Consider the following 111511-nt stretch of genomic DNA (forward strand, 5'->3'; position numbering starts at 1 on the left):
CGTCCAGAAGCCGCCGGGCACGTTGCGCAGGTCCCGGATCGCGCCCCGGCGGTCCGGCTCGGCCCTCAGGTCGTCGAGCCGGGTGTCGGCGACCACGACCGCTCCGCCCGCTCCGTCCTCCACCAGCAGGACGGAGTCGGACAGCACCAGGTACTCCAGCCGCCCGCCGCCCACCCGCACCGCCACCACCGTCGCCGACGGCGTCTGCCGGTTGTCGAGGTCGCAGGTGTCCGCGTGCAGCGCCGAGGCCGTGGCGATGGCCTCGGCCAGGGAGTCGCGGAGGGGCGCCCCCGCGTCCGCTCCGGCCAGCAGGAGCGCGCCGAGCCGCCGCGTGTACCAGGCGACGCCGTGGGAGCAGCCGTCGTCCAGGCCGTCCGGGGCGGTGGCCCCGTCCAACAGCACGGCGCTGGTCGCGGTGGCGGCGGCGAAGTCCTCGTTCGGCCGGCCGGGGTCTCCCGGCTCCGTGGCGATCAGGAAGGGCACCGGGGCAGTTCCTCTCCGCCGGGCGGCGCCTGCGCACGGCTGCCCGTCATCTTCCCGCCCGGGCGGCGTCCACGCCGGACCGCCGCCCGGAACGCGCACAGGGCGCGTCGGCCGGAGCACCCCGGCCGGACGCCGCGGGGGCCACGGCGCCCGGCCGGCGCCCGGCGCCGGAAGGGGTCAGCGGACGAGGACGGAGGTGTGCACGTCGATGTTCCCGCTCTCCCAGAGCCAGTCCATCGCGGCCAGGCTCACCCGTGCACAGCCCTTGGAAGCGGGCTGCGCGGGAACGCTCGGGTATCCGTGGACGGCGATGCCGCCGTTGAAGTACTTGGGTCGGTAGAGGGCGCCGTAGGGGCCGGGGTCCCAGGCGTCCACGTCGCGGAAGACGGTGTAGGTGCCGGTGGGGGTGGTGGCGATCCGCTCGCTGCCGTCCGAGCCCTCGTAGGGCTGGCCGGAGCCGGTGGAGGTGTTGACGACGCGCTCGACCTCGCCGTCGGAGACCACCAGGAGCAGCTGCCTCTCCAGGTCGATCTCCAGCAGGTCGCCGGAGGTGGTCGTGGCGGAGGGGAGCACGCCCTCGTCGAGCGCTGCGCGGGTGGCGGGGCCGACCACGCCGTCGCGGTCGAGGCCGGCGGCCTTCTGGAGGGCCACGACCGCCTGGTCCGTGTGGAAGCCGAACTGGCCGTCCACGCCGTCGATCCAGTAGCCCAGCTCGGTGAGCCGCTCCTGGAGGGCGGTCACCTCCGGTCCCGTGCTGCCCTGGCGCAGCTCCGGTCCGGAGGCGGCGGGGCCGGGGGCGGCGGAGGCGGACGCCGGGGGCGCGAGCACGGCGGCGCCCAGGAGGAGGGCGCACGCCGCGGCCAGGACCGCGACCATCGAGCGGACGGACCGTGTCCGGGCGGGCGGGGGGAGCGTGAGGAGTGAGGGGGGAGTTGCCATACGTCACCTGTACCCACGAAAACGCCGGCTCTCCCCGATTCCACGTACCTGTGGACGGCTCCCGCGCGTCGTGGCACGTCACGCGCGTGCTCCGTTTTTCCGGCCCCCGTCCCGGCCCCGGGGACGCCGGCCGCGGCCCCGCCTCCCGGGCCGCGGCACGGTCCCCCGCACCCCCCGCCGCGCCCCGTGCGGGCTCAGCCCCGGCGCGTCCGGGCGTGCAGGGAGGAGGCCACCTGGACCAGCGCGCGGCACCGGGCGAACTCCACGGCGGTGAACGGCACCCCGTTCCGGCGGACGGTGAGCACGCCCCCGTCCGGTGCGGGCAGGGTCATGGAGGCGCCCGAGAGGTCCTCCCTCCCCAACCCGGCGGGAGGGCTGTCGGCGTGCTCCACCTCGTGGGCCGCCGTGAGCGCGAGCAGGGAGCGCTCCAGGGTGGCCGCCCCGGCGATCAGCGCGCTGACCAGGGCGAGGGTGCGGCTGGTGGTGTCGCTGAGTTCGTGGACGTCGGCGGGCCGTACGAGCGCGTCCCGGCCGCCCGCCTCGCGCACGGCGGTGTGCAGCGCCTCCTCCCCCACGTGCGCGGGGGCGCTGACGAAGAACTCGTCCACGGCGTCGGTCCCGGCGGGGTGCACCTGCATCAGCCGGATGTCGACCCCCAGGGCCGCGAACCGGGCGGTGAGCGCCGCCAGGCCGCCGGGCACGTCGGCGACGGTCACCCTCACCCCCCACAACCGGTCGTCGGCCGGGTCGTGCGCGGCGTACGGCGCGGTCCCCGCCGCGTCCCCCGCCCCGCTCCCGGCCGCGTCCGCGCGCGGTCCGCGACGCCGGGGCGCGTGCGCGGCTCGGTGCCGGTGCCAGCGGTGCAGCGCGGAGACCGCGAGGAGGAGCACCCCCACGCCGATCAGCGTGCGGACACCTCCGTCGCTGTGTCCGAGGGAGAGCACCACGACGTGCGACGCCCCCGCCGCGAGGAGCAGTGCGCCCAGGTCGAGTGCCTCGCGGCCGAGGAAGCCGTGGCGGTGGTCGTTGTTCCCGTGGTCACCATCGGAGACGTCCATGGACCCGAAGGTGCCCGGCGGACGTTGCGCCCGTTCGTCACTCCGTGACGACGAGGTAACGACTCGGAGTGACGTCCGTCACGGAGCGGAGTCGCCGCCCGCGGTCCGACCGGCCGCTGCCGTCCCCGCCCGCGGCGGCCCCCGCACCGGAGGGGCCGCCGCGGGTCCGGTCCGCGCGGGTGCGCCGGGCCGGCGCACCCGCGCGGCATCGCTCCGGGAACACCTGGAGGGTGTGAGCGAAACCGCACTCCACCTGCGATGACCCGGACGTTCGTCACCGTTCCACGGGGTGGAGTGCAAGCGAGGTGCGACCACTCGCACGCGACGATCCACGAGGTGCGCTACGTGACCGACATCGAGCCGACCGGAACCGCTGCCGGAGCCCGCAACGCCTCCCCCGGGGCGCGCCGGGGGGCGCAATCCCGACCGCGCGTCCTCCGCCGCGGCCCCCTGTTCGCCGTCAGGGCCGCCGCCGGTGCCGTGACGGTCCTGGCCGCCGCCGAGATCGCCGGCGGCCTGGCGGGCTTCCCCGTCCAGGGCCTGACGTCGATCGGGGCCGGAGTCGGCCTCGGAGTCCCGGGGACCGGCCCCGGAGGGGTCGACGCGGTCTGGCGGTCCCCCGGGATGATGCTCGCGCTGGCGCTGATCAGCGCCGTCGGGCTCTCCCTGATCATGCTCGCGCTCGTGCCCGGCCCGGACGACGGGGCCGGGCCGGACGCGGCCCCGGCCGACGGCGCGCCCGGGTCCCGGGAAGGCCCGGGGGCCGCCGCGCCCGCGGGGCGGCCCGGGCCCCGCCGTGCGAGGACGCCGTACGAGGTGGGCGTGGCCTGCGGGCTCAGCCCGCGTGCGGCCCTGCGCGGCGCCGGCCTCCGTGCACGAGACGGCGCATGAGCGCGTCCAGGGGTCCGGGACGCGCCGACCCGGCGAGCCACGCGGCCAGGCCGAGGCCGACCAGCCAGACCAGGGCCGCGACGACCAGCGCGCCGAAACCTCCCACCCTCGGCCCCATCCCCGCGAGGTCGGGGTGGAGCACGGCCGCGACCAGCACCGAGTTGAGGATGTAGAAGGTCAGGGAGCGCTCTCCCACCGCCGCGACGGTGCGGGTCAGCGCCCCCCGGCCGCGGTCCAGGCGGATCGCCCACAGCGTGAACAGGGCCGCGTACCCGGCCCCTCCGAAGACACCGGTCAGCACCTGGAGCGCCATCATCAGGCCCTGCGCGACCGCTCCCGGCTCCAGTGCGCCCACCGCCGTGAGTGCGGAGGGCAGGGCTCCAGCGACGGACACGGCCACACCGGCCGCCGCGACACGCGCCAGCAGCCCCCTGTGCGCCTCCGGGTCGTCCAGCAGCCCCGCGCGGCCCGCCCGGTAGCCGAGCACCACCAGCAGGAACAGCGGGTAGGCGATCGCGACGAACACCGGTCCGAACGGGAGCCCGATCAGGCGGGCCGCCCAGTCCCCGGCGGTGAGGTACCCCGCGACGGCGTACACCTCGCCGCCCTCGGCGCCGGCGGTGCCCAGGCTCATCCCGACCATCGCCAGGGGGACGGTCACCGCGTAGAGCGCGGCGAACGCCACGGCCGCGCGCGTCACGGCCCGGGTGGAACGCAGCAGCAGCCACCCGGTGACCAGGGCGGCGACGCCGTAGGAGGCGAGGATCTCGCCGGGGAACACCAGCAGCGCGTGCACGAAGCCGAACAGCAGGAGGAAGAGCCCGCGCCTGCGGAGCAGGCGGCGGACCTCGGCCTCGGGCGCGCCTCGCGCGGACTGGCGGGCGACCGTCCACGCCAGTCCGTAGCCGAACAGGATCGCGAACATCGGGAACGCCCGGTTGTCCAGCAGCAGCGTGGTCGCGAAGGCCGCGCCCCTGTCGAGCGGAGCCGCCCCGGAGGCGTCCGTGCCGAAGCCCGCCCCCGCGTACACCCCGGCGTAGGCCATGGCGATGAGCAGCAGCATGAACCCCCGCGCCAGGTCGGGGGCGAGTCGGCGCTCCCCTCGCGCCGACGGCACCGCTGTGGCGTCCATCTCGTGCGTCCTCTCCTCGGCGTACCCTCCGGCCAAGGGTGGCGCGCGGGGACGCGGCCGGGCATCCCCCGATCGGCCGGACCGGGCCGCCGGACGGCCAGGAGGCGCGGTGCGGAGCCCGCCGGAAGGCCGGGGAGGGGCGGGTGCGGAGCCCGCCGGAAGGCCGGGGAGGGGCGGGTGCGGAGCCCGCCGGAAGGCCGGGGGAGGGGCGGCCCGGGGAACGCGGCGGGTCGGTGCGGAGGCACACCGGCGGTCTGCCGGGCGGGGCTACCCCGCGGGGTCGTCGAGGTCGACGACGTCGATGTCCACGCGGGCCGCGCGCAGCCCCAGCCGGTCCTCCACCAGGGATCGCATGGCGCGCCGCGCCTCCTCGGCGGCCTCGACGATCGGCAGGCCGAGGGCCACCCGCGCCGTGGCCAGGACGACGAGCCCCTCCGGCGTCTGCTCGACCCGGCAGCGGCCCACGACCACGCCGGGGACGGACTCGACGGAGGCGCGCAGCATGGCGGCCACGGCGGTCTCCCGGACCTCGGTGCCCCCGGGCCCGGGGCCCGAGAGGACGACGGTGCCGCCGGTGCGCCTCTCCGCGCGCACGGCGCGCATCACGTCCGCCAGCAGGCCGGGGGGCGCACTGACCTCCTGGTCACCGGTCCGCCGGACCGCCGAGACGAGGGGGCGCAGCTCCTCCGCCTGCTCCCGGCAGTACTCGCAGGCGGACTCGTGCGGTGTGGGCTCCCCGGACGTCAGGTGTCGCAGGAGGGCGTCCACCGAATTCCCGCAGGGGAGCCGGTCGTGGTCGTCGGACGGGTCTACCGCCATGGCTCAAGCGCCTCCACGAGATGGGTACGCGCGCGGTGAATGCGTCCACGCACGGCGGTCGGGGTCGTGTCGACGATCGCCGCTATCTCTTCATAACCCAATCCTTCCATCTCGCGCAGGACCCAGCAGGTCCTCTGCGGGGGCGGGAGCCCCGAGAGCGCGTTGAACAGCGCCTCCCGGAGGTCGCCCGCGATCGCCTCCCCCACCGGCCCGGGACCGGGGGCGGCGAACCCCTCGTCGTCCTCGACGGGCGCCTCCGGCCTCCTGGCCCTCAGGACGTTCAGCGCGCGCCGGCCCACGATCCGGTGGAGCCAGGCGGGAAAGCTCTGGGGGTCGGTGAGCTCGGGGAGCTTGCGCCAGGCCGTGACCAGGGCCTCCTGGGCGGCGTCGCGGGCGTCGCCGGGGTCGCCCACCACGCGGAGGGCGATCCGGTAGACGGTGTCCTGGTGCCTGCGGACGAGGATCTCGAAGGCCCGGTCGTCCCCGTCCTGGGCGCGCTCCACGAGCACGCTCTCCGGCAGTGCGGTTTCCCTGTGCATCGGTGGTAAGGCCACCCCTCCCAGTACACGCGCACAGCGAAACTACCCTAGGTTTTCGATCGAACACGCACAGCACCGCCCCGATGCTCCTATCCTGATAGTGATGCAGGTCACACAAGAGAGGGCGTGAGCCCGGGCCCGTTCCCCGTGTCCTCCCCTGTGACGAAGCGACAACGCAAGACGCATCCCACCGACGAAGGAGAACGGCCCATGACCGCGAAGAGCGCTCAGAACGACGGGAACCGCGGTGACGAGGCGGTGGCCGGCGGCGGTCTCGCCCCCGCCCCGCTGCGGGACGCCTCGGCCCCCGCCCGCACCGACCGCGACCGGGAGGCGGGCTCCGGCAACGGACGCACGTCGATCGCCGACCACGTGGTCGCCAAGATCTCCGGCATGGCCGCCCGCGAGGTCCGGGGCGTGCACCAGATGGGCGGCGGGGCCGCCCGCGCCTTCGACGCCGTCCGTGAGCGCATCCCCGGTTCGACCTCCACGAACACCGCCGCGCGCGGCGTGGCCGTCGAGGTGGGCGAGCGCCAGGCGGCCGTCGACATCAACCTGGTCGTCGAGTACGGGGTCTCCATCCCCGACCTCGCGGGCGCGGTACGGCGCAACGTCATCACCGCCGTGGAGCGCATGACGGGCCTGGAGGTCACCGAGGTCAACGTGGCCGTCGACGACATCCACCTCCCCGACGAGGGCGAGGAGCAGCCCGCCGCAGAGCCGAGGGTCCGATGAGAACCGGCCGGTCCCCGGACCGGGGGCCGGCCGCAGGGACGAGAGGAGGAGCGGGACCCATGTGGCCGATCGTCGGACTCGCCTTCGGAGCGGTCCTCGGTCTCGCCGCCGCCTTCGGCGGCTTCGGGGCCTTCCTCCTCGTCCTCGTACTCGGGACGGCCGGCTTCCTGGCCGGACGGGCGTACGCGGGCGAGGTGGACCTCGCCGAACTGTTCACCCGGCGCGAACGAGGTGACCGCCGGTGATCCCCGCCGGGGCGCCGGGCCGGCGGGCGCAGGCGGCGCGCTCCCCCCTCCGCGGGGGAGCGCCCGCGGGGCCCTCCACGGCCCCGCCGGAGGAGCGGGGTGCCACGACCGTCGCCGACCGGGTGGTGGAGCGCGTGGCGCTCACGGCCGCGGCCGAGCACCCCCGTGTCCGCCCCCTCGCCGAACGGCTCGGGGGGCTGGCGGGGCGCGGACCGGCACGGGCCGGGGTACGGCGCGGGGGTTCCCGCGTCGCGCTGCGCCTGGAGATCGCCGTCGCCTACCCGTCACCCCTCGCGCGGACGGCGGAGGAGGTCCGGGCGCACGTCACCGCGACGGTGGAGGCGCTCACCGGCCTCACCGTCCACAGCGCCGACATCGAGATCGTCGAACTCGTGCCCGCCCCGCGGGTGCGCTGATCCCTGACACGAAGGACGCGGACATGACTTCCCTCCAGGAGGCGTCACAGAAGCAGAGGACACCCGCGGGCCCCTCCCCCGCCGGGGTCCGGACCGCGCGGCGTACCGCCGTGCGGGTCTTCCGGCCGCAGCGGTCGCTGCCCGCCGCCGTCGCGGCGGTCTCGGTGGCCGTCGTCGGCGGGCTGGCGGTCGCGGTGACCACCGCGGGTGCGGACGGGGCGCCGTCGCCGCTCACGGGGATCGACGGAAGCCTCTCCCGCGTGTCGTCCACGCCCTGGGAGGCGCCCGAGGCCATGGTGCTCTCGGCCGTGGCCGCCGCCGTCGGCCTGACGCTGGTGCTGACCGCGCTCCTGCCGGGGACCGGCGGCCACCTGGCCCTGCGGACCGACGACCGGGACACGGTGGCGGGCCTGACCCGCAGGGGCCTGCGCGACATCCTCGCCGTCGAGGCCCGCGGGGTCGACGGCGTCGGCTCGGTCCGGGTCCGGGGCGGGAGCCGCACCGTGCGGATCGAGGTCCGGACGCACATACGCGAGGCGGGCTGGCTCGGCGAGCGGGTGGAGGCGGTGGTGCGCCGGAGGGTGGAGGACCTCCGACCGCTCCGTGCCCCGCGGGTCGTCGTCCGGCTCAGGGAGGAGGCGTGACCATGGAGGAGAACGGCGCCCTGCGGGAGGTCCCGCCGGGAGGGGTCGCGGAGCAGGACGGACCCTCCCCCGGGCCGACCGCGTCCACGATCCGGGGGTTCCCGCACAAGGGGGCCCGGAGGACCGCGCGCGGCAACAGGCTCGGTCTGGTGCTCACGGGGCTGCCCCTGGTGCTGTGCGGGGCAGCGGGCCTCGCCGCCGGAGGGGGCCTCCTCGGCGGCGCCACCGCCGCCGCGCCGGTCGGGGGCGGACCGCTGGAAACGGCCCTGGCCTGGCCGTGGACACCGTACGTCGTCGCCGCCGTCGCCCTGGTCGTGACGGTGTCGGCGGTGCGGTGGCTGCTCGTACAGGGGCGCTCGAACCGTGCCGGACGGCTGCGGGTGGGTGAGGACACGGCGTCGGGGCGGACCGGCGTCCCCGCGTCCGCCGCCGGGGACGCCGTGGTCGCCGAGGCCTGCGCGGACCCCCGGGTGCGGCGCGGCCGGGCGCACTTCACCGAGTCCTCCCGCGAGCCCCGCCTGTGGCTGGACCTGGTGCTGACCGAGGACGCGGACCCCGCCGACGTGTGGCGCACCTGCCGGGACGGGCCCGTCGCCTCCCTGAGGGAGTCCCTCGAACTCGAACGCCTGCCGACGGTGGTCCGCATGTCGGTGTCGGGCCGTTCCGGAGGGCGCGGACTCGCCTGACCCGGAGCCCCCTCCCGGGGGAGAGGGGGCGGGTCGGGCTGAGCGGCGGGGGCGGCGCGGCCGCCGGTGACCGGGGAGGCACCGGCGCCCCGCCCCCGTCCGTGACACCCCGTGTCAGGGGGCCGGGGTCTCGGAGCGGTGCGAGTGGCCGTGCTGCCGCCCGAGCCCGAAGTAGTGGCGGAAGTTGTAGATCAGCGGGTTCCAGCGGGACGGGTCGACGTGGTCGGTGCCCGGCACCACCACGCGGGTGTCCGCGTGCACGCGCAGCACGTCGGCCTGGACCACCACGAGGTCCCCCGAGGCGTCGGCGTCGGCCCGTACCACCCGGGCCTCCAGCTGGAGCGGGCACTCCGCCACGCGGGGCGGGGCGACCAGCTCGGACTCCTGCGGGGTCAGGCCGGCGGCGGCGAACTTGTCCGCCTCGAAGCGGCAGCCGGGCGGCTTGCCCGGGGGCACGGGGTCGCGCCCGGTCAGCGGGGCCAGGCGCTCGACGCGCGACCAGTCCTCGGCCGCCGGGAAGCAGGCCGCGAACCCGGGGCGCTCCGCCAGGTTGCGCGCGGTCTGTCCCGTGGCGCCGAGCCCCAGCACCAGCAGGTGTCCCAGGGCCCAGACCGAGGAGATCGGCGCGAGGTTGGGCGTGCCGTCGTCGTTGGCGGTGGAGATCAGGACCACCGGCGTGCCGAAGTAGAGGATGCGCGGCCGGATGGTCCGGTGTTCGAGGGGCGGCGGCGCGGCGGCCCGCGCCGGTCCCGTGTGCTGTTCGGTGTTCACATCGGGAGAATCTAGGCGCCCGACGTTTCGCCGGCCGCCGCAACGTCGCCGGCCCGGACCGGCCTCCACCGGGGACGACCCACCGATCCCCGTCGCCCCGGCCGGAGGGGCGTCCTCCCCCGGCGCCCGCTCGGCCGGTTCCGGTCCGCGGATCCCCCTCTGCGCCGGCCCGGGCTGTGCTAGCGTCGGTCCCTCGCGGCGACCCGGACCTGAGCCCCACGGCGTCAGGGACGTGCCGGACACCGCGTCTCCGCCGGGGCTCCGCCCCGGTGTCGGGACCGGTCACCACCTGCACGTCTCGACCTCCGGGAGCCCGCGCCCATGCGCGTCTACCTCGCGGTGTACGCCCTCGGCCTGCACCGCTACTCCACCTACCGCGTCGCCACGATCGCCGGGATCCTCACCAACGCCGTCTTCGGCGCGATCAACGCGGCCGTCATGCTCGCCCTCTTCTCGGTGCGGCCCGAGATCAACGGCTACGACGCGGGCGACGCCGTCACCCAGGTGTTCGTCGGCCAGGCCCTCATCGGCATGGTCGCCATCATGGGGCCGCCCCTGGAACTCGGCGAACGCGTCCGCAGCGGGGCGGTCGCCACCGACATGCTCCGCCCCGTCTCGATGATGGGCTGGTGGCTGGCCGACGACATGGGTCGGGCCACGTTCAACCTCGTCTTCCGCGGAGTGCCCACGTTCGCGGTCGGCCTCGTCCTGTTCGACCTGGTCGTCCCCTCCGAACCGGGCCGCTGGGCGATCGCCCTGGTCTCCTTCGTCCTGGCCGCGCTCGTGTCGTTCGCGCTGCGCTACCTGTACGAGCTGGCCGGGTTCTGGCTGATGGACTCCACCGGGATCTGGGCGGTGGCCGGGCTGCTCGGCCCGGTGGCGGCCGGGATGCTGATCCCGCTCCCCCTCTTCCCCCCGGCGGTCGCCGACGTGCTGCGCGTGCTCCCGTGGGCCTCCATCGCCCAGATCCCCGCCGAGGTCTTCCTGGGCAAGGAGTCCCTGCCCGGCGGGAGCCCCCTCGGCGGCCTGGCCCTCCAGGCCGCGTGGGCGGCCGCCCTCCTCGCCCTCGGCGCCCGGGTCACCTCCCACGCCACGCGGAAGGTGGTGGTCCAGGGTGGCTGACCTCCTCGCCCGCACCCGCGAGTCCGTGCTCTGGCCGGTCCGGGCCTACGTGCTGCTCGCATGGACCTGGTGCCGCGCCCTGGCGCAGTACCCGGCGTCCCTGGCCATGATGACCCTGTCGACCGCCCTGGGCGCCTTCGCCGAGATGGGGGCCGTCTTCGTCGTGTTCGGCCATGCCGGGGAGGTCTCCGGGTTCGGGATGGCCGAGGGCCTGCTCATCGCCGGGATGGCCACGACCGCGTTCGCCTGCGCCGACATGGTGATGGGCATGGTGGAGGTCCTGGGACGGCACATCAGGACCGGTTCCCTCGACGTCATGCTGGTGCGCCCGGTCCCGCCGCTGGTCCAGATGGCGACGGACCGCTTCGCGCCCCGCCGCCTGGGCCGGATCGTCCCCGGTTCGGCGGTCACCGTGGTGGCCCTGGCCGCGTGCGACATCGACTGGAGCGTCGGCAAGGTGCTGATGCTGCCGGTGCTGCTGGTGTCGGCGACCGCGATCTGCTGCGCGGTCTGGATCATCGGGGCCTGCCTCCAGTTCTTCGTCGCCGACGCGCGGGAGGCCGCCAACTCGATCACCTACGGCGGGCAGGCCCTCACCGAGTACCCGATGGCGATCTACCCGAAGAACGTCGTGCGCGCCGCGACCTTCGTCCTGCCGCTGGCCTTCGTCACCTGGCAGCCCGCCCTCTACCTCCTCGACCGGCCGGACCCGACCGGACTGCCGGAATCCCTGCGCTTCGCCACCCCCTTCGTCGCCGTCGCCCTGTGCGCGGTCGCCGCCGCCTGCTGGAGGTTCGGCCTCCGCCACTACCGATCCACCGGGAGCTGATGATGACCACGTCCGAACCGAACACCGGCGGTGACGGCCCCGTCATCGAGGCCGTCGGCCTGGGCCGCGACTTCGTCCTCTCCGAGGGCCCGTTCCTGCGGCGGAGGCGCCGCACCGTCAGCGCGGTCGCCGACGTGACCTTCACCGTCCGGCCGGGCGAGATCGTCGGCTACCTCGGGCCGAACGGGGCGGGGAAGAGCAGCACGATGAAGATGCTGACCGGCATCCTCACACCCAGCGCCGGGTACCTGCGCGTGAACGGGCTGGAGCCCTCCCGCGAGCGCACCCGCCTGGCCTCGCGGATCGGCGTGGTGTTCGGCCAGCGCACCACCCTGTGGTGGGACCTGCCGCTGAAGGACAGCCTGGAGCTGGTCCGGCACATGTACCGGGTCCCGGCCGCCGACCACGCCCGCCGCCTGGCCGAGCTCACCGAACTCCTGGAGCTGGGCCCGTTCCTGGCCACTCCGGTGCGGCAGCTGAGCCTGGGCCAGCGGATGCGCGGCGACCTCACCGCCGCGCTGCTGCACGGCCCCGACCTGCTGGTCCTGGACGAGCCGACCATCGGACTGGACGTGGTCAGCAAGTCGACCATCCGCGAGTTCCTCCTCCGGCTCAACGCGGAGGAGGGCACGACGATCCTGCTGACCACCCACGACCTCGGCGACGTCGAGCGGCTGTGCAGGCGGGTCGTCGTCATCGACAAGGGGCGCCTCGCGTACGACGGCGACCTGGAGGGCCTGCGCGCGAGCGTGCCCACGCCGCGCGTCCTGGTCGTCGACCTCGCCGCTCCCGCCCCGCCCATCGAGGTGGAGGGCGGCGCGTGCGTGCGCGTGGACGGCCCCCGGCAGTGGCTGGAGCTGTCCGGCAACCCGGCCGCGGTGATCTCCCGGGTCGCCGGGCGCCACGAGGTCGTCGACCTGACGCTGCGCGAACCGGACATCGAGGGCGTGGTCTCCGCCCTGTACCGGGGCGCCGTCGCCGAGCGCGGGTAGGGCGCGCACGTGGCCGCTTGTGGCCTCGGCCACGGTGCTCCGGGACCCGGTTCCGGTGCCGTCCTCCGGGCCCGGCGGCCCCGGGACCTCCCCGGAAGCGGCTTCGGGCGGCGGCGCCCGCCCGGACGGGCCCCGGTTCCGGCCGGCCCCCCGGGGAGGTTCCCGCCGTCCGTCCGCTCCCCCGCGGCGCGACCGCCCCCGGAGGGCGCGATCATGGCAGTCATGGTGTTCGGGACGGGCTTGGGAATCATGTTCGCGGTGCTGTCGTGCTCGGCCTACACGGCCGCCGCGGTGGCCCAGCGGAGGCTCGCCGTACGGGTGACGGAGCCGCTCACCGGCGGCCGGCAGCTGAAGGCGCTGCTGCGGCACCCGCTGTGGTGGGTGTCGCTGCTGTTCAACGGGGGCCGCGCGGGATTCCAGGTGGCGGCGGTGAGCCACGCCCCGCTGAGCGTGGTGCAACCGCTCGGCGTGCTGGTCCTGGTGTTCGGCATCCCGTGGTCGGCCCGGCTGGGCGGGCGGCGGGTCACCCGTGAGGAGTGGCGCGGGGCGGCGTTCACCGTGGTGGCGCTGGCCGCCCTGCTCTCGGTGACGGTGACGGGCGGGCAGGGCGGGGTCCTCGACGACACCGGTTCCGCGGTGGTCGGCCTGGGCACCACGGTCCTGCTGCTGGCCACCGCGTGGCTGGCCGGGCGCGTCCGGTCCACCGCCTGGCGCAGCTACCTCCTGGCGGGCGCCGCGGGCGTGGCCTTCGGGGTCTCCTCGGCCACGGTCAAGACCGCCGTCGCCGTCATCGGGGAGGTCGGCGCCGCGGGTCTGCTGCACTCCTCCGCGCTGGCCACACCGGTGATCGCCGTGCTGGGGCTGTTCCTGGCGCAGGCCGCCTACCAGGGCATGGACCTGGGAGCCCCCCTGGGGATCACCACCTTCACCAACCCGCTCGCCGCGACCGTGGTGGGAGTGGGCTTCATGGGCGAGACGTACGGGGGCGGCTGGGTCGGCGGCGTGGTCGCCGCGGCGGGAGCCGTGCTGGGGGCGTACGGGATCAGGCTGCTCACCGTCCCCCAGAGCAGCGCGCCCGAGCGGGAGCCCGAACCGGCCTCCTGAGCCGCGCCCCGGCGGGGAGCGCCCCGGCGGGGAGCGCCCCGGCGGATCCGGGCGTGCCCCTCGGGCGGGCGCGTTCCGCCCCGGGCCGACCGGGGCTCCGCCGGACCGGGCACGCCTACCCGCCGGGGAAGCCGACCGTGGCCACGAGCCCCCCGCCAGGACGCGGCCGTGCCGTCGCCGTCGCCCCGTGCGCCGAGGCGATCGACCGGACGACGGACAACCCGAGACCGCTGCCCGAGCGCTCCGCGTGCAGCCTCGCCGCGTCCCCCCGGTGGAACGGCTCGAACAGGACGTCGGCGCTTCCCACCTCCGGGCCGGTGTTCGTCACCTTCAGCACCGTGCGCCCGGCCGCCGTGCGCACCCGTACCCGCACCCACCCGCCCGGGGCGTTGTACCGGACGGCGTTGTCCACCAGGTTGCGGACCAGGTGTGCCAGCAGGACCGGGTCGCCCGCGACCTCGGCGGGCTCGGTGTCCACGTGCAGTTCGACCCCGGCCGCCCCGGCCGCCTCCTCCTGGAGGCCGGCCGCCTCGCGCGCCGTCTCCGCCAGATCCACCGTCTCGGTGCGGGTCAGGCCCCGGTCGGACCGGGCCAGCAGGAGCAGTCCCGTGATCAGGTCCTCGCTGCGGCCGACCGAGTCGAGCACGCGGGTGAACGCGGGGCGCAGGTCGTCGGGCACGCGGTCCTGGGCCAGGGGGACTTCAAGGGCGGCCCGCTGGACGGCCAGGGGCGTGCGGAGCTCGTGCGAAGCGTTGGCGACGAACCGCCTCTGGCTCTCGAACGCCCCCTCCAGGCGGGCGAGCATGCCGTCGAAGGTGTCGCCGAGCTCCCGGAACTCGTCGTCCGGCCCGGTGAGCGCCAGCCTGCTGTGCAGGTCGCGCTCGGAGAGGGTCCGCGCGGTCTCGGTGACCCGGTGCAGGCGCCGCATCGGGCGGCCCGCGATCAGCCACCCGGCCAGGGCGGCGAGCGCGGTGACGCCCGCCAGGACCAGCACGGAGTTCAGCACCATGTCCGAGAGCACGGCGGACCGGTAGTCGGCCACCACGTCCAGGAGCACCGTCTCGGCCACGGGCATCGCCTCCGAGGGCCGCGCCGCGCCCGCGGGTTCGGCCGGTTCGACGGGGGTGAACGGTCCGGCCTCCTCGCCGGCCGGGGGGGCCGTGTCGGCCGCGGCCCCCTCGATCGTCGCCGTGAGGTCGAGGCTCCGGTGCTCCAGACTGGTGGCGACGAGGCCGTAGTTCACCACCAGCAGCACGGCGCCGCCGAGGAGAAAGACCCCCGTGTACACGAGGGCGAGCCTGGTGCGCAGCGTGAGGCCGGAGGGCAGCACGAGGCGGGACAGCACCTGCCTCCGGGCCCTCTTCCCCGTCGCCACGTCAGATCCGGTAGCCGTGGCCGGGGACGGTCACGATGACCGCCGGGGCGCCGAGCTTGCGGCGCAGTCCGTGCACCACCACCTTGAGCACCCCGCTGAACGGGTCCAGGTGGGCGTCCCACACCTTCTCGATGAGGTGCGTCGCGGTCACCGGAGCCCCGTCGGCGCGCAGCAGCTCCTCCAGGACGCCCAGCTCCTTGGGCGAGAGCGCCAGCTCCCGGCCGTCGCGGAACGCGGTCCGCCGGTTGGTGTCCACCACGAGGCCGGCCCGGCTCAGCCTGGGGCGGGCCGCAGGACGGGCCCGGCGCCCCAGCGCCCGGACGCGGGCCCGCAGCTCCACGTACGCGAAGGGCTTGGCGAGGTAGTCGTCCGCGCCGAGTTCGAGCCCCTCGACCCGGTCGTCCAGCCCGCCGGCGGCCGTGAGCATGAGCACGCGCGCCTCGACCCCGGCGTCCTCCGCCAGCAGTCGGCAGACCTGGTCGCCGTGGAGCACGGGCAGGTCGCGGTCGAGCACGATCACGTCGTAGCCGTGCACGGTGGCCATCTCCAGCCCCGTGTCCCCGTCGTGGCAGACATCCACGGCCATGCCCTCCCCGCGCAGGCCCTCCGCGACGGTCGCCGCCAGCGCCGGCTCGTCCTCCACCACCAGAACCCGCATGTGCCCCTCCCCCTCCGGTCGACCTGTCGACAAAGCGCGGAACAGCAGTATCACCCCGCGGGTTAGGCCGGGGTTACGCCCGGCCCGGGGCCCCGGGCCGGGCCCGCCCCCTAACCACCGGCTAACCGCCGCCGCTGTGGCATGTGTCCCGACCACGACGCCGTGCCGGGCACTCCCGGCACCGCAGAGAAGGAGCGAACGACACATGCGCGCACTGGCCCTCCCCGCCCTGGGGGCGGTACTGACCGCCCTGCTCAGCACCGGATGCGGTCTCCTCGGTGGCGGCGGGTCCGACACGGCCGACGCCGAGGCGGGCGGTGAGCCGAGCACGGAGGAGGCGATGCTCGACTTCGCCGCCTGCATGCGCGACAACGGCGTGGACGTCCCGGACCCCCAGGGCGGCAACATGCCCGCGATGCCCGCCTTCGGCCCCGATGACAACGAGATGACGGCCGCGTTGGAGGAGTGCGAGGAACTCCTTCCCGTGGACGAGAACGCGCCGACCGAACAGGAGGCGTTCGAGGACTCCCTGGAGCTGGCGGAGTGCCTGCGGGAGCAGGGCCTGGACGTCCCCGACCCCGAGCCGGGCGAGGGCCTGACCCTTCCGGAGGTGCGCGACGACGAGAACATGGAGGCCGTGGCGGCATGCACCGGGGGAAGCATCCAGCTGGACGGGTCCGGCGCGGAGTCCGGGGACGGTTCGTGAGCGCCGACACCGTGCTCGTCCCCGAGGACGGGCGAGAGGACGTACCGCCGCCCCCGCGCCGGTGGCGGCGCCCGGGCCGGCCGGCCGCAGCGCTGGTGGCCCTCCTGGCCCTGTGCGTCGCCGCGGCCCTGGCCGTGTGGGGCGTGCCGCCCTCCCCCACGGGGGAGGAGCTTCCCCGGCCGGACGCCACGGCCACGGCCACGGTGGAGCGCACGACCCTGCACCGTGAGGAGGAGCTGGACGGCACACTCGGCTACGCGGGGGGCGGCTCGTTCTTCGCCCGCTCCGGGGGCGTGCTCACCTGGCTCCCCGGGGTGGGGGCCGAGCTGGCCGCGGGCGACCGGGCCTGGGAGGTGGACGGGGTTCCGACGCTGCTGCTGCACGGGGACAAGCCCGCGTACCGGCTTCTGGAGTCGGGGAGCCGGGGCGAGGACGTGCGCCAGTTCGAGCAGGCCCTCGCCGAGCTGGGGTACGGCGGATTCACCGTGGACGGCGAGTACACCTGGCTCACGGTGGAGGCGGTCGAGCGCTGGCAGCGCGACGAGGGGGTGGAGGTGACCGGCACCGTGGACCCGGCCCGGATCTGGTACGTGTCCGGTCCGGTGCGCGTGACCGGCCACGACGCGGTGGTCGGCGGGAGCGTCGCGCCCGCCACGGCGCTGCTCGGCACCAGCTCGACGCAGGAGGTCGTCCGGATCGACCTGGACGTGGACGACCGCGACCTGGTGGCCGAGGAGGACGGTGTCACCGTGCGTCTGCCCGGCGGGGAGTCCGCGGAGGGCGAGATCGTCTCGGTGGGGACCGTCGCGGAGACCGGCTCCGACGAGGAGGCGCCGGGCGAGGAGGCCGAGCCCACGGTGGAGGTCCTGATCGAGCTGGCCAGGGACGGAGTGGACTTCCTGGACCAGGCCCCCGTCGAGGTGGAGGTGCGCGGCGAGTCCCGCGAGGACGTCCTCGCCGCCCCGGTGGGCGCGCTCATGGCGCTCGCCGGCGGAGGGTACGGGCTGTCCGTGGTGGGCGACGACGGCGCCGTGCGCGATGTTCCGGTGGAGGCCGGGTGGTTCGTGGACGGGCTCGTGGAGGTCACCGGGGACGGGATCGGCGAGGGCACCGAGGTCGTGGTGCCCGGATGAGCGGCACGGCACGCGCCGGCACCCGCCGTGGCCTCGGACCGTTCGCACGGGTCGCCGCCGCCGGGGATGCGCGCGGGGACCTGGACGCGCGGGTGCGCGGGAACGCCGAACCGTCCGTCGCGGGGGCCGACGACGCCCCGGCCGTCGAGTTCAGCGGCGTCAGCCGCCACTACCCCGGCGGGGTGCGCGCCCTGGACGGGGTGGACCTGCGCGTGGAGCTCGGGGAGATGGCGGCGATCGTCGGGCCGTCCGGATCGGGCAAGTCGACCATGCTCAACCTGGTCGGCACCCTGGACGCCCCCACCGAGGGGGCGGTGCGCGTGTTCGGGCACGACGTCGGCTCCCTGGGGGACGACCAGCTGTCCGCCCTGCGCGCCCGCTCGATCGGGTTCGTGTTCCAGCAGTTCCACCTGGCCCCCAACGTGCGCGCGCTGGACAACGTGGCGGAGGGCCTCCTCTACTCGGGGGTCCCGCTGCGCGTGCGCAGGGCCCGTGCGGCCGAGGCCCTGGAGCGGGTCGGCCTGGCCGATCGGGCGGGCCACCGGCCCCACGAGCTGTCCGGCGGGCAGAAGCAGCGGGTGGCGATCGCGCGCGCCGTCGTCGGCGCCCCCGATCTCCTGCTCGCCGACGAGCCGACGGGGGCCCTGGACACGGTGTCGGGGGCGGCCGTGCTGGAGGTCCTGGACGAACTGCACCGGAGCGGTGTCACGGTGGTCGTGATCACGCACGACCGGGAGCTGGCCGACGGACTGCCGCGGCGGGTGGAGATGCGGGACGGCCGGATCGTGTCCGACTCCGGCCCGCCCGCGGCGGGGACGGCGGGGGGCGGGGGTCCGGCCCCTGTGCCGGTCGCGGTCGTGAGGCCCGCCGCCGGCACAGGGGAGGTGGCGCGGTGAGCCGGCCGACGACGCGGTGGCGGCGCCGACGCGCGCATCCCCGACCCGCTCCGCTCTCCGTGGCGGACCGCCTCAGGGCCGGGGGGAGCGGCCTGCGCGCCCGCCCCGCCCGCGTGGTGCTGTCCGCGCTGGGCATCGCGATCGGGATCGCCGCGATGGTCGCGATGGTGGGGATCTCCGCCTCCGGGCAGGCCGAGCTGGAGGCCCGGATCGCCCGCCTGGGCACCAACCTGGTCACGGTCTCCCCCGGGGACTCCCTGTTCGGCGGGGCCGCGCGCCTCCCCGGGGAGGCGCGCGGCCGGATCGACCGCATGCCCGAGGTGGAGCACACGTCGCAGGTGGAGTTCGTCGACGGGGCCAACGTGTACCGCAGCGACCTCGTCCCCAGCGCCGAGTCCGGCGGGATCGGCGTGTACGGCGCCGACCTGGGCCTGCTGGAGACCGTCCGCGCCGGCGTCGCCTCCGGCACGTGGCTGAACCCCGCCACCGCGGACCACCCGGTGGTCGTGCTGGGCGCCTCCGCGGCCGCACGGCTCGGCGTCACCCGGATCACCCCGGACACTCTGGTGCTCATCGGTGACACGTACTTCTCGGTGGCCGGGGTGCTGGGGCCCGTGGACCTGGCCCCGGAACTCGACAACGCCGCCCTGGTCGGCCAAGGGGCGGCGGAGGACCTGCTGGGAGCCTCGGGCGATCCCTCTACCGTCTACGTGCGCATGGACCCGGACGAGGTGGCGCAGGCCCGGGAGCTGGTCGGGCGCAACGCCAACCCGGAGCGCCCGAACGAGGTGGAGGTGTCGCGCCCCTCGGAGGCGCTGGCGGCGGAGGAGGCCGCCGACCAGACCTTCAACGGGCTGCTGCTGGGCCTGGGCGGCGTCTCCCTGCTGGTGGGAGGGGTGGGGGTGGCCAACACCATGGTCATCTCGGTGCTGGAGCGCCGGGGGGAGATCGGCCTGCGCCGGGCCCTCGGGGCGACGCGCGGCGCGATCCGGTCGCAGTTCCTGGTGGAGGCGATGGTGCTGTCCGCGCTCGGCGGGCTGGCGGGAGCGGGCCTGGGCGCCCTCGCGACCCTGGGCTACGCGCTGCTGCGGGGGTGGCCGGTCGCGGTGCCCTGGTGGGCCGTGGCGGGCGCGGTCGCGGCGACGGTGGCCATCGGCGCGGTGGCGGGACTGGTGCCCGCGCTCCGCGCCGCCGCGCAGCATCCGACCGCGGCCCTCGGCGCCGGCTGACGGGAGGCGCACGCGCGGACCGGCCGTGCGGGGCGGGCGGAGCCGCCCACCGCCTGTCCCGTCCCGGCCCGTCCCCGGGCTCCGGGACGGGACACGGTCGGTCCGGGACGGCCCGGCCTCCGCGCCCGCGGGCGGGGCGCCCCTCTCCCCCGGCCCGACCACGGTGGCCGCCGCGCGCCGTCTCCCGCCGCGGGGGCCGCCATCCGGTCGGGAGGCCCCCGGAAACCCGACCCGCGTCGAGGGCAGGGGGGGCTCACACACCCGGATCCGGCTCAGAAACCCTCACCCCACCTGCCAGGATGAAAGGATCCTCATGTCCGTTTCATCTCGTATTCGCCCGGAGCCGAGATGATCTCGGACTATGAGATCACCCTTGGTGCCCCTGCTGGCCGCAGCCGTCGCGGCCGTCCTGGTCGCGGGTGCGGTCCTGGTGTGGGCCCTGCCCGGGAGCGGGTCGGACGCCGCACCCCCGCACGAGGTGGTCGTCGGGGAGTCCCCCGGCGCCGAACCCGTGGACCAGGCCGACGAGGACGTCGTCCCCCCACCGCCCCCGGTCACCGACCACGACGGTGACGGAACCCCCGACGAGGAGGACCCCGACCACCCCGGAACGGCCCCGCCCTCGGAGACCCCCTCCACGACTCCGAGCGGCGAACCGGAGCCGTCACCTGCACACACGTGCGGGAACGGGGATGATGATGACGACGACTGCGACGATGACGACTGGGGCGACGACGATGACGACTGAGGGTCACTTCGGCGCGGACTCTCCCACGGAGGACCTCAGCGGCGTACCCGGCAGGGGCGCGTGGTCCCGGACAGAGGACACCTCCGTGTACCCGACCATGGTCTTCGAGGGCCCGCAGCCCGAGACCCCCCAGCGGCGGCGGATCCCGGCCCGTCTCCTCATCATGGCCTGGGTCGTCCTGCTCATGGCGGCCGTGCTCGTCCTGGTCAACGTGGTCACCTGGAGCGCGCTCACCACGCGCAACGACGAGCGCGTCGACGGCGCCCTCTCCCAGGAGATCGGCGAGTTCCAGGAGTTCGCGCAGGTCGGCGTCGACCCCGGCACCGGGGAGGCCTTCACGGACGTGTCCACCCTGGTCCGGGCCCATCTGGAGCGCCAGTACCCCGACGAGGCCGAGATCCTGTTCGCCTGGGTGGAGGGGTCCGAGACCGCGGGCGGGGGCGCGGGCGGCGCGCCCGGCGGCGCCGATGCCCCGGCGGGGCGCATCCGCCAGGGCCAGGAGCCCCCCCACGACCTGTCGGCCGACGCCGACGCGGTCACCGCGATCCTGGAGGACCCGAACGCCCGGGGCACCGCGGACTCCCCCGCGGGCCCCGTCGAATGGGAGAAGATCCGCGTCCTGCCCCCCGACGGGGAGGGCGCCTCCGGATGGTTCGTCATCGGCTACTTCACCGAGTCGGACGAGGACACCGTCATCACCACCATGCAGACGATCGCGCTGGTCAGCCTCGTCGGCCTGCTCGCCGCGAGCACCGCGGCCTGGTGGGTGGCCGGACGCATCCTCGCACCGGTGCGGCTGATCCGGCAGACCGCCGCGTACATCACCGAGGAGGACCTCACCCGCCGCATCGACGTGTCCGGCCGCGACGACATCGCCGCCCTCGCCGAGCAGTTCAACAGCATGCTGGACCGCCTGGAGGGCGCCTTCACCTCGCAGCGCCGGTTCGTCGACGACGCCGGGCACGAGCTGCGCACCCCCATCACCATCGTGCGCGGCCACCTGGAACTGATGGGGGACGACCCCGAGGAACGCCGCGAGGTCGTGCGCCTGGTCACCGACGAACTGGACCGCATGGCGCGGATCGTCGAGGACCTGCTGCTGCTCGCCAAGTCCCAGCAGCCCGACTTCCTCCGTCCCGAGGACACGTCCCTGGCCGAGCTGACCAGCGACATCGACGCCAAGGTGCGCAAGCTCGGCGACCGCGACTGGCGCCTGGAGTCCGTGGCCGAGGGGGTCTCCCGGCTCGACCCCCAGCGCGTCACCCAGGCCGTGGTGCAGCTGGCGGCCAACGCCGTCCGCCACACCGCGCCCGGCTCCACCCTGCGGATCGGCTCCACGGTCAGCGGCCCCGACGTGCTGTTCTGGGTCACCGACGAGGGGCCCGGCATCCCGGCCGAGGAGCACGGCAGGATCTTCGAGCGCTTCTCCCGGGGCGGCGGGGCCGCCCGGGGCGACCGGGGCGCCGGACTGGGCCTGGCCATCGTCAGGGCCATCGCCGAGGCCCACCACGGCCGCGTGGACCTGAGGTCCGCGCCGGGGGCCGGATCCACGTTCACCCTGGTCATCCCCACCATCGCAGGAAGGGAGTACGCGTGAGCCGCATCCTCATCGTCGAGGACGAGGAGCGCATCGCCTCGTTCGTCCGCAAGGGCCTGGAGTCCAGCGGATTCACCACCACCGTGGTCGGGACCGGAGCGGAGGCCGTGGACTACGCGGTGACCGGCGGTTTCGACATGATGCTGCTGGACCTCGGGCTCCCGGACACCGACGGGTTCGACGTGCTGCGGCGCGTGCGTTCGCTGGGCGTGGACATCCCCGTGGTGATCCTGACCGCCCGCGACGGCGTGCGGGACACGGTGACCGGCCTGGAGATCGGCGCGGACGACTACGTCACCAAGCCGTTCCGGTTCGAGGAGCTGCTGGCCAGGGTGCGGCTGCGGATGCGCAACGAGCGGCCCGCCGACCTGACGGTCCTGCGGGCGGGGGGACTCGCCCTGGACCTGCGCACCAGACGGGTGGCGGTGAACGGCGACGCGGTGGACCTCACCGCCCGGGAGTTCGGGCTGATGGAGCTGCTGATGCGGCACCCCGGGCAGGTCCTGACCCGGCAGCAGATGCTGTCCCACGTGTGGGGCTACGACTACGACCCGGGGTCGAACGTCGTGGACGTGTTCGTGCGGGCCCTGCGCCGCAAGGTCGGCGCGGAGCGGATCGTGACCGTGCGGGGCATGGGGTACCGGCTGACCGGCTGACCGGGCCGACGGTCCGGTGACACGGGGGAAGCGCGGGGCGGAGGTGTCGGTGACGCCTCCGCCCCGTTCGCGTACGGGACGGCCCCCGGCCCCGTGTCACCGGGATGACCGGATGAGGATTCCCTCATGTGCTCCTCATGGACGCCTCACCCCCCGTCCAGAGGATGATCACCATGTTCTGGTTCGCGCTGGCGGTCGACCTGACCGCGATCTCCGTCCTGTCGTACGCCCTCTACTTCCGCCGCCACGGCCGGCGGGACCTGCTGCTGGCCTACGTGGCCCTCAACACGGGCATCTTCGCCGTGGTGTCGATGCTGACCAACCAGGAGGTGGGGCTCGCCGTCGGCTTCGGCCTGTTCGGCGTGCTGTCGATCCTGCGCCTGCGGTCCGACCTCATCAGCCAGGGGGAGATCGGCTACTACTTCACCGCGATCACCCTCGGCCTGGTCAACGCGGTCGCGGCACAGACGCCCTGGATCCTGCTGGGCCTCAACGTCCTCCTGCTCACCGGCCTGTACGCGGCGGACCACCCGCGCCTGCTCTCACGGCACCTGCGACGGGTGATGACGCTGGACGTGGTGCACGAGGACCCCGTCGCGCTGCGGCAGGACCTGGAGGCGCGGCTGCGGGGCCGTGTGAAGCGGGTGGACGTCACCGAGGTCGACTACGTGCGGGACCTCATGGTCGTGGACGTCCGCTACCTCGCGTCGAGGTCCGACGCGGCCCTGTCCTCCCCCGAGCGCACCGTCGCCCTCCCGGCCTGGCTGGTGGGCAACCGATGAGCACCGACACCTCCGCCCCGGCCCTCTCCGAGGCGCTGGCCGCCCTCCGCCCGATGACGCTGGCCGAGATCAACTCGCGCGCTGCCCTGGTCACCCGCACCTGCCGCAAGTACCTGGTGCCCGTCACCTTCGCGGACTCCCTGTTCGCGGGGGCCGAGGAGCGGTTCGGGGTGCTGACGATCGAAGGGCAGCAGGTGTTCCGGTACTCGTCCACCTACCTCGACACCCCCGACCTGAGAACCTTCCACGACCATCGAAGAGGGCGGCGGGTGCGGTTCAAGGCCCGGGTGCGCACCTACGTGGACACGGGGACGCGCATGTTCGAGGTGAAGCTGAAGGGGGCCCGCGGCATCACCGACAAGACGCGGATCGAGTACGAGGGGCCGCCCGACCGGCTCACCCCCCTCACCCGCAGGTTCCTGGACGACACCCTGCTCGGGTACGGCATGGAGCCGCCGGACGTGCTCACGGCGAGCGCGGTCACCGACTACCGGCGCGCCACCGTCGTGTCGTTCTCGGGAGAGGAGCGGGTGACCGTGGACACGGACCTGGTGGGGTACCGGAACGGGTGGTCCGTGGGGATGAGGCCGGACATGGTCCTGCTGGAGGTCAAGACGCGCGGCGGGCTCACCTCCACCGAGCGCCGCCTGCACCAGCACGGATTCCGCGAGGTCGGGTTCAGCAAGTACGGGGCCACGGTGTCCGTGCTGGAGCCGCGGTTGAGGGGCAACCGCTGGCACCGGGCGATGGCCTCCTGCCTGGACCACCAGACGCCGACGACGGTGCCCCAGGCGCGGGCGGGGGCCGGGGTCGTCCTCTCCGTCTGAGCAACCGCGCGGGCCCGCCCCCTCCGGGCGGGCCCGCGGTGCGTCCGGGGCCCGGGCACGCCAGGCCCCGTCCGCGCGATCACGGCTTGACCTTCTCGCTACGTCAACTCCTAGGGTCGGCGACATGAGCGAGAACACCGCGTCCGTCATCGACCGGACCGTCTACCCCATGCCGATGTTCGTGACCTTCCGGGTCGCGGACATCGCCGCCGCCGAATCCTTCTACCACTCCGTCGGCTTCATCTCCCTGGCCGTCCTCGGGGCCCCGGACGGACCCCCCGCCGTGGTCCACCTGCGGCGGATGAAGTACCAGGACATCCTCCTCGTCCCCGGTGAGCCGGAGCGCGGCAGCACCACCGCCAGCTTCTCCGCGGGCGGGCAGGACCTCACCGCGCTGGCGGAGGCCCTCCGGGCCGGCCTGCCGCCGGGCGCCTCCGTCGAGGGCCCCTCGGACACCCCCTGGTTCACCTCCGACCTGACCGTCGAGGACCCGGACGGCAACCGGGTGATCCTCACGGCCTACCGCGAGGCGGAGGCCGACGACGCCAAGGAGTGGGTCAAGGAGAATATGCAGGGCGGCGACTTCGTCGTCGAGGAGTAGGGCCCGCGAGGCCCGGAGAGGGGGGTGCGTGGAGTGGACCATCCAGCAGGTCGCGGCCCGCGCCGGTGTGACGAGTCGGACCCTGCGCCACTACGACGACATCGGGCTCCTGCACCCCTCCCGGGTGGGCGACAACGGCTACCGCTACTACGACATGGACGCGGTGGCCCGCCTCCAGCGCATCCTCCTCCTGCGGGACCTCGGCCTCGGCCTGCCCGTGATCGCGGACGTCCTGGACCGGCAGGGTGACGAGGAGGGGGCCCTCGGCGACCACATCGGCCTCCTCGAGGCCGAGCGCAGCCGCCTGGACCAGCGGATCAGGGCCGTCCGCCACACCCTGGACGCCCGGGCCTCGGGGTCGGACCCCTCCATGCAGATGATGCTGGAGGGATTCAACGACCCCTACCGGGACGAGGTCGTCGCCCGCTGGGGCGAGCGGGTCTTCCAGGAGAGCAACGACTGGTGGCACGGCAAGACCGTGCGGCAGCAGATCGCGTGGAAGCGGGACACCGACGACCTGGTCAACTCGTGGGCCGAGGCCTGGAAGGACGGTGTCTCCCCCGGGTCGGACCGCGCGCAGGCGCTGGCCGCCCGGCACGTGGAGTGGCTCCGGGCGATTCCGGGGACCCCGGTTGCCGAGGGCGACCGCGAGCGCTCCGTCGAGCTGGTGCGCTGTCTGGGCGACATGTACGTCGAGCACCCGGACTTCTCCGCCACCTACGGGACCGTGGAGGGCGCCGCGTTCGTCCGCGACTCCCTCCACGAGTACGCCCGGACGTCCATGTGACGCCCGGCGCCCCGGCCTCCGCCGGGGCGCCGGGATGTTTCACGTGAAACCCCGCCGGCCCGGGGCCGCACCGCCCCGGACCGGCGACGACGCCCCCCGAAGCCTGCGGGGAACGGACTTCCGCACCCCTCGGCGGCGCTCCGGACGCGGTCGGCGGACGCCTTCCCGCCCCCTCAGGCGCGGGCCCTCCGACCCGCGTCGCCGCCGACGGCCGCGTCGGTGCCTCCGCGTCCGGACCCGCCTCCGCCCTCCCACAGCGGACCGGACGCGTACCAGAGGCCGACCACGATCCACACGCGGCCGATCCACCAGGCGAGCACCTCGCGCCCCTCCGGGGCGGCGAAGAACACGATGAGGCCGAGCAGCACGGCCGACGCGATCGCGGCGGCGCCGACGGCGCGGTACCACTCCCGCAGCAGGTGGGCCCGGCGTCCGGGACCCCTCCGGGGGGCCCTCGGGGGCGGCGGCCCGCCCGCGAACCGGTACGCGAAGCGGGCGTCCGCCCACCGCACGATCACGGGCCCGAAGGCGACGCTGAGGCCCAGGTAGACGGCGGCGAGGCCGTGGACCGTGCCCGCCTCCGCCCCGCCGCGCAGGTCGAGGGCCGTGGCGACGACCAGGACGACGTCGAGCAGGGGGATCGACCACAGGACGAGCGAGCTCGCACGCCGCAGCCGGAACAGGTAGCGCAGGGCCAGGCCGAGGCCCAGCAGCACCCACAGGCCGAACTCGCACAGGACGATCACCGCGGCCACGGGGTTCTGGACGATGAACTCCACCACTGGACACACCCCCGACGATCGTTCGCGGCGCCGTTCGCCCCGATCTTTGTTAGTACGACCGTGCTATCACAGTAGCACAGTTGTGCTACCATGGACCCATGCCGAAACTGATCGACCACGAACACCGCCGGGAGGAGATCGCGGAGGCCGTCTGGCGGGTCATCCTCCGCGAGGGGGTGGGCGCCGTCTCCGTGCGCACCGTCGCCGCCGAGGCGAACCTGGCCGTGGGCTCCGTGCGGCACGTCTTCCCCAGCAAGAAGGAGCTCCTGGAGTTCTCCATGGCGCTGGTGCACGCCCGGGCGCGCGAGCGCGTCGCGCGGCACACCGGCCTGCACGACCCCCGCGAGCTCGCCGAGGCGATCCTCCACGAGCTCCTCCCCCTCGACAGCACCCGCCGGGCGGAGATGGAGCTGGAGGTGGCGATCATCGCCGAGACGCCCGCGCACCCCGGGCTCCGCGCCATCCAGGAGGAGGCGCACCGCGGCGTCCGCGCCGCCTGCCACGGGGTGCTGCGCCACCTGCTCGACCGGGGCCGCGTCCGCCCGGACGCCGACCTCGACGCCGAGACGCTCCGCCTGCACGCTCTGCTCGACGGCCTGGCCCTGCACGCCCTCACGTCCGAGGGCGCCCCGGAGGCCGTCGCCGAGCGGACCACGGGCGTCCTGCGGGCCCATCTGGACTCGCTGCGCCCGCCCGCATGACCGGGCGGGACGCAATCCACCGGGAGGAGGACGGCATGAACAGCACGACGAAGGCCTGCCGGAGGCTGGAGCGGTTCGTCAGGGACCGGGTCGGGGAGGCCGACGGAGGCCGCCCGGACCCGTGCACGCGCTCCCACCTGGCGCTCCTCGCCACCGTGGACGCGCTCCGCGAGGAGGCGTCCGCGGAGGAGGACTGGCACTGGGTGGAGACCGTCGCGGACGTCTTCGGCGGATGGTTCTCCGGGGGCGGCCCCGCGGAGGAGGACCCCGCCGCGGACACCGGCGTCTTCGGGGACGACCCCGAGCGGACCGCCTCGGCGGTGGCCGTGCGGGTGCTCGCGTGCGTCGCTCTCGCCTACGAGGACCACCCGGCGTTCGACCCGGAGTGGCGGCGCCTCCTGCCGGACCGGGCACGCCGGGGCGGGGACGGACGGCGGACGTGAGACGGCCACCGTCCCGTATCCGATCGGGACGGTGGCCTCGTGCGGTGTCCCTCCCGCTACCGGAAGGACTCCGCGGACATCTAGATGTTCCCGGGTCCGGCGCCGCCACTCACGATCGCGGGGACGTCTTCGGCCGGGTCGAGGTCGTACGCGTACGGGATCGCGGCGACGTCGCCGCCTCCGGTCTCGGGCTCGCCCGAGCCGTCGTAGACGTTGTCCCGCTCCTCGATGGCGCCGATGTCCGAATCGGCGTAGCCGGTGTGGGTCGGGTTGTCGACCCCCTCGAAGTAGTTGCCCTCGACCAGGACGCCGCCGCCCATGGTGGAGGCGACACCGTACTCCGCGTTGTCGAGGTAGTAGTTGTTGAACACGTGGACGGGGTTGCCGAAGCGCACCCGCGGGTGCCGGCTCCCGGTCCCGTCGTAGAAGTTGTGGTGGAAGGTCACCCGGAGGTGCCCCTCGTCCTCGGTGTGCCCGTCCGAGTGCCCGACGAGGGACGTCTTCTCGTGGTCGAAGAAGTGGTTCCAGGAGACGGTCACGAAGTCGGACTCGCGCTTGGTGTCCACCGCGCCGTCGTAGCCGTCGGTGAAGCTGTTGTGGTCGATCCAGATGTTGGTCGAGCCCTCCTGGATGTTGATGGCGTCGTCGTCCCAGCCGGAGAAGGCGATGTTCTGGACGATGACGTTGCTGACGCCGCTGATGTCCAGGCCGCCACCGGTGATCTCCGCGCCGTCCAGGCCGATGATCGTCGTGTCCGAGGGCACGTCGTTCATGCCGGAGATGTCGATGGAGCCGCTGACCTCGATGACCTGGGGGCCGTCGCCCTCCAGGGCGTCGAGGAACTCCGATTCGGAGGAGACGGTGACGGTGTCGCCGCCCTCGCCCCCGGTGGTGCCGCCGTTCTGGGACGCCCAGCCCTGCGGGCTGCCCACCGCCGCCGAAGCGCTGCCGGGGACGCCGAGCAGTCCGAGGGCGAGGGCGGCCGCGCCGAGCGCCGCGCCGCCGGCGCCGAGCGCCCTGGCCGAGGGGGTCTTCGGGTGTTCTGTTCTCATGGGGGGTTCTCCTCGTTCTGGTGTGAGGGGAGGGGTGGTGCGCCGGAGGTTCTCCGGAGGTCGGCCGCGCACCGGACCGCGCCGACTCCGTACCGGCGGACGCGGGAGTGGGGACCGCGCCCGCCGGGCCTGTGGTCAGAGACCGCCCGGCACCTCGGCGGAACCGACCGGGTCAGCGGGGTCTGCAAGGCCTTCGGGGGCCGCGACCTGCGCTGACGCGGTTCGTGCATACGGCGTGCCGAGGGGTGTACACATGGCGGGTCTCTTCCGGGAAGGGTCTGAGGGTGACGCGGCCCCGGACGGTCCGGGGCCCGTGTGCCGTCGCCGCCCGGTTTCCCGAGCGGCCCGGCCATGAACCTGAAAGCGCTTTCCGTGCCAGGACGGTAAATCGACGACCGGCACCGTGTCAACAGCCCATGTCCGGAGAATCACCGTTCGATTACGGAGCGACAGCAGTGATTCCGCGCGTAATCCCAGTTGAACGGGCTTGTGCTCACCCAGGGAAATCGCGTCGGCATTCTCCGGAATGGACGCCGTCCCAGATGGCACCGTGCCCGGATATGCCTTCCCGGCGTATTTTCAGGACTTTGATCGGTAAGCGCTTGCCGTAGAATGCGCGGCCGTCCGCGCCGCCATCCGGCCCGCCGCGACCGGCGGTCCCACCGCGGGACCGGGCGGGCCCCGGGCCGCCCCGCCCGGGGCCGCGGTCGCGCCGCACCCCGGCGGCGCGCTCACTCCTTCGCCGCGAGCGGGCCCTCCTTGCGGCCGTACCAGGGCCACCACTCCACCGTGCGCCCGTGCGGGATCATCCGGTCGAGGCGGATGGTCACCCTCAGCGCGAACCCGCCGGCCAGCATCCCCGCCACCAGGTCCGTGAACCAGTGGAAGTGCAGGTAGATGGAGACGGTCGACTGCAGCAGGGCGATGCCCACGATGCAGTACGCCAGGCGCCGGATGATGTGCGGCCGCGCGGCGCCGAACCTGATGATCAGGAAGAGCACCAACCCGTAGATCAGGATCGCGTTCGCCCCGTGGCCGGAGGGGAAGGCCACGTTCCCGGGGCCCATGAAGAAGTCCGGGTCGAAGTGCTTGGCGTGCCCGCGGTTGGTCCCCAGCTTCATCACGGACACCAGGGACATCATCCCCACGACCCCGACCGTGCCCAGCACGATCGGCCGCCAGCTCCGGTGCCAGTAGGCGAGCTGCAGCACCGTGACGCCCAGGACGGGCAGCGCCACGGCACGGGAGGCGACCGTGTCCGGCCAGAGGATCATCGGCTCGCGGAGCACGTCCCAGTAGGGCCGGGGCAGCTCGTTCAGGAAGTTGTCCACCGGGTGCAGCGGGCCCGCCGCGAGCATCGTCATGACGATCAGCGCCACGGCGAGCATGATGGCCACACGGTCGGAGGCGACGCCCCACGCGATCTCGCTCACGCTCGGCCATCGGACCGCGCGCACGACAGGGGGGCCGGGGGCGTACTCGGTGGTACGCACCACGGGGATGGGTCCGCTGTACGGCCCCGCCGCCGGGGTCGTACGCTCTTCCCTGTCGTGTGGTTGGTTCAACTGCCTGGACCGTGGATGTCGGGTCCTCGAAGAGTGCGTCATGTGCTCAGTGCTGTCTCACACGTCGTGGGCTTGCCTGTGGCACCTGGGAAGCGTGGGGGACGGGCTAGCCGTGGTTGCTGGAACTGATCCTGACGTCCTCAGGGTCGACTCGGGGTTGGGACAGGCGCCGGGGTAGAACTACCCCGCTCATCCCGTTCGACGGTCCTACCCGGCGACTGGTTCACTATGTCGTGACCGGCCACCGGTCAGGTCCGTGTCGGGGAACACGCGGCCCAACAGTGCTGGATGTGTCGCGCCGGGTCCTGTCCGGCGATGGTCAGCGCAGGTCAAGGCGCTCTTGTCGGACTCATTGCCGTTGCGTGGCCCCTACCACGTACAACGGCGGGTGAGTGTTGCCAACAGATGAGCCTACCCGGACACTTCGCCGCATCGGCGGCACGGCCGCTCAAGTGCGACGCCTCTGCCTCGGGCTTTGCCGTGGGCCCCGTCGGCGGTCCCCGGCGGTTCACCGCGGCGCGACACGTTCGTGAGCCATCCGTTAGCCTTTCGAGGCCTACTGGCCGGTTGACCCGTCGGCGTGTGGCACCCTTCAAAGAGCTTGTACGAAGCTGAGCGAACCGGCCCGGGCACACGGTGGTGTGCGCGGGCCGTGGAACGGAAGGGCCCTGGATGGTCGACCTGCCCCAGTTGCCGGATGATCCCTCGAAGCTCGCGCGCGAGCCGCTGAGGGAGCAGATCCGGCAGGTACTGGTCGAGGGCCTGCTGTCCGGACGCTGGCAGCCCGGCGAGCGGATCGTGGAACGCCGCGTCGCGACCGAGCTGAAGGTGAGCCAGGCCCCGGTCCGAGAGGCGCTCCGGGAGCTGGAGACCCTGCGCCTGATCGAGACCGTGCCCAACAAGGGCGCCCGCGTGCGGGACTTCGGCGTCCAGGACATGGCGGAGATCTACCCCGTCCGCGCCGGCCTGGAGCTCGTCGCCGCCCGGCTGGCCGCGCCCCGGCTCGCCGCCGACCCCTCCGCGCTGGAGCGCGAGGTGGAGGCGCTCAAGCGGGCGACCGCGGAGGGGAACGTCTCCGAGCAGATCAGGCACAGCGTGGAGTTCCACCGGGAGATCGTGCGGGCCGCCGACAACAGCGTGCTGCTGCACACGTGGGAGTCGCTGGGCGTCGAGGTGTGGACCGCGCTGTCCGTGCGCTGGCTGAACATGGAGCTGCACGCCAAGGCCGCCGACCACGACCAGATCACCCGGGCGTTCCGTGACGGAGACCCGTCGGTGGGGGACATGGTCAGCGAGCACGTCCTCAACTACGTCGAGGCCGCGCTGAAGTCCCACGAGAGCGTGCGCTGAGGCCGTTTCCCGCCCCGGGGGAGGCGCCCGGGGCCCTCCCCGCGTGTCGCCTCTTCGCCCCGGATCCCGCCTTTCGGCCTTGACCTGCCCCGTTGCACCAAACTTGGGCTATCTGCCGTAAAGTCGTATTGATCGATCATCGATCAGACCGTAGAGTGTGCGCGACGCACGTCACACGTACGCGCGCGCCCCCTCGGATGCGCGGAGTCGTTCATCCGGCCGGTGGACGAACCCTCGCGACCGACACTGCCACGCCGAGCCACGGATGCATAGGGCAGTGGAGACCGGGAAGCAATGCGGTCGGGGGTCCGGGCGACAACTGCACACGAGACCCCACGAGCGCTTCGCGTCCGGGAAGGACGAGCCACGCTTCCCGCGACGCGCCCCGCAACAGCCACAGAGCACCGCAGCCGAATGAGCCCGGCGGCGGCGCACGCCGAGGTCGCGCCCGACAGCGGGACCGCGGCGGGCCTGGCACCCCGGCCCACAGGCCGGGGCGGCAGGCCTTCCCGTACGTAGAAAGGCACACCATGGCTGACACGGCCAAGCCGAAGACCGGCACCGCCCGGTCCTCAGGGACCCGGCGGCGCGGTCGCAGGGACACCGCCGCCGGCCTCGCCGGCGAGACCCCCGACGTCCTCCTCGACTACTACCGCCAGATGCTGTTCATCCGGCGGTTCGAGGAGCGCACCGCGCAGGCCTACACGCAGGCCCGGATCGGCGGCTACTGCCACCTCAACCTCGGTGAGGAAGCCACCGTCGTCGGCCTGATGACCGCCCTCCAGCAGCGCGACTACCTGTTCACGAACTACCGTGACCACGGGTACGCGATCGGCAAGGGCATGGACCCCAAGCGGGTCATGGCCGAGCTCTACGGACGCTCCGACGGCGTGTCCAGGGGCTGGGGCGGCTCCATGCACATGTACGACACCGAGACCCGCATGCTCGGCGGCTACGGCATCGTCGGCGGCCAGCTCCCGCTGGCCACGGGCGCCGCCCTGGCCATCTCCTACCGGGGCGGCGACGAGGTCGTCATGTGCCAGATGGGCGACGGCACCACCAACATCGGCGCCTGGCACGAGTCCCTCAACATCGCCAAGCTGTGGAACCTGCCCATCGTGTTCGTGGTGATCAACAACTTCACCGGCATGGGCACCACCGTCGACATGTCCTCCGCCGAGCCCGAGCTGTACAAGCGCGGCTCCGCCTTCCGCATCGAGGGCGAGCGCGTGGACGGCCGCGACGTGCTCGCGGTCCGCGACACCGCCGCCCGCCTGGTCGAGCGCGCCCGCGAGGAGCAGACGCCGTTCCTGCTGGAGGCGTGGAGCCACCGGATGAAGGGCCACTCCGTGGTCGACCCGGCCAAGTACCGCACCGACGAGCAGAAGGACGAGGCCCGGTCCGAGGAGAACGACCCGATCGCCCTCTTCGGCGCCAGGCTCTCCGAGGCCGGCATCCTCACGGACGAGCTGCGCGACGAGCTCGCCGCGTCCGTCAAGGAGGAGGTGGCCGAGGCCGCCGACTTCGCCGAGAACAGCCCGCACCCGGACGTGTCCACGCTGTTCGACTACACGTACGCCACGCCCGTCCCCAACGAGTCGCGCCGCATGCCCGCCGACCCGGTGTTCGCAGAGTAGAGAGGGACCGAGCACATGTCTGTGATCACTTACCGCCAGGCTCTGCGCGACACGCTCCGCGCGGAGATGGTCCGCGACGAGAACGTCCTCGTCATGGGCGAGGAGATCGGCGTCTTCGAGGGCTCCTACAAGATCACGGAGGGCCTGCTCAAGGAGTTCGGCCCCCGCAGGGTCAAGGACACCCCGATCGCCGAGGAGGGCTTCGTCGGCGCCGCGATCGGCGCGGCCATGCTCGGCCTGCGTCCGGTCGTCGAGCTGATGACGATCAACTTCTCGCTGATCGCCATCGACCAGATCATCAACCACGCCGCCAAGATCTACGGGATGTTCGGCGGCCAGACCAGCGTGCCCATGGTCATCCGCACCCCCGGGGGCGGCGGCCAGCAGCTCGGCGCCACGCACTCGCAGAACATCGAGCTGTTCTACTCGTTCATCCCCGGCCTCAAGGTGCTCGCTCCCAGCACCCCGGCCGAGGCCTCCGCGATGCTGCGGGCGGCCATCCGCGACGACGACCCGGTCCTGTTCCTGGAGAACCTGGGCCTGTACAACTCCAAGGGCGAGGTCCCCGACGACTACGCCCAGCCGTCGAACGACAACGTCGCCACGATCGGCCGGGCCAAGGTGACCCGCGAGGGCTCCGACATCACCCTCATCGGCTACTCCCGGATGGCGATGGTCGCCACCCAGGTCGCCGAGAAGCTGGCCGAGGAGGACATCAGCGTCGAGGTCGTCGACCTGTGCAGCCTCCGGCCCCTCGACCGCCAGACCTTCGTCGACTCGGTCAAGAAGACCGGCGCCGCGGTGATCTGCGAGGACGACTGGCTGACCTACGGCATCGGCGCGGAGATCGCCGCGTCGATCCAGGAGGGCGCCTTCGACTACCTGGACGCCCCGGTGCGCCGGGTCGCGATGGCGGAGGTCCCCATGCCGTACGCCAAGCCGCTGGAGACGGCCGCCCTGCCGTCGGTCGAGTCGATCAGCACCGCCATCAAGGAGACCCTGAGCGCCGTCGGCAAACGGGTCGGGTAGAGGGAGATTCCAAGTATGAGCGAGATCCAGATGCCGCGCCTCTCCGACACCATGGAGGAAGGCGTCATCAGTACGTGGGTCAAGCAGGTGGGCGACAAGGTCGCCTCCGGTGACGTCCTGGTCGAGATCGAGACCGACAAGGCCGTCATGGAGTACGAGGCCTACGAGGACGGCTACCTGGTCAAGCAGTCCGTGTCCGAGGGCGACACGGTGCCGATCGGCGCCGTCATCGGCGTGATCGGCGACTCCCCCGACGCGGTGCCGGAGGACTCCGGCTCCGGCGGGACCGAGCCCGCCGAGGAGGCCTCCGACTCCGCCGGGGCGGAGGAGGGCGCCTCCGAGCCCACCGAGGAGTCCGCTCCCGCCGAGGCCCCCGCCCCGTCGTCCGGCGGCGGCGAGGACGGTCCGCGTCCGCGCACGTCCCCCCTGGCCCGCAGGCTGGCCCGGGAGTACGGCCTGGACATCAACAGCATCCAGGGGTCGGGCCCCAAGGGCCGGATCGTGCGCGCCGACATCGAGGCCGCCGCCAAGGACGGGGCGGCACGCGAGTCGGCCCCCGCCGCCCCGGCCGCGCAGGAGTCGCGGCCCGCACCGGCCGCGGCCCAGGCCGCACCGGCGTTCGACGACGGCCGCGACTCCGAGGAGCTCAAGGTCAGCAACGTGCGCAAGGTGATCGCGCGCCGCCTGACCGAGAGCAAGCAGACGGTGCCGCACTTCTACCTGCGGCGCACGATCGACGCCGAGGCCCTCAAGGGCTTCCGCGGCCAGATCAACGAGCAGCTGGCGTCCACGGGCGCGAAGATCAGCTTCAACGACCTGATCGTCAAGGCGTGCGCGACGGCGCTCAAGCTGCACCCGGCCGTCAACACCTCGTGGGTCGAGGACAAGCTGCTCCAGCACCACCGCATCAACGTCGGCGTGGCCGTCGCCGTGGACGCCGGGCTGGTCGTGCCGGTGCTGCACGACACCGACAAGGCGACGCTGTCGGAGATCTCCACGCGCACGCGCGAGCTGGCGGGCAAGGCCCGTGACGGCAAGCTGAAGCCGCAGGAGATGAGCGGCGGCACGTTCAGCGTGTCCAACCTGGGCATGTTCGGCGTGGACAGCTTCTCGGCGGTCATCAACCCGCCGGAGGCGGCGATCCTCGCGGTCGGCGCGATGCGCCAGGAGCCGGTGGTCGTGGACGGCGAGGTCGTCGTGCGCAACCGGATCTCCCTGGAGCTGTCGGTGGACCACCGCGCGGTGGACGGCGCGGTCGGCGCGGCCTTCCTGAAGGACCTCGCGGAGATCCTGGAAGAGCCGATGCGGATCATCCTGTAGTAACCGAAGTACCCGCAGCACCTGAACGCGGACGCCCCGGCCGAGGATCGGCCGGGGCGTCCGCCGTTCCCGGAAATGCCGCGCACCGGCGGGTTCGCAGGCTTTGTCCACAGCCTGTGGACAAAGCGGACCGGCAACGAAGCCGGAAGGCGTGCGGGCGGCCGGGGCGACAGGTCACCAGGGCGACATGGCGACGACCTGGCCGAGGAGGACGCCTCCCGCGACGGCGAGGACGTAGGACAGCGCCAGCCGTCCGGACCGCCGGACCCGTCGGGCACGGGGCCGCCGATGACGCCCACCTTCGGCGGACACGGGACCCGCCTCCGGGACGTCCGATCGGGCCGGGGCCCGTTCCCGCTGAACGCGACGCTCCTCCGCCACCCCCATCCAGTGGGGCAGGGCTCCGTGCTCGATCCGGTAGGCGACCCGTGGGTTGCCGCGCATCTGGTCGAGGATCTGCTGTTCCCTGGTGGGCCCGGGGGTGTGGGAGGTGAGAGCGGTGCGGGGGAACCCGTGTCCACGGGGTGTGTCGGTCACCGCACGCATGTGCGGAGCAACGGCGGCGGTCATCAGCCGGTCTCCCCGGTGGTGAACTCGGCCCACACGGCCGTGCCCAGGTCGGCGCAGAAGGGAAAGGGGACCACCGGGTAGGCGCCCCACGCTCGCGCGAGTGCGTCGACCAGGAGCAGGCCGCGTCCGCGTTCGGCGGTCGTCCACTCCGCTTCGGTGCGCCGCGCCGGGATCTCCGGGGAGGATTCCCGTGCCCCGTCGTCCACGACGACCAGGCGCAGCACGCCCGGTTCCGGTGCGAGGAGCGCGCGCAGCACCCGGCCGCCCGGGCCGGCTCCCGAGCGGGAGTGCTCGACGGCGTTGGCGGCCATCTCGCTCGCGCACAGGACGACGGTCTCCACCAGGTCCTCGGTGAACCCGGCGAGGTCGGGGCGCAGGTCCGCGCGGATCGTGCTCGTCCGGGAGAGGTCTCCGGGGTAGATCCGCGCAGGCCATCGGTGTTCCGTGGGGGTCGTGTGCGGCAGAATGGACATGTCGACAACTCGCTTTCTGGATTATTGCTTGGTGGTGTCGGCCTGCTCTGGGGGTGTTCTCAGCACCCGCCAGAGCTTTTTCGTGGTCGCCCTCAGGGGTGGGCGACCCGGTGTGCGGAGAGCGTTGCCAGAACCCCGCCGGCCTCTTCTCCGCTGGTGATCGCCTTGCGTTCCGCCGGGGGCCTGAGGGATTCGGCGATGTGGACCAGGAGGTCCAGGGAGTCACCGACCGGGAGTGCCGCGCCGCGCAGGTCCTCGAACAGGTCGCAGAAGGCCCGGACCTCCTGGGGCGCGGAGACGAGCTGACCGTCCCCGCAGGGGGAGACGAGGTGGGCGACGGTGTACACCGGCCCCAGGGACAGGAGACGGAACGGTCCCATCGGGCAGGGGTGTTCGGCCACGTCGGCCGGGACGACCTGGAGACACAACCCGCTCGCCCGCATGGAACCGATGAGGCGGCCCAGCTGTTCGCGCATCACCTCGGCCCCGCCCACCCGGGCCCGCACCGCGGCTTCGTTGACCACCACCCGCAGCGAAGCCGTGCTGTTCCAGCCGGTCGACTGCCCCGGGGCCCTTCCCCGCGCTCGGCCGAGCGCGGTCGCGTAGGCGTGGGTCTGGACCGTCGTGGGAAGGGCCCCGGGGTGGAACTCGCGCAGAGCGCTCACCGAGGAGTCGAGTTCGTGCGGCCGGGCCCCGACGCCAGATGGGTGTTGAGCGTGGCACGGGCCCAGGCGTTGACCAGGCTGCCCTGCGCGTCGAGTTTGCGGTCCAGGTACTCGGCGAGATGGCGCGGGACGGCCGTGTCGCCCTCCTCCACCCGGCGGAGTCCGGAAGCCTCGCACACCTCCCGCATCAAAACCACATCCTGGTGCCACCGGAGCCTTCGCGATCCTGTCCCTGTCAAAGTTGGACTTTGTCCACGTCGAGCTGATGACCAGCGACGTCTACGTCGAAGACGAGGTGAGCGTCGCCGAGTACAGCGCCGCATACGACGTCCTGGCGGAGCTGGCCTATCCCCCTGAGAGATCCCGCGAAACTATCGCTGGCCTCATGGAGTCCCTGAAGCGATAAAAGTTAAGACGAGATCCAGTGTTCCCGTACGAGTGGCGCAAAAGTTCCTACAGCGCAGGGCAGAGCGCGTGCGTGGAGGTCGCGGCGCCCGCCCGCGCGGGCGCCGCGATGCGTGACACCAAGCACAGAGATCTCGGTGCACTCAGCTTCCCCAGCCCTGAGTGGCAGGCCTTCCTCAGCACCGCCCAGAGCGACCAGCCCTAGCCTCCGAACCACCTCCGCCCCCGGTCGCCGGCCGGGGGCGTCGTCGTTCAGGAAGCAGACCAGGCGCGGAACTGCTCCCGCGCGGCATCGGACCCGAGGCTCAACCGCCCGGCGCCCCGGCCTCCGGGCGGACGTGCGAGCATGCTCCCCCTGCTCGCCTTCCCCCTCCTCATACCCGCCGTCCAGTGCCTGATCCTGATGTCCGTGATGTTCCTGGTATCCGGTATCTCCTCCCTCAAGCGCACCGGCCGCCGCGTGGAAGAGGGGGAGTCCTGGGCGGAGGCGGTGGAGCCCGGACCCCTGATCCATGTCGCGGCGATCGCGCTCCTCGCCGCGCTCGTCGTCCAACTCCGCGCGCTGATGTACTACGGTCCCAGCTTCTTCCCGGAGGACACCTGCATCCTCCACGCGAATATCCAGGCGCCCCCGAGCTCCCACGACGCGTTCCCGATCAGTACCGTGTGTCCCTACGGCCTCGACCCCGGCGGCGTGGAGATCGTGCCGGCCTGGACCAACCCGACGATCGCCGTCCTGGTCGCGGCGGCCGCGGTGATCCTGGCGGCGGCGTACGCCGTGCACCGCAGGCGCACGTAGCGGACCGCCCGGAGACGGTGTCGGCTCGTGTCGGGAGATCTCCTTCGCGGTGGTCCCGGCCCATGGCGCGCCTCGGACGCCCGCCCCCGCCACGGACACGGGAGCAAGCCGGGGTGAAGCGCCGACGAGTCGACACGGCGACGAACCGACACGGCGACGGGGCGGCGCCGGCACCGCTCCGTACGAGGACGGGTCGCCGCGCGGGCTCCCCCGTCCGCGGGGCACATGACGCGCCGGACGAGCGGCGCCCACACCCTCCGCTCCTGCCTGGGCACGTGGGAACACCCGGCACAGATCCGAGTGCCGCCGGACCGATCGAGGAACCGGCGCGGGTCCTCCCGCTGATTCCCGGCGGGACCGGACGGAAGGGGCATCCGCTCAACGGGCCCCGCGGGGCGGCGCGGGCGGGGTACGGTCGGCCGCATGGCCCTCATCCTGCACCTGACAGAGCTGGAGCGCTGGACCTCCGGCGGGGACGTCGAGCCGGAGTCCCTGCGCGACCAGGGGTTCGTGCACGCCTCCCCGGACGAGCCGACGCTGCTCGCCGTGGCGAACGCGCTGTACTCCGACGCGGCCGGCCCCCTGGTCGCCCTCGTCGTGGACACGGACGCCGTCGCGGCCGAGGTCAGATGGGAGGCCGCCGACCCCGCCCCTCCGCCGGGGGTGGGCCCGGACGTGCTCTTCCCGCACGTCTACGGCCCCCTGCCGCGAGGCGCGGTGCGCGGGGTGCTCCACCTGCGACAGGACCCCTCCGGCAGCTACACCGCCGCGGAGGAGCGGTCGGCCACCGCCGAGCTCCTGGACCTGCTGCCGCACCCGGAGGGCGGCTGGTACCGGCCGACCTGGCATGCCGGGACGCAGGTCCGGCCGGAGGGCCGCCCGGGGCCGCGGTCGACCGCCACGGGGATCACGTTCCTGCTGGGGCCCCGTGAGGAGTCGCGCTGGCACCGGCTGCGCTCCGAGGAGGTGTGGGCCTTCCACCGCGGCGGTCCGCTGTGGCTGGAGCTGGGCGGGCGCGGGGACTCCCCCGTGTCCGAGGGCGGCGCGGTGCTGGGCCCCGCGATCGAGCGGGGCGAGCACCTCCAGTTCGTGGTCCCCCGCGACACCTGGCAGACCGCCCGTCCGCTGTCGGAAGAGGAGGTCCTCGTCGGCTGCTTCGTGTCGCCGGGCTTCGACTTCGCCGGCTTCGGGACCACCGGGGACTGACCGGCCGCCGTGGGGCGCCACCGGTCCGCGACCGCGCGGCCGGAGCAGCCGGGGAGGCCCCGCAGACATGCGGCGACCCCGGACGGGGGCCTCCCGTCCGGGGTCGCTCCGTGGCCCGGGGCCGCCTGGTCAGGCGTGTCCCATCTCCGGCTGGCTGTGGCCTATCGCGGGCCCGCCGTAGCCCATCCGGGGACGGCTCACACGCATGCCGAACCGCTCGTCGCCCGCCACGGGCCGGACCTCGCGCATGCCGATCCGGTCCTCGTCCGCCCCGGGCCGCGCCTCACGCGCCCCCGGCCGGCCCTCATTCGCCACGGCGAGGCTCTCACGCATGCTGAGGCGGTCGCCGCCCGCCCCGGGGCGCTCGTCGTCCTCCCCGAGCCGGTCCTCGTCCGTCCCGGGCCGGTCGTCGCCCGGGTGGGCCTGGGCACCGCCCGGTCCCCCGTTCCTGCCGTTGGCCACGTTGCTGTGCTGGCCGACGCTGGACGGAAGCGTGTGGCGCGCCCTCCCCTTGTCGATGCCGAGGAAGCGGTTGAGGTGCCCCTTCTTGCCGACGACGAACCAGGCGACGGCGCCGAACAGCGGGAACCAGAGGATGAAGATGATCCACAGGAGCTTGCCGCCCCCCGTGGTGTCGCCGTGGGCCAGTGCGGAGATCACGGCGGCGATCACCAGCACCAGCAGGAACAGGCCGATGAGCAGGAAGACCAGCCCGGTGATCCCGCTCATCCAGGCGACGGCGGTGTCCGTACTGTCAGCAAGGCTCGTGAACATGACTCCCCCAAGCATGACGTGATCATATTGTCACGCAGAGTAGTCTTTTGGGGTGCCCACTCCCGTGCATTTCGTGGTTTTCGGGCGTTTCCCGGCCTTGGGGTCCCGGTTCCGATTCTTCGGACCGCGCGCGACCGGACCGAAGACTTTCGATTAGCGCCCCCTACCAGGCCTTTTCACTGCTTTACTGGGAACCATGGGCGAGCTTCGGCGATCTTGCAGGTTCACTCCCCTCCTCCGAACCGGCGTCTGCACCGGAAACGGTGGCGGCACCGTCCCCCGCGACCACCAACTCGGGCGTACCGCCCCCATTTCGCGCAAGCACAGAGACACCCCGTCCACGGGAGGCCCCGCGTCCCGGGCCTCATGACCGTGGTGAGGCAACCGCGCTACCTGTGGCTGGCCGAGCAGCTTCGCGAGCCGATCCTGCGCGGGGAGATGCCGCCCGGCACACGTCTCCCCTCCAGGACCCGGCTGGCGCGCTCCTACCGGGTCAGCGAGCAGATCTCCCGTACCGCGCTCCGACTCCTGGTGACCGAGGGCCTCGTCGAGGCCAGGCCCGGCTCCGGGTACTTCGTACGCACGGTCCCCGAGCTCTTCCGGCTGTGCCGGACGGACTCCTCCTCCGGCTCCGGCCTGGGCAAACTCCGACGTGAGGACATCGGCACCGAGCAGGAGCCGTGCTCGGCCCCGCTGAGCTCGCGGCTCCGGCTGCGCGACGGGGAGCCCGTCTACCGCACCACCTCGCGCGGGCTGGCGTCGGAACTGCCCATCACACTGCACCAGTCGTGGGAACCGGCGTCGCTCACCGCCGGGACCCTGCGCACACCCTTCGACGCGGCGCCCGACATCGGCCTGCTCGACCGGCTCAGCGCCGCGGGCCACCCGGTCGACCGCGTGGTCGAGGAGGTGGGCGTGCGCTCCCTGCGCGACTCCGAGGCCTCACTGCTCGGATCGGCCCCCGGCATACCCGTGCTGGTGGTGGAGCGCACCCACTTCAGCGCCAACCGGCCCGTCGAGACCTCGGACCTCATCGGGACGGCCGAGCAGTGTCGACTCCTCTACAAACTGACACTGGCCCGGCCCCGCCGGCCCGGGGACCCGCGGCGCCGCTGAGGGGCGCACCGCCCCCGGCGCCCCGGCGCCGGCCCGGACACGACGAAGGGCGGTGGCCGCTCCCCTCCGCGGAGGGGAGCGGCCACCGCCCCCGGATCGATGCCCTAGGAGGTGAACTCCCGGGCGACGACCTCGGCGATCTGCGCGGTGTTCAGCGCGGCGCCCTTGCGCAGGTTGTCCCCGCACAGGAACAGCTCCAGCGCCTTCGGGTCGTCCAGCGACTGGCGGATCCGTCCCACCCAGGTCGGGTCGGTGCCCACCACGTCGGCCGGGGTCGGGAACTCGCCCCGGGCCGGGTCGTCCAGGACCGCGACGCCCTCGGCGGAACCGAGCAGCTCACGGGCGGCGTCGGCGGTCACCTCCCGCTCGAAGGTGGCGTGCACGACCAGCGAGTGGGTGGTGATCACGGGGACGCGCACGCAGGTCGCGGAGACCCGGAGGTCCTGGAGACCCAGGATCTTGCGGGACTCGTTGCGGACCTTCAGCTCCTCCGAGGACCAGCCGCCGTCCTTGAGCGAACCGGCCCACGGCACGACGTTGTAGGCCAGGGGCGCCGGGAACGGGCCGAGCTCGCCGACGGCGGCGCGGACGTCGCCCGCCCTGTCGCCGAGGCCGCGGTCTGCGCCTGCCTTCGCCATCTGGTCGCGCAGGGTGTCGATGCCCTCCTGGCCCGCACCGGAGGCGGCCTGGTAGGAGGACACGACCAGGCTGGAGACCTGGTAGGCGCGGTGCAGCGCGCCGATGGCCACGATCATCGACAGCGTGGTGCAGTTGGGGTTGCTGATGATGCCGCGCGGACGGTTGGCGACCTGGTCCGCGTTGACCTCGGGCACCACGAGCGGGACGTCGGGGTCCATGCGGAACGCGCCGGAGTTGTCGACGGCGACCGCGCCGCGGGCGGCGGCGATCGGGGCCCACTCCTTGGAGACCTCGTCGGGGACGTCGAACATGGCGACGTCGACGCCGTCGAAGACCTCGGGGGCCAGGGCCTGGACCACGACGTCCTCGCCGCGGACCCGCAGGACCTTGCCCGCGCTGCGCGGGGAGGCGACGAGGCGGATCTCGCCCCAGACGTTCTCGCGCTCGGACAGGATGCCGAGCATCACGGTGCCGACCGCTCCGGTGGCGCCGACGACGGCGAGGGTGGGAAGACGGTTGCTCATCGGCCGGTACCTCCGTAGACGACGGCCTCGACCTGGTCTGCGTCGAGCCGGAACTCACTGTGGGCCGCACGGACGGCCTCGTCGACCTGGTCCTCCTCGACGATGACCGAGATGCGGATCTCCGAGGTGGAGATCATCTCGACGTTGGTGCCGGAGGCGGCGATCGCGTCGAAGAAGCGCGCGGTCACGCCGGGGTAGGAGCGCATGCCCGCGCCGATCAGCGAGACCTTGCCGATCTTGTCGTCGTAGCGCAGCGACTCGAAGCCGACCTTCTCCTGGACCTTCTTCAGCGCGGCGACCGCCTCCTTCCCGAAGTCCTTGGGGACCGTGAAGGAGATGTCGGTGCGCGAGGTCGAGACCGCCGACACGTTCTGCACGATCATGTCGATGTTGATCTCGGCGTCCGCCAGGGCCCGGAAGATCGTCGCGGCCTCACCGATCTTGTCGGGCACTCCGACGACGGTGATCTTGGCTTCGCTCCGGTCGTGGGAGACCCCGGAGATGATCGGCTGTTCCATGCCTTCGCTTTCCTCGACTTCCGGGACGACCCAGGTCCCCTGCTTCTGGCTGAAAGATGAACGGACGTGCAGGGGCATGTTGTACTGGCGCGCGTACTCGACGCAGCGCAGGTGCAGGATCTTCGTCCCGCACGCAGCCATCTCCAGCATCTCCTCGTAGGAGATCTGGGGGATGCGCCGCGCGGACGGGACGATGCGCGGGTCGGCGGTGAACACACCGTCGACGTCGCTGTAGATCTCGCAGGCGTCGGCCTCCAGCGCGGCGGCGAGCGCCACCGCGGTGGTGTCCGAGCCGCCCCGGCCAAGGGTGGTGATGTCCTTGGTGTCCTGGGACACGCCCTGGAACCCGGCGACGATGCAGATCGCGCCCTCGTCCACGGCCTCCTTGATGCGGCCCGGGGTCACGTCGATGATCTTGGCGTTGCCGTGCAGCGACGTGGTGATGACACCGGCCTGGGAACCGGTGAAGGACCGGGCCTCGAAGCCCAGGTTCTCGATGGCCATGGCGACCAGGGCCATCGACATGCGCTCGCCGGCGGTGAGCAGCATGTCGAGTTCGCGCGCGGGCGGCAGCGGGGACACCTGCTCGGCGAGGTCGATCAGCTCGTCGGTGGTGTCGCCCATGGCCGAGACCACGACGACGACGTCATATCCCGCTTTTTTCTGAGCCACGATCCGTTGGGCTACTCGCTTGATGGCTTCCGCGTCGGATACGGAAGACCCACCGTACTTCTGCACGATTAGGGCCACGATCGATTGCTCCTGAGGAGTTGGGATCAAGACAATGAAATGGAGTGTAGCCAGCGACGCCGTCGTCTACACCGTCCGACCTGGGACGGGAACGCTCGGAGTGCATGACGCACCAGCGCTCGGGCCTACCCGGTGAAACGGAGGTTACTCATATTTCGCCTGGATTACGGCGAAGTGTGAGCTAGAACTCGAGACTGCGGCGGCCCTCGAAGGCGCGGCCGAGGGTGACCTCGTCGGCGTACTCCAGGTCGCCGCCGACGGGCAGCCCGCTGGCCAGGCGCGTCACCTTCAGACCCATGGGTTTGACCAGCCGCGCCAGATAGGTCGCGGTGGCCTCCCCTTCCAGGTTGGGGTCCGTGGCGAGGATCAGCTCGGTGATCTGGCCGTCCGCCAGGCGGACCATCAGGTCCTTGATGCGCAGGTCGTCGGGGCCGACGCCCTCGATCGGGCTGATCGCGCCGCCCAGGACGTGGTAGCGGCCGCGGAACTCGCGGGTGCGCTCGATGGCGACGACGTCCTTGGACTCCTCGACCACGCAGATGACGGCGGTGTCGCGCCGGGCGTCACGGCAGATACGGCACTGCTCCTCCTCCGCGACATTGCCGCAGACGGAGCAGAAACGCACCTTCTCCTTGACCTCGACCAGCGCGTTGACCAGGCGCTTGACGTCCGCGTGCTCGGCGGACAGCAGGTGGAAGGCGATTCGCTGCGCGCTTTTCGGACCGACGCCGGGCAGTCGCCCCAGCTCGTCGATCAGATTCTGCACCGCGCCTTCGTACATCGCCTACCCACCAGGTCGGACCGGATCGGCGGGGCGGTCCGTATCCCCTGACACCACCGTATCCGGCGCGACGACCTCTCGCGTACGCGCCGCGGAGGCCGCCCCGCCCGGCGGCCGCTCCGGGTCAGAAACCGGGAAGGCCGGGCATGCCCCCGGGCATCCCGCCGCCGCCGAGCCCCTGGGTGAGCGGGCCCATCTTCTCCTGCTGGAGCCTTTCCACCTGTGCCTCGGCGTCGCGGATGGCCGCCAGGACCAGGTCCGCGACGGTCTGCGCGCTCTCGTCCGCGTCGCTCGGGTCGATCGCGTCGGCGGAGACCGTGATGTCCTCCACCTGGCCGCGGCCGCTCAGCCTGACCTTGACCAGGCCGCCGCCGGAGGTGCCCTCGACCTCGGCCTCGTCCAGGGCCTGCTGGGCCTCCACGAGCTGCTGCTGCATCTGCTGGGCCTGCTGGAGCAGGGCCTGCATGTCCATTCCGCCAGGGTTCACGGCCGTCTCCTCGCCGCACTCATGGTGCTGGGTCTCGCAGTTGTGTGGCTGTCGCTGTGAGACTAACCGGTCGTCAGGGAACATGCTGGACCGACCCGGGGCGGCCCGGCGGCCGGGCGGGGCGACGCGGAGTCGACTCTCCGGAAGGCGCCCCGACCCGTGGCCAGCGCGAAGAGTAGCGGTAATATCACTTTCGGTCGAAGAGATGTCCCGCGGGGCACGGCCGTCCCGGTGGAGCCCGCGGGCGCCGCCGGCATCACGACAGCCACGGGGGACTGAGGACGTGTTGACCGCCAGTGAACGCCACTCGGCACTGATCGAGGCGATGATCGCGGACGGCACCCTGACCGACGCCGCGCTGATCCACGCCTTCCGGTCGGTTCCGCGACACCGGTTCATCCCCGAGACCGGCGCGCTGACCGCGCGCGGCGGTGTGCTCGACGCCACCAACGACCCGGAGCGCTGGCTGGCCGCCGTCTACGCCGACAACGCCATCGTCACCCAGGTGGACGAGTCCGGGATCCCCCGGGACCGCGAGGCGCCCGCGCCGCGCGAGCCCGAGCCGGCGGCCCCCGCGCCGGAAGCGGCGTCGGCCTCCTCCAGCGCGGCCCCCACGGTGCTCGCCCGCATGCTGGAGCTCGCCGGCCTCGCCGCCGGGAACACGGTGCTGGAGATCGGCACGGGGACCGGTTGGAACACCGCGCTGCTGGCCCACCGGCTGGGCGACGGAGCCGTCACCTCCGTGGAGATCGACCCCCGCCTGGCCGGGACCGCGCGCGGGGCCCTGCGTGCGGAGGGCCTCTCCCCCGCCGTCCACGTGGCCGACGGGTACGGGGGCCGCGTGGAGGGCGCCCCCTACGACAGGATCGTCTCCACCTGCGGCGTGCGGCGGCTCCCGCCCGCGTGGCTCGACCAGGTGCGGCCCGGCGGGCTGGTGGTGTGCCCGTGGGGGCTGCTGGAGGGGGCCGGGGTGCTCGCCCGGGTGGAGTGCCCGGGCGACGGGACCGCCCGGGCGAGCTTCCACGGCGGCGTGGGGTTCGTCCCGCTGCGCACGCCCGACCCGGCGGCCCCGCCCGCGCGCGACTCCGGGCAGCAGCCGGACGAGTACCGGCTCACGCAGACCGACCCCCTGGCTCCGCTCATGGCCTTCACGACGGCGTTCGCCCTGTCGGTGATGGTGCCCGACTGGCGGGTGCGGCGGCGGTGGATCGGGACGGGGTCGGGCGTGTGGGTGTGCGACCGGGAGGGCGGCTCGTGGGTGAGGGTCTACCCCTACGGAACGTCGTGGATGATCGAGCAGGGCGGCCCGAGGAGCATCTGGGACGAGTTCGAGGAGGCCCTGGCCCTGTGGGCCGAGCTGGGCAGCCCCGAACCGGACCGGTTCGGTCTGTCGGTGTCGGGCGACGGGGCGCACCGGGTGTGGCTGGACTCGGCGGACGGCCGCGCCTGGGACGTGTGAGGGCGTCCGGTCCTCACAGCGGCGCCCGGCCGGACGGGGGCCGGGACCGCGCGGACGGGCACTGAGAGCGGGAACGCCGACGGCCCCCGACCGTCTCCGGTGGGGGCCGCCGCCGTGCGTTCACGCCGTTCCTTCGGTGTCCTCGGACTCCTCGGAACTCTCGGGCGCGTTCTTCTCGCGGAGCTTGCGCAGCAGCTCCTGCTTGCGCTCCCGGGCCTCGTCGCTGGGGCCGCCCTTGCCCCCGCCGGCGCCTCCGCGCATCGCGGAGCGGGAGACCGTGGTGCGCTGTCCGCCCATACCGAGAAGGTTGTCACTGTTCTTGGACATGCGGACCTCCTTTCGGTTGAGGCGAGACGTGTCGTCTCGCCAGATGTGATCCTGCCTCTGTAGGGTATCGGTGTCAAGACGATACGTCTCGTCATTTTCGAGCGGTTAACGTGGCAGGTATGGCTGAGAGCACCCCTTTGGAAGACTCCCGGGCACCCCGGCGCGGCCCGGACCCCCGCCGCCGCAGCGAACGGGCGCGACGCGCCGTCCTGCGCGCCGCGTCGGAACTGCTGGGCGAGGTCGGTTACGCCAAGGTGACCGTCGAGGCGATCGCCGCGCGGGCCGGTGTGGGCAAGCAGACCATCTACCGCTGGTGGCCCTCCAAGGCCGCCGTGGTGTTCGACGTCTTCACCGCGCTGACCGGCGGCACGGCCGGCGAGCCCCTGCCCGACACCGGCGACCTGGCCGCCGACCTGAGGACCGTGCTCCGCGCCATCGTCGACGAGTTCAACGACCCCGAGATGGACCGGACCACCCGCGCGTTCACGACCGAGCTCCAGAACGACCCCGTGTTCGCCGAGGCCGTCAACGAGCGCCTGCTCCGGCCCAACACGGAGGCGTTCAAGGACCGGCTGCGCGCCGGGCGCGAAGCGGGCCAGCTCGCTCCCGGGGCCGACCTCGACATCGTCACCGAGCTGCTGACCGGACCGCTCCACCACCGCTGGCTGATGCGCACCGGGCCGCTGACCCACGCGTACGCGGACGAGCTCGTGGAGACGGTCCTGGCCGCCGTGGGCCCCCGGGACTGACCGCGTCGGCCGGGGACGGCGCCCCGGTGCCGGGCGCGGGCTCCGGGGCCGGCCGGGGCCTCCGCCGGGCACGCCGGCGCGGTGACCGAAACGGCGCTCCCGTCCCGCCCCCACCTCACACCGGCAACGCTTCCGGACACTCCCGGGGAGCGCGCTCGGCGGGCGCCGCCCGCCGCCCGGCGGGGTGGGTGCCCGCCGCACCTAGAAGGGCGCGTCCGTGTCGGCCCCGTGCTCGATCTCCTCGATCATGCGGCCGCCCAGCTCCGTCTCGATGAGCGACGTTCCGCCCGCGCCGGGGGACGCGGACCCGCCGGCGGGGGCCCGGCCCGCGGCGGAACCCTGTCCCCCTGCCGGTGCGGTGCCGCCGGCCGAGGGCGCCGGAGCCGGCCGCTGCGCACCGCCCGGGGCCGGAGCGGGAGTCGGGGAGGGGGCGGCCTCCTGGCGCCCGGGGGCGGGGGCCGTCCGGGGCTGCGACCGGCCGGCGGACGGGTCGTCGTACTCCGGCGGCGGGGACGCGGCCGCGTCCTCGTAGGGGTCCGGCGGCGGCTCCTCCAGACCGGTGACGATCCGGTCCGGCGGCGGGCCCGCGGCCCGGCCCGCGGCCTCCGGCTCCGGGGCGGCGGGCGGAGGGGCGGGTTCGGCCGGCCGTGCCGGGGCGGGGGCGTCCCACCCGGAGGGCTCGGCCGGGCGCGCGGGCTCGGGGCGCCGGGCGGGCGCCGCGGCCGACGCGGCGCTGCCGGCCGCGGCGACCCGCACCTCGATGCCGAGGACCTGCCGGATCGCGTTGGCGACCACCTGGTCGCTGCCGCTGTTGCTGAAGCCCTTGGCCTCGCTGGGGCGGGAGAAGCCGAGCAGGACGGCGTTGCCCTCGACCCCCACCGGCCGGACCTCGCCGCCGGAGAGCACCATCCAGGTGAACCGGCGCAGACCCTTGACCGCCTCCAGAATCTGGCTCCACGACCCCTGGACGCGTCCCAGGTCGAGGGCGCCGCCCCCGCCGGACGGGGCGGCGGGTGCCGGCGGTGCGTGGCGGGCGGGTTCGGGCGTGCTCGGACGGGCCGGGGCGTCCCAGCCCGCCGGCTCGGCGGCGCGCTCGGGGGCGGGGGCCGGGGACGCGGGGGCCGCCTGCGGGGCGGCCGGGGCACGGGAGGGCCGGGGCGCGGGAGACTCGGGGGCCCGCACCGGCTCGGGGGCCGGGGCGGCGGACCGGACCGGCGCGGCCGGTGCGGCGGGGGCGACGGCGCCCGAGGCGATCCGGCGCTCCATCTGCTCCAGGCGTGCCAGCAGGGCCGCGCCCTGGCTGCCGTCGGTGCCGGGCAGGAGCACCCGCGAGCACATGAGTTCGAGCAGCAGGCGGGGCGCGGTGGCTCCGCGCATCTCGGTCAGGCCCTGGTTGAGGATGTCGGCGGCGCGGGTCAGCTCGGCGGGCCCCATCCGGGCGGCCTGCCCCCTCATCTGCTCCGCCGCCTCGTCGGCCACGTTGACCAGGCCCTTGTCCAGGGCGTCCGGCACCGCTGCCAGGACGACCAGGTCGCGGAAGCGCTCCAGCAGGTCCGTGGTGAACCGCCGCGGGTCGTGCCCGCCCTCGACCACGCGGTCGATCAGCCCGAACACGGCGGCGCCGTCGCGGGCGCCGAGCGCGTCGACCATCTCCCCCAGCAGGCTGGAGTCGGTGTAGCCCAGCAGGGAGACGGCGCCCTCACGGGTGATGCCGTCCTCGCCGGACCCGGCGATGAGCTGGTCGAGCACCGACAGCCCGTCGCGGGCGGAACCGGCGCCCGCCCTGACCACCAGCGGCAGCGCGGCGGGGTCGTAGGAGATCCCCTCCTCCTTGAGGAGGTCCTCGAAGAGCTCCCGGAGCGTGCTCGGCGGGATGAGCCGGAACGGGTAGTGGTGCGTCCGCGAGCGGATCGTGCCGATGACCTTCTCGGGCTCGGTGGTCGCGAACACGAACTTGAGGTGCGGGGGCGGTTCCTCCACCAGCTTGAGGAGCGCGTTGAAACCCTCGCGGGTCACCATGTGCGCCTCGTCGATGATGTAGATCTTGAAGCGCGAGTTGACCGGTGAGAAGAAGGCGCGCTCGCGCAGGTCGCGGGCGTCGTCCACACCGCCGTGGGAGGCGGCGTCGATCTCGATGACGTCGATGCTGCCGCCGCCGTCGGGGGCCAGCGCCACACACGAGTCGCAGGTCCCGCACGGGTCCGGGGTGGGCCCCTCGGCGCAGTTCAGCGAACGGGCGAGGATGCGCGCGCTGGTCGTCTTGCCGCAGCCGCGCGGGCCGCTGAACAGGTAGGCGTGGTTGATGCGACCGCTGCGCAACGCCTGGCGGAGCGGGTCGGTCACGTGTTCCTGGCCCCGCACCTCACCGAACGTCGCGGGGCGGTACTTGCGGTACAGCGCGATGCTCACGGTGTGCTCACTCCCCTGGTCCCTGCCACCCGTCCATTCAACCCGCCGGCAGTGACAGCTCGCACCGGATCGGGGAACCGGGAGGGTCCGACCGGGCCCGAGAAACAGAAAGGACCCCCCGCGCACCCGCCAGAGCCCATTTATCCTTGCTGCCTTCCGGCCCTGGGGAGGTTCATAGGGTGACGCCGCACGAGGGGTCTGCCCCGAGTGTATCCGACCTCCCGACCGCTCTGGCAACCCCGCGCGCCCGCCCCCGCGGGGCGTCCCACGGCGCCCGGATCCCGGCACGCATGGCCATGACGGCCCCGCGGGGCCATCATGGACGGCATGTTCGACCCCCTGGAAACCACCGACCGCTCCTCCGAGCGGCAAGACCTCATCGTGGACACGCTGGAGAACGCCTTCTCCGACCTGATGTCCACGGCCCCGGCCGCGTTCCGGGCCAAGTTCCGCAAGATGGCCGCCAGTCCCTTCGCGTTCTACCGGGGCAGCGCCTCGCTCTTCTACTCCGACGTGGCGTCGATGGAGGACCCCTGGGCGGACGACCGCACCTCACGGGTGTGGATCCAGGGCGACCTGCACGCCGAGAACTTCGGCACCTACATGGACTCGACCGGGCGCCTGGTCTTCGACGTCAACGACTTCGACGAGGCCTACCTCGGCCACTTCACGTGGGACGTGCTCCGGTTCGTCTCCAGCATCGCCCTGATGGGATGGCAGAAGGCCCTGTCCGACCAGGACATCGGCGCGATCGTGCCGTGCTACGTCGACGCCTACGTGTCCCAGGTCCGCCAGTTCGCGACGCGGGGCGGCGACTCCGGGTTCTCCCTCAAGCTGGACAACACCGACGGCACGGTCCACGACGTGCTCCAGCGCGCCCGCCTCCGCAGCCGCGCCGCCATGCTGGCGTCCATGACCGACAGGGACGGCTACAACCGCCGGTTCCGGGAGGGGCCCCGGGTGCGCCGGCTGGAGGACGGCGAGCGCGAGAAGGTGCTCGCCGCCTACCACGACTACCTGGGGACCATCCCGGACGACCGGCGCTTCGCCTCGCTGGACTACGGGGTCAAGGACGTGGTGGGCAGCGGCGGCTTCGGGATCGGCTCCGCGGGGCTCCCCGCCTACAGCGTGCTCATCGAGGGCCGGTCCGAGGCGTGGGACAACGACATCGTCCTGTCCGTCAAGCAGGGGAACGTGGCCGCGCCGTCCCGGGTGGTGACGGACCGGCGCATCATGGAGGCCTTCGAGCACCACGGGCACCGCACCGCCGTGTCCCAGCGCGCGCTCCAGGCCCACGCCGACCCGCTGCTGGGGCACACCGAGATCGACGGCGTGGGCTTCGTGGTGAGCGAGGTGTCCCCGTACACGAACGACCTGGACTGGGAAGGGCTCACCGAGCCCGAGGAGGTCGTGCCCGTACTGGACTACCTGGGCCGCGCCACCGCCAAGGCGCACTGCGTGTCCGACTCGCACGCGGACGCGACCCTGGTGGCGTGGGAGACCGAGGAGGCGCTCATGACGGTGCTCGACGGCCGGGAGGCGGAGTTCACCGAGTGGTGCGTGCGCTTCGCCCACCGCTACGCGGCCCAGGCCCGGGCGGACCACTCGCTGTTCGTGGACGCGTTCCGCAACAACGCCATCGAGGGGGTGCGGTCCAGCCGGGCCGGCTGAGCCGCCGGACGGCCCCGCGGGGCCGTGAACAGGGCCGGAGCGGGTCCGCGCGACGGCCCCGGCCGCCCGGCGGGGCGCTCCCCGGAGCCTTCCCGGGACCCTCCCGGCGGCCCTCGGGGAGGGCCCCGGGAAACCCGTTCGGACCACCCCCCTCCGGCGTGTAGAGTTGTGCGCGGAGGATTCGCCTAGTGGCCTAGGGCGCACGCTTGGAAAGCGTGTTGGGTGCAAGCCCTCAGGGGTTCGAATCCCCTATCCTCCGCAGCGGCTAGCTGCCGAGACGAAGGCCCCGACCGGACACCGGTCGGGGCCTTCGCCGTTCGCGGTCCCGATCCCGGTCCCGGTCGGCCGTTTCCGGGCCGCTCTCCGCTCCCGGGCCCGGGCGGTCCCGGCCTCCGCTCCCCTACGGCCGGGGGATGTTGCGCAGGTTGGAGCGGGCCATGTCCACCATCGCCCCCACCCCTCCCCGGAGCACCGTCCGTCCCGCGGACAGGGCGAAGCCCGCCACCTGGTCGGCGGTGATGCGGGAGGGGATGGAGAGCGCGTTGGGGTCGGTGACGACGTCCACCAGCACCGGCCCGGGGGCCGCCAGGGCCTCCCTGAGCGCCTCGCGGACCCGGTCGGGGCTCTCCACCCGCAGGGCGCGCATGCCGATCGCCCCGGCGACGGCCGCGTAGTCCACGCGCGGGTGGTCGGTCTGGAAGGAGGGCATCCCGTCCACCATCATCTCCAGCTTCACCATCCCGAGCGAGGAGTTGTCGAACACGACCGTGGTGATCGGCAGGTCGTGCTGGTGGACGGTGATCAGCTCGCCCAGGAGCATGCTCAGCCCTCCGTCGCCGGACAGCGAGACGATCTTCCGGTCGGGCGCCGCGTAGGCCGCGCCGATCGCGTGCGGCAGCGCGTTCGCCATGCTGCCGTGCGTGAACGACCCGATCACCCGGCGGCGGCCGTTCGGGGTCAGGTAGCGGGCGGCCCACACGTTGTTCATGCCCGTGTCGACGGTGAACACGGTGTCCCCGTCGGCCTCCTCGTCGAGGATCCTCGCCACGTACTCGGGGTGGACGGGCGTGTGGTGCTCGATGTCCCTCGTGTACGCGTCCACCACCTTGGTCAGCGCGCGTTCGTGGCGGGCCAGCATGTCGTGGAGGAACCGGGTGGCGGAGGCGGCCGTGCGCTCCCCGACGAGCGGCCTCACGGCGCGCAGGGTCGCCGCGACGTCCCCGTGCACCGCCAGCCGGAGCGGCACCCGGCGGCCGAGGCGGCGCGGGTCGTGGTCGACCTGGACGACGTTCTTCCTGGGCAGGAAGTCGTCGTAGGGGAAGTCGCATCCGAGCATCAGCACCAGGTCGGCGCCGTGCAGGGCCTCGAAGCACGCGCCGTAGCCGAGCAGGCCGATCATGCCGACGTCGTACGGGTTGTCGTACTGGATCCACTCCTTGCCGCGCAGGGTGTGCCCGACCGGGGCGTGCACCCGTCCGGCCAGGGCCATCACCTCGTCGTGCGCCTCCCTGGCCCCGGCGCCGCAGAACAGGGCGACCTTGTCGGCGGCGTTGATCAGTTCGGCCAGCGCGCGCACGTCGTCCTCGGCGGGCCAGGCGGTGGCGCGTCCCGCGGCCACCGGGCTGGTGTCGGCCGGGCCCACGGCCTTGCGCCCGGCGATGTCCCCGGGCAGGACGAGGACCGCCGCGCCGGGGGTGCCGAGGGCGTGCTGGACGGCGATCCGGGCCAGACGCGGCATCTGCTCGGCCTCGGAGACGAGTTCGCGGAACTCGGTGACGTCCGCGAACAGCCTCTCGGGGTGGGTCTCCTGGAAGTAGCCGGTGCCGATCTGGCGCGAGGGGATGTGGGAGGCGATGGCCAGGACGGGGGCTCCGCTGCGCTGGGCGTCGTACAGGCCCTGCACGAGGTGGGTGTTGCCGGGGCCGCACGACCCGGCGCAGACGGCGAGCCCCCCGTCGATCTGCGCCTGGGCCGAGGCGGCGAACGCCGCCGCCTCCTCGTTGCGCACGTGGATCCATTCGATGCCGTCGGTCTCGCGGACGGCGTCGACGACCGGGTTGAGGCTGTCGCCGACGACCCCGTAGATCCGGGTCACCCCGGCGGCGACCAACGTCCGGACGAGCTGTTCGGCGACGGTGTTCCTGGCCACGTTGGTTCCTCCTGGGCACGTCATCGCAGGTCCGGGGTGCCACGGGGGCGCCCCGGTCCACGCTAGGAGCAGGGACCGGCGCCGTGCCGGACCGCCACGCGCCTCCGTCCGCCTACCCCTACTCCCCTAAATGATTAGTCATCGAGTGGAGTACTCTTCCGGTGCTGTCCACGAGGAGGAGGAGAGGGCATGGAGCTCGAGGGGGACCTGCGCTACGTGGCGCTGGGCGACAGCCACACCGAGGGGGTCGGGGACGGTGACGACGAGACCGGGCTCCGGGGCTGGGCGGACCGCCTCGCCGACCGCCTGGCCGCCACCGGCGCGCGGGTGGAGTACGCCAACCTCGCGGTCCGGGGGCGGCTGGCCCGCCAGGTGCGCGAGGAGCAGCTGGCCCCCGCCCTGGAGATGCGCCCGGACGTGGCCACCGTGTTCGCCGGGGTCAACGACGTGATCCGGTCCGGGTACGACGCCGGGGCGGTGGTCGGCCACATGGAGGCGATGTTCGCCGAGCTGACCGCGTCGGGGGCCCGGGTGGCGACCCTGACCTTCCCCGACATCGCCAGGATCGCCCCGCTGACCAAGCCCCTGCTGCCCAGGGTGCTGGACTTCAACGAGCGCCTGCGCGCCGCGGCCGGGCGGCACGGTGTCGTCGTGGCCGACGTCGCCGCGCACGAGGTGTCCACGGACCGGCGCCTGTGGGCCACCGACCGCCTGCACTGCACGCCGCTGGGGCACGACCGGATCGCCGGAGCGCTGGCCTCCGCGCTGACGCTCCCCGGCGCCGACGGGTCGTGGGCGGACGCCCTGCCCCGGATGCCCGAGCGGAGCGCGCTGCTCGCGGTGGCGGAGGAGGTCCGCTGGCTGGGGACCTTCCTCGGCCCGTGGATCCTCCGGCGCCTGCGCGGCCGCTCCTCGGGCGACGGCCGCGCGGCCAAGCGCCCCGCGCTCCTGCCGGTGGAGCCGGCCTGAGCCGGACGCCCGGCGGTCCCGCACCCCCGGGCGCGCGGGCACGTCGTGGCCTCCGGGCGCCGCGGCTCCGCCCCGACCGTGCTCCCGGGCGCGCGCGGACGTCGTCCGCGAACCGTCGCCGGGGCACCGCGCGAGTCATTTTGCAACTTGTTGCATAATGAAGTCGAGGTCGGCCGGACACCGACCGGGCAACCGCGCGAGGAGACGAGCATGAGCGACTACCCCCACCTTCTGGAACCCCTGGACCTGGGCTTCACCACCCTCCCCAACCGCGTGATCATGGGCTCCATGCACATCGGCCTGGAGGAGGCCCCCCAGGGGTTCGAGCGGATGGCCGCCTTCTACGCCGAGCGTGCCCGCGGCGGCGTCGGCCTCATCGTCACCGGCGGCATCGCGCCCAACCCCGAGGGCGCCACCTACACCGGCGCGGCCAAGCTGACCACCGAGGCCGAGGCCGCCGAACACCGCGTGATCACCGACGCCGTGCACCGCGAGGGCGGCCGGATCGCCATGCAGATCCTGCACACGGGCCGGTACGCCTTCAGCGAGCAGTCCGTCGCGCCCAGCGCGATCCGGGCCCCCATCAGCGCGTTCACCCCCCGTGCCCTGTCCGACCCCGAGGTCGAGCAGACCATCGAGGACTTCGCGCGCGCGGCCGAGCTCGCCAGGCTCGCCGGATACGACGGCGTCGAGGTGATGGGCTCCGAGGGCTACCTCGTCAACCAGTTCATCGCCTCCGCGACGAACCACCGGGAGGACCGCTGGGGCGGCTCCTACGAGAACCGGATGCGCTTCCCCGTCGAGATCGTGCGGCGCGTCCGCGAGCGCGTCGGCGACGACTTCATCCTCGTCTACCGGCTCTCCATGCTCGACCTGGTGCCCGGCGGCTCCACGTTCGACGAGGTCGTCCGGCTCGCCAAGGCCGTCGAGGAGGCCGGCGCGACCATCATCAACACCGGCATCGGCTGGCACGAGGCCCGCGTCCCCACCATCGCCACGTCCGTGCCGCGGTGCGCCTACAGCTGGGTGACCCGCAAGCTGATGGGCGAGGTGTCCGTCCCGCTGGTCGCGGTCAACCGCATCAACACCCCGGAGGTCGCCGAGGCCGTCATCGCCGGCGGCGACGCCGACATGGTCTCCATGGCCCGGCCGTTCCTCGCCGACCCGGACTTCGTCGCGAAGGCGGCCGCCGGGACCCCCGAGGAGATCAACACCTGCATCGGCTGCAACCAGGCCTGCCTCGACCACACCTTCAGCCTCAAGATCACCTCCTGCCTCGTGAACCCGCGTGCCTGCCACGAGACCGAACTGGTGCTCTCCCCCACCAGGAACCGCAAGCGCGTGGCCGTCGTCGGCGCCGGCCCCGCCGGCCTCGCCTTCTCCGTGTCCGCCGCCGGGATCGGCCACGAGGTCACCCTGTTCGACGCGGCCGAGGAGATCGGCGGCCAGCTCCGCATGGCCCGCCGCGTGCCCGGAAAGGAGGAGTTCGACGAGACCCTGCGCTACTTCCGGGTGCAGCTGGACAAGCACGGCGTGGACGTGCGGCTGGGGACCACCGTGACCGCCGCCGACCTGACCGGCTTCGACGACGTCGTGGTGGCCACCGGGGTCGTCCCGCGCACGCCGGAGATCCCCGGCGTCGACCACCCCAAGGTGGTCGGCTACGCGGACGTCCTGCGGGGGAACGCGGACGTGGGCGCACGGGTCGCGATCATCGGCGCGGGCGGCATCGGCTTCGACGTCGCCGAGTTCCTGACCGACGGCGGCGAGGGCGCGAGCCGGGACCCCGACGTGTTCTTCCGCCAGTGGGGCGTGGACACCGGCCACACGGCGGCGGGCGGGCTCCGGACCCCCGAGCGCCAGGCCCCGCCGCGCACCGTGCACCTGCTCCAGCGCAAGGCGGACAAGGTCGGCGCGGGCCTCGGGAAGACCACCGGGTGGATCCACCGCCTGGAGCTGCGCCACCGGGGTGTGGAGATGATCGCCGGCGTCTCCTACGACCGGATCGACGACGAGGGCCTGCACCTGACCGTCGGGGACGACAAGACCGTGCTCGACGTGGACACCGTGGTGCTCTGCGCCGGCCAGGAGCCGCGCCGCGACCTCGCCGACGAGCTGGCGGCGGCGGGGATCGGCGTACACGTCATCGGCGGTGCGGACGTCGCCGCCGAGCTGGACGCCAAGAGGGCCGTCGACCAGGGCACCAGACTGGCCGCCGCGCTGTAGCCGGGGCCCGGCGGAGGGGCCGCTCCCGGGGTGCCCGCGCCCCGGGGCCGGACAGGGAAAATCCGGTTCAAGCCCTCCCCGGCCCCCCGGAACGGGGAGTGAACCCGGGGGACCGGGGTAGCCGTCCCACCATGAGGCTTGGTGAAGGCGTACGCAAGATCGAACGGAACGACGGACTCGACCCCGCGGTCTCCCTGTTCAAGCGGGTGGCGGGGCGCATCCCCCGCGGCCGGGCGCGCGACCTGCTGAACGGTGTGCAGCTCGGGCACCCGGCCCACCCGATCCTGGTCCAGCTGCCCATCGGCGCGTGGATGTCGGCGGTCCTGCTCGACCTCCTGCCGGGGGACAACCGCCGGAGCGCCCACGCGCTGGTGAACACCGGACTGCTGGCCACCCTGCCCGCGGTGGTGAGCGGGCTCGCCGACTGGTCGCAGCAGCACGAGAGGCAGCAGCGCGTGGGCGTGGTCCACGCCGCGTCGAACGCCGCGGGGAGCCTGCTGTTCGCGTCCTCCTCCCTCGCCCGGGCGCGTGACCGCCAGGGCTGGGGGCGGGTCCTGGCCCTGGCGGGCATGGGGGCGGTCGCCCTCGGCGGCTCCCTCGGGGGACACATCGCCTACTACCGGGCGGGCGGCGCCAACAGCGCGGACCACCTGACCGACCTGGTGCCCGGCGGCTGGCACGACCTCGGCCCGCTCGACGGGTTCGACGAGGGGGAGCCCGTGCGCGCCTCGCTGGGCGACGTGCCGGTCGTGGTGGTCCGGACGGGGGACGCCGTGCGGGCGGTGCTGGGGACGTGCACGCACATGGGGGCCCCGCTCGCGGACGGCTCCGTCGTGGACGGGTGCCTGCGCTGCCCCTGGCACGGGAGCGAGTTCGACATGGACGACGGGTCGGTCGTCCACGGTCCGGCGACCGCCGGGCTGGAGACCCTGGAGACGTCCGTCACCGGCGGGACCGTGCGGGTCCGCCACCTTCCGCCCGACGCCTGACGTCCCCGGGCCTTCCTAGAATGCGCTCATGTCCCTGCCCCACGCGATCCTGACCGCCCTGCTCGAGAAGCCGTCCTCCGGGCTGGAGCTGACCCGCCGCTTCGACCGCTCGATCGGGTACTTCTGGTCGGCGACCCACCAGCAGATCTACCGGGAGCTGGGCAAGCTCGAGAAGGCGGGGCTGATCAGGGCCCTGGACGGCGAGGGGCCGACCCGGGGTCAGAAGAAGGAGTACGAGGTCCTGCCCTCGGGCCGGGAGGAGCTGGAGCGGTGGGTCGGCGTGCGCGAGGATCCGCGCGCGCCCCGCGACCCCCTGCTGCTGCGCCTGCGCGCGACGGGCGTCGTGGGGGTCGGCGGGGACATGGTGGACGAGCTGCGCCGCCACCGCGCGCTGCACCGGGAGCGGCTGGCCGAGTACCGGGAGTTCGAGAGGCGTGACGCGGCGCGCGGCCACGGGACCGAGCGGGACCGCGTGCACCGCCTGGTGCTCCAGGGCGGGATCGAGCTGGAGCTCTTCTGGCTCACCTGGCTCGACCGGGCCCTCGCCGACCTGGAGGGCGCCGGCTGAGCCGCGTCCGCGGCGGAGGCCCCGGGCGGTCGCGGCGTTGCGGCCGTCCACGCGCCCCGGCGACGCCGGGACCGGGGCACGGCCCGGGTCGGGGCCGGACGCGCCCGGCGGAGCGGTACGCGCCCCGCTCCGCCTCCGCTCACCGGGGAGCGGGCGCCGCCGACTCCGACAGGTCCTCGGGCAGGCGCACGCGCGGCCGCAGCGGCACCAGCCGCGACTGCAGGACCATGGTCGCCGCCCCGATCGCGGGGGCCGTCGCCGCCGACGCGGACAGGCGCACCTCGACGGGGTGGCTGGCGCGGGCGAAGAAGGCGCCCTCCAGCTCGGACCTGATCGCGGGCAGGTAGACGGACCCCGCCACCGCCAGGCCCGGCCCCGTCAGCACGAGCAGGTCCAGGTCCATGACGTTGGCCAGCGTCCGCACCGCCGCCGCCAGGTACCGGGCGGAGCGCTCCAGGAGGGCGCGCGCGGTCGGCTCGCCGCGACGCGCGGCCCGGACCACGGCGGCGAACTCCTCCGCCTCGTACCGCCCCGCGCGCCCGCCGACCCCGGGGCCGTCCGTCGGGCCGCCGTCCGCGCCGCCGGCCCCCGCCGCCCCCAGCTCGGCGGCGCGCGCCAGTCCGGTGTCCGCACGCGCGGCACGCACCACCGCGGCGGGCCCGGCGAGCGCCTCGACGCATCCGCGCGCGCCGCACCAGCACGGCGGACCGTCCACGTCCAGGCACACGTGCCCGATCTCCCCGGCGTTCCCGCTGGCCCCGTGGTAGGGGATGCCGTCGACCAGGATCCCGGCGCCGATGCCGGTCCCCATGTACACGGCGGCGAAGACCGACGTCTCGCCGACGCCTCCGGACCAGTACTCGCCGAGCGCGGCGGCGGTCGCGTCGTTGCCGGGCACCACGGGCAGGCCGCAGGCCCTCTCCAGCTCCTCCGCCACCGGGAAGTGCGCCCAGTGCCGCATCGACGGCAGCGGCCTCGCGCCCCCGGTCGCGGAGACGAGCCCCACGCCCAGGACCCGGTCGCGCTCCACCCCGGCCCCCTCGACCAGCGAGTCGACCTGGCGGGCCGTCCGGGCGACCATCGCGGCGGGGTCGTCGCCGCCCGCGTCGGCCCTGGTCACCCTGGACACGACGGCGCCGGTGAGGTCGGTGAGCGCGTACGTGACGCCCATCGGGTCGAGGTGCACGCCGACGGCGTACCGGGCCCCGTGGTCGAGCTGGAGCAGCACGCGCGGCTTGCCCCCGGTCGACTCGGCGCGGCCGGTCTCCCGGACCAGGCCGTCGTCGATGAGCGCGCGCACGACCGTGGAGATGGTCGCCCCGGTGAACCCGGTCGCGGCCACCAGTCCGGCCCGGCTGATGGTGCCCGCCGCCCGGATGACGTCGAGGACCGCCGCCCTGCTCGTGGTGTGGGGGGTGGCGCGTGATGGACCGCCCAAGGGAACCTCCGCCGCTTCCGTGCCGTGGCGTCCGCGCGGGGAGCGGCCTCGGTGTACGCCCAGAGGCCCTGCCGCCGCGCCCCGGCGGGGCGCGTACCAGCGTACCGCCGCACGCGCCCCTCCCCCCGGGGGCGGCCGCCCGACCCCCGGGAGGCGACGTCGGCGCGTCCACGCCGCGGGGGTCCTCCTCGGGAGGTCACCGCCCCCCGGAAGTCGGCCCACGGCCGGGCATCCGGGGAGGCCGGCGCGGAGGAGCCCGCGGGCCGCTCGGCGGGGCGCAGGCCCCGTCCACGGGCGGGGGCGCGGACCGCCCTCCCCCCGCGAGGGCACCGCACCCCATTGACTTAGTTAGTTCATCGAAGTAAGAATCTCCGGAGTGGCCCGGCGCACATCGGCGCGCCCGGCCGCCGACGGCCCGCCTCCCCCGGGCGGCCGTCCCCACACCCCCGGAGAGGCAGAGGATGATCCGCCGCACCCTGCATGACGGCTGGCAGCTGACGAGCGCCACCGGAACCGTCCCCGAGCACATCGCGGGGCGCTCCGTCCCGGCCCTGGTACCGGGAAGCACGCACCTCGACCTGCTGGCCGCCGGGCTCATCCCGGACCCCTACCTCGACTCCAACGAGACCGAGCTGGCCTGGGCCCACCGCGTGGGCTGGCGCTACACCCTCACCTTCGACGCCGAGCAGGCCGCCCCCTCCGAACACGTGGACCTGGCCTTCGACGGCCTCGACACCGTGGCCACCGTCGAGCTCAACGGGGTGGAGCTGGGGACCACCGCCAACATGCACCGCGGCTACCGCTTCCCCGTGGGCCGCGTCCTCCGCGAGGGCTCCAACGACCTCACCGTCTCGTTCCGGCCCGCGCTGGAGTACGCCGAGGAGGTCCGCGACGCACTCGGCGCGCGCCCCCACACCAACACCCACCCGTACAACATGGTCCGCAAGATGGCCTGCTCCTTCGGATGGGACTGGGGCCCCGACTTCCAGACCGCGGGGATCTGGAAGCCCGTGCGCCTGGAGCGCTGGAGCACCGCCCGCCTGGCCTCCGTCCGCCCTCTGGTCACCGTCGGCGAGGACGGCGTCGGCCGGGTCGAGGTCCACGCCGACGTCGAGCGCTCCCTCACCGAGGCCCCGGCCGCCCTCACCCTGACGGCCGAGGTCGCCGGGCACACGGCCTCCGCGACCCTGGCCCCGGACGCCGACACCGGCGTCGTCGTCGTGGAGGTCCCCGACGCCCGCCTGTGGTGGCCGGTCGGCTACGGCGACCACCCCCTGTACGACCTGGCCGTCACCCTCGCCCCGGGCGGCGACGCGTCCGCCGGCTCCGACGCCCCGGCGGCCCTGGACACGGCCGAACGCCGGATCGGCTTCCGCACCGTCACCGTGGACACCGAGCCCGACGAGCACGGCACCCCCTTCACCGTCACCGTCAACGGCAGGCCGATCTTCGTCAAGGGCGCCAACTGGATCCCCGACGACCACTTCCTCACCCGGATCACCCGCGACCGCCTCGCCCGGCGCGTGGACCAGGCCGTCGACGCGCACATGAACATGCTGCGCGTGTGGGGCGGCGGGATCTACGAGAGCGAGGACTTCTACGACGTCTGCGACGAGCGCGGCGTCCTCGTCTGGCAGGACTTCCTCCTCGCCTGCGCGGCCTACCCGGAGGAGGAGCCGCTGCGGAGCGAGTTCGAGGCCGAGGCACGCGAGAACGTCGCCCGCCTCACCTCGCACGCCTCGCTCGCCCTCTGGAACGGCGGCAACGAGAACCTCTGGGGCTTCATGGACTGGGGCTGGCAGGAGCAGCTCGGCGACCGCACCTGGGGCCACGGCTACTACACCGACCTCTTCCCCCGGATCGTCGCCGAACTCGACCCGACCCGCTTCTACTCCGCGGGCAGCCCGTACAGCCCCGGGTTCGCCCCGGACGACGTCCACCCCAACGCCGAGGCGCACGGCACCCGCCACGAGTGGACCGTCTGGAACCAGACCGACTACCGGGCCTACCAGGACCACGTCCCCAGGTTCTGCTCCGAGTTCGGCTTCCAGGGCCCCCCGACCTGGACCACCCTCACCGACTGGGTGCACGACGAGCCGCTCACACCCACCTCGCCCGCCTTCCTCCTGCACCAGAAGGCCGAGGACGGCAACGGCAAGCTCGACCGGGGGTACTCGGCCCACCTGCACACCCCGCGCACCTTCGAGGACTGGCACTGGGCCACCCAGCTCAACCAGGCCCGCGCGGTCGCCTTCGGCATCGAGCACTTCCGGTCCTGGTGGCCCCGCACCTCCGGGGCCCTCGTCTGGCAGCTCAACGACTGCTGGCCGGTGACCTCCTGGGCGGCCGTGGACGGCGACGAGAGGCCCAAGCCCCTCTGGTACGCGCTCCGCCGCGCCTACGCGCCCCGCATGCTCACCGTCCAGCCCAGGGACGGGCGCCTCGTCGTCATCGCCGTCAACGACACCGACGAACCCTGGACGGGCCCCCTCGACCTGCGGCGCCAGGGCTTCGGGGGCGAGGTGCTCCACACCGGGAGCGCACAGATCTCCGTGCCGCCCCGCTCGACCGCCGAGGTCGAGCCGGAACGGCGGCTCCTCGCCCCCGCCGACCCCGACCGGGAGGTCTTCGTGGCCGCGTCCGGGGAGGTGCGCGTCGTCCACACGTTCCGGGAGGACCGCCACCTGGCCTACGACCCCGAGGCCCTGACCGCCGTGGCGGTCCCCGTCCCGGGCGGCTACCGGGTGGACGTGCGCGCGTCCTCGTTCGCCCGCGACGTCTCGGTGCTCGCCGACCGGGCGGCCCGCGACGCCGAGGTGGACGACATGCTCGTGGACCTGCTGGCCGGGGAGACGCACAGCTTCACGGTGCGGACCGGGGCGGAGATCGACCCCCTCTCGCTGACCGCGGCGCACGTCCTCCGCTCGGCGAACACGCCGCACGCGTCGGCGAAACAGGTCTGATGGGCCGTCCCGAACCCGTCGGCGCGGTCGGGCTGGTCCTGGCCCGGCCGCGCCGCCTGCTCAGCGCGGAACCGTTCTTCATGGAGTTCGTCGCCGGGATCGAGGAGCGCGTGGCCGCCCGCGACATGGCGTTCCTGCTGCACCTGGTGACCGACGCGGACGCCGAGGACGCCACCTACCGCCGGTGGGCGGAGCGGCGCCTGGTCGACGCGGTGGTCGTGGTCAACCTCGCCGCGGAGGACGCGAGGCCCGCCCTCCTGCGCGGGCTCGGCCTGCCGGCGGTGCTGGCGGGCGTCCAGGAGCCCGGCCCCCCGGGCGCCCCGGCGGTCCGCACCGACCACGTGACCCCGGTCCGGGAGGCCCTGGCACGCCTCCTGGACCTGGGGCACCGGCGGATCGCCCGGGTGTCCGGGCCCGCCCGGCTGCTGCACACCCGTGCCCGCACCGCGGCCCTCGCCGAGGGCTGCCGCCGGGCCGGGATCGCCGCCCCCGTCGTCCTGGAGGGCGACTACTCGCACGAGGAGGGCGCACGGCTCACCCGGGAACTGCTCGGCCGAGAGCGGCCCCCGACGGCGATCCTGTACGACAACGACGTCATGGCCGTCTCCGGCCTGGAGGCCGCCCGCGACATGGGCGTCTCCGTCCCCGGGCAGGTCAGCATGGTCGCGTGGGACGACTCGACCCTGTGCCGCCTGTCCTCTCCGGCGCTGACCAGCGTGAGCGTGGACGTCTACCGGTACGGGACGGAGGTCGGCGCGTCTGCGCTGGAGTGCGCCGACGGCCTCCCCGTCGCGGAGCGGTGGTCTCCCGCGGCGGCCTTCGCGGCCCGCGGGAGCACGGGCCCGGCCCCCGCCCCGTAGCGGGAGGGCGCGGGCGGCGGGGCGGGCCGCCCGCGCCCCGGGCCGGGGAGAGCCGGCCGGGTCCGGCCGGAAGGCCCGCCGCCCCGAACCCGCGGACGAGAAGACCGCCTCCGGCGAACCGGGGGCGGTTGAGCGGTGACCTCGCACCCGGGGGCACCCTGCCCAGCGAAGCCGCCCTCGTCCGCCAGTACGACGTCTCCCGGGGGACGGCCCGTCAAGCCCTCTCCGCGCTGGAGGCAACCGGACTTGTCATCGCCGTCCACGGCAGGGGCCGGTTCGTCCAAGGGCCGGAAACTCCCACCGGCTGGCCCGGTACATGCGGAACATGTTCGCTGGACGCGGGAGCTCGCGCGAGAACTGCTCGAAGGACCGCTTCCCCGTCGCCGGGCGCCCTCCTCTGGGGCAGCCGAACAGGTGCGCTCCCCGTACCCGCCCCTCGCCGCTGCTGACGGCGTCGCTGCGGTTCGTGGAACGGCGCCTGGCCGAGGATCGCTGCCCCTCACCCGATGTAGGTCGGCCCTCCGGCAAGGAAGTGCTCCACGCGCAAACGCATGGACCGGTCCATCCGGTAGCCGGTCAGCTCGTGCTTGGGCACCCAGACGACGTCCTTGGACTCGTCGCTCGGCGTGGGCTCACCCGCGAGCGGATATGCCGCGAACACGAGCGAGAACTCCTGCCGCGCTTCGCCGTCGCTCGTGTAGTAGATGATGTGCTTCGGATCGCTGTAGATGCCGATGGTGCCGGTGATCACGCAGGTTATGCCGGTCACCTCCAGCGTCTTCCGAACGGCGGCGTCGGGCACGGAAGCGCCCAGACCCAGCGCACCGCCAGGGACGGCCCAGTTGTCGTTGTCGGTACGGCGGATCATCAGCACCTCGTCGCGCTCGTTGACCACGAACACGTTCACCGACGGGACGAGATTGTTCGCCGTCGGGGCCTTGGGGTCGTCGTAGTAGTCGATCCGCTTGCCCACGGGTCTCTTTCCGGCTTCTTCAGCCGGCTGAGCCATCATCGTCCGCACCTGATCGCGAACCGCATCAGGTGAGATGCCGAGGCCACGGAGCAACTTGGCTCCCGTTCCTCGCTTCTTACGCAGCAGCGCCAGAAGAACATGCTCCGGTTCGAGTTCGTCTGCTCCGGAGCTTCGAACCTCGGTCGCGGCGTGCTGAAAGGCCGTCGTTACTTCAGACGAGAACGGCAGATAACCCTCACCCGCGTCGCCCCTCCTGGGCTTGGTGATCTTGAGAACTTCGATCACAGCAGCATCATCGCGAACGCCCAAGCCCACCAGGGTTTCGGCGGCGGCTCCCTCTCCGTCCGACAGGATTCCCAGCACCACATGCTCTGGCCCGATCACCTGGTGATTGAACCTCTTGGCCTCTTCCTGGGCGAAGACGACAACGCGCCGGGCGCGGGGGCTGAACAGCTCGAACATGGCCGAGGCTCCTGGATCACTCACGAGGGGATGCTTGGTCCCTACCTTCTCGTAGCTGTCCAGGCGGATGCCGAACAGGCTCCCGCCCAAGACGGCTCCCATCGTCCTGGCGGTCAGCCCGCTCGCCCGTGCGCCTGCTCCTGGATCTGCTGCGACAGATGGGCCCATACTCCGTGCACCTGCTCACGGACCAGCTCCGGGGAAACACCGAGGCCGCGCAACACGGGAAGCGCCGCGCCGTGGTCCTCGTGGAGCAGACCGAGCAACAGGTGCTCCGTGTCGATGAAGTCGTGCCGCACCTGCAACGACTCGTACAGCGTCTGTTCCAGGGACTTCCTGGCGTCCGGGGAGAAGGGCAGGTAGGACCGGAAACGCCATCGTCCACGACCGCCGGTCCTGACCACCTCGGCCCGGACGGTTCCGTGGTCCAGGCCCAAGCTCCCCAGGACGCCGGCCGCGATCCCCGTCCCCTGCGACAACAGTCCGAGCAACAGGTGCTCGGTGCCGATGTGGTTGCGCCTGAGTTCCACGGCCTCTTCGCGCGCCAGGACGGTGACGTCCTTCGCCTGTTGGGTGAACCGATCGAACATGGTCAGGGCTCCTGGGTCGCTCAAGAGGGGATGCTTGGTCCGGACGAGGACATCACCGCGATGGCTGATCGCTACGGGGCGGGCTCCTCCGTCGTTGGGGAGACGGAACGTTGAACTCGGTCGTGACGACGAAGCAGCCAGTAGTGCATCGGTGCCCACACCGACATGACTCCGGCGAACAGCATGTGCGGCCACATCGGCTCCCCCATGAGGGGGCTGGCCCACACCAGCATGATCAGAGCACCGACGAACACCATTCCGGCAGCTGCCCTCAGCACCAGAAGTTCAAGGGGACTGCGTACGGTCATGAGGGCTCCCGCTCTGTTGCTGTGGGTTTGCGCAGCGGTGTCGGCGACTGGCTATGGGGTGGGTGCCGCCCCTGGCCTTTCCCCGGGCCGCGCGGGAGGAGTGGTGGGCGGGGCAGAGGGGTGGTCTTGGCTCTGCGGGCTCCGCTTCTTCTCCCTGTTCCACAGCATGTAGAAGAGCCCGGCGTTGCTGAGGAGCATGCCTCCGGGGAAGACCAGGAGTTCAGAGAGTGCCAGAACCGAACCGCCGAGGTTGATCAGGGCAAAGAACAACAGCAGGGGTTCGAGGGATGTTCTCATCGGAGACTCTCGCTCTGTGGTTGTGCGGGTGGGCCGATGCCGACGCCTACCGGTAAGTCCACCCGGGCCGAACGCCTCGCGCAACCCCTGGCCCGGGAGGTGGCCGAACAGGTCGCCGCCGACCACGGCGTGCGCATCCGCCCCGTCTCCCTCCGACGCACGAACATCGCCACCGGTGCCACCGAGGTGATCGACGCGCCCTGCGGCTCCACCCTGGAATCGCGCTGCCCGACCTGCGCCCGGCATCAGAGGTCGCTACGGCGGACCTGGTACGAAGAGGGCCGGCGCCTGTTCCCCGACCGCCTGGACGAGGTGGCCGACGCGATGGACGCGGCCCGTGTGAAGGCTCTCGCCACCGCCGCGTGAGGATCCTGACGGAGCCTCCCCGGGGATCGAACCCCGGACACGCGAAAGGCCGGTCTCTCCGACCGTGTGCACCGTATGTGCACCGGCCCGGATCAACCGGCCCTCGCTACCTCTACCGGCCCTACGCTCACCTGCGTGAACGTCGGCCTCGTGCGGTGGAGGAGGGATTTGAACCCTCGAAGGGTTGCCCCTTACCCGCTTTCGAGGCGGGCGCCATCGGCCACTAGGCGACTCCACCGCGAGCAACTCTACCGGATGCTCCGCCGTGCGGAAAACCGGATGGCGCGAGCGGTTCCGGCGGCTTCCCGGACGTCCTCCGGGGCGGGCTGGTCAGCCGCGGTCCCGACCCCCGCGGCGGTGCTCGAAGAACGCGGTCAGGAGTTCGGCGCACCTCGCGGCGACGTCCGCGCCGACCAGGTCGGGCGGCACCACCTCCGGACGGTGGTTGAGCCGCGGGTCGCGGACCACGTCCCACACCGACCCCACGGCGCCGGCCTTGGCGTCCCGCGCGCCGAAGGCCAGGCGGTCCACCCGGGAGAGCACCGTCGCGCCCGCGCACATCACGCAGGGCTCGAGGGTGACGACCAGCGTGCAGCCGCTCAGGCGCCACTCACCGCGTGCGCGGGCCGCGGCCCGCAGGGCCAGCACCTCGGCGTGCGCCGTGGGGTCGCCCGCCGCCTCGCGTTCGTTGTGCCCCGTCCCCAGGACCGCGCCCGCGGCGTCCAGGACGATCGCCCCCACCGGGACGTCGCCCGTGGCCAGGGCTAGCTCGGCCTCGGCGACCGCCGTCCACAGCGCGGCGTCGAGGACCCCGCGGTCGTCCACGTCACAGCCTCATGGCGTCGAGGATGTCGCCGAACCCGGCCCGCTCGGCCACGACGGCGAGGACGTCGGCGGGAAGGACGCCGCTGCCGACGGACAGCGAGCGCAGCTCGTCGCCGTCCACGCCCAGGTCGGTGATCAGGTCGCCGTCGCCCACCGGTACCGGGTTGGGGCGCGCGCCCGCGCTCTCCGAGGGCTGCGGGGCGCCGAGGGCGCCCGCTTCGGAGAGGACCGAGGCCACGGGGTGGTCGTGGACCACACGGCCGTCCGAGAGGTACACGCGCGGCTCACCGCCGTCGTCCGAGGCGCGCACGACGGCGAACCACTCGTCGTCGGCTTCCACCAGAAGGAGCGCGCTGTCGCTGCCCCGCTCTGCGGCGAAGTCGAGCATCAGGTCGGTGACGTCGTCGATGACGTCCACGTCCCCGAGTTCGACCTCGGTTCCCCGCCATGTCTTCCCGTTGGGGGCGAAGACAGCTGCGAAGGTCGACACCGCGTGCTCTCCTGTTCTCCAGGGTGTTTTACCAGGGGTCCCTTACCCCATCCCGTCCAGGACACGCTGGAAGGACTGTGCGAATCCGAGGCGTTCGGACACGCTCGCCAGGACCTCGTCGGGGTACAGGTCGAGATCGCCCGCGAGGGCGCCGAGCTCCATCTCGTCCAGGCCGAGGTCGGCGACGATGGACAGGTCACCGGCGGGGAGCACCTGGTCGAGGTCGTCGTCGTCGGGGAGGTCGATGTCCAGGTAGTCGAGGACGTCCCTGGCGACCTGCCAGTCCACCGACGCGGTGACGTCGGAGAGGAAGAGGGAGACGTCCTCCCCGTAGACCCGCACGATGATGAAGAAGTCGTCGCCGACCGAGACCAGTCCGAGGGAGCCGCTGATGCTCGGTTGCTGGCGCAGTGCGTGGATCAGGCCCTTCAGGTCGTGCGTCAGCGTCACGGGGAGGAGGTCGACGTCCCAGTACTCCTCTTCCCTGTACGCGACCGCCGCGAAGTCACCCGAGTCGTCGTCACCATGATCGAGTACTGTCATCGTCACCCCAACCCGGCCGGTGTATCGGTGCGGACGAGGAAGAGCCGCGCCCGCGCGAGTGCAATGGTAACGATCACTCCCGCTCCGCCGTCTCCCTCGATCCGTGTCAGTCCGGACCACGCTCTCATGAGAACGGGGCCCGCGCTGCCGCCCCGGCGGTTCCGTCGGGCCTCCCCGGGAGCGGACGGGCGCCCCCGCAGGTCCACCGCGTGACAGGCGCGGCTCCGGGACGCCCTGTTCCGGGTGGTACGCGCGGTTAGACTCGGGCGGGCCCCCATCCCCAGCCACCGTCCCGTTATCCCAGCTCACCCGGAGAACGCCTTGGAAACCCTGGTCGTCGACCATCCCCTGGTCGCGCACAAACTGACCACCCTGCGCGACGTGCGGACCGACTCACCGACCTTCCGGCGCCTGACCGACGAGCTGGTGACCCTGCTCGCCTACGAGGCGACCCGCGACGTCCGAGTGACGGACGTCACCATCAGGACTCCTCTCGTGGAGACCACCGGAACACAGCTGACGCGTCCCACGCCCCTCGTGGTCCCGATCCTGCGCGCGGGTCTGGGCATGCTCGACGGGATGACCCGCCTGCTCCCGACCGCGGAGGTCGGCTTCCTGGGCATGGCCCGCGACGAGGACACGCTCCAGCCCGCGACCTACGCCGACCGGCTGCCGCAGGACCTGTCCGGCCGCCAGTGCTACGTGCTGGACCCGATGCTGGCCACCGGCGGCACCCTGGCCGCCGCGCTCAAGCTCCTGGTGGAGAGGGGCGCGGACCACGTCACCGCGATCTGCCTGCTCGCCGCCCCCGAGGGACTGGTCGCGGTGGAGCAGAAGCTGGCCGAGACCCTGGCGCCGGACCACGGTGCCACCCTGCGCGTGGTGACCGCCGCGGTGGACGAGCGCCTGGACGAGAACGGGTTCATCCTCCCGGGGCTGGGCGACGCGGGCGACCGCCTGTACGGCTGCGCCTGAGCCCTCCCCTCGGCCCCAGGAGCCTCAGCGCCCAACCGGATCACCGGTTGGGCGCTTTTTCGGCTCTTTTGAACACCGGACGAATGATCGACCGAAAATCGGGCATTGAACCCGGAGGCAGCCGCGTCAGACCAGGTGGCGCACCCCTCCGGACGCAAGCGTCGACACGGCTTGCATTAGCCGAATTCATTTCGAGATTGGAACGTAACAGATTAGAGTGATCATGGTTCCTGACCACCCATAACCGCGAAGGCCAGCCGGACCGAAACCACGCCGCACGGCCGGGGTCCGCCGGAGCGGAGGCCCCGTGTCCGCTTCCTGCGCGGCGTTCAGGCAACCCTCCGCCGACTACCCAAAGACCCCGACCGCACACGCTGCGCCATCAGCCCCCACGGCCCTCAAGGAGTGAGATGCCCGAGACCCCCTCCCCCTCGACCGACCGCGACCCCCGCTACGGCTCCGTCGTCGACCGACTGTCCACGGAGTTCTCCGGCGTCCACCACGATTCCACCGTCACCCGTTGCGTCGACGCCGCCAGACACGGCGCCGAGGACGTCATGGGCCGGGCCACCCCCGATCTCGTCGAGCGGATCGCCCGGCAGCACCTCCAGGTGCTCGCCCTGGCCTTCGCCGAGCAGCACTAGGGATCCGCTCCGCACGAACCACGAGTTTCGGCCCGACCGTCACTCGCCTCCGGCCGGGGAACCAATCGGTCCCGGGGAAGTCCCTCCCTTCTCCGGACAAACCATCCCTAATGCCCTGACCTGCGAGGGGCTTCGACCGTATTCCGGTCGACCGAACACTGGTTCACCAACACCACCGGAACCGGACAGAGCCCGCAAGCGCGGTAGGCCGGACATACCGCCACGCCGAGGGTGCGCCCCAGGCTTTACGGGCATCATTGTCAATGGAACAATCACTGCTGGGTTGGTGGGTCAGGTGGATTCCAAGGGGAGTCAGTCGTGGCGAAGTTGAAGAAATGGGGCGGCTACGCTCTCATCGGTTTCGTGGCGTTTTATCTGCTCACGCAACCTGAAAGCGCCGCTGGTGTGATCCAGAGCGCGTTGGGCGGTCTGATGGGTGGCGCGGAGTCCATGTCCCGCTTCGTCAACGCACTGCTGCCGTAGTGGGGATGGACGGGTGCCATGCGGCTCGTAGCGTCGAGTAACAGCGCTCCGGCGTCGGTCAACCGTTACCTTCTGCCGCACGAGCAGGACGTCGTGACCATCCGTCGGCACCCCGCGGTCCTCATCGGACCGGTCGGGGCCGTCCTCGGTGCGTTGATCGTCGCCGGCATCATCAGCAACACCCAGATCGCGGACAGCGCCGCGGCTCTGGCGATCATCTGGTGGCTGTGGCTGCTGGTGCTGGTGTGGTTCGTCTGGCGGGTCGCGGAGTGGTCCGTGGACTACTTCGTCATCACGTCGGCGCGCCTCCTGCTGACCACGGGGCTGATCACCCGACAGGTCAACATGATGCCGCTGGGCAAGGTCACGGACATGAGGTTCGAGCGGACCCTGGTGGGCCGCTTCCTCGGCTACGGCACCTTCGTGATGGAGTCCGCCGGTCAGGACCAGGCCCTGAGCCGGATCTCCTTCATCCCGTACCCGGAACAGCTCTACCTGGAGGTCGTGGGGCTCATCTTCAAGGAGTGAGCCGCCGCAGGTCCCGACCACCGTCACGGGGCATCCGCCGAGGGCGGATGCCCTTCGTCGTGCTCCGGGCTCCCCGTGCCGGCCGCGGGCCCCGGGTGCGGCCCCTGGCGCGGGGCCGCCCCGCCTGATTCGCCCTTCGTTCACCTTCCGTTCACCTTGCCTCGAGGCCACACTTCCCTGCCCTCGCGCCACAGCCGCCCGCATGCCGGGAGGCCCGCCCGCACCGCCCCGGCATGGGAGAACACCCCCCGGGGAAGAACCCCCTTCAGATCCGCAACACGGCATCCCTACCCAGCGGGCGCGAACCTTCGCAAGCCAATCGAATTGACGCGAAGGTGAACATAGGGTTAACTCATAACATCTGATACGGAAACGAGGAGGGCCCATGGCGCGCTGGACAGACCGTGCACCACACCCCACTCGCTCCGCGACGCCCCGTCGGCGTATCCGCCCCGCGGCTGCGACCCGCCGTCTCTCCGGCCTTACGCCCGAGCCCGTGCACGTCCCGCAACCGCGCGAGGACGCCGACGCCATCGCGTCCGAATACCCGATCATGCACTGGGTGCTGGTCACCGACCACAACGGTCGGACCCGCCCGGAGGCCCGCTGGCTGTAGCCGCACGAGCGACCGTCGAGTGAGCCCTTCGCCACCGCGGCGAGTGCTCCGGAGTCCATGAAGAGCGAGTGACGTGAAGGGGCCGCCCCTGCGGGGGCGGCCCCTTCACGCGTCCCGGAACCGGTCCCCGAACCGGACAACGCCACTCCGCCGCTAAAACGGTTTGGTAATTAATCAGAATCCGGCCGTCCGCATATAGGCCCCGAAGCGCCGACCGAGAGTGATCCCCGTCTCACCGAAAGCACACTTGACGCCAGGCAAAACGAGACGTACCGTCTTGCACATGAGGCTGTACATCTTCCTGTAGATCCGCGCCAGACGCCCGCGTCCGAGCACCGCCGCACCCGCTGCCCAGCGGCGACACCCCTGTCGCCCCTCCGGCACCGTGCGGCTCCGCCGGCGTCGCCGTACCGCGGTCGACCCAGGGAAGCCTCAGCGTTCCCGCTGTACCGGACCCCGTCTCGCCCGTGCGAGCCCTGTCCGAAACCAGCCGGCACGCGTGCTCCTCCGGCGATCCGCGGCCCCGTACCGCCAGACCGCACCGCACCCCAGGAGGCGCGCACATGCACACCGCCGCACTTCGAGCACACTCCCAGCTCACCCTCGACGAGATCACCAAACGCTACGACGACCACACCGTCCTCGACCGTGTCACCCTGACCATCGGCCCGGGCGAACGCGTCGGAGTCATCGGGGACAACGGATCGGGCAAGAGCACCCTGCTGCGCCTGCTGGCGGGCGAGGAGCGCCCCGACAACGGGGACCTCACCGTCAGGGCGCCCGGCGGGGTCGGCTACCTGCCCCAGACCCTGGAGGGGGTCGGCGTGCGGACCGGCACCGTGGCGGACGCGATCGACTCCGCACTCGCCGACCTGCGGGACCTGGAGGCGCGGCTGCGCGTGGCCGAGGCCCGCCTCGGCTCCGCCACGGCCCGGGAGATGGACGGCTACGGTGACCTGCTCGCCGAGTTCGAGACACGGGGCGGCTACGACGCCGACGCGCGCGTCGACGCCGGGCTCCACGGCCTGGGCCTTCCCGGACTGGACCGCGAGCGCCCGCTGCGCATGCTCTCCGGAGGGGAGCGCTCACGTCTGGCCCTGGCCGCGATGCTGGCGGCCTCGCCCGAACTGCTCCTCCTGGACGAGCCCACCAACGACCTGGACGACCGCGCGGTCGCCTGGCTGGAGGACCGGCTCCGGAACCACAGGGGCACGGTGGTCGCCGTCACCCACGACCGCGCCTTCCTCGCCGGAGTCACCGACACCGTCCTGGAGGTCGACCACGACCTCCACCGGATCAACAGGTACGGCAACGGGTACTCCGGGTTCCTGGCCGCGAAGGCGGCGGCCCGGGCCCGGTGGATCCGGGAGTACCAGGACCGGAGGGCCGACCTGGCCAGGCAGAGGACGCTGGCGGACAACGGCGTCGCCGCGCTCCGGGCCATCCCGCGCAAGGTGGACAAGGCCGCGTTCGGGCACGGCGGGTTCAGGATGCGCAGTCGGGCGCACGGCTCCATGAGCCGTATCCGCAACGCCAAGGAGAGGCTGGAGAGGCTGGCCTCGGACCCGGTGGCTCCGCCTCCGGTCCCGCTCCGCATGACCGCCGAGTTCACCGGGGCCCCGCAAGGGGAGCCCGGCCCGGCGCCGGTCGCCGAACTGGAGCGGGTGCGGGTCGACCACCGGCTCGACGTCCCCGCACTGGAGCTGGCACCGGGTGAGCGCGTCCTGGTCACCGGCCCCAACGGGGCGGGGAAGTCGACCCTGCTCCGGGTCCTCGCCGGGGAGCTGGCCCCCGGCCCGGGTCGGGTCTCCGTCCCGGCGAGGGTCGGCTTCCTGAGGCAGGAGGACGGCGTGTCCCCCTCCCGGCGGACCGTGCTCCAGGCGTACGCGTCCGGCCGCCCCGGCCCCGCCGAGGAGCACCGGGAGGAACTGGCCTCGCTCGGACTGTTCCGCCCCAAGGAGATGGACCAGGCGGTGGCGTCGCTCTCGGTCGGGCAGCGCCGCCGGATCGAGGTGGCCCGACTGGCGTCGGGGGTCCACGACCTCCTGCTGCTGGACGAGCCGACCAACCACCTCTCCCCCGGTCTCGTGGAAGAGCTGGAGGAGGCGTTGTCGCACTTCACCGGGGCTCTGGTGATCGTGACACACGACCGGACGATGCGCGGGAGGTTCGCCGGCCGCCACCTGGAGATGCGGGAGGGGATGATCGTCGGGGACTCCCGGTGAGAGGGCCGTGACTCTTTGTCGACAAATCGGCTTGACCACAAATAGGCAAAGAGGCTGACCGATAAACGGGGCCCGTCGCGGGGCGGCGGGCCCCTCCTCCGGATACACCGTCGACGCCCTCGACCTGTACCGGGAGGGGTGCGACCCGGTCCTGCGCCCCGGGGACGAACCCGGCCGGGCGGACCCCTCCGAGGGGTACGCGGCGCACGGCTTCGACACGTCACTGGACATCCAGCTGCGCGTGGGGATCTCCGAGTTCTGCGGGATCACCGGGGCCGCCGTGCACCTGGTGCACGACAGCCTGGGCTCACCCGACCTGGCCGGCGTGGACGCGACCGTGGACGCGACGGCCTATCCGGGCGCCATGTCGACGAACCGGCTGTAGTGGCCCTGGAAGGCCACGGTCACGTCCGCCGTGGGGCCGTTGCGGTGCTTGGCCACGATGATGTCGGCCTCGCCCGCCCGCGGCGACTCCTTGTCGTGCACGTCCTCGCGGTAGAGCAGGATGACCATGTCCGCATCCTGCTCGATGGAGTTGTGGACGCTGATGCCGTTCGCGACAAAGTTGTGGGTGCCCTCCACCGTGGCGTCGAACACCTCTCGTTCTCCCAAAGGTTCGATCTCCACGACCTCGTCCCAGAAGACGTCGTTCGTGGCCAGGAGTTCCAGATCGCCGTCGTCGAGCACGGCTGCCACCCTGGACAGCCGCGTCCGGCTGGGGGCGGACTTCCACATCGCACTGCCGCAGAACTCCGTCTCCATGGCGGTGGAGAACTGCCTGTGCGTCATGCCCTTGGCGCCGATGGTCGTCCGCACCCTGTCCCGCACCTGCACGGGGATCGTGTCCAGGTTGGTGTTGCCCCGTCGGCCCTCCATGCCGGCCACGCACTCTGCAAGCCGCGCCGACCGGGCACCGTGGCATCCGACGACCTCCGCGAAGCGGCGCTGGTTGTCCATCCCGTAGACGTCAAGGGTGTAACAGACCCGGTAGCCGCTCTTCCGCACCTTCTTGATCCGCGTCATGATGCCGAGCCTGGCGAGCAGTACGGCGATGCCGTCGACCAGACGACGGCTCGTGGTCGAGTAGTAGATGCGGGCCTGGCCGCCCTTCTCGTTCCAGTAGGCGCTGCCGTCCGTCGCCCACAGATGCCGGAGGAACAGGCCGATCTGGCGGTCGGAAAGGGAGTACACCCCCTCGGGAACGAACTTCTCGTGGCTGCGCAGTCCGAACAGCCCCAGACCGTCCAGCCACGCTGCGATGGGGTTCCGCTTCCCGTGCGTCAGCCGGAAGGGGGCCGGTAGCCGGAGTGTCGTCGTCCGCGCGGAGGCGTACTCGTCCCGTACCGCCGTGATGCCGAAGTGCCGGGCGGCCTCCTCCACCACCGCGAGGTTCGCCTCGTCGGTGTTGGCGTAGCGAATCGGCTGGCGACGGACGAACGAACCGTCCCCGATGAGGTGTGCGAGCATGATGACCTCGGCCTCGGGCCACTCGGCCGTCCGGTCCGGCTCAGGAACGCTCCGGGCCACCGCGACCTTCTCCCCCACTCCGAGGTTCTCGAGGGCGGTCCATCCGTCGAGGTTGAGGAAGGGGTGGTTGCCGGAGGCGACGACCTCCCTGCCGGAGGCCAGCCGCAGCCGGAACACGTCCTTGACCCCGCTGGAGAAGACATGGGTCATCGTCCTGGGCACCATGCGCAGCCGCTCGTCGAGCGACCACACCGGAATGTCGCGTTCACCGCTCCGGTAGAGCTCACCCAAGGTCACCTCGGCACCGGTGTCGGCTCGCAGCACACGCGTCTCAGCGACAAGGCAACCAGATTCGCGCAGGTCAGAGACCTGCGGGCGCTTGTCGGTGCGCTGTTCGGGGCCGCGGTTCAGCTGGGAGAGCGCCACGACGGGAACCTCGAGCTCCTTGGCCAGGAGCTTGAGGGACCGGGACATCTCCGAGACCTCCTGCTGGCGGCTCTCCACGCGCCCCGGTGAACTCATCAGCTGGAGGTAGTCGACGATGACCAGCTTGAGGTCGTGCTGCTGTTTGAGCCTGCGGCACTTGGCCCGGATCTCCATCATCGACATGTTCGGTGAGTCGTCGATGAAGAGGGGCGCGTTGGCCACCTCGCCCATGCGCCTGGCCAGCCTGGCCCAGTCCTCGTCGGTCATCAGGCCGGAGCGCATCGTGTGCAGGGGTACCCGGGCCTCCGCCGACAGCAGGCGCATGACGATCTCGTTCCGGCCCATCTCCAGGCTGAAGAAGACCGAGGCCATGTCGTTCTTGATCGACGCCGCGCGCGCGAAATCCAGGGCCAGGGTCGAGTTGTGGGTGGGGATCATGGAACGCGTCGCGAGGAACAGGTGGTCGGGGTGGTCGACCTGCACGCACCGGACGGGAACGCTGTCCACCTGGCGGACCCCGGTGATGAACCTGGACCCGATCCGGGCGTAGCCCCGTCCCTCACCGCGTTCCCGATGGGCCCGTTGCTTGCGCTCGATCCCGAAGACCTCGCGCGTGGAACCGAACGTGATCGTGTAACAGGTCGAGGAACCCTCCGTGCGCCCCCGGACCCGCTTGCGGGACATCCCCGTGCGGTGGCCCAGGCTGTGGGCGAGTTCGCGGAAGTCGTTCGCCAGGCGCTCGTTCGTGACCGCGAACTGGACCGAGCCGCCGGCGTTGACGGTGCCGTCGCTGTCCAGCAGGCCCGCCATGAGTGCCCGCCGCTGCGACACGGACGCCCTCAGGTAGGCGTTGGGAATGTGCTTGTCGCCCAGGACCCCGAGCGAGCGGAGCAGGGCCTGGACGCTGCCGTGGTCGTCGATACAGCGCCGGCACCGTGTCTGGCCGAAACAGGGGGTCCCGCAGTCAGCGCAGGTGGTGTGGGGCGCGGGCTCGGAGACGAACCTCGCCCTTCCGCCGCAGGACTGACCGCAGCTGCGCACATGCGGCAGTTGGGGGGTGAACCGCGTCCCGCAGACGACGCACTCCCTCTCCGGACGGGAGGGGTCCTCAGCCGGAAGGAAGACCCCGTAGGTGCAGGTGCCCCGGCCCACCGGCTTGGTGACCAGTCCCTCGGCCTCGATGTTCGTGAGGACCTCGGGATCGGTGGTGGTGATCCGCGCCGCCTGCGAGGATCCGTCACCCAGCCAGGCTCCGAGGAAGTAGGGCGGCAGGGGGAGGTCGCGCTCCGGCAGCGCGATCGGAGAGGTGTTGACCACCGAATGGTTCGACCTGCGGTCGGCGGTGTCCAGGCGCTGCGTCCGGAAGATCTCCCGGGTGGTTCGCACCCCGGGGAGGACACGGGGGGAACTTCCCGTGGCACCGGCCTCCTGGGCCGCGCGGCGGGAGGCGCGGGTATGGGTGAGCCACTGGTGTTCGGCGTCGGCGATCACCGTGGTGCCGTCGTCGAAGGTGAGCTCGAAGCAGGGCCTGTCGGTCATCGCCTCGGTGGCGGCCACCACCCGGGTCGGGGTGCCGTCGGCGGCGAGGAGTCGGTCCCCGACCTCCACCTCCCCCATGGTGGTCCATCCCTCGGGCGTCGGGAGGGGGGTGTCCAGGGCCAGGGCCTTACCGACGGCCGGCCTGGCGGCGATGATGATCATCTGGCCGGGGTGGAGGCCGTTGGTGAGGGCGTCGAAGTCGGCGAAGCCGGTGGGCACGCCGGTCAGGGTGCCGTCGCGGGCCCCGATCGCCTCGATCTCGTCGAGGGCGCCGGGCATGATGTCGGCGAGGACCACGTAGTCCTCGCCGGTCCGCTTCTCGGCGACCTTGTAGATCTCCGCCTGGGCGTGGTCGACGAGGTCGTCCACCTCGCCGTCGCCGGCGTAGCCGATCTGGGCGATACGGGTGCCGACCTCGACGAGCCGGCGCAGGACCGCCCGGTCGGAGACGATCTTGGCGTAGTAGCCGGCGTTCGCGGCGGTCGGGATGGCCTCGGTGAGGGTGTGGAGGTAGAGGGCGCCGCCGACGCGGGTGGCCTCGCCGCGCTTGGTGAGCTCGGCGTTGACGGAGATGGCGTCGACCGGCTCGCCGCGGGAGAAGAGGTCGACGACGCTGTCGTAGATGATCTGGTGCGCGGGGCGGTAGAAGTCCGCGGAGCGGATGATCTCGACGACCTGGGTGATGGCGTCCTTGGAGAGGAGCATGCCGCCGAGCACGCTCTGTTCGGCCTGGATGTCGTGGGGTGGGGTGCGCTCGTATCCGCCTTCTTCAGGTGGCTGCTCAGCGACACTCACGAACGCTCTCCCCAGGACCGTACTCCGCCGGCCCGAACGGGCCGACCCCTCCAGGATGCCCCATCGCGACCGCTGGGGACGCCGCGGACGGGACCTGTGGACGGAGCCATTACCACCATGTCCCGCCCCGCGCGGGGCATGGCGGGCACAGGTTGTGCACATCACCTGTGGATAACTTTGCCATGACCCTCGCATATAGGCTTTGATCTGCAAAAACACTGTGCGTAGGCGGGCCGTGCAAGATGCCTCACAGGGAGTGTTTCCACAGGTTATCCACAGGCATCCGGGCGGGTGTGGACAACTCCACACCCGACTAGAACGCCTGTCCGATACTGTGGCCTGGTCATGCCAAAACTGCTCTCGGCCGCCCCCTTCCGGCACCGCCACGACCGCGAGATCTTCGCCCTGGCGGTCCCCACGTTCTTCGCCCTCATCAGCGAACCCCTGTTCCTGCTCACCGACGCGGCGGTCGTCGGCACCCTGGGCACCCAGGCCCTGGGAGGGCTGGGCGTGGCCGGGCAGGTCCTCCTGACCCTGGTGGCCGTCTGCGTCTTCCTGGCGTACGGCACCACGGCGGCGGTCTCCCGCCGGTTCGGCGCCGGCGACGTCGCGGGCGGTATCCGCGACGGTGTGGACGGCCTGTGGCTCGCCGTCCTGCTGGGGGTCGCGGCCATCGCGATCGGCTGGCCGCTGGGGCCGCTGATGGTGGACCTGCTGGGCGCCTCGCCCGAGATCGCGCCCTACGCGCTGACCTATCTGAGGATCAGCCTGCTCAGCACGCCGTTCCTGCTGATCGTCATGGCGGGCACCGGTGTGCTCCGGGGGCTCCAGGACGCACGCACCCCGCTGCTGGTCGCGGTGGCCTCCTACGCCGGCAACGCGGTGCTGTGCGTGGTGTTCGTGCTGGTCATGGACTGGGGCATCGCGGGTTCGGCGTGGTCGACGGTGATCGCGCAGGGCGCGGGGGCGTTCTGGTACGTGGCGGCGATCTCCCGTTCCGCGCGGCGTGCGGGGGTCTCCCTCGCCCCGACCGCGGCGGGACTGCGGGCCTCGGCCTCCGCGGGGTTCGCCCTGTTCCTGCGCAGCGTGTCGATGCGGGTGGTCGCGCTGGTGACCACCGCGGTGGCGGCGCGCCTGGGCGACGAGTCGATCGCCGCGCACCAGGTGAGCTACAACATCTGGGCCCTGCTGGTGTTCGCCATGGACGCGATCGCGATCGCCGGCCAGTCCATCGTGGGCCGGTACCTGGGCGCGGGGGACGTGCGGGGCACGAAGGAGGCCACCCGCCGCATGGTGGAGTGGGGCGTGATGCTGGGTGCGGTGTTCATGGTCCTGGTGTTCCTGGTGCTTCCGTGGGCCCCGGTCCCCTTCACGTCCGATGCCGAGGTGCGGGCCCTCATCATGGCCACGCTGGTGGTGGTCGCCCTCATGCAGCCGCTGAGCGGCGTGACCATGGTCCTGGACGGGGTGCTGATGGGGGCGGGCGACCAGCGCTACCTGGCGTGGGCGTCGCTGTGGACGATGGCGGCGTTCCTGCCGTGCGCCCTGGTGATCCCCCGCTTGGCGGAGGACTCGCTGTGGGGCCTGGTGGGGCTGTGGATCGCGTTCACGGTGTGGATCCTGGCGCGCGCCGTCACCCTGGGCGCCCGTGCGCGGGGGACCGCCTGGCTGGTCACCGGGGCGACGAGGCCCTGACGGGGGGCGCCGCCGCACGGGCGGGCGCCTGGAGGTCCGCGCCGGTCCCCGGCCCCGTCGTACTCCCGCCGCCGGGCGGGCGCGTGGGGGCCGCTCGCCGGAGGGGGAAGCGGGAGCGTCGCGCCCGGGCCCCGTGGGGGCACACCTCATGGTGGCGAGCCGCGGGCTCCCCCTTGTGAACCAGGGGACCACGGACCGTCGGGCCCCGTCCAGGGCGGACATGTCGACCTGTGGACAAGTCGCTCCGCCGTGTCGACCTGTGGACAAGTCGCTCCGCCGTGTCGACCTGTGGACATGTCCCCTCCTCCGCTTGTCGACCTGTCGGGAAGCCGATAGGCGGACGGGTCGACACCGCGCGCACGGCAGCGGGCCGCTTGTCTCCCCCCCTGTGCGTACCGGGCCCGCCGGGACGCGAAGGAGCCGCCCCGGGGGGTCGGGGCGGCTCTCCGGCGGGCATCGTGTCAGGTCCCTCGGGTCACGGGGACGCGTCGAGGTCGCCGACCGCCGGGCCGTGGTAGAACGGCACGGCCCGTTCGGCCTGCGGAACCCTCGGGTAGGTCGGCAGCTGCTCCAGGGTCAGCTCGGTCCCGGCGACCCGGCTCAGGTGGCTCAGCTGTTCGCGCATCCTGCTCGTCACGTCCTTGCGCAGCTGCGGGAGCATCGAGTAGAGCTGGTCCCCCGGGCAGCTCGTGGCGTTGTAGTCCCGGTGGCCGACGATGGCCTCCGACGGGTCCAGCTGGTAGACCAGGCACAGCCACGCACAGGTGTCGACCAGCGACCCCATGAGCGCCTGGGTCGGGGTCTGCGAGGTGTACGTGCCCTCGTTCTCGATCCCGATGGTGTGGGAGTTGTGGTTGGCGGTGTGCGCGCCGACCACGTGCTTGCCGTCGCGGATCGCCTTGAGGGACAGGTCCCTGCCCTCCATGATGTGCCCGCCCCGGCTGATGGTGAGCTGCTGGCCGGTGTCGCTCCACCCGTTGCTGTCCATGTGGTAGCGCTGGATGGACCGGGACAGCGCGGCGGCGTGCTGTGTCGAGGTGTCGGACACGTTGCCCGTCGCGGTGTGGTGCACGACGATGTGGGTCGGCCCCTTGGACACCAGGTCGATCTTGTTCCTGGGCGCCCTGGCCTGCCAGTCGGCGCGCGTGTACACCTTGGGCATCGCGGCGGCGGAGGCCTGCCCCGCCGTTGAGATGCCCATCATCCCGCCGAGGAGCACGCCCCCTGCGGCGAGGGCGGTCCCGCGCAGGATCGTCCTGCGGTCCACCAGCGGGTGTCGGTCCGGATCGGTCGTTCTCTCTACGGCCATCGGTCGTCGTCCTCTCCGTGCGGGGCGCCGCGACGTGCGACACCAACACAGACAACACGATAGGTTACAAAGAGTAGTCAAAGGGTTGCTTTTGGTAATGAGGCGTGTCAGGAAAGCCCCACCCCCGCGAGAGCACGACCGACCCGCCGGAACACGTCCCGACACGAAGCGGGCCCCGCCTCTCCGAGGAGAGGCGGGGCCCTGACGCGTCCGGTGCCTGGGATCAGGCGCCGACGACGTCCAGCTTGATCGTCGCGGAGACCTCGGGGTGCAGGCGGACCTGGACCTTGTGGCTTCCGACCGACTTGATCGGGGTCTTGACCTCGATCCGGCGCTTGTCCAGCTCGGGGCCGCCGGTCGCCTTGACGGCGTCGACGATGTCCGCGGGCGTGACCGAACCGAACAGACGACCGCCCTCGCCGGCGCGCTGCTTGAGGCGCACGGTGAGCGCACCGACCTGGCCGGCGACCTGCCTGGCCTCGTCCAGGGTGCGGATGTCACGCGCGGAGCGCGCGCGCTGGATCAGGTCGATCTGCTTCTGACCGCCGCGTGTCCACCGGATGGCGAACCCGCGGGGCAGCAGGTAGTTGCGACCGTAACCGTTCTTCACCTCGACGACGTCGCCGGGGGCTCCGAGACCGTTGACCTCGTGGGTCAAAATCAGCTTCACGACAAAAACCTCCCTCGGATATCGCCGCTAGCGAGCGGTGCTGGTGTAGGGCAGCAGGGCCACCTCGCGCGCGTTCTTGATCGCGGTCGCGACGTCGCGCTGGTGCTGGGTGCAGTTGCCCGTGACGCGGCGGGCACGGATCTTGCCGCGCTCGGAGATGAACTTGCGGAGAAGCGTGGTGTCCTTGTAGTCGATGTAGGACTGCTTCTCCTGGCAGAAGAGGCAAACCTTCTTCTTGGGCTTGCGCGCTGCCGGCTTCGCCATCGTGGTGCTCCTTCGCAAGAGCCCCGGGGTCCTCCCGGGGATGGTCTGTGGATGGAAAGGTGACTCGGCGCCCTGGGGCACCGGGCCGTGTGCTGCGTGGTGCGGGGTGGAGCGCTAGAACGGGGGCTCGTCGGAGAAGCCTCCGCCGCCGCCACCGAACCCGCCGCCACCGCCGCCACCGTTGGTCGCCCACGGGTCGTCGGCCGGGGGGCCGCTGCGGCCTCCGCCGCCCTGCGCCCCGCCGAAGCCGCCGCCCTGGTTCCCGTAGCCGCCGCCACCCTGCTGGGGCTGGCCGCCGCCGAAACCGCCTCCGCCGCCGTTGCCGCCGCCGAAGCCGCCGCCACCCTGGCGCTGCGTCTTGGTCACCTTCGCGGTGGCGCTGCGCAGAGCCGGGCCGACCTCCTCGACGTCGATCTCGAAGACGGTCCGCTTCTCACCCTGCTGGGTCTCGTACGAGCGCTGCTTCAGCCGGCCCTGCACGATGACGCGCATGCCCCGCTGAAGGCTCTCGGCCACGTTCTCCGCGTACTGCCGCCAGACAGTGCAGGTGAGGAACATGGACTCGCCGTCCTTCCACTCCCCCGACTGCTTGTCGAAGGTGCGGGGCGTCGAGGCCACACGGAAGTTGGCGACCGCGGCTCCACTGGGCGTGAAGCGCAGCTCAGGGTCGTCGACGAGGTTGCCGACGAGCGTGATCTGGGTTTCGCCTGCCATGGATGGGCTCCGGTTCGAGGTAGTCGGTTCAGGCGGTTTCGCCTGCTCCCCCGATCATCCGCGCCGGTACTGACAGAACCGGGGCGGACGGAAGGGGGTGAGGGGTACGGGCAGGGCCGTCCTAGTGGACCTCGGGCCGGAGGACCTTGGTGCGGAGCACGGCCTCGGCGAGGCCGAGCTGGCGGTCGAGCTCCTTGACCGTGGCGGGCGTGGCCGTCAGGTCGATGACCGCGTAGATGCCCTCGGGGTTCTTGTCGATGTCGTAGGCGAGACGGCGCTTGCCCCAGATGTCGACCTTCTCGACCGAGCCGCCGTCGTTGCGCACGACGCCCAGGAAGTTCTCCAGCGACGGGGCGACGGTGCGCTCGTCGAGGTTCGGGTCGAGGATGACCATGATTTCGTAACGACGCATAGGCGTACGTTCCTCCTCTGGACTGTTGCGGCCATGGAATCTCCATGGCAGGAGGGCAGGAGTCCGCGAGCTGTTCCGCGCCGGGGTCGGCGGGCCTCGCACGGACTCTGAGCCATACAGCCCCCAAGGTTACCAGTCGCCGCGTACCACCGGTGATGGCTGTGGACGGCCGGACACGCGAGGGGGCCGGCACGCGGAACCTCCGCGCACCGGCCCCCTCGGTCAGGCCTCCCGCCGTGGCGGGAGGGGGGTCACTCGTCCCGGCCGAGGACGATCATCCTGTTGTTCTCGTTGGAGCTGCTCCGGGGCCAGCCCAGGCCGCCGTCGTCATCGCTCGCGTCGTCGCCGGGCTCGCCCGGCGTGGTCTGCTCCTCGCACCAGGAGGGCGGGTTCGGACCGGTGCACTCCTCGGGGACATCGGGGTTCCCCTCGTTCTGGCACTCCCAGTCGAACTGGTCGCACTCCGGCGGGGACTCGACGCCCTCGCAGTTGGGGTTCTCCGGGTCGATGTTCGCGGGGTCGCACTCCGGGAAGTCGGAGGGCTCGTCGGAGGGCTCCTCGCTCTCCTCCTCGGTGGGCTCCTCGCTCGGGCTCGGCGTGGGCAGGAAGCTCTGGTCCGCGCCGACGTAGGCGGGGGGCGGGAACTGCTCGACGGGCATGCCCTCCACGGCCGTCGTCATGAACTCCTTCCACACGTTGGCCGAGGTGGTGCCACCGAAGATCTCGTTCTCGGGCTGGCCCTCGAACTCCAGCGAGAGGTTGGCGTCCGCCCGGCTGAGTCCGACCGCCGCGACGAGCTGCGGCGTGTAGCCCACGAACCACGCGGAGACCGCCCCGCTGGAGGTACCGGTCTTGCCGGCGACCGGGCGCCCGTCGGGGAGCGCCGCGTTGCTGCCACCGCCCGCCTCGACCACCTGGGTCATGGCGTAGGTGACGTCGGCGGCGACCTCGGTGGAGACCACCTGGGTGCCCTGCTCGATCTCGTCCGCGTCGTCGGGCGCGACGACCGTGCCGTCGGCCATCCTCAGCTCGGTGACCATGTGCGCCGGCCGGTGGACGCCGCCCGCGGCGAAGGTGGCGTAGGCGGACGCCTGGTCGAGGGCGGTCACCTGGTGGGTGCCGAGCGCGACCAGCGGGCCCTGGGTGGAGGTCGTGATCTGGTCCTCGTCCACCCCGGCCGCGACCGCGGTCTCGTCCACCGTCGCGGCGCCGAGCCGGGACGTCAGCTCCACGAAGGGGGTGTTGACCGAGTCCGCCGTGGCCTGGACGAGGTCGACGGGCCCGTAGCTGGTGCCGCCCGCGTTCTGCACCGGGCTCTGCAGCTCGGGGAAGTTCTGCGGCGAGTCGCCGTCGAACATGCTCCGGAGGCTGATGTCGTTGCTGAGCGCGGTGGCGAGCACGTAGGGCTTGTAGGAGGATCCGGCCTGTGTGCGGTGCTGCAGCGAGTTGTTGACGACCTCGGACACGGCCGGGCCGCCGTGGAAGGCGAGGATCTCGCCCGTGGCGGGGTCGACCGCCGTGAGGCCCTTCATGGTGTCGTCGGGGGTGCCGGGGAGGACGTCGAAGGCGCCGGTCGCGGCGTCCATGAGCGCGGGGTCGAGGGAGGTCTCGACGACCAGGCCCTGGGTGGCGATCGTCGCGTCGGTGATGCCCGAGCCCGCGTAGCGCTCGGTGATCTCCTGGATGACCGCGTTGCGCACGTAGCCGAACTTGGGGTCGACGTCGGCCTCGGCGGTGGGGTCGTAGGGGATCCGCTCGGGGATCTCCAGTGCCTCGGCCTCCTCGCGCGGCAGGCCGCGGCCGCTGCCCTCCTCGTGCATGAGGGCGAGCTGCTCCTGGATGTAGGGCCAGCGCTCCTCGTTGAGGTACGTCGTGGTCCAGTCGCCCATCTCGTTGGCCTCGAAGTTGCTGGGCATCTGGATGATGACGCCCAGGAAGGCGCCCTCCTCCGAGTTCAGCTCCGACACGCTCTTGTCGAAGTAGGCCTGGGAGGCCATCTCGATGCCCGAGGCGCCGCGGCCGAAGTAGATCGTGTTGAGGTAGGCCTCGAGGATCTCCTCGTGCTCCATCTGCTGGCCGAGCTTGATGGCGATGAAGATCTCGCGGATCTTGCGGACGATGCGGTCGTCCTGCTCGAGGTCGCTGTAGTAGTTGCGGGCCATCTGCTGGGTGATGGTGGAGCCGCCGCCGGCCTCGCCGCGGGAGAGGATGGCTCGCCCGATGCCGCTGATGCTGATGCCGGGGTCCTGGAAGAAGGTGCGCTGCTCGGCGGCGAGCACGCCGTCGATCACCTCGGGCGGGATGTCCTCGTAGTTGACCTCGACGCGCCGGACCTCGCCCGTGGTGACCGCGACCTCGGGGTTCTCGTCCCCCTGGGGCGCCCACATGATCTGGGTGGCCGACATCGTGTTCTCGGCCTTGGTCTCGAGCTCGTCCCTGTCGGGGGCCTGGGCGTACAGGACCGCGAAGGCGCCCACGCCGCCGATGACCATCAGGCCGAAGGCCGCGAGCGCGGGCTTCCACGCCTTGGCGAAGAACCGCTTGTACCAGGGGCGGTCGTCCGGCTCCTCGTCGCGGGACCGGCGGCGCCCGCCGCCGCCCCCCCTGCCGCCCGAGCCCGCGGCGGCCCGGGTGCCCCGGCCCGCGGCGCGGCGGCCCTCCGAGCGCGAGCCGTGCTCGCGGTCCCGGTCGCGGGGGTCGCGCGGGCCGTTGCCCGCCCTGCGGCGTCCGCCGGAGCGGGCCTCGTTCTCGGGGGGGCGGCGGCGCTGCCCCTCGGGGCGTCCGCCGCGCTCGCCCTCGGGGCGGCGCCGGGGGCGGTCGCCGTCCTCCGGCCTGCGGGGCCGCTCGCCCTCGGGACGGCGGCGGGGGCGGTCGCCGTCCTCGGGGCGCCTGCGCTGGCCCTCGGGCCGGCGGGGGCGTTCGCCCTCGGCTCTGCGGCGGCCGCCCTGGCCCTCGGAGCGCGCCTCGTTCTCGGGGGGGCGCGGACGGCGCGGGCGCTCGGCCCCGCCGTCGCCCCGGCGGGCGCCGCCGCCGGAGCCCGATCGACGCCGGCCTCCGGACTGCTGGTCACCCGGCGGCGGGCCGTCGGCCCTGCGCCTTCCGCCCTCGCCCCGTGGACCGTCGCCCGGGCCATCGGCCCGGCGACGGCCGCCGTCGGCATTCCGTCGTCGTTCGGTACTCACGTGGTCCTCGATTGCCTCTCACGGCCGGTCGGCCTGACGATTCCTTGGTGGAAACGGGGGGACGGTCCCCCTGGGGGATCGGTGATCCGCGACCTGTTCCTCGGGCGACCTGGGCGAATCGGCCCCGCGGGGCCGCGTCCGCCTCCTCACCGGTCGTTCAAGGCTTGATAAAAGGGACGCACAGAGGCGGTTCGGGGTTTTCAACAGGTCGCGAAGACGTTAGCCGCTTCATCCTCCTGATCGTTGGCCTGCGGGAGCGCTGCCCGCCCGTCGGTGCTCTGTGCCGACGGGACGTCACCGCGGCGGGGGCTCCGTCCGGGGGCTCTACCGGCTACGCACGCAAATCAAAGGTCACGTTAGAGCGATGGAACGGTATAGCACAACCCACGCGCGAGGGTATCGCGCGCCATGGGACACCTGGCCATGTTGTGTCCGAAACCGCCCGTCGCGCCTGTTCAGGGCGCGGGAACCGAACGCCGGCAGGCTCAGGGACCGTGTCCGCGCCCCGCTCGGGGACCTCGTTCGCGCAGGTCGGGGGCAGTGTGTGAGATTTTGCCCCCAGTGTCTCCGGATATCCGCTGGACGGAGGGGGTCCGGGCGCCGCCGGGCGGCCGTGTCGGCGGTGCGCCATGCGGTCCCCCGATCGGGCGGAGATAGAGTCATAGCTGAACAAAACAGCCATACATGCATGTTCTCTCCCCGGCGGTCGACAGCCGCCCACGGGGGAACAGAAACGCCGTGTTCGCTGCTGACCACATACGGAAGACGAACGCAGGACGACGAACCCGACCGCCTCCGGCGCGGGGCCGTCGCCGTGCGCTGTGGAATCCATGTTCGCGGAGAAGAAGGAGCAAGGACCAATGGGTTCGGTACGTGTAGCCGTCGTGGGCGTCGGCAACTGTGCGGCATCGCTCGTGCAGGGCGTTCACTACTACAAGGACGCCAACCCCGAGTCCCGGGTGCCCGGCCTCATGCATGTGCAGTTCGGGCCGTACCACGTGAGTGACATCGAGTTCGTCGCCGCCTTCGACGTGGACGCCAAGAAGGTGGGGCACGACCTGGCCGACGCCATCACGGCCAGCGAGAACAACACCATCAAGATCTGCGACGTGCCGCCGACCGGCGTCACCGTCATGCGCGGCCCCACCTACGACGGCCTCGGCAAGTACTACCGCGAGATCATCCAGGAGTCCCCCGAGGACGCCGTCGACGTGGTCGCGGCCCTCAAGGCCGCCAAGGCCGACGTCCTCGTCTCCTACCTCCCCGTGGGTTCCGACGAGGCCGGGAAGTTCTACGCCCAGTGCGCGATCGACGCGGGCGTCGCCTTCGTCAACGCCCTCCCGGTGTTCATCGCCTCCGACCCCGAGTGGGCCGACAAGTTCACCCGGGCCGGCGTCCCGATCATCGGCGACGACATCAAGTCGCAGATCGGCGCGACCATCACCCACCGGGTGCTGTCCAAGCTGTTCGAGGACCGGGGCGTGATCGTCGACCGCACCTACCAGCTGAACTTCGGCGGCAACATGGACTTCAAGAACATGTTGGAGCGTGAGCGCCTGGAGTCCAAGAAGATCTCCAAGACGCAGTCCGTCACCTCGCAGATCCCCCACGAGCTCAAGGCCGGCTCCGTGCACATCGGCCCGTCGGACCACGTGCCGTGGCTCGACGACCGCAAGTGGGCGTACATCCGCCTGGAGGGGCGCGCGTTCGGCGACGTCCCCCTCAACCTGGAGTACAAGCTGGAGGTCTGGGACTCCCCCAACTCCGCGGGCATCATCATCGACGCCGTCCGCGCCGCGAAGATCGCCAAGGACCGCGGGATCGGCGGCCCGATCCTGGAGCCCTCCTCCTACTTCATGAAGTCCCCGCCCGTCCAGTACAGCGACGCCGAGGCCCACGACAAGGTCGAGAGCTTCATCGCGGGCGAGTAGCCACCGGTGTGGGGCGGCTGCCCGGGGCCCCGGCCCCGGGCACGCCCTACCCTGGTCCGGTGTCCTTCTTCGGTGATCTGCGCGCGGTCCTGCGGGGCCCGCGGTTCCGCCGCCTCTTCGGTACCCGGCTGGTCTCGCAGTTCTCCGACGGGATCTACCAGGCCGGGCTGGCCGGCTTCGTCTTCTTCAACCCCGAGCAGCACACGAGCGCGGGCGCCGTCGCGGCGGCCTTCGCCGTCCTGCTCCTGCCGTTCTCGGTGGTGGCGCCGTTCGCCGGGGTCCTCATCGACCGGTGGCCCCGCCGCCAGGTCCTCCTCCTGTCCTCCCTGGCCAAGGCCGCGCTCGCGGCCGTGAGCGCCCTCCTGGTGTCCGGGGGCGAGGGGCCGGCCTTCTTCGTCGCGGCGCTCCTGGTGCTGAGCGTCAACCGCTTCTTCCTGTCCGGCCTCTCCGCCGGCCTGCCCTACGTCGTGCCCCGCGAGAAGCTGATGATGGCCAACGCCGTCACGCCGACCTGCGGCACCGCGGCCAGCTCCCTCGGGACCGGAGCGGGCCTGGCCGTCGGCCTCGTCGGCGGCGGGGCAGCGCTCGGGACGGGGCTGATCCTCCTCGTCGCCGCGCTCGGCTTCGCCGGCGCGGCCCTCGTCTCCCTCACCCTGGGCCGCCGGGAGCTGGGGCCGCACCTGGAGCGCGAACCCGCCGAGGTCGCGGACGCCGTCCGCAGCGTGGCGCGGGGCATGGCGTCCGGGGTACGGCACATCTGGGAGCGCCCCGCCCCGAGGGACGCCCTCGCCACCATCGGCGTCCACCGGGTCCTGTTCGGCGTCTCGACCCTGCTGACGCTGCTCCTGTACAACAACGCGTTCGCCGACGGCGGCGTGGCCGGGCTCGCCGGCTTCTCGGTGTCGGCCGGGCTCCTGGCGGCGGGGTTCTTCCTGGGCGCCGTGGCGACTCCCTGGGCGACGGCCCGAATGGCGGCCGGGAGCTGGATCGCCCTCCAGCTGGCGGTGGCGGCCGCGGCCCTGGTGGTGTTCGGCCTGCCGTTCTCCGCCGCGCTGTTCCCCGTGGCCGCGTTCGTGCTCGGCTTCGTCTCCCAGGGGGTCAAGGTCACCGTCGACACCCTGGTCCAGCGACATGTCGACGACGCGTTCCGGGGCCGGGTGTTCTCGGTGTACGACGTGCTCTTCAACGCGACGTTCGTCCTGGGCGCGGCCCTGGCCGCCGCACTGGTCCCGCCCTCGGGGATCAGCGTGCCGGTGGTCGCGGGCATGGCGACCGCCTACACGGCGGCGGCCGCCGCCTGGGTGGTGCGCGGCTTCCGCGTCCCGGGGCCGGAGGCCGTGCGGGAGGCGGCGTAGGGCGTGTTCCGCGGACCGTTCCGGGTCCGCGGGCGCCGGGCCCGCCGAGAGCGTCCGCGGACCACGCCCCGGCGTTCCGGCGACATGTCGACAGGAGGACCTGTCGACGTGCCGACCCGGCGCGACCGGCTCCCCGTCAGCCGTGCTCCGTGGTCTCCTCGTAGACGCGGAGGCCGCGGGCCAGGTAGTTGGCCAGCGCGTGCTCCCCGTCGAGGGAGCAGGTGTGCAGCCACACCCGCCGGGTCGGGTCCCGGTCCGGCCAGCGCCCGGCCAGGTCCCAGGCGCGTTCGAGGGCCAGCGTGAGCATGTGCCCGCCCATCCCCCTGCCGAGGAAGCCGGGCACGAGTCCGAGGTAGGCGATCTCCACCGCCCCGTCGGGCTGGGCGTCCAGCTCCGCGTAGCCCGCGGGGGTGTCCTCCTCGTACAGGACCCAGGTCTCGCGCCCCGGGTGGTCGACCCACGCCCGCCACTGCTCGGCCGAGAGGCCGAGCCCGTCGGCCGCCTCCCAGTCGCCGCCGACCTCACCGCCGTGCATGAACCGGCTCAGCACGGGGCTGGGGATCTCGGCCCGGGAGAACGTCACGTCCGCCCCGGGCTCCCGCGCGGGACGCAGGTCGGCGGGGTCGGTGGACTCCAGGTACCAGGTGGTGATGGTCACCGCGCCAGTCTCCCCCGCTGCCGCCCGGCACGACAAGGACGGGGATCACTCCCCGGCCGGTCCGCCTCCGGGACCGCCGTGTCCGCCGGACCGCACACGTGTCGACGTGGCGACATGGCGACGAGTCGACGGATCGACGGGTCGGCACGGCCCCCCGGCCCGGCCGGGGAGGACGGCGCCCCGGCCGGCCCGGCCGCACACCGCCCGATCCTTCCGTGACGGCGGAGTCACGTGTTGTAGTGTCCCGGAAAAGACTTGTCGACACACAGGGATGGTGCGCCATGGGCGGCGAGCTGGGCCCCGGGAACCCCTCCGGCGCCTTCGGGGCGCGCGGGGTGACCAAGCGGATCGGGGCGGTGTCCCGGCAGCTGCCCGTCCGCGGCGACCGGTTGCTGGACGTGGGGTGCGGGGACGGCACGTACACCGTCGAACTCGCCCAGGGCTACGTGCGCGTGGACGCCATCGACGTCGAGCCCGGCCGCCTCGACGCGTTCGCCGCCAGGATCGCGGGCACCGGGTTCGAGGACCGGATCGGCCTCCACAAGATGTCCGCCGACTCGCTGGCCTTCGACGCCCACACCTTCGACCGGGTCACGGCGTTCGAGGTGGTCGAGCACATCGAGGACGTGGAGGGCAGCCTCGCGGAGATCCACCGCGTCCTCAAGCCCGGCGGGGCGCTCTCCCTCACCACGCCCAACCGGTGGTTCCCGTTCGAGACCCACGGGGTGCTGTGGGGGCGCAGGCGCAGGTCCGCCCTGACGGCGCCGTTCCTGCCCTGGGTCCGGCCGCTCCACGAGCGCATGTCGGACGCGCGCTCCTTCACCACCCAGGAGATGGGCCGGCTGCTGCGCGCGGTCGGGCTGAGCATGCGCGCCGTCGACTACGTGATGCCGCCGTTCGACCGCCGGACCCGCGGGCTCCAGTCCCTGTCCGACGGCCTGGAGGGCACCCCTCTGCGGGTGTTCGGCATGGCGATGGCCGTGACCGCGGTGAAGCCGCACCGCTGATCCCCGCGGAACACTCCCTAGAGGTGTTCCGCCGCCCAGGCGCGCAGCTCCGCCGCCGCCTCCTCCTTGCCCATCGGCCCGTTCTCCAGGCGCAGCTCCAGCATGAAGCGGTACGCCTTGCCGACCACGGGCCCCGGCGAGAGGCCCAGGACCTCCTGGATCTCGTTTCCGTCGAGGTCGGGGCGGATACGGTCCAGCTCCTCCTGCTCGGCCAGCTTCCCGATGCGCCGCTCGATGTCATCGTAGGCCTTCGACAGCGCCGCCGCCTTGCGGCGGTTGCGGGTGGTGCAGTCGGCCCGGGTGAGGATGTGCAGCCGCTCCAGCTGGGATCCCGCGTCGCGGGCGTAGCGGCGCACCGCGGAGTCCGTCCACTCGCCCTTGCCGTAGCCGTGGAAGCGCAGGTGCAGCCCGACCAGCGTGGACACGTCGGAGACGACGTCCTTGGGGAAGCGCAGGGCGGTGAGCCGCTTGCGGCTCATCGACGCCCCCACCACCTCGTGGTGGTGGAAGGTGACCCGGCCCCCTCCCTCGAACTCGCGCGTCTTGGGCTTGCCGACGTCGTGCAGCAGCGCGGCCAGGCGCAGCACCAGGTCGGGCTCGTGGCCACGGGAACGCTCCAGGTCGAGGGCCTGGTCGAGGACGGTGAGCGAGTGCTCGTACACGTCCTTGTGCCGGTGGTGCTCGTCGATCTCCAGGCGGAGCCCGGGGATCTCCGGGAGCACGTACTCGGCGATGCCCAGGTCCACCATCAGCTCGATGCCGCGGCGCGGGTCGGGGCTGACCATGAGCTTGGTCAGCTCGTCCCGGACCCGCTCGGCGGAGACGATGGACAGGCGGTCGGCCATGCCGCGGGCCGCCTCGGCGACCTCCGGCGCGAGCGTGAAGCCGAGCTGCGCGGCGAAGCGCACCGCGCGCATGATGCGCAGCGGGTCGTCGCTGAAGGAGTCCTCCGGGCGGCCCGGTGTGCGCAGCACGCCCGCCTCGAGGTCGGCGAGCCCGCCGAAGGGGTCCACGAACTCCAGTTCCGGCAGGCGCACGGCCATCGCGTTGACGGTGAAGTCGCGCCGGAACAGGTCGTCGTGGATGTCCGTGCCGTAGGCCACGTCGGGTTTGCGGGACTTGGGCGAGTAGGACTCGCTGCGGTAGGTCGTGATCTCCAGCTGGTGACCCCCCTTGCGCAGGCCCACCGTGCCGAACTCGATGCCGACCGTCCACACGGAGTCGGCCCAGCCGTCCACCAGCTCCAGGATGCGCGAGGGGACCGCGTCGGTGGTCAGGTCGACGTCGTTGGAGCGCCTGCCGAGGAGCGCGTCGCGGACCGGGCCGCCGACGAGGGCGAGCTGCTGTCCGTGCGACGCGAAACGGGCGCCGAGCTCGTCCGATACCGGCTGCACGGCCTCCGCCAGCGCGGTGATCGCCGCGCGCCGGGTACCGTTCAGCGACCCCGGTCCCGGGACCGCCCCGGCCTCCGGCCGCTGGTCGGCGTCGTTCTCACTCGAAAACTCTGTGTTCGGCACACCACGCAGATTAGGCGGCCGTCGGTCCAAACTGCGAATCGTCCCGCGGCCCCCGGCCGGGCCGGGTCGTCCACAGGTCGGCCCCGGCTCTGGTGGAGCGCACCCGTTTGATGAAAGAGTGGCCCCTCCGCCGAGCACCACGCGGTGGTCCTCCCCCGACCCGACGGACAGCGAAGACGGTATCTTCGGGTGGAGTGGTAGGACCGCGGTCATCTCGCGCCCACCCGACCCGCGTACGCCGTGTGCGCCGTGCGGGCACCCCGAGCGTCTCCGCCCCTTCACCGTGTTCCCCGGCGGGACGGCCACCTGGACCCGAATCAGGAAACCGGTCAAGCGTTGCGTCGAATTGCCTCCGCGACGGTGGTCATGGCCATGACCACCGCGCTGCTCCCGATACCGGCCGCGCACTCACCCGCGCTGGCGGACCCCGAGGACGACGGCTCCGTCGAGCCGCTCGTCGTCGAGCGCATCACACCGGACGCGGTCCGCGAGGACAGCACCCTGCGGATCGCGGGCGAGGTGACCAACACCACCGCGGACAGCGTGCGCGACGTGACGGTCCGGGTCAGGTACTCCCGGCACCCGTTCACCAACCGCGACGAGCTGGACGAGTTCGCCTCGGGGGACGGCTGGCAGCCCAACGCTCCCGGCCCGGACGAGGAGGTCGCCTCCGCACTGCCGCCCGAGGCCTCCGAGGAGTACTCGCTGAGCGTCCCGGTCGAGGACCTGGACCTCTCGTCCTACGGCGTGTACCCGCTCGTGGTCGAGGCGGTCGACGGGGACGGCGGTGTCATCGGCTCCCAGTACACGTTCCTCCCCTACACGGGCTCCGGAGGGGACGACGTGCCCTCCGTCGACATCGCGTGGGTGTGGCCGCTGATGGACCGGCCCCAGCGGGCCGACGACGACACCTTCCTCAGCGGCGAGCTGCACGAATCGGTCCGCGCCGAGGGCAGGCTGGGCCGCCTCCTCTCGTCCGGTGCGCAGGTCCCCCTGGACTTCGCGGCCGGCGAGGAGGACCTGGTCGAGCTGCTCGGCCTCGGGGAGGAGCCCGAGGAGCCGCCGTCGGAGGAGGACGAGGCCACCGCGGAGGAGACCGCCGACTCCGTCCCCAGCGAGGAGGCCGCCGAGGACGGCGGGGAGGGCGACGAGGAGGACCCCGGCGCCGAGGGCGACGGAGGCGGGGAGGATCCCGGCGCCGAGGAGGAGCCCCGCCCCGAACGCACCGAGGGCGTGCCGGTCACCTGGGCGGTGGACCCCGGCACCCTCGACGACATCCACCGGATGGCCGCGGAGGACCACGAGGTCCTGGAGGACCTCCTCGCCGTGCCGGCGGAGGCCGACCCGGTCAGGCACGGGGCCGGCCCCGACGAGGCGGCCCAGGTGTGGCTGCGCGAGGCGCGCGCGGTGCTCGCCCGCGACACGGTCGTGGCGTCCCCCTACGCCGGCGCCGACCTGGGGGCCCTGCTGCGCAACGACATGGGGGACGACGCCGCCGCCTCGCTCCGGATCGGGCAGGAGGCGGTCCTGCGCGCCCTGTCGTTCGAGGCGGACGGCGCCTTCGCGATGCCGCCCGGCGGGTTGATGGACGACCCCGTCTACGAGTTGTACGCCGCCCAGGGCGCCACCCGCTTCCTGCTGGGCGAGGGCGCCATGCCGCCCGCGTCCTGGATGTCCACGACCCCGACCGCGCAGGCCCCGCTGGCCGCTCCCGAGGAGGAGCCCGTCGAGGAGCCGTTCGCTCTGGTGGCCGACTCCGGGCTCACCGACGTGCTGTCCATGCCGTCGTGGGAGCCCGGCGAGTCCGCGCTCGCGCTCCAGCGGTTCGCCGCCGAGACCGCGATGATCGCGGGCGAGAACGCGGGCGGCGACCGCGTGGTCGTCGCCTCGCCGAACCCGGGCTGGGACCCCAGCCCGGAGTTCGCCGACGGCGTGCTGGCCGCCTCCGACGGCCTCCCGTGGCTGTCGCCGGAGAAGCTGGACGAGATCGAGCCGGCCGACGCGGACGAGCGCGAGGACACCCGGCGCAACCTGGACTACCCGGACAGCGCCTCCGAGGACGAGCTCAGCCCCACCTATATGGGACTGGTCGAGGACGTCAACAACGACGTGCGCCTGTTCAACAGCGTCCTGGTGGACGACGTCGACCCGTTCCGCCCCGCGCTCCTGCGCCTGGAGTCCGTGTACTGGCGGGAGGAGGAGGCCCTCGCGGGTGCGACCCGGTCCCTCGTCCTGGACTCCGTGCAGGACCGTATGGGCGACGTGCGCGTCATCCCCGGCGAGCCGGTCACCCTGGCGAGCCAGACGGGCACCACCGGTGTCCTGGTGGCCAACGACCTGGAGGACCAGGCCGTCATCGTGCGCCTGTCGGTGTTCTCCGAGAACTCCGAGCGGTTGAGCATCGGCTCGTACACGGACTTCTTCGAGATCGACCCCGGCGCCAAGACCACCGTGTACGTCCCCTTGTCGGCCCGGGTCAACGGCCGCACCGAGCTGACCGTGAGCCTGCACAACTCCGCGGGCGAGCCGATCAGCACGCAGGACACCGTGATCCCGGTGAACGCCACCGGCCTGGGCACCCAGGCGCTGCTCATCAGCGGTATCGGCCTGCTGATCCTGGTCGCCGCGCTGGCGCCCCGCGCCCTGCGCAAGTGGGCGCGCAAGCAGGCGTCCCGCTCCGACTCCGAGGCCGCCGGGGCCGCCGGGGCCGGGGGACCGGACGGCGCCGCGACCGGCACCGCCGCGGATCCCGCGGATCCCGCGGCTCCCGGGGACACCGGGGGCGGCTCCGGGGACCCCGCGGGCTCCGTCCCTCCCGGGGCGGTCGCCACGCCCGGGGAGACCGGGGAGACCGGGGAGACCGCGTCCTCCACCGGGCCCGGGGAGGACACCGAGGCCACCGGGGCAGGATCTCCGGAGGCCGGGGAGGACGCCCAGGAACGGGACAAGGACGGCTCCGGGAAGTGACCCCGGCGCCCCGACGGACCGATGGGTGACACGACTCCTTACCGACAGGACGTCATGTCGACACACCCGCACATCTCCATGTCGGCACACGCGGCGCCGAGCCGCGTGTCCGGCCCGGCCGGACAGGCGCCGGACCACGGCGCCGCGGACGGACCCTTCCAGTCGGACGAAAGGAACCCTGATCCACGGTGGTCACCGACTCTCCGAACGGCGGCGGGAAACACCGCCGTTCCCCCCAGCCCGAAGGCCCCCTCCCGGGTGAGAGCACTCTCCGTCCCAGCGGCGGCCCCATGCCCTCCTTCGAGGAGGGCGAACTGCCCGAGCCCGGCGCCGTCCCCGCCGGGGACGCCGCTTCCGGCTCCGGGGCGGACGGCGCGGGGGCGGGTTCCGGATCGGACTCCGGCGGGATGATGCGCTCCAGCATGATCATGGCCGTGGGCACCATGGCCTCCCGGCTCACCGGGTTCGCCCGCACCATCGTGCTCGGCGCCGCCATCGGCACCCACCTCCTCGGTGACGCCTACCACACGGCCCACACGATCCCCTTCATCCTCAACGACCTGCTCATCGGCGGGCTGATGGCCAGCGTCATCATCCCGTTCCTGGTCAAGCGCAGGAAGAACGACGCGGACGGCGGCAAGGCGACCGAGGACCGCCTGTTCACCACCACGGTGCTGGCCCTGTTCCTCCTGACCGCCGCCGCGATCCTGGCGGCCGAGTTCCTCATCTGGATGTACGGGTCCCGGTTCACACCGGTCCAGTTCGAGGCGTCCGTCTACCTGGCGAGGTTCCTGCTCGCGCAGATCTTCTTCGTCGGCCTGAGCGGCCTGCTGAGCGCCATGCTCAACACGCGGGGCAAGTTCGGCGCCGCCGTGTGGGCGCCGGTCCTCAACAACGTCGTCATCATGTCCGTGGCCGCCGTGTTCCTGTGGGTCGCGGGCCCCGGCCGCACCCCCGAGACCGTCACCGACGGCCAGCTCACGCTGCTCGGCGCGGGCACGGCGGGCGGCATGCTGCTCCAGGCGGTCGTGCTGTTCGTCGCCCTCTCCCGGACCGGCTACCGCTGGCGCCCCCGCCTGGACCTGCGCGGCTCCGGCCTCGGCGACGCGCTCCGCACCGCCGGGTGGATGATGCTCTACACCCTGCTCACGCAGGCCGGCCTGTGGATCACCACCAACATCGCCAACGCCGCGAACGTGTCGAGCATCGAGCAGGGCCTCGACGTCGGCGCGGGCATCAGCGCCTACAACCTGGCGTACCAGCTCTTCCAGCTGCCGTACGCGATCATCGCGGTCTCCCTCATCACCGTGCTGCTCCCCCGGATGAGCGCCCACGCCGACGACCGGAACTGGGACGCGGTCCGCGGGGACTTCTCCAGGACCCTGCGGGTCTCCGCGTTCGTCCTGGTGCCGACCGCGTTCGCGGTGGCGATGTTCGCGGAGCCGCTGTCCGTCCTGGCCTTCGCGCGCGGGTCCATCTCGGTCGGCGACGCCTCCAGCATCGGCCAGATCCTCGCCGTCATGTCGCTGGGCCTGGTGCCGTTCACCGTCTTCCAGCTCATGCTGCGGGTGTTCTTCGCCATGGGCGACACCCGGACGCCCGCGATGATCGGGGCGGCCAACCTCGCCGTGCACAGCGGCCTGGCCCTCGTCTCCTACCTGCTGCTCCCGCCGAACCTGGTGGTCGTGGGTGTGGCCTCGGGCTTCATGGTCTCGTTCCTGTCCGGTCTGACCATCGCCGGGCTGGTCCTGAGCCGGCGCATCGGCGGACTTGACGGAAAGCACATCATTGGCACAATGTTGCGCCTGCACCTGGCCGTCGTCCCGAGCATCGCGGCGGGCCTCGGTGTGCTCTGGTTCTTCGACGCCTACGTCGGCCCCGGCCTGGCCTCCTACATCGGCGCCCCCGTCACCGGGTGCGTCGTCGGCGCACTGCTCTTCCTCGGGTTCGCGCGACTGCTGCGCGTGCCGGAACTGAGCGCGGCGGTGGAACTGGTCCGCGGCCGCATGCGTCGTTGATGCCGTAGCGCCCCGGCTCTGATCCCGCCGAAGGTCTCCCCCGAAGCGCCCCGACCGAGATAAGGACGTCCCGACGGTGCCCAGCGATCACCCCAGAGAGCAGGACCCCGCACCGAGCGGGGCGTCCGCCGAGGCCAGGACGCGCCATCGCCGCCCCGTGGTGATGCCGGAGGACGTGCTCGACACGTACGAGCGCGACGAGCCGGAGGGCGTGCCCGAGACCGGGCTGCGGACGGTCCGCGATCCGAGCGACATCGGTGACGTGGGCACCGCCGACCGCCTGGAGGACGGCGACGAGATCGGCGGCAGCGCCCACACCGCCCCCGGCAACATCGCCAGGTCCAGCGCGGTCATGGCGCTGGGCACCATCGTCTCCCGCGTGACGGGGTTCGTCCGGACCATCCTCCTGGCGGCGGCGATCGGCACCCAGCTGCTGGGCGACGCCTACCAGACCGCGGGCATGGTCCCGTACATGATCTACGACCTGCTCATCGGCGGGTTGCTGGCCAGCGTGTTCGTGCCGTTCCTGGTCAAGCGGCGCAAACTCGACCAGGACGGCGGGGACAGGACCGAGCAGCGCCTGGTCACCCTCATGCTGCTGGCGCTGTTCGTGATCACGGTCCTGTCGGTCCTGGTGGCGGAGTGGTTCATCAGGATCTACGCGGGCGAGTTCACGGGGGCGCAGTACGAGGTCTCGGTCGTCATGGCCCGGTACCTGGTGACGCAGATCTTCTTCATCGGGGCGAGCGGCCTGGCGAGCGCGATGCTCAACGCGCGCAACCGGTTCGGCGCCCCGATGTGGGCGCCGGTGCTCAACAACGTCGTCATCATCGGCATCCTCCTGTGGTTCATGGCGGTCGCCGGTCCGGGGCGCACCCCGGAGACCGTCACCCCCGGCGAGCTGATGCTGCTGGGCCTGGGCACGGCCATGGGGCAGGTGCTCCAGGCGGCGGTCCTGGTGTGGGCGCTGGCCGCGGCGGGCTTCCGCTGGCGGCCGCGCCTGGACCTGCGCGGCTCGGGTCTGGGCGAGGCGGCCGGCGCCGCCTCGTGGATGATGCTCTACATCGTGGTCGCGCAGCTGGGCGCGCTCGTCTCCACCAACGTGGCCACGCGCGCGGGGACGCGCGCCGCGGAGCTGGGCTTCGACTCCGGGGCGGGCATCACCGCGTACAAGTTCGCGTCGATGCTGTTCCAACTGCCGTACGCGATCATCGCGGTCTCGGTGATCACCGCCCTGCTGCCGCGGATGAGCGAGCACGTGGCGGCGGGGCGCAAGGACCAGGTCCGCAGCGACTTCTCGCGCGGGTTCCGGCTCTCCTCCGTGCTGATCGTGCCGATCTCGGTCGCGATGATCGTGTTCGCGATCCCGTTCTGCGTGATGATCTACGCGCAGGGCAGCACGACGGCGTCCGACGCCGCGGCGATCGGGCGCATCCTGATGGTCTTCTGCGTGATGCTGATCCCGTTCACGCTGTTCCAGCTCCAGATGCGCGTGTTCTACGCGCTGGGCGACACCCGGACCCCCGCCCTGGTGTCGATCCCCTCCGAGGCCGCCCACGCGGTGACGGCGATCGCCCTGCTGTTCGTGGTCGAGCCCCAGCACGTGGTGGTCTGGCTGCCCGTGCCGTACGGTCTCTACTACATCGTCGGCTCGGTCGTCATGTGGTACCTGCTCCACCGGAAGCTCAACGGCATGGACGGCCGCCGCACCGCGGCGACGCTGTTCAAGCTGCACGTGGCCACGGTCCCCGCCGCGGTCTTCGGGGTGGCGATGATCTACGCCTTCCGGGGTCTGCCGGGTGATCTGTGGCCGGGTCTGGCGGCGATGCTGGCCGGGGGCGTCGTCGGTGCCGTACTGTTCGTGGTTACCGCGAAGTTCCTGAATGTGACCGAAGTCACATCCTTCCTCGATTTGCTCAGAACACGGCTGCGACGCCGCTGATCACCAGGAATGGATGACGTTGGGTAGCCGAGCACCGATACGCCCCGGAAGGTGAATGAGTATCCGATGTCCTCCGAAGATGCTGTTCAGGCGTCCTAGCATGGACACGCATCGCTTTACCGCTACAGCAATGTTCATCCGAGCTGCCCGAAGGGAGGCTGGGGACAGCAGGCAGGGCCGATAACCCCCTCGCGCACACCCCGCACCGCTCCGGTCCCCAGGGACCCGTTGCGGGAGGAGCGCGCGGAGCTCACGGCACTGGCGTCCGTCACTCCCAACATGAGCACCTTCCTGATCGAACCCGGGGCGAAGCTGGCCAACCGGTACCGCCTCGACCAAGTGGTGAGTGAGACCGGCGGGGCCACCCGCTGGAAGGCCACCGACGAGACCCTCGCGCGACCCGTCGCGGTGTGGACCTTCACCGAGGGCTTCCCCCGCACGTCCGAGGTCGTGCGCGCCGCCAGGGCCACGAGCCGCATCCCCGACGCCCGCGTCACCCAGGTCTTCGACGCCGACGACACGACCCCCGTCCCCTACGTCGTCGAGGAGTGGGTCATCGGCTCCTCCCTCGCCGACCTCCTCGCCCAGGGCCCCATGGAGCCCGAGCGCGCCGCGGGCCTGGTCGCCGAGGCCGCCGAGGCCATCGCCGCCGCGCACGCCGGCGGGCTCCACCATCTGTGCCTGACCCCGAGCAAGCTCATGTGGAGCAGCGGCGGGGCCGTCAAGGTGACCGGCATCGGCGTCGACGCCGCGCTGCTGGGCGCCGTCGTGGCCGACCCCGCCGCGGTCGACGCCCAGGGCCTGGGCAACCTGCTGTACGCGGCGCTCACCGGGCACTGGCCCGGCGGGCCGCAGAGCGGCCTTCCCGGAGCCCCCCAGGGCCCCGCGGGCCCCTACCCGCCCGGACAGATCCGCCAGGGCGTCACCGAGCCCCTCAACACCATCACCACGCGCGCGGCGCTGCCCCAGCTCGCGGGCCAGATGGTGCCCGGCCCGCCCATCACCTCGCCCGCGGACTTCTGCGCCGCCATGGCCGAGGTCCCCCGGCTCATCCCGCTCCCCGTCTCCCCCGTGGAGTCCGCGCCCCCCGAGCCCGGGACCTCGCGGCGCACGGGCGAGCTCGACACCACCGGCTCCGGCCCCCGCCGGAGCGCCCGGAGCGGCGGCTCCGCCCGCGGCGCCACCGCGGCGCGCAGCGCCTCCGCCCCCCGTGCGGAGCGCCCCGCCCCCTCCCGCATGGACCAGCGCGCGGCCCGCTCCCAGGCCTCGCCCAAGAGGATCCTCGTCGGCGTCGTCGCGGTCGTGCTGTTCGCCGCCGTGGTCGTGGGCGCCTGGAGCCTCGGTTCCAGCCTCCAGCCCGGCGACGACCCCGCCACCCCCAGCGCGGGCTCCGCCGAGGACCCGGCGGACGACGCCGCGGACGCGTCCCCCCTGGAGATCGTCGGCTCGCGCGGCCTCAACCCGCACGGCGACACCGACGAGCACAGCGCCAACGCGCCCCTGGCCTGGGACGGCGACCCCTCGACCGCCTGGAACACCCAGGGCTACAGGGACCCGCTGGACATGATCAAGCCCGGTGTCGGCCTCCAGCTCGAACTCGGCGCGAGCCACGAGATCCACGCGGTGGACCTCGACATGGCCGGCGACGGGTACGAGTTCGAGATCCGGGTCGGCGACGCGAACGGGAACTCCGAGAACGACTACGAGGTGGTCGGCAGCGGCAGCGGGTCCTCCCAGGAGGTCGTCCTCGACGAGCCCGCCACCGGTCAGTACGTCCTGGTCTGGTTCACGGCCCTGCCCCAGAACGGGGGGGACTACCGTGGGAGCGTCAACGAGGTAGAGGTACGCGGAACCTAGTAGTGGGATATGTGATCAGCGCTGATGGACGCGGTCCACGAGCTTCCTGACCGGGAGCTGTTGACGAGGCACGCTCAGGGTGACGAACAGGCGTTCGGGGTACTGGTTCGCCGCCACCGTGAGCGCCTCTGGGCTGTCGCAGTGCGGATGATGGGAGACCCCGAGGAGGCGTCGGACGCCCTCCAGGACGCTTTCCTTTCGGCGTTCCGCGCCGCCGAGCGGTTCCGCGGGGAGTCCCAGGTGACCACCTGGCTGCACCGGATCGTGGTCAACGCCTGCCACGACCGGCTGCGCCGGCGCAAGGTGCGGCCCGCCACCCCCACCGAGGACGCCACCCTGGACGTGGTCGCCAACGAGCGGCTGGGCCGCGCCGGAGGCGCCCCGGACCACGCCTCGCAGACCGAGGCCCGCCTCGACGTGCACGCCGCCCTGGACCTGCTGCCGCTGGACCAGCGGATGGCGCTGACCCTCGTGGACATGCTCGGCTACCGGGTGGAGGAGGCGGCCCAGATCCTCGACGTGGCGACCGGCACGGTCAAGAGCCGGTGTGCCCGGGGTCGCGCCAAACTTCTTCCGTCACTGGCCCATCTGAGGAACCCCCGGGATCCGCGAGACGTCACATCTGGGAGAGGAGGTGCCAACCCATCGTGACGTCCCATCCAGACGTGGAGGCACTCGCCTTCTTCGCCGAGGAGCTCCTGGAGCCCGGCGAGGAACGTACCGTCGCATCCCACATCGAGACCTGCGCGACCTGCGCGACCACCCTGGAGGAGCTCACGGGGGTCACGGAGGCGCTGGCCGCCGCACCCGCTCCCGAGCTGCCCCGGGACGTCGCCGACCTCCTCGACCGGCGTGTCGCCGAGGCGGCGCGCGAGCGGGCGGAGAACGGCGGCGCGGTGGAGCCCGCCGCCGCACCCGCCGCCTCCGGCCCGCCCGCCGGGGTGACACCGATCTCGCGCCGCCGCCGCGGTTTCGGCGGCGCCGGCCTGCCCCGGCTGATGATGGTGGCCGCCGCCGCGGCGGTCGTCGCCGGCGGAGGCGCGGCCCTGTTCAACGGCCTGGCCCCGCAGGAGGAGGCCGGCGTCGCCGCGCCCCTCCTGCAGGACGGGCAGGAGGAGGCCGTGCCGGACACCGCCCAGGCCTACACGCCCCAGGTGGTGCGGAGCGGCACCGTCTACACCGGCGCCGGCCTGGCGGAGCAGGCAGCCCGGACCCTCGACCTCTCCCCCGTGGGGGCCCCGCAGGAGGACGGCGCCGAGCCCCTGGCCGCGGAGGAGAGCCCCCCGCCCGGGGTGGTGGAGTGCGCGGGGCGTCTCGGCGAGGCGCTCGACACCCGTTTCAGCCTGGTCGACGACGCCCACTACGGCGACGGGACGACCCCGGCGTGGGCCATGTTCGCCCTCGACGGCGACGAGTACGACGTGTACGTGGTCGATCCGCTCTGCGCGCAGGGCGGGGACACCGAGGACAGCGTGATCACCCAGGAGCGCGTGCCCGAGCCCGGCCCCTGAGCGGGCCCGGCGGCCTCCGGGCCCGTACACAGGACGCGGAGGGGGCGGACGGGACCGCGAAGGTCGACATGTCGACCCGCCCGCGCCCCGTCACCCGCCCGGACTGACCAGGCCCGTCTCGTAGGCGATGACCACGAGGCCCACCCTGTCCCTGGCGCCGAGCTTGGACAGGACGCGGCCCACGTGCGTGCGGGCCGTGGCGGGGCTCAGGTGGAGCTCCGCGCCGATCTCCTGGTTGGACAGCCCGCGCCCGACCAGGGCCAGCACGTCGCGCTCCCGAGCGGTCAGCACGTCCAGGCGGCGGGCCGCCTCCGGGGGGACCGAGGTGTCGGCCACCCTCTCGATCACCCTGCGCGTGACCGCGGGGGACAGCAGCGCCTCCCCCGCGGCGACGGTCCGCACCGCCGAGCGCAGCTCGCCGGGCTCCGCGTCCTTGAGGAGGAACCCCGAGGCGCCCAGCCGCAGCGCCGTGAACACGTTGTCGTCCTCCCCGAACGTGGTGAGGACCACCACCCGGGGGCCGCCGGACGCGGCATCCGCGCCGGCCTCCCCCGCACGCTCCGGCCCCGGGGCCCGTGTCGACCTGTCGCCCTGTCGACGCCCCAGCTCGCGCAGGACCGCGAGGCCGTCCACCGCGGGCATCTGGAGGTCGAGCAGGACCACGTCGGGACGGTACCTGCCGATGTCGGCGAGGGCCTCCCGGCCGTTCCCCGACTCCGCCACCACCTCGATCCCCCCGTCGCGCTCCAGGAGCGCGCGCACACCCGTGCGGACGAGCGGCTGGTCGTCCACCAGCAGGACCCGGATCACCGGTCCCCTCCGAGCGGCAGCCGCGCGTGCACCGCGAACCCTCCACCGGGGCCGGGCCCCGCCTCCACCGAGCCCCCTACCAGGCGTACGCGTTCGCGCATGCCCGCGAGCCCGCTCCCGGGGGCGACCGCGGGCCCTTCGCCCGCGCCGCCGCCCGCGGTGGACCGGCCTTGTCGTCCGTCGTCGGTCACCCGCACCTCCAGGACACCGTCCCTCCTCGTGAAGACCACCCGGGCCCGGACGGCCCGGGCGTGCCGGAGCGTGTTGGTCAACGCCTCCTGCACGATCCTGTAGGCGGTCGCGTCCACCATCCCCGGTATCTCTCCGGTCCCGGGCCTCCCCTCCACCTCGACCGCCACACCTGCCGCCCGGACCGAGTCCGCGAGTTCGTCCAGGTGCGCGAGCGAGGAGGTCCGTTCGCCGCCCGGATCGGCGTCGCGCAGGGCGCGCACGGTGGAGCGCAGCTCACTCAGGCCCGCGCGGGACGCCTGGGTGACGTGCGCGAGCTCAGCACGCGCCGCCTCCGCGTCCGCGGGGTCGTCCTCCAGCGCCTCGGCCGCCACCGCCGCGTGCAGGGACACCACCGAAAGATGGTGCCCCACCGCGTCGTGCAGGTCGCGCGCGATCCGCGTACGCTCGAGCGCCAACCGCTCGGCCGCCTCGGACTCGCGCGCCTGCGCGTCCAGGAGGGCGGCCCTCTCCCGCTGGTGGTCGGCCTGGCGCCGCTGCCACTGCGCGTTGCCCAGGGCGATGGCCGCGCCCATGATCGCCGCCGTGGAGGGCAGCTCGTACCCCAGGAGGTAGGCGGGGTCCTGGCCCTCGCCCAGCCGGGCGAACGTGGAGACCGCCACCAGCGCCGCCGCCGTGCCCGCCGACCACGCCGTCCGGCCGGCCTCCGCCGCGGAGTACAGGGCCGCGGCGGCGGGGACCGCCAGGCCGATGGTCGGCAGGTCGATCACGTAGTTGGCGACGATGAGCACCGCCGTCGCCAGGAGCACCCCCACCGGCCACCGCCGCCGCGCCGGCATGAGGCCGCCGAGCACCGCGGCCATCGCGTAGCCGAGGGCGAGGTTCCCCCTGTTGCTGACGTCGGATCCGACCGCGATCGCCACCACGGCGAAGACGGCGAACCCGAACAGCGCGTCGACGACGACGTCCTGGCGGTCGCTGGGCATGCGGTGATTCTACGGACCGGTTCCCCGGCGGGCACGGGACCGGGGACGCTCGCCGCTACGCGCCGCGACGTACACCGACCGGTCGGGACCGCGTACCGGGACGCGGTCCGCGCCGGACGCGCGAGGGGGCCCGCGGTCCCTACCGTCGGGGCTGTCCGTCCCCGGCGCGCCGAGCGCGCCACGACCCAGCGAGGCGCCCGTGAACCAGCCGCAGCCCCCGTCCGCCGGACCGTTCTCCGGTGTCCCGTGGTCGCTCGTCCTGGGCCTCGGAGCCCTGGCGCTGCTCCGGCCCCTGCTGGGCGTCACGGGCGTCGCGGAGGCGATCGACTGGAGACCGTACCTCCCGCTGGGGATGACCGTCGTGATCACGGTCGCGTGGGTGGCAGCGGTCGTGGTCGCCCGTGTCCCCCGGCCGCTCCTCACCCTCGTGTACGCGGGCCTGGCCCACGCCGTGTTCTCGACCGTGCTGGTCGCCGTGCTCTCACCGATCACGCCGGGCGGGCCCCGGGGTCCGCTCGACGATCCGCTCGCGCTCGTCTCCTCCCTCGCCGCGAACGCCCTGTGGGGGCTCCTGGCGGGGGCGGTCGCCGTGGCGGTCCGGGCGGCGCTGGAGGACCACCGGCGGGGCCCCTGAGCGGCGGACCCGGGCCACGGACCCCCGCGACGCATACCCCGCCCCCGTAAGCTGGGCGGATGTCCCGGGGGGAATGCCCTGCACCTACCATCGGTTGTGCTAACCATCTTCCCCTGAGGTCACGACGCGTGGCCAGGGCAGCGACTGTGTGAAGGGCCTACGAGCGTGAGTGACGTCCGCAATGTCATCATCATCGGTTCCGGACCGGCGGGTTACACCGCTGCCGTGTACGCCGCCCGAGCCGAGCTGCGCCCGCTGGTGTTCGAGGGTTCGATCACCGCCGGCGGCGCCCTCATGAACACGACCGAGGTCGAGAACTTCCCCGGCTTCCCCGACGGCATCATGGGGCCGGACCTCATGGACAACCTGCGCAAGCAGGCCGAGCGCTTCGGAGCCGAGCTGGTCCCCGAGGACGTCACCTCCGTGAACCTGGACAAGCCGGTCAAGGAGGTCGTCGCGGGCGGGGAGACCTTCCTCGCGCACACGGTCATCCTCGCCACCGGGTCCGGCTACCGCGAGCTGGGCGTGCCCGGCGAGAAGGAGCTCTCCGGCCGGGGCACCTCCTGGTGCGCCACCTGCGACGGCTTCTTCTTCCGCGAGCAGGACATCGCGGTGGTCGGCGGCGGCGACACCGCCATGGAGGAGGCCCTCTTCCTCACCCGCTTCGCCTCGTCGGTGACCGTCATCCACCGCCGCGAGGAGCTGCGCGCGAGCCGCATCATGGTCGAGCGCGCCGAGGCCAACGAGAAGATCCGCTTCCTCTGGAACTCCGAGGTCACCGAGGTGCTCGGCACGGAGCGCGTCACCGGCCTGCGGGTCCTGAACAACAAGTCCGGCGAGACGAGCACGCTCGACGTGACCGGCCTGTTCGTCGCCATCGGCCACGACCCTCGGGTCGAGCTGTTCGACAAGCAGATCGAGCTGGACGGGGAGGGCTACGTCAAGGTGGACTTCCCGTCCACGCGGACCACGCTGGAGGGCGTGTTCGCCTGCGGCGACGTCGTCGACCACCAGTACCGCCAGGCGATCACGGCCGCCGGCACCGGCTGCTCCGCCGCCCTGGACGCCGAGCGCTTCCTCGCGGCGCGGGGCAACTGACGCCTCCGCCCTCCCGCGGGCCCGCCCGAGAGGGCCCGCGTTCCTCCCCCTGCCATCCGCCACCAGGTGAACCAAGGAGAACCATGTCCACTGTCAAGCACGTCACGGACGCCAACTTCAAGGAAGAGGTCCTCGCCAGCGGCAAGCCCGTCCTGGTGGACTTCTGGGCCGACTGGTGCGGCCCGTGCAAGCAGATGGCCCCGGTCCTGGACAAGCTGGCGGCGGAGTACGGCGACAAGATCGAGATCGTCAAGCTCAACACCGACCAGAACCCCGAGACGCCGCGCGCCTACAACGTCATGTCGCTGCCGACGATGAACCTCTACAAGGACGGCGAGGTCGTCAAGCAGCTCATCGGCGCCAAGCCGAAGCGCGTCCTGGAGAAGGAGCTCGCCGACTTCCTGTAACGGGACGCGGGCGACACCAGAGGCGACGAGAGGCCCCCAGGTCCACCCTGGGGGCCTCTCGTGCGTCCTGGGTCCCGGGCAGGGGGAGCACCCCTCCCGGGGCCGCCACGACGACCTCCGGCGACTTCGCGCCCGCGGTGCGTGTTTCACGTGAAACACGCACCGCGGCCCCCGGAGTCCGGGCGGCGCGAAGGCGGTGTTTCACGTGAAACACCGCCTTCGACCACCACCCCGGGGACGCTCAGGAGTTCTGCGCGTCCATCTGCTCGATGATGCGGGCCAGATCCTCCGGTGTCGCGAACTCCACCACGATCTTGCCCTTCTTGCGGCCCATCTGGACCTTGACCGTGGTGTCGAAGCGGTCGGAGAGGCGCGTGGCCCACTCGTCCACCTGGGGCGGGGTGGCGATCCGCTCCGCGGCCCTCCGGGGCCGGTCGTCGTCCGGCGCCTCCCGGAGCGAGACCATCTCCTCCAGGGAGCGGACCGAGATCCCCTCCTGGACGACGCGGGCCGCGAGCCGGTCCTGGAGCTCGGGGTCCTCCAGCCCCAGCAGCGCCCGCGCGTGTCCGGCGCTGAGCACCCCGGCGGCCACACGCGTCTGCACCTTGCCGGGGAGGTTCAGCAGGCGCAGGGTGTTGGTGATGTGCGAGCGCGACTTGCCGACCTGGTGGGCCAGCTCCGCCTGGGTGGTGCCGAAGTCGTCCAGCATCTGCTGGTACGCGGCCGCCTCCTCCAGGGGGTTGAGCTGCTGCCGGTGGAGGTTCTCCAGGAGAGCCTCCCGGAGCAGTTCGTCGTCGTCCGTCCTGCGCACGATCGCCGGGATGCGCTCCAGCCCCGCGAGCTTGCTCGCCCGGAACCGCCGCTCCCCCATGATGAGCTCGAAGCCGACCTCCGCTCCGACCGGCAGCTTGCGCACGACCACCGGCTGGAGCAGGCCGACCTCGACGATCGACTCCCGCAGCTCCTCCAGCGCCTCGTCGTCGAAGTACTTCCGGGGCTGGCGGGGGTTGGGCCGTACGTCGGAGAGCTTGACCTCCTCCAGGTACGTGCCGTCCGGCATCTCGGCCGGGCCGGGCACCGCTGTCGTGTCACGCACCTCCACCGGCTCCGGCGCGGGCGGCGGTGCCGTCTCCCGCTCTCTCTCCGCCGGGGCGGGGGCGGGCGGCCCCTGCGGGATCAGCGCCCCCAGTCCCTTGCCCAGACCGCGCCGCTGCTGGCTCACCGGCAACTCCCTCCACACTCCTTGTGAACTTTCCGCCCGGCCCCACCGGTCGGGCGGAGACCGTGTTTCACGTGAAACATCCGGCGTCAGCCGGCGATCGCCCGCGCCCGGTGGGCGATCTCGCGAGCCGCCTCCAGGTAGGCCACCGCCCCGGTCGACGCCGGGTCGTAGGTCATCACCGACTGGCCGTAGCTCGGCGCCTCGGACACGCGCACGCTCCTGGGGATCAGGGTGTCCAGGACGGTCTCCTTGAAGTGCGAGCGCACCTCGTCGGCGACCTGCTGCGAGAGGCGGGTCCGGCCGTCGTACATCGTCAGCAGGATGGTGCTGACCGCCAGCCCCGGGTTGAGGTGGGACTGGACGAGCTCCACGTTGCGGAGCAGCTGCCCCAGACCCTCCAGGGCGTAGTACTCGCACTGGATCGGGATCATCACCTCGTCGCACGCCACCATCGCGTTGACCGTGAGGAGGCCGAGCGAGGGAGGGCAGTCGATGAGGATGTAGTCAAGGTCCGACGTGTCGTACGCGGCGAAGGCACGCTTGAGCCGGGCCTCGCGCGCGACGAGGGAGACCAGTTCGATCTCCGCTCCCGCCAGGTCGATGGTGGCCGGGGCGCACCACAGGTTCGGGATGTCCGGGACCGGCTGGGCCAGTTTGCGGATCTCCTCGTCCTCGACCAGGCAGTGGTAGATGGAGCGGGTCTGCGTGTCGCGCTCCATGCCGAGGGCCGTGGAGGCGTTGCCCTGGGGGTCGAGGTCGACCACGAGGACCCGCTGCCCGTGCATCGCCAGGGCCGCGGCGATGTTCACCGTCGTGGTCGTCTTGCCGACGCCGCCCTTCTGGTTGGCGACGCCGATCACCCGGCAGGCCGCCGGGCGGGGCCAGACCTCGTCGTGCCCGCGAACCGCCATGGCCGCGTGGGCCGCTCGGGCGAGGGGGGTGTCGGGGACGCCGTAGTTGGATCCGGCCGGTGTTTCACGTGAATCACCGAGCAGGTCTCCATAGGCGCCCGGGGATGTTTCACGTGAAACATCGGCGTTGTCGGCTGGATTCTGGGGCACGAATGAGTTCACCTCTTCCGTCCGCGCTTCTTCTTGCCGCCCCGCGCCTTCTGGGAACCTGCTGACGCGGGCGGACCACCGTCGGATGTCACCGTGACGCGAACGACCGTGGTAGCGGGATCGACTTTACCCCGCCCCACCCTGATCACATCGCTAACGCTCGGCCGCATTTGGGAAACGTCTTCGCGGCCGGCTGCCAGCTCGGCCTCCGCCTGCTCCCCCTTCAGGGCCAGCAGGCTGCCGCCCTTGCGCAGGAGCGGCAGGGCCCAGCCGGCGAGCCGGGGCAGGGGCGCGACGGCACGGGCCGTCACGAAGTCGGTCAGCAGCTGCCCGTGGGCCTCTTCCGCCCGCCCCCGGCGCACCACCACGTTGGACAGCTCCAGGATCTCGACCGCCTCGTCGAGGAAGACCGTCCGGCGCAGCAGCGGCTCCAGGAGGACCATGCGGATGTCGGGGCGCATCATTCCGAGCACCAGCCCCGGAAGGCCGGCGCCCGAGCCGATGTCCACGACCTCGGCGCCCTCGGGGATCAGCTCCTCCACGACGGCGCAGTTGATGAGGTGGCGTTCCCAGAGGCGGGGCACCTCCCGCGGGCCGATCAGACCGCGACGCACCCCGTCGTCGGCGAGTAGTTCGGCGTAGCGCCGCGCCTTCGGCAGGGAGTCACCGAAGACCGCCTCCGCCTGTGCTGGTGGGGCGGGTGGCGCGGCGCCGGGCTCCTCAACATCCGAGGTCATCGGTCACCACCTGTCGGAACTCGTCCATCGTCACTTCCATGCTCGGTCCGCCGCACCCGGGACTCCGCGCGCGGCGCGGCATCGGTCGGAGAGGGGGATGCGCGCTGCGGATCACGGTTCCGCGCGCGTGAGAAAAGATCCTTCATGATCCTACGTGCGGGCGGCACCAGGGTTTCACGTGACGCCCTTCCCGAGGGCGTGTCCGCAGTGTGCCCTCACTCTCCGAAAGCCTCCCTGGGGAGTGTTTCACGTGAAACGCTCCCCCACCCCGCTCTCTGTCCCGCAGCGTTTCACGTGAAACATCGACACGGCGACATGCCGACCCCGGCCCGTCGATGTGTCGACATACCCGCTCGCCCGACCGGGGCCCTCACGGTCACCCCCGGCGGTCCGGTACCGCGCAAGGCGGCCGGAGACCTCTCACGGCAGGCGCTCCGTCCCGGGGCGGCCTCTCCCGGGGCGTCCGCCCGCCGCACACGGGAGGCGGGCACAGGAGGCGGACACAGAGAAGGGGTGTCGGTGTTTCACGTGAAACACCGACACCCCCTGGGGATGATCGTCCTACGAGGCGGGATGCACCACGACGTAGCGGTTGGGCTCCTCGCCCTCCGACTCGCTGCGCAGGCCCGCAGCGGCCACCGCGTCGTGGACGACCTTGCGCTCGAACGGGGTCATCGGCTCCAGCGGGTGGATCTCGCCGGACTCCTTGACCTTGTCGGCGGCCTCGGTCCCGATCTGGAAGAGCACCTTGCGGCGGCCCTCGCGGTAGCCGCCGATGTCCAGCATCAGCCGGCTGCGCTCGCCCGTCGCCCGGTGGACGGCCAGACGGGTCAGCTCCTGGAGGGCCTCCAGCACCTCGCCGTCCTCACCGATCAGCTCGTCGAGGGTGGCCCCCACGACGGAGACCATCGCACGGTCGCCCTCGACGTCCATGTCGATGTCGCCGTCGAAGTCCCCGATGTCGAGGAGTCCCTCGATGTAGTCCGCGGCGATGTCGCCCTCGTTCTCCAGGGCCTCGACGTCGACTCCGGCCTCAGGCGCCT

The 111511-nt window shown here is 72.7% G+C and carries 109 protein-coding genes, 2 tRNA genes, 1 other RNA gene and 2 pseudogenes (2 of these 114 cut by a window edge); 64 read left to right on the forward strand and 50 right to left on the reverse strand.

Annotated features, from left to right (window positions below):
- The 3 genes from ACFQBR_RS21195 to ACFQBR_RS21205 form a co-directional block, all read right to left on the reverse strand.
- Positions 1–483, reverse strand: the 5' portion of a protein-coding gene (locus ACFQBR_RS21195) for a hypothetical protein (protein ID WP_344180212.1). It extends 273 nt beyond the left edge of the window; the window shows 483 of its 756 coding nt (coding positions 1–483); its start codon is at positions 481–483; the stop codon falls past the left edge of the window.
- A 177-nt stretch (positions 484–660) separates the two neighbouring features.
- Positions 661–1422: a L,D-transpeptidase family protein gene (locus ACFQBR_RS21200; RefSeq protein WP_267947263.1), complete on the reverse strand. Its 762-nt coding sequence runs from the start codon at positions 1420–1422 to the stop codon at positions 661–663.
- 194 nt (positions 1423–1616) lie between these two features.
- A complete protein-coding gene (locus ACFQBR_RS21205; protein ID WP_267947264.1) occupies positions 1617–2480 on the reverse strand; it encodes an ACT domain-containing protein in 864 nt (287 codons plus the stop codon).
- Between the two features lie 294 nt (positions 2481–2774).
- On the opposite strand from ACFQBR_RS21205, the gene ACFQBR_RS21210 reads away from it, so the two are divergent.
- The gene (locus ACFQBR_RS21210; protein ID WP_378554204.1) at positions 2775–3371 is read left to right on the forward strand and encodes a hypothetical protein; all 597 of its coding nucleotides are present in this window, start codon (positions 2775–2777) and stop codon (positions 3369–3371) included.
- Here the strand turns inward: ACFQBR_RS21210 and ACFQBR_RS21215 are convergent.
- The 3 genes from ACFQBR_RS21215 to ACFQBR_RS21225 all read right to left on the reverse strand — a co-directional run bounded on the left by ACFQBR_RS21215 (position 3316) and on the right by ACFQBR_RS21225 (position 5861).
- Complete coding sequence (locus tag ACFQBR_RS21215) at positions 3316–4503, reverse strand: DUF418 domain-containing protein (RefSeq protein ID WP_344180216.1); 1188 nt, start codon at positions 4501–4503, stop codon at positions 3316–3318. The two genes, ACFQBR_RS21210 and ACFQBR_RS21215, sit on opposite strands and share 56 nt — an antisense overlap.
- A 267-nt stretch (positions 4504–4770) precedes the next feature.
- Positions 4771–5322 carry an anti-sigma factor gene (locus ACFQBR_RS21220; RefSeq protein WP_344180218.1) on the reverse strand — a complete coding sequence of 184 codons (552 nt, stop codon included), beginning with the start codon at positions 5320–5322 and terminating at the stop codon, positions 4771–4773.
- Complete coding sequence (locus ACFQBR_RS21225; protein ID WP_267947268.1) at positions 5313–5861, reverse strand: RNA polymerase sigma factor; 549 nt, start codon at positions 5859–5861, stop codon at positions 5313–5315. The genes ACFQBR_RS21220 and ACFQBR_RS21225 overlap by 10 nt, the downstream gene beginning before the upstream one ends.
- Before the next feature lie 210 nt (positions 5862–6071).
- On the opposite strand from ACFQBR_RS21225, the gene ACFQBR_RS21230 reads away from it, so the two are divergent.
- The 5 genes from ACFQBR_RS21230 to ACFQBR_RS21250 are packed head-to-tail and all read left to right on the forward strand — an operon-like array spanning position 6072 to position 8587.
- Complete coding sequence (locus ACFQBR_RS21230; protein ID WP_344180220.1) at positions 6072–6596, forward strand: Asp23/Gls24 family envelope stress response protein; 525 nt, start codon at positions 6072–6074, stop codon at positions 6594–6596.
- Positions 6597–6655: 59 nt separating this feature from the next.
- A complete protein-coding gene (locus ACFQBR_RS21235; RefSeq protein WP_330159983.1) occupies positions 6656–6841 on the forward strand; it encodes a hypothetical protein in 186 nt (61 codons plus the stop codon).
- On the forward strand, positions 6838–7257 hold the full coding sequence (locus ACFQBR_RS21240; protein ID WP_344180222.1) for an Asp23/Gls24 family envelope stress response protein: 420 nt from the start codon (positions 6838–6840) through the stop codon (positions 7255–7257). Before ACFQBR_RS21235 ends, ACFQBR_RS21240 begins: the two co-directional genes overlap by 4 nt.
- Before the next feature lie 23 nt (positions 7258–7280).
- Entirely contained in the window at positions 7281–7901 is a 621-nt protein-coding gene (locus ACFQBR_RS21245; RefSeq protein ID WP_344180224.1) for a DUF6286 domain-containing protein, read from the forward strand.
- A gap of 2 nt (positions 7902–7903) precedes the next feature.
- On the forward strand, positions 7904–8587 hold the full coding sequence (locus ACFQBR_RS21250; RefSeq protein WP_344180282.1) for a hypothetical protein: 684 nt from the start codon (positions 7904–7906) through the stop codon (positions 8585–8587).
- Between the two features lie 114 nt (positions 8588–8701).
- On the opposite strand, the gene ACFQBR_RS21255 is transcribed toward ACFQBR_RS21250, so the two are convergent.
- On the reverse strand, positions 8702–9358 hold the full coding sequence (locus tag ACFQBR_RS21255; protein WP_267947273.1) for a flavin reductase family protein: 657 nt from the start codon (positions 9356–9358) through the stop codon (positions 8702–8704).
- 321 nt (positions 9359–9679) lie between these two features.
- Between ACFQBR_RS21255 and ACFQBR_RS21260 the strand changes: the two genes are divergently transcribed.
- From ACFQBR_RS21260 to ACFQBR_RS21275, 4 genes are all read left to right on the forward strand, one after another.
- A complete protein-coding gene (locus ACFQBR_RS21260) occupies positions 9680–10480 on the forward strand; it encodes an ABC transporter permease (protein ID WP_344180226.1) in 801 nt (266 codons plus the stop codon).
- Entirely contained in the window at positions 10473–11309 is an 837-nt protein-coding gene (locus ACFQBR_RS21265; protein ID WP_344180228.1) for an ABC transporter permease, read from the forward strand. The genes ACFQBR_RS21260 and ACFQBR_RS21265 overlap by 8 nt, the downstream gene beginning before the upstream one ends.
- A gap of 2 nt (positions 11310–11311) precedes the next feature.
- Positions 11312–12301 carry an ABC transporter ATP-binding protein gene (locus ACFQBR_RS21270; RefSeq protein WP_344180230.1) on the forward strand — a complete coding sequence of 330 codons (990 nt, stop codon included), beginning with the start codon at positions 11312–11314 and terminating at the stop codon, positions 12299–12301.
- A 222-nt stretch (positions 12302–12523) separates the two neighbouring features.
- Positions 12524–13405, forward strand: a complete 882-nt coding sequence (locus ACFQBR_RS21275; protein ID WP_378554210.1) for a DMT family transporter — start codon at positions 12524–12526, stop codon at positions 13403–13405.
- 115 nt (positions 13406–13520) lie between these two features.
- Here ACFQBR_RS21275 and ACFQBR_RS21280 read toward each other — a convergent pair whose 3' ends face one another.
- Together ACFQBR_RS21280 and ACFQBR_RS21285 are read right to left on the reverse strand one after the other, a co-directional pair.
- Positions 13521–14780 (reverse strand): sensor histidine kinase, encoded by a 1260-nt coding sequence (locus ACFQBR_RS21280; protein WP_344180232.1) that lies wholly within the window; start codon positions 14778–14780, stop codon positions 13521–13523.
- Between the two features lies 1 nt (position 14781).
- Complete coding sequence (locus ACFQBR_RS21285) at positions 14782–15438, reverse strand: response regulator transcription factor (RefSeq protein WP_344180234.1); 657 nt, start codon at positions 15436–15438, stop codon at positions 14782–14784.
- Positions 15439–15643: 205 nt separating this feature from the next.
- Between ACFQBR_RS21285 and ACFQBR_RS21290 the strand changes: the two genes are divergently transcribed.
- The 11 genes from ACFQBR_RS21290 (at position 15644) to ACFQBR_RS21340 (ending at position 25400) form a co-directional block, all read left to right on the forward strand.
- Positions 15644–16144, forward strand: coding sequence for a hypothetical protein (locus ACFQBR_RS21290; RefSeq protein ID WP_344180236.1), 501 nt, complete (start codon positions 15644–15646; stop codon positions 16142–16144).
- Positions 16141–17277 (forward strand): peptidoglycan-binding protein, encoded by a 1137-nt coding sequence (locus tag ACFQBR_RS21295; RefSeq protein ID WP_344180238.1) that lies wholly within the window; start codon positions 16141–16143, stop codon positions 17275–17277. Before ACFQBR_RS21290 ends, ACFQBR_RS21295 begins: the two co-directional genes overlap by 4 nt.
- On the forward strand, positions 17274–18173 hold the full coding sequence (locus ACFQBR_RS21300; RefSeq protein WP_378554214.1) for an ABC transporter ATP-binding protein: 900 nt from the start codon (positions 17274–17276) through the stop codon (positions 18171–18173). Before ACFQBR_RS21295 ends, ACFQBR_RS21300 begins: the two co-directional genes overlap by 4 nt.
- Positions 18174–18232: 59 nt before the next feature.
- Positions 18233–19402 carry an ABC transporter permease gene (locus ACFQBR_RS21305; RefSeq protein WP_378554216.1) on the forward strand — a complete coding sequence of 390 codons (1170 nt, stop codon included), beginning with the start codon at positions 18233–18235 and terminating at the stop codon, positions 19400–19402.
- 361 nt (positions 19403–19763) lie between these two features.
- Positions 19764–20150 carry a hypothetical protein gene (locus tag ACFQBR_RS21310; RefSeq protein WP_344180242.1) on the forward strand — a complete coding sequence of 129 codons (387 nt, stop codon included), beginning with the start codon at positions 19764–19766 and terminating at the stop codon, positions 20148–20150.
- Positions 20140–21747, forward strand: a complete 1608-nt coding sequence (locus tag ACFQBR_RS21315) for a sensor histidine kinase (RefSeq protein ID WP_344180244.1) — start codon at positions 20140–20142, stop codon at positions 21745–21747. The genes ACFQBR_RS21310 and ACFQBR_RS21315 overlap by 11 nt, the downstream gene beginning before the upstream one ends.
- Positions 21744–22403 (forward strand): response regulator transcription factor, encoded by a 660-nt coding sequence (locus ACFQBR_RS21320; protein WP_267947280.1) that lies wholly within the window; start codon positions 21744–21746, stop codon positions 22401–22403. Before ACFQBR_RS21315 ends, ACFQBR_RS21320 begins: the two co-directional genes overlap by 4 nt.
- A gap of 173 nt (positions 22404–22576) precedes the next feature.
- Complete coding sequence (locus tag ACFQBR_RS21325; protein WP_344180286.1) at positions 22577–23185, forward strand: DUF4956 domain-containing protein; 609 nt, start codon at positions 22577–22579, stop codon at positions 23183–23185.
- Positions 23182–24012 (forward strand): polyphosphate polymerase domain-containing protein, encoded by an 831-nt coding sequence (locus tag ACFQBR_RS21330; protein ID WP_344180247.1) that lies wholly within the window; start codon positions 23182–23184, stop codon positions 24010–24012. Before ACFQBR_RS21325 ends, ACFQBR_RS21330 begins: the two co-directional genes overlap by 4 nt.
- A 124-nt stretch (positions 24013–24136) precedes the next feature.
- Positions 24137–24613 carry a VOC family protein gene (locus ACFQBR_RS21335; protein WP_344180249.1) on the forward strand — a complete coding sequence of 159 codons (477 nt, stop codon included), beginning with the start codon at positions 24137–24139 and terminating at the stop codon, positions 24611–24613.
- A 28-nt stretch (positions 24614–24641) separates the two neighbouring features.
- Positions 24642–25400 carry a MerR family transcriptional regulator gene (locus ACFQBR_RS21340; protein ID WP_344180251.1) on the forward strand — a complete coding sequence of 253 codons (759 nt, stop codon included), beginning with the start codon at positions 24642–24644 and terminating at the stop codon, positions 25398–25400.
- A gap of 173 nt (positions 25401–25573) precedes the next feature.
- Here ACFQBR_RS21340 and ACFQBR_RS21345 read toward each other — a convergent pair whose 3' ends face one another.
- Positions 25574–26182, reverse strand: a complete 609-nt coding sequence (locus ACFQBR_RS21345; protein ID WP_344180253.1) for a hypothetical protein — start codon at positions 26180–26182, stop codon at positions 25574–25576.
- Between the two features lie 98 nt (positions 26183–26280).
- Here ACFQBR_RS21345 and ACFQBR_RS21350 point away from each other — a divergent pair, with 98 nt between their 5' ends.
- Together ACFQBR_RS21350 and ACFQBR_RS21355 are read left to right on the forward strand one after the other, a co-directional pair.
- Positions 26281–26883 carry a TetR/AcrR family transcriptional regulator gene (locus ACFQBR_RS21350; protein ID WP_344180255.1) on the forward strand — a complete coding sequence of 201 codons (603 nt, stop codon included), beginning with the start codon at positions 26281–26283 and terminating at the stop codon, positions 26881–26883.
- A gap of 35 nt (positions 26884–26918) precedes the next feature.
- The gene (locus ACFQBR_RS21355) at positions 26919–27326 is read left to right on the forward strand and encodes a hypothetical protein (protein ID WP_344180257.1); all 408 of its coding nucleotides are present in this window, start codon (positions 26919–26921) and stop codon (positions 27324–27326) included.
- A gap of 80 nt (positions 27327–27406) precedes the next feature.
- Here the strand turns inward: ACFQBR_RS21355 and ACFQBR_RS21360 are convergent, their stop codons facing one another.
- Both ACFQBR_RS21360 and ACFQBR_RS21365 read right to left on the reverse strand, forming a co-directional pair.
- Positions 27407–28378, reverse strand: coding sequence for a pectate lyase family protein (locus ACFQBR_RS21360; protein ID WP_267947287.1), 972 nt, complete (start codon positions 28376–28378; stop codon positions 27407–27409).
- Positions 28379–29109: 731 nt separating this feature from the next.
- Positions 29110–29874 (reverse strand): phosphatase PAP2 family protein, encoded by a 765-nt coding sequence (locus ACFQBR_RS21365; RefSeq protein WP_267947288.1) that lies wholly within the window; start codon positions 29872–29874, stop codon positions 29110–29112.
- Between the two features lie 741 nt (positions 29875–30615).
- Here ACFQBR_RS21365 and ACFQBR_RS21370 point away from each other — a divergent pair.
- From ACFQBR_RS21370 to ACFQBR_RS21385, 4 genes are all read left to right on the forward strand, one after another.
- A complete protein-coding gene (locus ACFQBR_RS21370; protein ID WP_330160002.1) occupies positions 30616–31293 on the forward strand; it encodes a GntR family transcriptional regulator in 678 nt (225 codons plus the stop codon).
- Positions 31294–31823: 530 nt separating this feature from the next.
- Positions 31824–32930: a pyruvate dehydrogenase (acetyl-transferring) E1 component subunit alpha gene (gene pdhA / locus ACFQBR_RS21375; protein WP_267947290.1), complete on the forward strand. Its 1107-nt coding sequence runs from the start codon at positions 31824–31826 to the stop codon at positions 32928–32930.
- Between the two features lie 15 nt (positions 32931–32945).
- A complete protein-coding gene (locus ACFQBR_RS21380; protein WP_267947291.1) occupies positions 32946–33959 on the forward strand; it encodes an alpha-ketoacid dehydrogenase subunit beta in 1014 nt (337 codons plus the stop codon).
- A gap of 15 nt (positions 33960–33974) precedes the next feature.
- A complete protein-coding gene (locus ACFQBR_RS21385) occupies positions 33975–35279 on the forward strand; it encodes a dihydrolipoamide acetyltransferase family protein (RefSeq protein ID WP_344180261.1) in 1305 nt (434 codons plus the stop codon).
- A 174-nt stretch (positions 35280–35453) separates the two neighbouring features.
- On the opposite strand, the gene ACFQBR_RS21390 is transcribed toward ACFQBR_RS21385, so the two are convergent.
- The 4 genes from ACFQBR_RS21390 to ACFQBR_RS21405 form a co-directional block, all read right to left on the reverse strand.
- Positions 35454–35849 (reverse strand): hypothetical protein, encoded by a 396-nt coding sequence (locus ACFQBR_RS21390; protein ID WP_344180263.1) that lies wholly within the window; start codon positions 35847–35849, stop codon positions 35454–35456.
- Complete coding sequence (locus ACFQBR_RS21395) at positions 35849–36322, reverse strand: ATP-binding protein (protein ID WP_344180265.1); 474 nt, start codon at positions 36320–36322, stop codon at positions 35849–35851. Before ACFQBR_RS21395 ends, ACFQBR_RS21390 begins: the two co-directional genes overlap by 1 nt.
- A gap of 92 nt (positions 36323–36414) precedes the next feature.
- Positions 36415–36987, reverse strand: a complete 573-nt coding sequence (locus tag ACFQBR_RS21400; protein ID WP_344180267.1) for a DUF5753 domain-containing protein — start codon at positions 36985–36987, stop codon at positions 36415–36417.
- Entirely contained in the window at positions 36984–37175 is a 192-nt protein-coding gene (locus tag ACFQBR_RS21405; protein WP_267947296.1) for a hypothetical protein, read from the reverse strand. Before ACFQBR_RS21405 ends, ACFQBR_RS21400 begins: the two co-directional genes overlap by 4 nt.
- A gap of 44 nt (positions 37176–37219) precedes the next feature.
- Here ACFQBR_RS21405 and ACFQBR_RS21410 point away from each other — a divergent pair, with 44 nt between their 5' ends.
- The 4 genes from ACFQBR_RS21410 to ACFQBR_RS21425 all read left to right on the forward strand — a co-directional run bounded on the left by ACFQBR_RS21410 (position 37220) and on the right by ACFQBR_RS21425 (position 39397).
- Positions 37220–37393 carry a Scr1 family TA system antitoxin-like transcriptional regulator gene (locus tag ACFQBR_RS21410; protein ID WP_344180288.1) on the forward strand — a complete coding sequence of 58 codons (174 nt, stop codon included), beginning with the start codon at positions 37220–37222 and terminating at the stop codon, positions 37391–37393.
- 18 nt (positions 37394–37411) lie between these two features.
- Entirely contained in the window at positions 37412–37597 is a 186-nt protein-coding gene (locus tag ACFQBR_RS21415; protein WP_344180271.1) for a DUF397 domain-containing protein, read from the forward strand.
- A 141-nt stretch (positions 37598–37738) separates the two neighbouring features.
- Positions 37739–38191 carry a hypothetical protein gene (locus tag ACFQBR_RS21420; protein WP_344180273.1) on the forward strand — a complete coding sequence of 151 codons (453 nt, stop codon included), beginning with the start codon at positions 37739–37741 and terminating at the stop codon, positions 38189–38191.
- A gap of 423 nt (positions 38192–38614) precedes the next feature.
- Positions 38615–39397, forward strand: coding sequence for a cupin domain-containing protein (locus ACFQBR_RS21425; protein ID WP_344180275.1), 783 nt, complete (start codon positions 38615–38617; stop codon positions 39395–39397).
- Positions 39398–39838: 441 nt separating this feature from the next.
- On the opposite strand, the pseudogene ACFQBR_RS21430 reads toward ACFQBR_RS21425, so the two are convergent.
- Positions 39839–40171 (reverse strand): annotated as a pseudogene (locus tag ACFQBR_RS21430) (PLD nuclease N-terminal domain-containing protein); the annotation flags it as partial.
- Between the two features lie 366 nt (positions 40172–40537).
- Here ACFQBR_RS21430 and ACFQBR_RS21435 point away from each other — a divergent pair.
- Positions 40538–41287: a GntR family transcriptional regulator gene (locus tag ACFQBR_RS21435; RefSeq protein ID WP_378554227.1), complete on the forward strand. Its 750-nt coding sequence runs from the start codon at positions 40538–40540 to the stop codon at positions 41285–41287.
- Positions 41288–41391: 104 nt separating this feature from the next.
- Here ACFQBR_RS21435 and ACFQBR_RS21440 read toward each other — a convergent pair whose 3' ends face one another.
- The 4 genes from ACFQBR_RS21440 to ACFQBR_RS21455 form a co-directional block, all read right to left on the reverse strand.
- Positions 41392–42450, reverse strand: a complete 1059-nt coding sequence (locus ACFQBR_RS21440) for an aspartate-semialdehyde dehydrogenase (RefSeq protein WP_267947301.1) — start codon at positions 42448–42450, stop codon at positions 41392–41394.
- A complete protein-coding gene (locus ACFQBR_RS21445) occupies positions 42447–43718 on the reverse strand; it encodes an aspartate kinase (RefSeq protein ID WP_267947302.1) in 1272 nt (423 codons plus the stop codon). Before ACFQBR_RS21445 ends, ACFQBR_RS21440 begins: the two co-directional genes overlap by 4 nt.
- Before the next feature lie 181 nt (positions 43719–43899).
- Positions 43900–44499 carry a recombination mediator RecR gene (gene recR / locus ACFQBR_RS21450; RefSeq protein ID WP_267947303.1) on the reverse strand — a complete coding sequence of 200 codons (600 nt, stop codon included), beginning with the start codon at positions 44497–44499 and terminating at the stop codon, positions 43900–43902.
- A 124-nt stretch (positions 44500–44623) separates the two neighbouring features.
- The gene (locus ACFQBR_RS21455; protein ID WP_267950577.1) at positions 44624–44971 is read right to left on the reverse strand and encodes a YbaB/EbfC family nucleoid-associated protein; all 348 of its coding nucleotides are present in this window, start codon (positions 44969–44971) and stop codon (positions 44624–44626) included.
- A gap of 301 nt (positions 44972–45272) precedes the next feature.
- Here ACFQBR_RS21455 and ACFQBR_RS21460 point away from each other — a divergent pair, with 301 nt between their 5' ends.
- Positions 45273–46445 (forward strand): methyltransferase domain-containing protein, encoded by a 1173-nt coding sequence (locus tag ACFQBR_RS21460; RefSeq protein ID WP_344180278.1) that lies wholly within the window; start codon positions 45273–45275, stop codon positions 46443–46445.
- A gap of 120 nt (positions 46446–46565) precedes the next feature.
- On the opposite strand, the gene ACFQBR_RS21465 is transcribed toward ACFQBR_RS21460, so the two are convergent.
- Entirely contained in the window at positions 46566–46772 is a 207-nt protein-coding gene (locus ACFQBR_RS21465; RefSeq protein ID WP_330160016.1) for a DUF6243 family protein, read from the reverse strand.
- A 119-nt stretch (positions 46773–46891) separates the two neighbouring features.
- Between ACFQBR_RS21465 and ACFQBR_RS21470 the strand changes: the two genes are divergently transcribed.
- The gene (locus ACFQBR_RS21470; protein ID WP_344180280.1) at positions 46892–47521 is read left to right on the forward strand and encodes a TetR/AcrR family transcriptional regulator; all 630 of its coding nucleotides are present in this window, start codon (positions 46892–46894) and stop codon (positions 47519–47521) included.
- A 201-nt stretch (positions 47522–47722) separates the two neighbouring features.
- Here the strand turns inward: ACFQBR_RS21470 and ACFQBR_RS21475 are convergent, their stop codons facing one another.
- Positions 47723–49930 carry a DNA polymerase III subunit gamma and tau gene (locus ACFQBR_RS21475; protein ID WP_378554231.1) on the reverse strand — a complete coding sequence of 736 codons (2208 nt, stop codon included), beginning with the start codon at positions 49928–49930 and terminating at the stop codon, positions 47723–47725.
- Positions 49931–50036: 106 nt separating this feature from the next.
- Positions 50037–50132: signal recognition particle sRNA small type (gene ffs, locus ACFQBR_RS21480), an RNA gene on the reverse strand.
- Positions 50133–50248: 116 nt separating this feature from the next.
- Between ffs and ACFQBR_RS21485 the strand changes: the two genes are divergently transcribed.
- Together ACFQBR_RS21485 and ACFQBR_RS21490 are read left to right on the forward strand one after the other, a co-directional pair.
- Positions 50249–51601 carry a DUF2252 domain-containing protein gene (locus ACFQBR_RS21485; RefSeq protein WP_344185468.1) on the forward strand — a complete coding sequence of 451 codons (1353 nt, stop codon included), beginning with the start codon at positions 50249–50251 and terminating at the stop codon, positions 51599–51601.
- 174 nt (positions 51602–51775) lie between these two features.
- Positions 51776–51860 (forward strand) — tRNA-Ser (locus ACFQBR_RS21490).
- Positions 51861–52001: 141 nt separating this feature from the next.
- Here the strand turns inward: ACFQBR_RS21490 and ACFQBR_RS21495 are convergent.
- The gene (locus tag ACFQBR_RS21495; protein ID WP_344185467.1) at positions 52002–53750 is read right to left on the reverse strand and encodes a pyruvate dehydrogenase; all 1749 of its coding nucleotides are present in this window, start codon (positions 53748–53750) and stop codon (positions 52002–52004) included.
- Positions 53751–53939: 189 nt separating this feature from the next.
- Between ACFQBR_RS21495 and ACFQBR_RS21500 the strand changes: the two genes are divergently transcribed.
- The 4 genes from ACFQBR_RS21500 (at position 53940) to ACFQBR_RS21515 (ending at position 58502) form a co-directional block, all read left to right on the forward strand.
- A complete protein-coding gene (locus ACFQBR_RS21500; RefSeq protein WP_267947310.1) occupies positions 53940–54719 on the forward strand; it encodes an SGNH/GDSL hydrolase family protein in 780 nt (259 codons plus the stop codon).
- 210 nt (positions 54720–54929) lie between these two features.
- The gene (locus ACFQBR_RS21505; RefSeq protein WP_344185466.1) at positions 54930–56945 is read left to right on the forward strand and encodes an NADPH-dependent 2,4-dienoyl-CoA reductase; all 2016 of its coding nucleotides are present in this window, start codon (positions 54930–54932) and stop codon (positions 56943–56945) included.
- 131 nt (positions 56946–57076) lie between these two features.
- Positions 57077–57934: a Rieske (2Fe-2S) protein gene (locus tag ACFQBR_RS21510; protein ID WP_344185465.1), complete on the forward strand. Its 858-nt coding sequence runs from the start codon at positions 57077–57079 to the stop codon at positions 57932–57934.
- A gap of 28 nt (positions 57935–57962) precedes the next feature.
- The gene (locus ACFQBR_RS21515; protein ID WP_267947313.1) at positions 57963–58502 is read left to right on the forward strand and encodes a PadR family transcriptional regulator; all 540 of its coding nucleotides are present in this window, start codon (positions 57963–57965) and stop codon (positions 58500–58502) included.
- A gap of 139 nt (positions 58503–58641) precedes the next feature.
- Here ACFQBR_RS21515 and ACFQBR_RS21520 read toward each other — a convergent pair whose 3' ends face one another.
- Positions 58642–59940 carry an ROK family transcriptional regulator gene (locus tag ACFQBR_RS21520; protein ID WP_378554236.1) on the reverse strand — a complete coding sequence of 433 codons (1299 nt, stop codon included), beginning with the start codon at positions 59938–59940 and terminating at the stop codon, positions 58642–58644.
- Between the two features lie 461 nt (positions 59941–60401).
- Between ACFQBR_RS21520 and ACFQBR_RS21525 the strand changes: the two genes are divergently transcribed.
- The 3 genes from ACFQBR_RS21525 to ACFQBR_RS21535 are packed head-to-tail and all read left to right on the forward strand — an operon-like array spanning position 60402 to position 64212.
- The gene (locus ACFQBR_RS21525; protein ID WP_344184073.1) at positions 60402–62903 is read left to right on the forward strand and encodes a glycoside hydrolase family 2 protein; all 2502 of its coding nucleotides are present in this window, start codon (positions 60402–60404) and stop codon (positions 62901–62903) included.
- Positions 62903–63763 (forward strand): LacI family DNA-binding transcriptional regulator, encoded by an 861-nt coding sequence (locus ACFQBR_RS21530; RefSeq protein ID WP_344184072.1) that lies wholly within the window; start codon positions 62903–62905, stop codon positions 63761–63763. The genes ACFQBR_RS21525 and ACFQBR_RS21530 overlap by 1 nt, the downstream gene beginning before the upstream one ends.
- Positions 63703–64212: a winged helix-turn-helix domain-containing protein gene (locus ACFQBR_RS21535; protein WP_378554239.1), complete on the forward strand. Its 510-nt coding sequence runs from the start codon at positions 63703–63705 to the stop codon at positions 64210–64212. The genes ACFQBR_RS21530 and ACFQBR_RS21535 overlap by 61 nt, the downstream gene beginning before the upstream one ends.
- A 50-nt stretch (positions 64213–64262) precedes the next feature.
- Here the strand turns inward: ACFQBR_RS21535 and ACFQBR_RS21540 are convergent, their stop codons facing one another.
- The 5 genes and pseudogenes from ACFQBR_RS21540 to ACFQBR_RS21560 form a co-directional block, all read right to left on the reverse strand.
- A complete protein-coding gene (locus tag ACFQBR_RS21540) occupies positions 64263–64736 on the reverse strand; it encodes an NUDIX hydrolase (protein WP_344184075.1) in 474 nt (157 codons plus the stop codon).
- Positions 64737–64757: 21 nt separating this feature from the next.
- A pseudogene (locus ACFQBR_RS21545) lies at positions 64758–65366 on the reverse strand (Clp protease N-terminal domain-containing protein); the annotation flags it as partial.
- A complete protein-coding gene (locus ACFQBR_RS21550) occupies positions 65312–65812 on the reverse strand; it encodes a Clp protease N-terminal domain-containing protein (protein ID WP_344184071.1) in 501 nt (166 codons plus the stop codon). The pseudogene ACFQBR_RS21545 and the gene ACFQBR_RS21550, both read right to left, overlap by 55 nt.
- Positions 65813–65859: 47 nt before the next feature.
- Positions 65860–66066, reverse strand: a complete 207-nt coding sequence (locus ACFQBR_RS21555; RefSeq protein ID WP_378554241.1) for a hypothetical protein — start codon at positions 66064–66066, stop codon at positions 65860–65862.
- 81 nt (positions 66067–66147) lie between these two features.
- Complete coding sequence (locus ACFQBR_RS21560; protein ID WP_344184069.1) at positions 66148–66393, reverse strand: hypothetical protein; 246 nt, start codon at positions 66391–66393, stop codon at positions 66148–66150.
- A 36-nt stretch (positions 66394–66429) separates the two neighbouring features.
- Between ACFQBR_RS21560 and ACFQBR_RS21565 the strand changes: the two genes are divergently transcribed.
- Positions 66430–66759: a replication initiator gene (locus ACFQBR_RS21565; RefSeq protein ID WP_344184068.1), complete on the forward strand. Its 330-nt coding sequence runs from the start codon at positions 66430–66432 to the stop codon at positions 66757–66759.
- A gap of 153 nt (positions 66760–66912) precedes the next feature.
- On the opposite strand, the gene ACFQBR_RS21570 is transcribed toward ACFQBR_RS21565, so the two are convergent.
- The 4 genes from ACFQBR_RS21570 to ACFQBR_RS21585 form a co-directional block, all read right to left on the reverse strand.
- A tRNA-Ser gene (locus tag ACFQBR_RS21570) sits at positions 66913–66997 on the reverse strand.
- 92 nt (positions 66998–67089) lie between these two features.
- Positions 67090–67584 carry a nucleoside deaminase gene (locus tag ACFQBR_RS21575; RefSeq protein ID WP_267947319.1) on the reverse strand — a complete coding sequence of 165 codons (495 nt, stop codon included), beginning with the start codon at positions 67582–67584 and terminating at the stop codon, positions 67090–67092.
- Position 67585: 1 nt separating this feature from the next.
- The gene (locus ACFQBR_RS21580; RefSeq protein ID WP_267947320.1) at positions 67586–68074 is read right to left on the reverse strand and encodes a tRNA adenosine deaminase-associated protein; all 489 of its coding nucleotides are present in this window, start codon (positions 68072–68074) and stop codon (positions 67586–67588) included.
- Between the two features lie 42 nt (positions 68075–68116).
- Positions 68117–68617, reverse strand: coding sequence for a tRNA adenosine deaminase-associated protein (locus ACFQBR_RS21585; protein WP_267947321.1), 501 nt, complete (start codon positions 68615–68617; stop codon positions 68117–68119).
- Positions 68618–68938: 321 nt separating this feature from the next.
- Here ACFQBR_RS21585 and upp point away from each other — a divergent pair, with 321 nt between their 5' ends.
- The 7 genes from upp to ACFQBR_RS21620 all read left to right on the forward strand — a co-directional run bounded on the left by upp (position 68939) and on the right by ACFQBR_RS21620 (position 74473).
- Complete coding sequence (upp, locus tag ACFQBR_RS21590; RefSeq protein ID WP_267947322.1) at positions 68939–69592, forward strand: uracil phosphoribosyltransferase; 654 nt, start codon at positions 68939–68941, stop codon at positions 69590–69592.
- Between the two features lie 410 nt (positions 69593–70002).
- Positions 70003–70236, forward strand: coding sequence for a hypothetical protein (locus tag ACFQBR_RS21595; protein ID WP_267947323.1), 234 nt, complete (start codon positions 70003–70005; stop codon positions 70234–70236).
- A 318-nt stretch (positions 70237–70554) separates the two neighbouring features.
- Positions 70555–70719, forward strand: coding sequence for a hypothetical protein (locus tag ACFQBR_RS21600; RefSeq protein WP_170293704.1), 165 nt, complete (start codon positions 70555–70557; stop codon positions 70717–70719).
- An 18-nt stretch (positions 70720–70737) separates the two neighbouring features.
- Positions 70738–71247, forward strand: coding sequence for a PH domain-containing protein (locus tag ACFQBR_RS21605; RefSeq protein ID WP_267947324.1), 510 nt, complete (start codon positions 70738–70740; stop codon positions 71245–71247).
- A gap of 385 nt (positions 71248–71632) precedes the next feature.
- The gene (locus ACFQBR_RS21610) at positions 71633–71863 is read left to right on the forward strand and encodes a hypothetical protein (protein WP_267947325.1); all 231 of its coding nucleotides are present in this window, start codon (positions 71633–71635) and stop codon (positions 71861–71863) included.
- A 563-nt stretch (positions 71864–72426) separates the two neighbouring features.
- On the forward strand, positions 72427–74088 hold the full coding sequence (gene abc-f, locus ACFQBR_RS21615; RefSeq protein ID WP_344184067.1) for a ribosomal protection-like ABC-F family protein: 1662 nt from the start codon (positions 72427–72429) through the stop codon (positions 74086–74088).
- A 241-nt stretch (positions 74089–74329) separates the two neighbouring features.
- Complete coding sequence (locus ACFQBR_RS21620; protein WP_344184066.1) at positions 74330–74473, forward strand: hypothetical protein; 144 nt, start codon at positions 74330–74332, stop codon at positions 74471–74473.
- Here the strand turns inward: ACFQBR_RS21620 and ACFQBR_RS21625 are convergent.
- Positions 74440–78315, reverse strand: coding sequence for a replicative DNA helicase (locus ACFQBR_RS21625; RefSeq protein ID WP_344184065.1), 3876 nt, complete (start codon positions 78313–78315; stop codon positions 74440–74442). The genes ACFQBR_RS21620 and ACFQBR_RS21625 overlap by 34 nt on opposite strands.
- A 345-nt stretch (positions 78316–78660) precedes the next feature.
- Here ACFQBR_RS21625 and ACFQBR_RS21630 point away from each other — a divergent pair, with 345 nt between their 5' ends.
- Positions 78661–80010: an MATE family efflux transporter gene (locus tag ACFQBR_RS21630; protein WP_267947329.1), complete on the forward strand. Its 1350-nt coding sequence runs from the start codon at positions 78661–78663 to the stop codon at positions 80008–80010.
- Between the two features lie 475 nt (positions 80011–80485).
- Here ACFQBR_RS21630 and ACFQBR_RS21635 read toward each other — a convergent pair whose 3' ends face one another.
- From ACFQBR_RS21635 to ACFQBR_RS21660, 6 genes are all read right to left on the reverse strand, one after another.
- Positions 80486–81319 (reverse strand): peptidoglycan recognition protein family protein, encoded by an 834-nt coding sequence (locus ACFQBR_RS21635; RefSeq protein WP_344184064.1) that lies wholly within the window; start codon positions 81317–81319, stop codon positions 80486–80488.
- A gap of 223 nt (positions 81320–81542) precedes the next feature.
- Positions 81543–81989 (reverse strand): 50S ribosomal protein L9, encoded by a 447-nt coding sequence (gene rplI, locus ACFQBR_RS21640; protein WP_267947331.1) that lies wholly within the window; start codon positions 81987–81989, stop codon positions 81543–81545.
- Between the two features lie 27 nt (positions 81990–82016).
- Positions 82017–82253 (reverse strand): 30S ribosomal protein S18, encoded by a 237-nt coding sequence (gene rpsR / locus ACFQBR_RS21645; RefSeq protein WP_013155832.1) that lies wholly within the window; start codon positions 82251–82253, stop codon positions 82017–82019.
- A 114-nt stretch (positions 82254–82367) separates the two neighbouring features.
- The gene (locus ACFQBR_RS21650) at positions 82368–82967 is read right to left on the reverse strand and encodes a single-stranded DNA-binding protein (RefSeq protein WP_267947332.1); all 600 of its coding nucleotides are present in this window, start codon (positions 82965–82967) and stop codon (positions 82368–82370) included.
- A gap of 121 nt (positions 82968–83088) precedes the next feature.
- Positions 83089–83379 (reverse strand): 30S ribosomal protein S6, encoded by a 291-nt coding sequence (gene rpsF, locus ACFQBR_RS21655; RefSeq protein ID WP_267947333.1) that lies wholly within the window; start codon positions 83377–83379, stop codon positions 83089–83091.
- Positions 83380–83630: 251 nt separating this feature from the next.
- Positions 83631–86561 carry a transglycosylase domain-containing protein gene (locus ACFQBR_RS21660; RefSeq protein ID WP_378554250.1) on the reverse strand — a complete coding sequence of 977 codons (2931 nt, stop codon included), beginning with the start codon at positions 86559–86561 and terminating at the stop codon, positions 83631–83633.
- An 860-nt stretch (positions 86562–87421) separates the two neighbouring features.
- On the opposite strand from ACFQBR_RS21660, the gene ACFQBR_RS21665 reads away from it, so the two are divergent.
- Both ACFQBR_RS21665 and ACFQBR_RS21670 read left to right on the forward strand, forming a co-directional pair.
- Positions 87422–88492 carry an inositol-3-phosphate synthase gene (locus ACFQBR_RS21665; RefSeq protein WP_267947335.1) on the forward strand — a complete coding sequence of 357 codons (1071 nt, stop codon included), beginning with the start codon at positions 87422–87424 and terminating at the stop codon, positions 88490–88492.
- 59 nt (positions 88493–88551) lie between these two features.
- Positions 88552–89847 (forward strand): MFS transporter, encoded by a 1296-nt coding sequence (locus tag ACFQBR_RS21670; protein WP_267947336.1) that lies wholly within the window; start codon positions 88552–88554, stop codon positions 89845–89847.
- A gap of 136 nt (positions 89848–89983) precedes the next feature.
- Here the strand turns inward: ACFQBR_RS21670 and ACFQBR_RS21675 are convergent, their stop codons facing one another.
- The gene (locus tag ACFQBR_RS21675) at positions 89984–90505 is read right to left on the reverse strand and encodes a GNAT family N-acetyltransferase (protein WP_267947337.1); all 522 of its coding nucleotides are present in this window, start codon (positions 90503–90505) and stop codon (positions 89984–89986) included.
- Between the two features lie 281 nt (positions 90506–90786).
- Between ACFQBR_RS21675 and ACFQBR_RS21680 the strand changes: the two genes are divergently transcribed.
- Positions 90787–91512 (forward strand): class I SAM-dependent methyltransferase, encoded by a 726-nt coding sequence (locus tag ACFQBR_RS21680; RefSeq protein ID WP_344179195.1) that lies wholly within the window; start codon positions 90787–90789, stop codon positions 91510–91512.
- A 17-nt stretch (positions 91513–91529) separates the two neighbouring features.
- Here ACFQBR_RS21680 and ACFQBR_RS21685 read toward each other — a convergent pair whose 3' ends face one another.
- Positions 91530–93029, reverse strand: coding sequence for a CCA tRNA nucleotidyltransferase (locus ACFQBR_RS21685; RefSeq protein WP_267947339.1), 1500 nt, complete (start codon positions 93027–93029; stop codon positions 91530–91532).
- Positions 93030–93389: 360 nt separating this feature from the next.
- Between ACFQBR_RS21685 and ACFQBR_RS21690 the strand changes: the two genes are divergently transcribed.
- The 6 genes from ACFQBR_RS21690 to ACFQBR_RS21715 all read left to right on the forward strand — a co-directional run bounded on the left by ACFQBR_RS21690 (position 93390) and on the right by ACFQBR_RS21715 (position 103324).
- A complete protein-coding gene (locus tag ACFQBR_RS21690) occupies positions 93390–95996 on the forward strand; it encodes a DUF6049 family protein (protein WP_344179209.1) in 2607 nt (868 codons plus the stop codon).
- Positions 95997–96184: 188 nt separating this feature from the next.
- Positions 96185–98014, forward strand: a complete 1830-nt coding sequence (gene murJ / locus ACFQBR_RS21695) for a murein biosynthesis integral membrane protein MurJ (protein WP_267947340.1) — start codon at positions 96185–96187, stop codon at positions 98012–98014.
- A gap of 76 nt (positions 98015–98090) precedes the next feature.
- On the forward strand, positions 98091–99956 hold the full coding sequence (gene murJ, locus ACFQBR_RS21700; RefSeq protein ID WP_378554254.1) for a murein biosynthesis integral membrane protein MurJ: 1866 nt from the start codon (positions 98091–98093) through the stop codon (positions 99954–99956).
- A 279-nt stretch (positions 99957–100235) separates the two neighbouring features.
- Complete coding sequence (locus tag ACFQBR_RS21705; RefSeq protein ID WP_267947341.1) at positions 100236–101813, forward strand: protein kinase family protein; 1578 nt, start codon at positions 100236–100238, stop codon at positions 101811–101813.
- A 24-nt stretch (positions 101814–101837) separates the two neighbouring features.
- Positions 101838–102464, forward strand: a complete 627-nt coding sequence (gene sigM, locus ACFQBR_RS21710) for an RNA polymerase sigma factor SigM (protein WP_267947342.1) — start codon at positions 101838–101840, stop codon at positions 102462–102464.
- Positions 102461–103324: a hypothetical protein gene (locus ACFQBR_RS21715; protein WP_378554257.1), complete on the forward strand. Its 864-nt coding sequence runs from the start codon at positions 102461–102463 to the stop codon at positions 103322–103324. Before sigM ends, ACFQBR_RS21715 begins: the two co-directional genes overlap by 4 nt.
- Positions 103325–103414: 90 nt before the next feature.
- Here ACFQBR_RS21715 and ACFQBR_RS21720 read toward each other — a convergent pair whose 3' ends face one another.
- Together ACFQBR_RS21720 and ACFQBR_RS21725 are read right to left on the reverse strand one after the other, a co-directional pair.
- A complete protein-coding gene (locus ACFQBR_RS21720; protein WP_344179188.1) occupies positions 103415–104134 on the reverse strand; it encodes a response regulator transcription factor in 720 nt (239 codons plus the stop codon).
- Positions 104131–105309 (reverse strand): sensor histidine kinase, encoded by a 1179-nt coding sequence (locus ACFQBR_RS21725; RefSeq protein WP_344179186.1) that lies wholly within the window; start codon positions 105307–105309, stop codon positions 104131–104133. Before ACFQBR_RS21725 ends, ACFQBR_RS21720 begins: the two co-directional genes overlap by 4 nt.
- A 199-nt stretch (positions 105310–105508) precedes the next feature.
- Here ACFQBR_RS21725 and ACFQBR_RS21730 point away from each other — a divergent pair, with 199 nt between their 5' ends.
- The 3 genes from ACFQBR_RS21730 (at position 105509) to trxA (ending at position 107448) form a co-directional block, all read left to right on the forward strand.
- Positions 105509–105943, forward strand: coding sequence for a hypothetical protein (locus tag ACFQBR_RS21730; protein WP_267947346.1), 435 nt, complete (start codon positions 105509–105511; stop codon positions 105941–105943).
- A gap of 165 nt (positions 105944–106108) precedes the next feature.
- Positions 106109–107041 (forward strand): thioredoxin-disulfide reductase, encoded by a 933-nt coding sequence (trxB, locus tag ACFQBR_RS21735; protein WP_267947347.1) that lies wholly within the window; start codon positions 106109–106111, stop codon positions 107039–107041.
- An 83-nt stretch (positions 107042–107124) separates the two neighbouring features.
- Entirely contained in the window at positions 107125–107448 is a 324-nt protein-coding gene (trxA, locus tag ACFQBR_RS21740; protein ID WP_267947348.1) for a thioredoxin, read from the forward strand.
- 241 nt (positions 107449–107689) lie between these two features.
- Here the strand turns inward: trxA and ACFQBR_RS21745 are convergent, their stop codons facing one another.
- The 4 genes from ACFQBR_RS21745 to ACFQBR_RS21760 form a co-directional block, all read right to left on the reverse strand.
- Positions 107690–108670 carry a ParB/RepB/Spo0J family partition protein gene (locus ACFQBR_RS21745; RefSeq protein WP_267947349.1) on the reverse strand — a complete coding sequence of 327 codons (981 nt, stop codon included), beginning with the start codon at positions 108668–108670 and terminating at the stop codon, positions 107690–107692.
- A gap of 86 nt (positions 108671–108756) precedes the next feature.
- Entirely contained in the window at positions 108757–109581 is an 825-nt protein-coding gene (locus ACFQBR_RS21750; RefSeq protein ID WP_267947350.1) for a ParA family protein, read from the reverse strand.
- Between the two features lie 158 nt (positions 109582–109739).
- A complete protein-coding gene (gene rsmG / locus ACFQBR_RS21755) occupies positions 109740–110468 on the reverse strand; it encodes a 16S rRNA (guanine(527)-N(7))-methyltransferase RsmG (RefSeq protein WP_267947351.1) in 729 nt (242 codons plus the stop codon).
- Between the two features lie 561 nt (positions 110469–111029).
- Positions 111030–111511: the 3' portion of a Jag family protein gene (locus ACFQBR_RS21760; protein WP_267947352.1), read on the reverse strand. 7 nt of this gene lie beyond the right edge of the window; the window shows 482 of its 489 coding nt (coding positions 8–489); its start codon lies beyond the right edge, outside the window — the gene reads right to left on this strand; it ends in the stop codon at positions 111030–111032.

The organism is Nocardiopsis tropica (assembly GCF_042660575.1).
GTDB lineage: Bacteria > Actinomycetota > Actinomycetes > Streptosporangiales > Streptosporangiaceae > Nocardiopsis > Nocardiopsis tropica.

Coding starts and splice junctions, on each gene's coding strand:
- ACFQBR_RS21200 (WP_267947263.1), bottom strand. CDS start 1,422: ATGGCAACTCCCCCCTCACTCCTCACGCTCCCCCCGCCCGCCCGGACA.
- ACFQBR_RS21350 (WP_344180255.1), top strand. CDS start 26,281: ATGCCGAAACTGATCGACCACGAACACCGCCGGGAGGAGATCGCGGAG.
- ACFQBR_RS21315 (WP_344180244.1), top strand. CDS start 20,140: ATGACGACTGAGGGTCACTTCGGCGCGGACTCTCCCACGGAGGACCTC.
- ACFQBR_RS21470 (WP_344180280.1), top strand. CDS start 46,892: ATGGCTGAGAGCACCCCTTTGGAAGACTCCCGGGCACCCCGGCGCGGC.
- ACFQBR_RS21300 (WP_378554214.1), top strand. CDS start 17,274: ATGAGCGGCACGGCACGCGCCGGCACCCGCCGTGGCCTCGGACCGTTC.
- ACFQBR_RS21215 (WP_344180216.1), bottom strand. CDS start 4,503: ATGGACGCCACAGCGGTGCCGTCGGCGCGAGGGGAGCGCCGACTCGCC.
- pdhA (WP_267947290.1), top strand. CDS start 31,824: ATGGCTGACACGGCCAAGCCGAAGACCGGCACCGCCCGGTCCTCAGGG.
- ACFQBR_RS21220 (WP_344180218.1), bottom strand. CDS start 5,322: ATGGCGGTAGACCCGTCCGACGACCACGACCGGCTCCCCTGCGGGAAT.
- recR (WP_267947303.1), bottom strand. CDS start 44,499: ATGTACGAAGGCGCGGTGCAGAATCTGATCGACGAGCTGGGGCGACTG.
- ACFQBR_RS21335 (WP_344180249.1), top strand. CDS start 24,137: ATGAGCGAGAACACCGCGTCCGTCATCGACCGGACCGTCTACCCCATG.
- trxA (WP_267947348.1), top strand. CDS start 107,125: ATGTCCACTGTCAAGCACGTCACGGACGCCAACTTCAAGGAAGAGGTC.
- ACFQBR_RS21270 (WP_344180230.1), top strand. CDS start 11,312: ATGACCACGTCCGAACCGAACACCGGCGGTGACGGCCCCGTCATCGAG.
- ACFQBR_RS21225 (WP_267947268.1), bottom strand. CDS start 5,861: ATGCACAGGGAAACCGCACTGCCGGAGAGCGTGCTCGTGGAGCGCGCC.
- ACFQBR_RS21585 (WP_267947321.1), bottom strand. CDS start 68,617: ATGACAGTACTCGATCATGGTGACGACGACTCGGGTGACTTCGCGGCG.
- ACFQBR_RS21455 (WP_267950577.1), bottom strand. CDS start 44,971: ATGGACATGCAGGCCCTGCTCCAGCAGGCCCAGCAGATGCAGCAGCAG.
- ACFQBR_RS21465 (WP_330160016.1), bottom strand. CDS start 46,772: ATGTCCAAGAACAGTGACAACCTTCTCGGTATGGGCGGACAGCGCACC.
- ACFQBR_RS21680 (WP_344179195.1), top strand. CDS start 90,787: ATGGGCGGCGAGCTGGGCCCCGGGAACCCCTCCGGCGCCTTCGGGGCG.
- rpsR (WP_013155832.1), bottom strand. CDS start 82,253: ATGGCGAAGCCGGCAGCGCGCAAGCCCAAGAAGAAGGTTTGCCTCTTC.
- rpsF (WP_267947333.1), bottom strand. CDS start 83,379: ATGCGTCGTTACGAAATCATGGTCATCCTCGACCCGAACCTCGACGAG.
- ACFQBR_RS21285 (WP_344180234.1), bottom strand. CDS start 15,438: ATGCGGGTTCTGGTGGTGGAGGACGAGCCGGCGCTGGCGGCGACCGTC.
- ACFQBR_RS21325 (WP_344180286.1), top strand. CDS start 22,577: ATGTTCTGGTTCGCGCTGGCGGTCGACCTGACCGCGATCTCCGTCCTG.
- ACFQBR_RS21275 (WP_378554210.1), top strand. CDS start 12,524: ATGGTGTTCGGGACGGGCTTGGGAATCATGTTCGCGGTGCTGTCGTGC.
- ACFQBR_RS21530 (WP_344184072.1), top strand. CDS start 62,903: ATGGGCCGTCCCGAACCCGTCGGCGCGGTCGGGCTGGTCCTGGCCCGG.
- ACFQBR_RS21630 (WP_267947329.1), top strand. CDS start 78,661: ATGCCAAAACTGCTCTCGGCCGCCCCCTTCCGGCACCGCCACGACCGC.
- ACFQBR_RS21425 (WP_344180275.1), top strand. CDS start 38,615: ATGGCCCTCATCCTGCACCTGACAGAGCTGGAGCGCTGGACCTCCGGC.
- ACFQBR_RS21245 (WP_344180224.1), top strand. CDS start 7,281: ATGACTTCCCTCCAGGAGGCGTCACAGAAGCAGAGGACACCCGCGGGC.
- ACFQBR_RS21290 (WP_344180236.1), top strand. CDS start 15,644: ATGCGCGCACTGGCCCTCCCCGCCCTGGGGGCGGTACTGACCGCCCTG.
- ACFQBR_RS21665 (WP_267947335.1), top strand. CDS start 87,422: ATGGGTTCGGTACGTGTAGCCGTCGTGGGCGTCGGCAACTGTGCGGCA.
- ACFQBR_RS21370 (WP_330160002.1), top strand. CDS start 30,616: ATGGTCGACCTGCCCCAGTTGCCGGATGATCCCTCGAAGCTCGCGCGC.
- ACFQBR_RS21230 (WP_344180220.1), top strand. CDS start 6,072: ATGACCGCGAAGAGCGCTCAGAACGACGGGAACCGCGGTGACGAGGCG.
- ACFQBR_RS21405 (WP_267947296.1), bottom strand. CDS start 37,175: ATGCGGGAGGTGTGCGAGGCTTCCGGACTCCGCCGGGTGGAGGAGGGC.
- ACFQBR_RS21395 (WP_344180265.1), bottom strand. CDS start 36,322: ATGTCCATTCTGCCGCACACGACCCCCACGGAACACCGATGGCCTGCG.
- ACFQBR_RS21505 (WP_344185466.1), top strand. CDS start 54,930: ATGAGCGACTACCCCCACCTTCTGGAACCCCTGGACCTGGGCTTCACC.
- ACFQBR_RS21725 (WP_344179186.1), bottom strand. CDS start 105,309: ATGCCCAGCGACCGCCAGGACGTCGTCGTCGACGCGCTGTTCGGGTTC.
- ACFQBR_RS21515 (WP_267947313.1), top strand. CDS start 57,963: ATGTCCCTGCCCCACGCGATCCTGACCGCCCTGCTCGAGAAGCCGTCC.
- ACFQBR_RS21605 (WP_267947324.1), top strand. CDS start 70,738: ATGCGGCTCGTAGCGTCGAGTAACAGCGCTCCGGCGTCGGTCAACCGT.
- ACFQBR_RS21205 (WP_267947264.1), bottom strand. CDS start 2,480: ATGGACGTCTCCGATGGTGACCACGGGAACAACGACCACCGCCACGGC.
- ACFQBR_RS21330 (WP_344180247.1), top strand. CDS start 23,182: ATGAGCACCGACACCTCCGCCCCGGCCCTCTCCGAGGCGCTGGCCGCC.
- ACFQBR_RS21235 (WP_330159983.1), top strand. CDS start 6,656: ATGTGGCCGATCGTCGGACTCGCCTTCGGAGCGGTCCTCGGTCTCGCC.
- ACFQBR_RS21750 (WP_267947350.1), bottom strand. CDS start 109,581: ATGGCGGTTCGCGGGCACGACGAGGTCTGGCCCCGCCCGGCGGCCTGC.
- ACFQBR_RS21440 (WP_267947301.1), bottom strand. CDS start 42,450: ATGAGCAACCGTCTTCCCACCCTCGCCGTCGTCGGCGCCACCGGAGCG.
- ACFQBR_RS21260 (WP_344180226.1), top strand. CDS start 9,680: ATGCGCGTCTACCTCGCGGTGTACGCCCTCGGCCTGCACCGCTACTCC.
- ACFQBR_RS21360 (WP_267947287.1), bottom strand. CDS start 28,378: ATGAGAACAGAACACCCGAAGACCCCCTCGGCCAGGGCGCTCGGCGCC.
- ACFQBR_RS21610 (WP_267947325.1), top strand. CDS start 71,633: ATGGCGCGCTGGACAGACCGTGCACCACACCCCACTCGCTCCGCGACG.
- ACFQBR_RS21380 (WP_267947291.1), top strand. CDS start 32,946: ATGTCTGTGATCACTTACCGCCAGGCTCTGCGCGACACGCTCCGCGCG.
- ACFQBR_RS21485 (WP_344185468.1), top strand. CDS start 50,249: ATGGACGGCATGTTCGACCCCCTGGAAACCACCGACCGCTCCTCCGAG.
- ACFQBR_RS21650 (WP_267947332.1), bottom strand. CDS start 82,967: ATGGCAGGCGAAACCCAGATCACGCTCGTCGGCAACCTCGTCGACGAC.
- abc-f (WP_344184067.1), top strand. CDS start 72,427: ATGCACACCGCCGCACTTCGAGCACACTCCCAGCTCACCCTCGACGAG.
- ACFQBR_RS21560 (WP_344184069.1), bottom strand. CDS start 66,393: ATGAGAACATCCCTCGAACCCCTGCTGTTGTTCTTTGCCCTGATCAAC.
- ACFQBR_RS21250 (WP_344180282.1), top strand. CDS start 7,904: ATGGAGGAGAACGGCGCCCTGCGGGAGGTCCCGCCGGGAGGGGTCGCG.
- ACFQBR_RS21310 (WP_344180242.1), top strand. CDS start 19,764: ATGAGATCACCCTTGGTGCCCCTGCTGGCCGCAGCCGTCGCGGCCGTC.
- ACFQBR_RS21385 (WP_344180261.1), top strand. CDS start 33,975: ATGAGCGAGATCCAGATGCCGCGCCTCTCCGACACCATGGAGGAAGGC.
- sigM (WP_267947342.1), top strand. CDS start 101,838: ATGGACGCGGTCCACGAGCTTCCTGACCGGGAGCTGTTGACGAGGCAC.
- ACFQBR_RS21435 (WP_378554227.1), top strand. CDS start 40,538: ATGACCGTGGTGAGGCAACCGCGCTACCTGTGGCTGGCCGAGCAGCTT.
- ACFQBR_RS21500 (WP_267947310.1), top strand. CDS start 53,940: ATGGAGCTCGAGGGGGACCTGCGCTACGTGGCGCTGGGCGACAGCCAC.
- ACFQBR_RS21595 (WP_267947323.1), top strand. CDS start 70,003: ATGCCCGAGACCCCCTCCCCCTCGACCGACCGCGACCCCCGCTACGGC.
- ACFQBR_RS21525 (WP_344184073.1), top strand. CDS start 60,402: ATGATCCGCCGCACCCTGCATGACGGCTGGCAGCTGACGAGCGCCACC.
- ACFQBR_RS21705 (WP_267947341.1), top strand. CDS start 100,236: ATGAGCACCTTCCTGATCGAACCCGGGGCGAAGCTGGCCAACCGGTAC.
- ACFQBR_RS21420 (WP_344180273.1), top strand. CDS start 37,739: ATGCTCCCCCTGCTCGCCTTCCCCCTCCTCATACCCGCCGTCCAGTGC.
- rsmG (WP_267947351.1), bottom strand. CDS start 110,468: ATGACCTCGGATGTTGAGGAGCCCGGCGCCGCGCCACCCGCCCCACCA.
- ACFQBR_RS21510 (WP_344185465.1), top strand. CDS start 57,077: ATGAGGCTTGGTGAAGGCGTACGCAAGATCGAACGGAACGACGGACTC.
- ACFQBR_RS21355 (WP_344180257.1), top strand. CDS start 26,919: ATGAACAGCACGACGAAGGCCTGCCGGAGGCTGGAGCGGTTCGTCAGG.
- ACFQBR_RS21390 (WP_344180263.1), bottom strand. CDS start 35,849: ATGACCGCCGCCGTTGCTCCGCACATGCGTGCGGTGACCGACACACCC.
- ACFQBR_RS21635 (WP_344184064.1), bottom strand. CDS start 81,319: ATGGCCGTAGAGAGAACGACCGATCCGGACCGACACCCGCTGGTGGAC.
- ACFQBR_RS21565 (WP_344184068.1), top strand. CDS start 66,430: ATGCCGACGCCTACCGGTAAGTCCACCCGGGCCGAACGCCTCGCGCAA.